The following is a 115,343-nucleotide window of genomic DNA, read 5'->3' as shown; positions in this document are numbered from 1 at the left end:
TGAAGCTGTACGACCCGTACACCGGCAAGAAGATCGACTGGAGCAAGTCGGACGCCGCGAAGGTCCAGATCGACCACGTCATGCCCTTGTCGTACGACTGGCAGATGGGCGCGTCGCGGTGGAGCGAGAGCAAGCGCAAGCAGATCGCCAACGACCCGCTCAACCTCATGCCCGTGGACGGCTCCACCAACAGCTCCAAGGGCGACTCCGGCCCGGCCACCTGGCTGCCGCCCCGCCGCGACATCCGCTGCTCCTACGCCGTGCGGTTCGCCCAGGTCGCCCTCAAGTACGACCTGCCGGTGACCTCCGCCGACAAGGACGCGATGCTCGAACAGTGCAAGTGACCCGCCCGGCTCACCGGTAGACGCCTTCCCGGCCGGCGCTGCCGCGTGTCATCCTGCGAGCTGGTCGCACAGGCGGGCGCATTCGCGGGCGAAGCGGCTTCGGCGGCTCGGCCGGCCCGTGGGGGCGTGCGCCGAAACGGCCGGGATTTCGCCGCGGGCGCCCACCCAGGCCGCCACGTCGGCGGCGAGCGCCACCGCCTCGGTCTGGGTGACGTTCGGCCGCTCTCCGGCGGAGGGCAGCAGATCCGGCAGCAGGGCCCGCAGGATCTCCCACACCTGCTCGTGCGCTCCCTGATGCGCGGCCTCCCGCAGGGACGCCAGCACCGGCCGGGTCTCGAACCAGGTGCGGCGCAGCAGCAGCGCGAGCTGACGGCCGATCGCCTCGGCGGGCAGGTCTCCCCGGCTCGTCATCCGCAGCAGCACCGGAACCGGGTCGGGGCGGCGATCGGCCAGGAAGTAGGCCATGATGAGCGCGGTCGCCTCCCCGAGCGGGCCGTCGGCGTCCGCCACCGCCTCCAGGTACGCCGGATACACCCCAGGGTGGTTCCACTGGTGGAGCAGGTGGGGCAGAAAGTTGACGGAGACGACCTCGCGATGCGACGGGAGGATCGACGGCCACGAGGCCATGACGTGGCCGTGATCGTCCCAGCGCCACTTCGACGGCTCGCGCAGCAGTTCGTCGATGAGGTGGTGCCCGGTCGGCTCCGCTCGCAGCACCGGCACCAGCCGCACCTGCTCGGCGTGTCCCGGGTCACGCTCCTCGAACAGGTACTCGTGCGCGTTCTCGATGTAGCCCCACTTCAGCCCCGCCTCGGGATCGGGCAGGCCGCCCTGGGCGAGCCAGGCGGCGACGGCCGGGGCCGCCTGTGATCGCACGTGCGCGGCGCGTTCGGCGGAGAAGGGATGGGTTCCCCTCGGCAGCCGCAGCAGCGCCTGCTGCAGGTCCGCCGGCAGCGGTTCCACGCCCGCGGCGGCGCACAGCTCCAGCCGGTCCACCAGCACGCGGGGGTCCAGGTGCCCGGTCATCACCGTCGGCGTCGCGAGCAGGACGGGTGGCAGCGTCCCTTCTCTCAGCGCCTGGTAGATCTCGTCGAGCCGGTGCAGCAGGAACATGTGCGGCGGGGAGACGTGCGCGGGTTCCGGCAGCCGGCTCCGCCGGCGGAGGTCCACCGCGGGGTCCGGTCTCTCCGGCTCGCCGAACAGCCGCCGGAGGGCCGAGTACGTGATGCCCACAAGGAGCCCCAGCCCGGCGGGTTCGGGATCGGGCACGCCGGGATCGGTACCGGGAGCGATCACCTCCTTCGCCAGGGCGGCGATCCAGGCGTCCGGATCGAGCCAGCTCTCCATGTCGTACAGGTGGGGAGAGAAGTCCTGGAAGACCGGGGCGAGCGTCGCGCGCAGAGCCGCGCGGTCCCGGCCCGCCCGCTCGACGAAGCCGGCGAGCCACTGCTCACGCGCCACCCACTCGCGAAGATCCCACGTGGTGTGATCCACCGACGGTGCGGGGAACGGGCCGGGCTCGGGGAGGACGGGCAGCGGAGCGGGAGTGAACGGCTCCGGCGTCCCCTCGGCCGTGACGTCGCCCCCGAACACCGCGGCGAGTTCCCGGCCGAGATCGGCGGGCAGCAGCGGTACCGCGTCGGCGATCGACTTCGCCCCCGCGCGGAACGCGGCGGCGTGTCTGAGCGCGATCCGGACGGCTCGCCGCCGTACGTCGTCGGAAGTGTGCGCCAACGCCGTGACGAGCGCGGGAGCCAGTTCGCCGGCGCGGGTGGGCCTCCGCCGCACCTCCTGGTCCAGCCGGCTCAGGCCGGCGCGGGCCAGCTTGGCCTCGGGCCTGAAGGTCAGCGCCTCGATCGCCTCCTGGACGTCGGCGTCGTCGTGGGGGCCGGTGCGGTCGACCTGGGTCAGGGCCAGCTCGGCGACCGGGCCGGGGGCGGCGGGGAGCAGTCGCAGATAGTCCCGGACCCGTCCGGCCGCCTCCTGCGGCGCCGGTTCGACCAGTTCGTGCAGGCGCACGAAGAAGCGCAGGTCCGCGGCGTCACCGCCGCGCAGGAACCGGCTCACGCAGCCGTCCAGGAGCTCCGCCCGCGACACGCGTCCGGTACGCAGGAGCCGCCCGATCAGGGAGAGCCAGGGGGTGGGCGAGGGCGTGAGCCGTTCCTCGCGCAGGGCTCGGCCCGCGCCCTCGGCCTCGAAGATCAGCGGCAACAGCGGGCCGAGCAGCGGATCGTCGTCCGCCGCCGGGCCGGTCAGCCACGCGACCACGAGCGGGTCGTGCGCGGGCGGCGTCACGCCGGAGGCCCGCAGCAGCGCGAGCACCAGCGGGGCGATCCGGACGTCGTCCGCCCTGCGGATCTTCCCGGCGAGCCGGGCCGCCACGTCGGCCTGCCAGCCGGCCGGACGGGTGACCAGCACGCGGACCACCTCGGCCGGGTCCGGGGCGGGCCCCCACTCCGGGTAGAGCTCGCGGCGGGTCAGCCAGGCCGCCGCGGCGGCGGGCCCGGAGATCGTCCCCGCGCCCGCGATCCGCAGCGGCGCGCCCAACTCGGCGAGGGCGCCCCGCACGGTCCGGCGGCGCTCCCAGGCGGTCCACCAGTCCTCGTCGAGGTCGTGAACCCCTCGGCTCCCATGGGTCATCCGTGTGGCGGTGTCCCGCATCTCCTTGAGGAGGCCCGGCAACCGTCTCGCCACCTCGGCGCGCTCGGCCTCGGTGAGCGCGATCACGCAGTCGGCCAGCGTCTTCGTCTCACGCGCGGCGACGAGGTCGCGCACCTCCTGCCAGGCGCTCATCGGGCCGTCTCCACGCCGGTCTCCACGCTGGATGGTCCAAGCGTGGTCCTCGCGACGATCCTGGCCGCGAGCACGTGCTTGCACGGCCCGCGTGAGCCGCGGTGGTCCCACCACCAGGGGCAGGTGCACGAGCCGTCGGTCAGGCCGACCTCCCGCACCCCGCCGTCGGTCCGTACGCGCGCCGTGTCGCCCGCGATCTCCACGGCGCCGGCCTCGGCCAGCGCCCGCGCGGACGTCAGCCGCGGGTTGAGGTGCTGCACGTGCTCCCTGTCGTAGGGCAGTTCGCGGTGGAAGTGCGCCGCCTCGTTCAGGTCGTAGCCGACTCGCCCGGCCGTGCCGAGCTGGGTGAGGGCGGCCCGCACGCGTGTGGTGGACAGCCCGGCGCGGTCGGCGAGCAGGCCGATCTCCACCTCGGGTTCGAAGTTGAGCAGCATGCCCACCACGTCGGCGTCGGCCTCGGCCTCGTCGGTGGCGAGGTCGGCCAGCACCGCGCCCTCGCCGGAGAAGCCGCGCCAGCGCTCCGGAGACAGGACCAGCGTGTAACGCATTCCGGGCAGCTCCAGCTCCCACGCGCTCGACGCCGGGCCGCCGGGCGCGGCCGGGCCGTAGACCTTGAGGCTTCTGACGAAGCGGAGCAGGGGCAGCAGCGTCGCCAGGCGGCCGACGCCGGACAGGCACACCGCTCCCGGGCTGGGCCGGTCGGTGACCCGCAGGTCGCGGCCCGCGGGCGCGACCCACAGGTCGGCCGCCGCCCGCTTGGGCAGGGACCGCAGGAACCGCACCGCGCTCATCCCCTGGAGTTCGGCCCGAAGGTCCATGCGCGCCGCGATCACCTGCACCTCGGCGAAGCCCCGCAGCCACCGCTCCGGCAGCGGAACCTTCTTCTCCACCACCGCGCCGTCCAGCGTGGTCACGGTGAGCTCGTCGGCGCCGACCCCGAGGTGCAGCGGGTCGCGCGCGCCCACCCGGGCCAGCGCCTCCCGCAGCGGGCCGTTGACGTCGACGTTGGTCGTCCCCCGGTCGAACACCTCGCCGTCGAGGGCGCCGCCCAGCAGGTCGAGCCGGGCGTACACGCCGCCGCAGGCGGAGAACGACTCGAAGCGCAGCCGGTCGCCGCCGCACGTGACGACCGGGTCGCGCGTCCATCCCGGACGCGGCTGGTGATAGCGGGTGAGGGCCACGTCGGCCACGCCCAGCAGGGCCGCCGCCGCGGGCGCCGCCTGGGTCACCACCCCGCTGAAGAACCTGGGCGCGAGGGCCGGGCCGCTCAGGGCCCTGCCGCCGGACGTCGACAGCCCGAGACGTCCGTCCACCAGCATCGAAGGCGCGGCGTAGCTGTACGCCTGCGTCGCGTTTGTCATGTGCCGGAGGCTAGAGATCACCACCGACAATTCGCGCCCGCGGAGCCCGCCGGGCGTTCGGCCGGCTCCGCGGGCGGGGATCAGAGGCAGCCGCCGTGAGGGTCCTTCACCTCGGGCGCGGCGTCGTCGACCGTGACCTCCAGCTGGGCGGTGGAGGCCACCAGGCTGCCCACGGGCGCTCTGGCCTCCCGCGCGTCCACCACGACGCCGCGCTCGCCGAGCAGCTCGTACGTGGCCGGGTCGAAGATGATCTCCTCGCGCACGCCGCGGGAGACCCGGCCGACGCCGATGCCGGTCCGGCCCGCCGCGTCCTCCACGTCCTCGCTGACCGTGACCCCGGGGATCGTCGCGGCGGCCTTGAACAGCGCCGCCCGCTGCGGCGCCGGCACGTACGTCTCCCGCAGCAGGTCGCCCACGGCCGTCCACGCCCCCGCGTCGGACGGGAGGTCGCCGTGCGGCCGGGCGTACAGGTGGGACCGCATCTTCTCCGGGTCCGAGGGCAGCTTCTGCAACATGGTGTAGGCGGTGTCGCTCACCTTGTCACAGGCCGGTAGCCCCAGCCACTCCGTGCCCTTCTCCCGGTACGCCTCCGGGGGGATCGGCCACCCCGGATAGGCGCGGGGCTCCAGATGTTCGATCTTGAGCGCGCCGTCCCTGGTGCCGTCGGCGGACAGCCAGATCGTCCGCTTCGTCCGGTAGAGGTAGCGGGACTCCTTCTCGTTCTCGCCGACTATGGAGGCTTCGTACATCGTCTGCGAGCCGACCTTGACGAACTGGTCGTCGCGCGGGGACAGGTCGGTCACGGCGCGGGCCGCCCTGCCCAGCACCTCCTCCGCCGACATGGCCGACAGCTTCGGCAGGGTCACGACCACCTCGCCGGCCCGGGTCGGGGGGGCGGGCCGGCCGGGCCCGGTGGCGGCGACGGCGACGACGCCCGCCCCGGCGAGCAGCGCGGCCCCGCCCATCAGGAGCGCGTACGGGCGCGGGCGGACCGGCGGCCTGCCCGGGCCGGTCAGCCGCCGCCGTACGGCCGCCTTGGCGGCCAGGGAGTAGGGGGGCGCCTGCGGCCGCTCACGGGCCACCAGGTCGATCTCGTCGATCACGGTCAGTCCTCCTGGGGAAGATCGAGATGGCGGCGCAGCTTCGCGCGTACGCGGTGGAGGCGCGAGCGCACCGTGCCGATGGGGATCCGCAGCGCCTCGGCCGCCTCCTCGTAGGAGAGGTCGGCCCACGCGACCAGCAGGAGCAGGTCGCGTTCGGCGGAAGAGAGCCGCGCCAGGGCGGCCGCGAGCGCGGGCCGCAGCGCGGCGGCGCTCGCCCGCTCCGCTCCGCGCTCCTCCTCGTGGGCGCCGCGTTCGCCGGCGTCGTGCGGGGCGCGGGCCAGTGCCCGCAGACGGCGGACCTCCGCCCGGCGGTGCCCGGAGATGAGGTTGCCCGCGATGCCGTACAACCAGGGCCGGGCGTCCGGCCGGGACGTGTCGTAGCGGTGCCGCTTCCGGAACGCCACGAAGAACGTCTCCGCGGTCACGTCGTCGGCGTGCTCGGGGCCGAGACGGCGGCCGGCGTAGGCGTGGATCTCGTCCGCGTGCCGGTCGAAGACGCCGGCGAACCGCTCGGGCGCGCGCAGCGACGCCTCGATCAGCCGGGCGTCGCTCGGCTCGTCGTCGCGCGGCTCGTCGCCGTTCACGCCGGGATACGTCGCCGGGGCGTGCTCCGGCCCGCTGTCTTTCGCCTCGTCGTCGCCGGGCCGGGGACCCGCCGCGGCCGAGGGGAGGCGTGTGCCGCCGGGGACCGTCCTCACCACCCGTTGTATCCGTTCATAGGGGATTTCCTTCCACGGGCGCCGACGCGCCCTTCACCCCTACTCCGCCGGACGGCCCGGGCCGGTTCCGTGGTTCTCGGAGCCGGTGTCCGAGGCGTTGTCAGCCGGAGGGCAGCGTGTCACCCGGTCCTCCGGCGACCACCCCGGGCCGCCTGTTCTGCCCGTCCGCCTGTCGCGTGACCAGCGGCCTCTCGGCGGGGGGCGGCACGGCGGACGCCGCGGGGGGCGCCGCCGCGGAGACCGGCTGGTCGAAGATGTCGATGTCGACCTCCTCGCCGCCGACCGTCAGCGTCTCCCAGGCTCCGCTGACCAGCAGGGTCCGCAGCGTCTCGGTCCGCAGCTCGCGCAGGTGCCGGAGGAGGGTCGCGTCGTCGGGCATGCCGGGAATGCGTGGGGACAGGCGGTCGCGGATCTGCCGCAGGCGCTCCATCAGGGCCTCGATGTCCGCGTCCCTGTCCGAACCGGCGCCGCCCTCCTCGATGCCCTGGACGATCGTGTCCTTGATCGCCCGGGTGACCCCCTGCTCGTCGGTGGTCACCATCGCGTTCCACGCGCGGCTCTTGTGCCGGTACTGCAGCATCGACATCGCGGCCTCGTGCCGTACGAAGTCGGCGTCGCGGAACGGCCTGCCGCGCCAGTTGCGGTTGAGCGACCGGGCCAGCGAAATGGCCGACGCGAGCCCGCTGTTGAGACCCCGCCCGGGCCAGAAGTGGATCGCGTTGGCCGCGTCCCCCAGGAGGAAGCCGTACGTGCCCGGGGTGGTGGACGTGGGGGAGTACAACCGGGCGGTGAACCGCGGCCGCTGCACCATGTCGAGCCGGAAGGCGGTCACCGCGCTCACGTCGCCGTCGGCGACGCCGAAGAGCGCGAGCCCCTCCTTCGCCCGCCTCCACAGTGCCGAACCCCTGATCAGGGCGGGCAGGAACAACGTGTGGTGGGTCGAGCAGTGGAAGTCGCCGTCCTCGGTGCGCTCCATGAGGCAGGGACTGGAGGCGACGCACTCCTCGAACACGTGCCGGACGGGGTCGATGCCGACGACCTCCGCGGCCTCGTCGTCGGTGAGGCGCATGTTCAGGAAACCCTCGCCGCGCAGCGAGTTCAGGAGGAACCGGTTCTGCGCCACGGTCAGCAGCACGATCGCGGGGTCCGGCAGGGCGGACTTCACCCGTATCCCGAGCACCACGTCCTGCACGTGCCGGCCGTCGAGCGAGAAGATCGAGTCGTCGGCCCGGCCGAACCTGTCGGTGAAGTGCTCGCGGGTCCGCGAGCGCCCTCCCTCGCAGATGGCCAGCACGTGGTCCCTGGCCACGGTGTCGTGGCGCTCCGCGGGGTCGAATCTCTCCGGCACCAGGCGGATGCGGGCGGACCTCTCGTTCGCCATCTCCAGCAGGGTGTCCTCGATGTAGGCGATGCGGATGTTCCGCGGGCCGTGGCCGCGGATCGAGTCCGGACCGGCCGGCCACATCTCGCTGTAGGACCCCTCGGTGAACAGCCGCGCCTGGACGTCCTCCGGAAGGTTCAGATACTGGCGGCTCTGCACCGTCACGACCTGCTGCCGCCGGTTGTTGCCCTGCGCGGCGTTCTTCCACACGATCCGCGACCCGTCCTCGGTCCAGCGGCCGTCGTAGATCGTGATGGCGACCCGGTGCCCCATGAGATGTTCGAGGAGCAGGGCGAAGGCCAGCCCGACGGGCCCGCCACCGGAGACGGTGACGTGCAGGACCTGGTCCGGTTCGACGTCCGGGACCGACCGGCGGAACCGCTGCATCAGGGAGGTGTCCATGACCGTCTCGGAGTCGTCGAACGCCTCGAAGCGGAACGTCTCCCCTCCGATGGCGATCGTGTCGCCGGGCCGGAGCACATGCGTGGTGACACGCCTGCCGTTGACCAGCGTCCCGTTGCTGCTGCCCCGGTCGCGCAGCACGTATCCCTCGGCCTCGCGGCGCACCTCCGCGTGGAAGCGGGAGGCCCGTTCGCTCGTGATCACGACACTGTTGTCGCCTCTGCGGCCGAAGGTGATCGGCTTGTCGTCGATCGGGAAACGCTGGCCGGCCAGGGGACCTTCATGCCCGACGATCGCAGGTGGCACCGGTCCGCCCCCTCTCCCTCGGAAACGCCGATGCGATCATTTATCGTGACACGCTTCCCGGCTGCGGCAAAGCGTTCCAGTCAGGACGGGCAGGCCGCCGCCTCTCATCCCTGTGCGGTTGAGGCGGAAGCGGGCGTCCCGCGGACCCGCAGGGACGCGAGGAGTTCGGCGCTGGCCCGCGTGATCTCCTCCACGGCGTGGTCGAACGCCTCGGCGTTGTGCGCGGCGGGCGCGCGGAACCCGGAGACCTTCCGCACGTACTGCAGGGCCGCCGCCCGGATGTCCTCCTCGGTCACCTCGTCGGTGAAGGGCGGGCGCAGGGTCTTGATGCTTCGGCACATGAGCCCATACTGGCCCATCCGGCGCGGTCCGGTCAGGAGCGTCGAGCCACGAACGTCGAGTCATGAGCGTCGACGAGTCACGAGCGTCGAGTCAGCAGCGTCGGGTCAGGAGCGGAAGACGGCGGTGCCGAAGTCCTCGGCGACCTTGCGCAGCATCGCGGCCAGTTCCTCGCGGTCGATCGCGTCGATGCGCTCGGCCGGGCCCGACACCGACAGCGCCGCGAAGGTCCGCCCTCCGTCGTGGACCGGCACGGCCATGCAGTGCACGCCGCTCTCCTCCTCGCCCAGGTCCAGCGCGTACCCCCGGGCGCGGACCCGGCCGAGCTCCGCCAGCATCTCCTCCGTCACCGTGATCGTCCGGTCCGTACGGCGGGGCAGGCCGGTGCGCCGGAACACCGCCGCCGCGTCGGCGCGCCCGGCCAGCAGCGCCTTGCCCACGGCCGTGCTGTGCGGCAGCACCCGGCGGCCGACCTCGGCGAACATCCGCAGCCTGCGCGGCGAGGGCACCTGGGCCACGTAGACGACGAAGTCCCCCTCCAGCACGGCGAGGTTGGCCGTCTCCCCGGACAGCTCGACCAGCCGGGTGAGGTAGGGCTCGGCCCAGACCGCCAGCATCCGCTCCGCGACCCCGCCGATCCGCACCAGCGCGCCGCCCAGGGCGTACCGCCGGTCGGACTCCTGCCGGACGTACCCCCGGGCGAGCAGCGTCTGTAACAGCCGGTGGATCGTCCCGTACGGCAGGCCGGTCCGCGCCGCGATCTCCGACAGACCGGCCTGGCCGCCCTGCTCCGCCAGGGCCTCAAGGACGTCAAGCGCCCGGTCGACGCTCTGCACGCTCACCGCTTCGTCCTCGCCTTCCCGGCTCCCGGAGATCGTCCCAGCACGCCGGGATCGAGGCCGCGCAGCGAGGCGTCGAGCACCTCGGCCGTGTGCGCGACCCGGATCTCGCCGCCGCCCGCCCTGCGGACCGCCGCCGCGATCTGCATGGAACATCCCGGGTTGGCCGACACCAGCACCTCAGCGCCGGTCGCGAGCACGCGCTCCGCCTTGCGGTCGCCGAGTTCCCTGGCCGCCCGCGGCTGGAAGAGGTTGTAGGTGCCCGCCGACCCGCAGCAGATCGCCGCCTCGGCGACCTCTCGCAACTCCAGCCCGGGCACGGCGCGCAGCAGGTCGCGCGGCTGCGCGCGTACGCCCTGGGCGTGGGCCAGGTGGCAGGCGTCGTGGTAGGCGACCGAGACCGGCAGCGGGCGCCGTTCCGCGGCCGGTCCGAGCTCGGCCAGGAACTCCGCCAGGTCGCGGATGCGCAGCGCCCCGGCACGCGCCGCCCAGGCCGGATCGTCCGCGAGCACCTCGGCGTAGGTCTTCATGCTCGACCCGCAGCCGGCGGCGTTGACGACGACCGCGTCCACATCCGCCCGCCCGAACACCGCGACCGTGCGGCGGGCGAACCGCCTCGCCTCGGCCTCGCGGCCGGAGTGCAGCGACAGCGCGCCGCAGCAGCCCTGCCGGGGCGGGATCACCACGTCGCAGCCCTCCAGCGCGAGCACCCGCGCCGTCGCCGCGTTGACCTGCGGGAAGAACTCGCCCTGCACGCAGCCGGTGAGCAGCCCGACCCTGGCCCTGCGCGGCCCCCTCGCCCGCACCAGCGGCGGCAGCCGTACGGGCCGGGGGACGACGGCGGGGGCGAGTTCGGCCATCGCGCCGAGGGAGGGGTTCACCCGCTCCAGGAACGGCTGGAGACGCCTGCCCAGCCGCATCGGCAGCCGCATCGCCCGCAGTCTGCGCCGGTAGGGGAACAACGCGAACACCAGGGCCCTGACCGCCCGCTCGTCCGGGCGGCGCACGTGCTCCCGCTCGACCACGGCCCTCGTCTGCTCGATCAGCCGGTCGTACCGCACCCCGGACGGGCACGCGGTGACGCACGCCATGCAGCCCAGGCAGGCGTCGAAGTGCCCGGCCATCGCGCCGGTGAGCGGAGTGCCCTCGGTGTGCTGCCCCATCAGGTGGATGCGCCCGCGCGGCGAGTCCATCTCCTCGCCCCACAGCACGTACGTCGGACAGGTGGGCAGGCAGAACCCGCAGTGCACACAATCCTTGATCAGCTCGGGGTCCATCAGATCCCTCCGACGAAGCGGCCGGGGGACAGCCGGCGGCCGGGGTCGAACCGTTCCTTGACCCGGCGCATCAGCGGCAGCGCTCCGACGCGCCCCCACCGGTCGAGGCGGCGTGCGGCCTCCCGTGGGGCGCAGAGCACCACCACGCGGCCCTCGTCCTCCATGTGCGCGCGCAGTTCACCGGTGAAGGCGGCGACGAGGCCGGGCTCGGTGTCCGGCGGCAGGGCGACGTGGAGCACCTGCGCGGCCAGGGAGCCGCGTACCGCCGGACGGACGTCCGCGGCGCGGGCCGCCCAGAAGGGGCCGACGAAGCTCCCCGCCAGCCGGGAGGGGATGTTCCGCACCTCCAGCAGGATCTCCCCGCCGCTGGACGCCCCACTGTCGGATGCCGCGCCGGTCAGCACCGCGGCTTCCGCGTCGCGCGGCCCGGCAGGCTCCGGCGCCTCGGCGGGCGGCCCGGACCCGGCTCGCCAGGACGGCTCGGGCAGGCGTCCCCACCATGGAGGCGGCTCCTCGGTCACCTCCGCCGTGCCGCCCATCAGCGCGGACAGGGCCTTGGCACGCTCGGCCGCGGCGGTGCCCTCCAGCAGGACCGCCACCGTGCAGGGACCGTCCACGTCGGGCCAGTCGACCTCCACGGCGCTCGGCTCCAGCGGCGACTCGGTGCTCGCCGGCACCATCGCCCGCAGCGCGGCGGCCACGTCGGTGGAGGTGGTGTCGAACGTCCTCCCCTCGTACACATAAGGCTCGACGGTCTCCGTCACCGGGCGCGCGACGGACGCCGTCACCCAGGCGCGGGCGGCGGGCAGGGGACGCAGGCGGAAGGTCGCGTCCGCGATGACGCCGAGGGTGCCGTACGAGCCGGTGAACAGCTTGCCGAGGTCGTATCCCGCGACGTTCTTGACGACCTTCCCGCCGGACCTGGCGATCGTGCCGTCGGCCAGCACGACCGTGATCCCGATGAGCAGGTCGCGGGCCGTTCCGTGGCGGAACGCGCGCGGCCCGGCGATCCCGGTCGCCAGCAGCCCGCCGACCGTGGTGCCCGGCACCGGCACGTCGAGCGCGAGTTCCTGGTTCTCCGCCGCGAGGGCGTCCGCCAGTGCCTCCGTGGTCACCCCGGCCTGGACCCGTACGACCAGGTCGCCCGGGGTGTACTCCAGCACCCGGTCCATGCGGCTCAGTTCCACGAGCACGTCGCAGCGTTCCGGCGGGGTGCCCCAGTGGAGCTTGGTCCTGGCGCCCGTCGCGACGGCCGCCAGGTCGTGCGCCGCGCAGGCGCGCAGGACGGCCGCGATCTCCTCGGCCGACTCGGGCAGCGTCACCCAGCGCGGCCGGACGCCCGCGACCTCGTCCCCGTCGCCCGCCTCGCGCACCGCGACGCCGGTCGCCGCGAGCGCGTCCGGCGTCCGCTCGCCGCGCATCAGAACTGCTCCGCGAGGCCGGCCTCGACCAGCGGGTGCACGCCCGTGCGCACTCCCGGCGCCTCCCCGCACAGCCGGGGGGTGGGGAAGACCTTGCCGGGGTTGGCCAGGCCCTCCGGGTCGAAGGCGCACCGGAGAAGCTGCATCGTGTCCAGGTCGTCCTCGGTGAACATCCGGGGCATGTACCGGGATTTGTCCACTCCCACGCCGTGCTCCCCGGTGATCGAGCCGCCGTGCTCGACGCACAGGTCGAGGATGCGCCCGCTGACGGTCTCGGCGCGCTCGCGCTCACCCGGAACGGCGTCGTCGAACAGCACGAGGGGGTGGAGGTTGCCGTCTCCCGCGTGGAAGACGTTCGCCACCCTGATCCCGTACTCCTCCTGCAGCCGGTCGATGCCCGCGAGCACGCGCGGCAGCGCGGTCCGCGGCACCACCCCGTCCTGCACGATGTACGCCGGGCTGATCCGGCCGACGGCCGCGAACGCCGACTTGCGGCCCTTCCAGATCGCCGCGCGCTCCTCGCCGGAGGCGGCCGTCCGGATCTCGAAGGCGCCGCTGTCGCGGCAGATGCGTTCGACGGCCGCGAACTGGTGCTCCACCTCGGCGCGCGGCCCGTCCAGCTCGACCACCAGCACCGCTCCCGCCCCGGCCGGGTAGCCGCAGTGGACGGCGGCCTCCGCCGCCTCGATCGCCAGCGCGTCCATCATCTCGATCGCCGCCGGGACCACGCCCGCCGCGATGATCGCCGACACCGCGTGCCCACCGGCCTCGATGCCGGTGAAGGCGGCGAGCAGGGTCGTGACCGCCTCCGGCGCCCTCGACAGTCGTACGGTGATCTTCGTCGCGATGCCGAGGGTGCCCTCCGAGCCGACGAACGCGCCGAGCAGGTCGTAGCCGGGATCGCCGGCGGACAGCTCCACGACGTCCCCGTCGGGCGTGACGATCTCGGCGGCGAGCACGTGGTTCACCGTGAAGCCGTACTTGAGGCAGTGGGCGCCGCCCGAGTTCTCCGCCACGTTCCCGCCGATCGAGCAGACCTGCTGACTGGAGGGGTCGGGGGCGTAGTAGTAGCCCTGGTCGCGGACCGCCTCGGTGATCGCCAGGTTGGTCACGCCGGGCTCCACCACGGCCCGGCGGTTGGGGACGTCGATCTCGACGATCCGCCGCATGCGGGAGGTGACGACCAGCACGCCGTCTGTGCGGGGGAGCGCGCCGCCCGACAGGCCCGTGCCCGATCCCCGCGCGACGAACGGCACGCCGTGCTCGCGGCACAGCCGTACGACGGCCGCGACCTGCTCGGTGGTCTCGGGCAGCACGACCACGCCGGGGACGGCCCGGTGGACGGTCAGCCCGTCGCACTCGTAGGTGCGCAGCCGCACCGGGTCGGTCACGACGGCGTCCGGCGGGAGCACGGCGGTCAGCCGCTCCGTCAGCCGTTCGAGCACGGACATCGGCTCCCGCCGCCCCTCACGTCGTCCCGCCCCTCACGGCATCCGCGCGTACGCGGGAAGCGTGAGGAACTCCGCGAAGTCGTCGTCAAGGGCGACCTCCTTGAACAGTGCCGTGGCCTGCCGGTAGAGCTCCTCGTCGTAGCCCGGTCCGGCGGCGATGCCGGCGAGCTCCTCCTCGATGATCCGCTCGACCAGCTCGCGTGTCACCACCTCGCCCGTGTCGGCCAGCGTGATGTCGTTGTGGATCCACTGCCAGACCTGGGACCGGGAGATCTCGGCGGTCGCCGCGTCCTCCATGAGGTTGTGGATCGCCGCGGCGCCGTTGCCGCCCATCCAGGCCGCGAGGTAGCGCAGGCCGACGTCCACGTTGCCGCGCAGCCCCGCCTCGGTGATCTCGCCGGGGGTCTTGGACACCGACAGCAGGTCCTCGGCGGTGACGTTGACGTCCTCGCGCAGCCGGTCGAGCTGGTTGGGCCGGTCGCCGAGGACGCCGTCGAACACCTCGCGGCAGATCGGGACGAGGTCGGGGTGGGCCACCCAGGAGCCGTCGAAGCCGTCGCCCGACTCGCGCGTCTTGTCGGCCCGCACCTTCTCCAGCGCGACCCTGTTGACCTCGGGGTCGCGGCGGGACGGGATGAAGGCCGCCATGCCGCCGATCGCGTGCGCGCCGCGCCTGTGGCAGGTGCGCACCAGCAGTTCGGTGTAGGCCCGCATGAACGGCGCGGTCATCGTCACCGCGTTGCGCTCGGGCAGCAGGAACTCCCGGCCCCGGGTGCGGAACTTCTTGATGACGCTGAACAGGTAGTCCCAGCGGCCGGCGTTGAGGCCCGCCGAGTGCTCGCGCAGCTCGTAGAGGATCTCCTCCATCTCGAACGCCGCCGGGTACGTCTCGATCAGCACGGTCGCCCGGATCGTGCCCCGGGGGACGCCGAGCAGCTCCTGGGCCCGGACGAACACGTCGTTCCAGAGTCGCGCCTCCAGGTGCGACTCCATCTTCGGCAGGTAGAAGTAGGGCCCGCGGCCCTTGCCGAGCTGCCGCGCGGCGCAGTGGAAGAAGTAGAGCCCGAAGTCGAGCAGTGACGCGGACATATCGGCGCCGTCCACCAGGATGTGCTTCTCCGGCAGGTGCCAGCCGCGCGGGCGGACCACGACCGTGGCCAGCTCCGCGTCCGGCCGCAGCGCGTACGTCTTGCCGCCCGACTCGAAGTCGATCGTACGGTCGAGGGCGTCGCGCAGGTTGAGCTGCCCGTTCACCGTGTTCTCCCACGTCGGGGAGTTGGCGTCCTCGAAGTCGGCGAGCCAGACCTTGGCGCCCGAGTTGAGCGCGTTGATCGTCATCTTCCGGTCGACCGGACCGGTGATCTCGACCCTGCGGTCCTCCAGTCCCGGCGCGGGCGGGGCGACCCGCCACTCCGACGTGCGGACGTGGGCGGTTCCCGGAAGGAAGTCGAGCGTGCCCCCCGCGGACAGCTCCGCCTGCCGTGCCCGGCGGGCGGCGAGCAGCTCCCGCCGCCGGGGATTGAACTCGCGCTGCAAGGTGGCCACGAAGCCGAGGGCCTCGGGGGTGAGGATCTCGTCGAACCGGTCCAGCAGGGGCCCTGTGATCTCGACGCCTTCCACCATTTCCACCCTCCGGAAAAGTAATTCTGAATGGTGGAATCGACGCTACGTCAGGGTGCGGCCGGGGGTCAACGTGAGGGCCGCACCAGGGATGCCCTAGGGCCTTCCCCGATGGGAGAGGGCGCACGCGTGCCGGAGGATCGGGAGCATGAAGAACACAACCCTGGCCGTCGCGGGGGCCGCCCTGGGCCTGAGCCTGACCGTCGCGGCGTGTGGCGGGCCGCTGGGCTTCGGCGGGCAGCAGGCCGTGCAGTCCTACGACGTGGCGGACGCGGTGACCCTCGTCGACACGCACACCGGGTCGGGCGACATCGTGGTGAGCGAGAGCGACAGGTCCGGCATCCACGTGACCGAGACCCTGCACTGGTGGGGGAACAGGCCGAAGACCGAGGACGGGCACTCCGTGGACGGCGGCACGCTCGAGCTCAAGTACAAGTGCGGCCGGTGCTCGGTGGACTACAAGGTGGAGGTGCCGAGAGGGCTGACCGTCAAGATCGACACCGGTTCGGGGGACCTGACCCTGCGGAACCTGACCGGCCAGGTCGAGGCCTCGACCGGCTCCGGGGACGTCGACGCCCGTGGTCTCGCCGCGAAGGAGGTCAACGCCAAGACCGGGTCGGGCGACGTCACGCTCCGCTTCACGGCGGCCCCCGCCGAGGTGCACGCCGTGACGGGCTCGGGCGACGGCAAGGTCTGGCTGCCGGACGGCGCCTACAACGTCGACGCGACGACGGGGAGCGGCGAGCGCCGGGTCGACTTCGCGGAGAACGACTCGGCGCCGCACACGATCGTCGTCAGGACGGGCTCGGGCGACGCCGAGGTACGCAAGCTCTGACCGCCCCCGCGACCGACCCTGTGACCGACCCGACGACCGGCCCTGCGGCCGGTGCTACGACTGGGCTGACACCGGCTTGTTGCTGCGGAAGACGCCGTGCGGGTCCCGGCGGCGCTTGATCTCGCGCAGGCGGGCCAGCGTCTCCGCGTCGAAGGCGGAGGCGGCGGTCTCGTCCGCGTGGAGGTAGGTGAACGGCTTGCGGCCGGTCGTGTGCGGCGCCATGGAGCGGGCGATCTCCGCCAGCCGCGCGTGCACCGCCCGCCCGCCCTCGGGCGACATGATCGGCCCGATCATGCCCAGGAGGTACGGCTCGGCGACGTGCCCGCAGGCGCCGCCGGCGGGGGCCGGCCGGCGCAGCGCGCCGCCCAGGTGACGCACCTGCACGGAGGCCAGCGGCGCGATGTCGCCGAGGGCGGCGAGCAGGTCGCCCGCCACGACGTCGTCGAGACCGGTCAGCAGCTCGCCGCGGCCCGCGCCGGGCACCGGATGCGTCGGCTCGGCGCAGATGCCGCCGAGTGCGTCCAGCGGCATGGCGGCACGGCTGTCGAGCAATACACCGGGAACGTCCTCGAACCGCCGGAGCAGGGCGCGTCCCTCCTCCTCGTCGCCGAGGAACGTGGTGTCCACCGCGACCGCGGCCAGGCCGCGCAGCGGCTCGGGGACCTGGGGCACCGGGGGGAACCTCACCATCGTGAACCAGACGGTCAGCTCCGCGGGGGCGCCGGCCGTCACCTCCCGGAACGCGGCGAGCAGCTCGGGCGCCCGGTCGGCGGGCCACAGCATCCGTCCTCCGTACAGCCGGGGGGCGGGGTGCAGGTCCAGCTCGACCGCGGTCACCAGCGCGAAGTCTCCGCCGCCGCCGCGCAGCGCCCAGAACAGGTCGGCGTCGGAGTCCGCCGTGACGCGGGCGGGCACGCCGTCGGCGCCGATCGTCTCGAAGGCGCGCACGCTGTCGGCGGCCCAGCCGTACCTCCGGGCGAACCAGCTCAGCCCGCCGCCGAGGGTGTAGCCCACGACGCTCACCACGGGAGAGCTTCCGGGCAGGCCGGTCAGCCCGTGCTTGCCCGTCGCCGTGAGCAGCTCGCCCCACTGCACGCCGGCCTCGACCCTGGCGACGCGGCGCTCCGGATCGACCTCCACACCGCGCAGCCGGCCGGTGCGCACCAGGATCGTCCCGTCCAGGTCGGTCGTGGCGCCGTGCCCGCCCGGCTGGGCCGCCACGGCCAGGCCCGCCAGCGCCGCGTGCCGGACGACGACGGCGGCGTCGGCAGCGTCCTCGATCTCCACGACCGCCCGGACCCGCTGGTCGACCGCCCGGTTCCAGGGCAGCCGGGCGGTCTCGAACGTCTCGTCGCCGGGCACGTGGACCCGGCCGCGCACCACGCGCCGCAGATCGGTCTCCAAGGTGGACATGCTCGTCCTTCCGCTCAATGTTCCGGGGAGTCGGAGGACATCCTGACCGGGAAGGCTTGCGGGCGATTAGGAAACGGCTAGTCGCGCGCTGTTCGTGCGGTGGCGAGTCCGGCAATACGCTACGAACCGGACCCTCCGCTCTCTTGGGGAAAAATGGACTTTCGCCTGTTCGGCCCGCTGGAGGTCGTCGACTCGTCCGGCCGTGCCGTCGACGTCGGCACACCCAAGCGGCGCGCCGTGCTGGCCATGCTCGCCCTGGAACCCGGCCGCGTCGTCGCGCTCGACCGCCTCATCGACGAACTGTGGTCGGGGGAGGCGCCGGCCAGCGCCACCGGGACCCTGCAGGCGTACATCTCCCAGCTCCGCCGGACGCTGGAGCCCGGCAGGGCGCCGCGCACGCCGCCGCGGGTCCTGCTCACCCGCGAGCCCGGCTACCTGCTGGACATCGCGCCGGGTCAGGTGGACCTGGTCCGCTTCGCCGCGCTCGCCGAGGACGGCCGCCGGATGCTGGCGAGGGGCGCGCCCGGCGAGGCGGCCGACCTGCTGCGACGCTCCCTGGAGACGTGGCGCGGCGAGCCGCTCGCCGAGTTCACGGCGTACGAGTTCGTCCAGCCGGTGGTCGCGCGGCTGGCGGAGCAGCGGGCCGCGGTGACGGAGGACTGGTTCGAGGCCCGGCTGGCGCTCGGCGACGCGGCGTCGTGCGTGCCCGACCTCGAACGCCTGGTGAAGGATCACCCGTACCGGGAACGGCTGTGGGGCCTGCTCGTGCTCGCCCTCTACCGGTCGGGCCGGCAGGCCGACGCCCTCGCCGCGCTGCGCAGGGTCCGGGCGCTGCTGGACGAGGAGCTGGGCCTGGAGCCAGGCCCAGAACTGCGCCGGCTGGAGCAGGCCGTCTTCGGCCAGGCGCCCGAGCTCGGCGGCGCCGGGCCCGCCTTCCTCGGCCCGGCCGCCGAGCCGGGGACGGCGGTGCCGCCCGGGACGGTGGCGGTGCCCGTCGTCCACGCCGGGCTGGTCGCCCGGCGCGAGCAGACCGGCCGCGTCGCCGCTCGGCTCGCCGACACGCGGCGGGGGCGCGGTGGCGTGCTGCTGGTCGCCGGGGAGGCGGGCCTCGGCAAGACCCGTCTGGCCGAGGCCGCGGCCGACGAGGCGGCCGCCCTGGGGATGACGGTCGCCTGGGGCCGCTGCGCGGAGGACACCGGAGCACCCGCGTTCTGGCCCTGGCTGGGGGTCCTGCGCGACCTCGGCCAGGACCGGCGGGCGGACGTGGCGGACGCGCTCGCCACCCTGTCCGGAGGCCCGCCCGGTGACGCCCCGGCCGAGGCGGCGGGCGCCGCGGCGGGCGGCGACGACCCCGGCAGGGCACTGTTCGAGCTGCACGAACGCGTGACCGCCGTGCTGGGGGCGGCGGGTCCGGCGCTGCTCGTCCTCGACGACCTGCACTGGGCCGACGCGTCTTCCCTGCGCCTGCTCGCCTTCGCGGCCGGGGAGCTGCACCGGTCGCCGGTGCTGGTGCTGGCGACGATCCGCCCCGAGCCCGGCGGCGACCCGGAGCAGCTTCGCGACACACTGGCCGCGCTCGCCCGCGAACGCGGCGTGGAGCGGCTCACCCTGCCGCCGTTCACACGGGAGGACGTCGCCGCCTACCTCGCCGGGCGGGACCTGCCGGGCGGGCGGCTCGCCGCGCTGCTCCACGAGCGCACCGGGGGCAACCCCTTCTACCTGCGCGAGCTGATCCGGCTGCTGGACAGCGAGCACCGGCTGGACGCCGCGTCCCTCGGCGTTCCCGAAGGAGTGCGCGAGGTCATCGGCCGCCGCGTCGGACGGCTGCCGGAGGAGACCCGCGCGTTGCTGGAGGCGGCCGCCGTGCTGGGCCGGGAGGTGAGTTTCGACGCGCTGGAGGCCGCCTGCGGCCTGGGCGCGGAGGAGGTGATGCTGCGCCTCGAACCGGCCGTGGCGACAGGCCTGCTCGTCGAGGTGCCCGGCGGCTTCGACTACCGGTTCTCGCACGCCCTCGTGCGCGACGCCCTCTACGCGGGGCTCGGCCGGGTGCGCGCGGCGCGGCTGCACCTGCGCACCGGGGAGGCGCTGGAGAGCCTTCCGGGCGTGGAGGTGTCCGTCCTCGCCCACCACTTCGTGGCGGCCTCCCGGGCGGGCGGCGCCGCCAAGGCCGTGGAGTACGCCGTCCGGGCCGCCCGGCAGGCCGCGGCCCGCTGCGCGTACGACGAGGCGGCGGACTGGTGGGACAGGGCCCTCGCCGCGCTCGGCCCGGGGGACCCCGCCCGGCGCTGCGCGCTGCTGGTGCGCCGCGGCGAAGCACTGCGGGCGGTCGGCGACGTCGCCGGGGGGAGGAAGGCGCTGGAGGAGGCGATCGTGCTCGCCGCGGATATCGGCGAGCGCGCGACGCTGATCGAGGCCGTCACCGCGTTCGGCGGCATGTCGGTGTGGAACTGGCGCCACTACGGCGTCGTGGACGGCGAGACGGTCGCCCTGCTGGAGCGCCTGCTGCGGGAGCCGCTGGGCGACGTGGAGCGCGCCACCCTGCTGGGCACCCTCGGCCTGGAGCTGTACTACTCCCCGCGCAGGGCCGAGGGGGAGCGGCTGGCGGCCGACGGCGTGCGGCTGGCCCGCCGCACCGGCGACCCCCGCCTGCTGGCCCGCTCGCTCAACAACTACCTGGTCGCCGCCTGGGTCACCGAGAGGGAGGACGAGCGCCGCCGCGCGGTCGAGGAGATGCTCGCCCTGCCCCTCGACCCGCCGGCGGAGGCCGTCGCCCGGGTCTTCCGCATGGCCCACCTGCTGCGGGCCGGCGAGCTCGCGGAGTGGGACCGCGACCTGGCCCGCTGCGCGCGGCTGGCGGACGAGATCAGGCGGCCCGAGATGACCGGGATGGCCCGCATCGCCGAGGCAGCCGGCCGCACGATGCGCGGCGACTGGGCGGCTGCCGAACGCCTCGCGGAGGAGTTCACCTCGCTGATCGCGGGTTTCAGCATGTGGGGCCTCGACTACCCCGGCTTGATCACCCTTTACACCTGCCGCCGCGAGCAGGGCCGGGCGGGGGAGGTGGCCGACCGGCTCGTGTCCCGGGCGCACGACCCCGACATGGTGCCGCTGCGCCCGGTCGCCGCGCTGGCCGCCCTCGACGCGGGCGACACCGCCCTCGCCCGGAGGCTGGCCGAGCGCTGGGGTGGCGAGATCCGCGACGACTGGACCACAGAGTTCCTCGTCGTCGTGTGGGGCCACCTCGCCGCCCGGCTCGGCGTGCCCGATCCCGCCGCCCTCTACCGCAGGCTCGCGCCGTACGGGGAACGGCTCGTGGTGAGCGGCATGGGCGGCGCCGGATGGGGCTCCACCCACCTGGTCCTGGCCGGACTCGCGGACGCCACGGGCGGGCGCGACCTCGCCCTGGGTCACGCGCGGCGGGCGCACGAGACGCACCTGCGCCTGGGCCTGGACCACTGGGCCGGACGGAGCGCGCGTCTCCTCGGCGAGCTGGGTGACTGAGCCGCCGTCACTCGGGCTGTCGTCACCCGGGTCGTCGTCACTCGGGCCGTCGTCATCCGAGGACCGGGTGGTTGCCGGCGAGCACGCCGTCCGGGTCGCGGCGGCGCTTGATCTCGCGCAGCCGGGCCAGGATCTCGGCGGGGAAGGCGGACGCGGCCGGCTCTCCGTGGCCGAGGAAGGTGAAGGGCCTGCGGCCGCTCGCGGCCCTCGCCACCGCCGCGGCGACGGCCGACTGCCGTTCGCGGATCGCCTCCTCCATGCCGGGCGCCGCGAGCACGCCGAGCGCGCTCAGCAGGTACGGCTCCGCGATGTGGCCGCAGGCGCCGCCCTTCTCGTCCACCCGGGCGAGCGCCCCGCCGAGGTGGCGGATCTGCACGGAGGCGAGCGGCGCGACGGTGCCGGGCCCGGCGGCGGCCAGCATCGCCGCCGCGGTGGCGTCGTCGAGCCCGTGGAGCAGTTCCGAGCGCAGCAGCGCGGGCGTCGGATCGGTCGGCTCCGCGCAGATGTCCGCGAGGTTCGCCACCGGCATCCGGCCGCGCGTGTCGAAGATCGGATCGGGAATCCGGTCGAACCGGTGCAGCAGGGCGCGCGCCTCGTCCGGGTCGCCGAGGTAGGTGACGTCGACTGTCACGGCCGACAGGCCGCGCAGCGGCTCGGGCAGCTCGGGCAGCGGCGGGAACTGCAGCAGGTGGAACCAGACGGTCAGCTCCTCCGGCGCCTCCGCCGTGACGGCGCGGAAGGCGGCCAGCACCTCCGCGGCCCGCTTGGCCGGCCACAGGATCCGCCCGCCGTACAGCACGGGAGCCGGGTGCAGGTCGAACTCCATCGCGGTCACCACCGCGAAGTCGCCGCCACCGCCGCGCAGGGCCCAGAACAGCTCCGGGTCGCTGCCGGCCGTGACGGTCGCCTGCTCGCCGGAGGCGTCCACGACCTCGAACGCGCGCACGCTGTCGGCGGCGAAGCCGTACCTGCGCCCGAACCAGCTCAGGCCGCCGCCCAAGGTGAAGCCGGTGGCGCTGACGACCCCCGTGCTGCCCGCCAGCGGCGTCAGCCCGTGCTCTCCGGCCGCGGTGAGCACCTCGCCCCACGAGACGCCGGCCTCCACCCGCGCCACCCGCTTCCCGGGGCGTACGGTGAGCCCCCGCAGGTTCCCCGTACGCAGCAGGATCGCGTCGTCGAAGGCGGCGGGGGCGTGCCCGTTCGGCTGGGTGGCGACGCGCAGCCCGGCGAGCCCCGCGTAACCGACCACGGCCGCGACGTCCTGGGCGTCCCGCGCCTCGACGACCGCCGCGACCCGCTGGTCGACGGCCAGGTCCCAGGGGCGGCGGGCGCCATCGAAGCCCTCGTCGCCGCGCGTCAGCACCCGCCCGCGCACCACCCGGCGGAGATCGGCGCCGAGCGCCTCGATCTGGTTCATGTCTTCCCCTCCACGTCGTGGGTTCCTCCTGCGGAACCACCGTGCGGAACCACCGTGGAACACGGGGATTGGGGCAGGGATGAGCGCTGCTTGAAGACCGTCCAAGTCGCTCCCAAGTGCCGCGCCCGACATTGACAGAAATGGACCGTTCCGGTTGGGCTTGTCCTGGCTCTACGCTTACATCCGGCGATCAGGGGAGAGCGATCGGAGCACGTGGCCATGAACTCGCTGTCCTTCCGGCTGCTGGGCCCCTTCGAGGTGATCGACGGTGACGGCCGCGTTCTCGACCTCGGCCCGCGCAAGCAGCGGGCGGTGCTCGCCGTCCTCGCCCTGGACCCCGGAAGGATCGTGTCCCTCGACCGGCTGATCGACGAACTGTGGGCCGGGGAGCCGCCCTCCAGCGCCACCGCGACGCTGCAGTCGTACGTGTCGAACCTGCGCAAGGCGCTGGAGCCGGGACGCAGACCGCGCACGCCCCCCGCCGTGCTGCTCACCCGCGAGCCCGGCTACCTGCTGTCGGTCGCGCCGATCCAGGTCGACCTCGCGCGCTTCGTCTCCTGGGTGGAGGACGGCCGCAAGGCGCTCGGCCGGCGCGAGCACGCCGCCGCGCTCGGGCTGCTCGACCGGGCGCTGGAGACGTGGCGGGGCGAGCCGCTCGCCGAGTTCGCGTCCTACGAGTTCGCCCAGCCGGTCATCGCGCGCCTGGGCGAACTGCGGGCGGTGGCGGTCGAGGACCGGTTCGACGCCCGGCTCGCCATGGGCGACGGCGCGTCCTGCGTGGCCGACCTGGAGCGGCTGGTCGAGGCGTATCCGTACCGTGAGCGGCTGTGGAGCCTGCTCGTCCTCGCCCTCTACCGGTCGGGCCGGCAGACCGACGCGCTCGGCGCGCTGCGCCGGGTGCGCGCCCTGCTCGACGAGGAGATGGGCCTGCAGCCCGGCCCGGAGCTGCGGCGGCTTGAGCAGGCCGTGCTGGAGCAGTCGGCGGCCCTGGACGCGCCCGCGCCCCCGGAGGCGGCCCTGACCACGTCCGCGCCCCCACAGGCGCCCGCCGTGACGCGGCGGCCGGTCGCCGCCGCGCCGTCCCCGCACTCGCCGTCCCCGCAGCCCTCCGCGCAGGCGTTCATCGCCCGCGAGCAGGAGCTCGCCCGTCTCGGCGAGCGGCTCGGCGCCGTACGGCGGGGCCGCGGCGGCGTGCTGCTGGTGACCGGTGAGGCGGGGATCGGCAAGACCAGGCTCGCCCAGCTCGCCGCCGAGGAGGCCGAGGCACGCGGCGTCGCGGTCGTCTGGGGCCGTTGCGTGGAGGCCGAGGCCGCTCCGCCGTTCTGGCCCTGGCTGCAGGCGCTGCGCGAGCTGGGGGAGCGGGGCCGGGCCGCGGCGCGGCTCCTCGCGGGCGAGGGCGCCGACGCTCCGGCCGACCCCGAGGCCGCGCTCTTCGAGCTGTACGAGGGCGTGCTGGCCGCACTGGCGCGGTCCGGCACGCCGACGCTGGTGGTGCTGGACGACCTCCACGCGGCGGACGCGGCCTCGCTGCGGCTGCTCGGTTTCCTCGCCGCCGAGCTGCACCGCAGGCCCGTGCTGGTGCTGGCCACCGTACGGCCGGAGCCGGGCAGGGAGCCCGAGCGGCTGCGTGACGCGCTCGCCGCCCTCACCCGCGAGCCCGGCGCGGAGCGCCTCACCCTCAGGCCGTTCACCGCCGAGGACGTCGCGGCGTTCCTGCGGCGGCACGACCTGACCGACCCCGCGCTCGCCGGCCTGCTCTACCGGCGCACCGGCGGCAACCCCTTCTACCTCGGGGAGCTGCTGCGGCTGCTCGGCAGCGAGCACCGGCTCGACGCCGCCTCGCTGGGCGTGCCGGAAGGCGTCATGGAGGTCATCGGGCGGAGGGTCGCGCGGCTGCCCGGGCCCACCACGGAACTGCTGCGCCGAGCCGCCGTCCTGGGCCGCGACGTCAGCCTCGACGTGCTGGAGGCGCTCACGCGGACCCCCGCGGAAGAGGTGATGTCGCTGCTGGAGCCCGCCGTCGCCGTCGGCATCCTGGCCGAGGCGCCGGACGGCTTCGACTACCGCTTCTCGCACGCGCTGGTGCGCGACGCGCTCTACGCCGGGCTCGGCCGTCTCGACAAGGCCCGGCTCCACCTGCACGTGGCGGAGGCCCTGGAGTCCCTGCCGTCGGCGCTCCCCGGCGGCGACGGGACGGCGCGCCTGCCCGTCCTCGCCCACCACTTCGCCATGGCGGCGCGCGTCGGCGGAGCCGACAAGGCCGTCGGCTACGCCGCCCGGGCGGCCAGGCAGGCCACCGCGCAGCGGGCGTACGACGAGGCGGTGGAGCTGTGGGAGAAGGCGCTACTCGCCCTCGGCAGGCGCGACCCGGCCCGGCGGTGCCGCCTGCTGATCGAGCTGGGCCGGTCGCTGCGCGTCGTCGGGGACGCCCTGCGGGCACAGGCGGCACTCGAGGAAGCCATCGAGCTGGCGGAGGACACGGGCGACCGGAAGGCCCTGGTGGAGGCCGTGGCGGTGTTCGGCACCCTCAGCGTCTGGAACTGGCGGTCGTACGGCGTGGTCGACGACCACACGGTCGCCCTGCTCGAAAAGCTGCTGGCGGGCCCGCTGGACGACGCCCACCGGGCGGCGCTCCTCGGCACCCTCGGCATCGAGCTCAACTACGGGCCGCGCCGGGCGGAGGGCGAGGCGATGGTGGTGGAGGCCCTGGAGATCGCCCGGAGGATAGGCGACCCCGCCCTGCTCGTCCAGGTGCTCAACAACTACATGATCGCGTCCTGGGTGCCGGAGCGGGAGGACGAGCGCCGCCGCGCCGCCGATGAGATGCTCGCGGTGCCCGGCCTGCCCGCCACGGCCGAGATCGTGGCCCGGGTACGCCGGATGTCGTGCCTGTTCAGGGCGGGGGAGCTGGCCGAGTGGGACCGGGATCTGGCCCGCGCCAAGCACCTGCTGCAGGAGGTCAGAAGCTCTGAGCTGACGGCCATGGTCCGCATCGCCGAGGCCGCGCGGCTGACCCTGGAGGGCCGCTGGGACGAGGTCGAGGACCTCGCCGGCGAGCTCGGCGAGGTCTTCGGCGACAGCAGCATGTGGGGCCTGGGCGTCGTGCGGCCGACCATGCTCTACGCCTGCCGGCGGGGACAGGGCAGGGTCGCCGAGATCCTCGAGGAGATCGTCACGGCGGCGTCCCAGCCGCGCAACGACCCGCTGCGTCCCGTAGCCGTGCTCGCGGCTCTCGACGTGGGCGACCGCGAGCTGGCCGCGAGCCTGGTCGCCCGATGGGGCACGACGATCCCCGACGACTGGTCGGGGGAGTTCGTCGCCGTCGTCTGGTCGTACGTGGCGGCTCAGCTCGGCGTCCCCGATCCCGAGGGCCTGTACGACAGGCTGGCGCCGTACGGAGACCGCCTGGCCCTGCACGGCCACGGCACGGCCGGCTGGGGCTCCATCCACCAGGCGCTGGCGCTGCTGGCGGAGGCGACGGGAGACCGGGAGCGGGCCCTGGACCACGCGCGCCGGGCCCACGAGACCCACCTCCGCCTGGGACTGGACTACTGGGCCGGGCAGAGCGCGCGACTCCTGGATCGGCTCCGGGCATAAGGGAGTGCGTCACTCCCGGGCCTCGTGTCACCATCGACAGAAGACGCCCGTGCGGGAAGGCATCGGGGCGTCCGACTGTTCTGTCTAGTAGAGATGACATATATGCGATACGAGCCCGAAGACCTCGCCGTGGGCGACTACGACCTGGAAGAGCGCCAGGCGCTGCGCCGCGTAGTGGGTCTGTCGACAGAGCTCGAAGACATCACCGAAGTCGAATACCGCCAGCTCCGGCTGGAGCGCGTCGTGCTGGTGGGCGTCTGGGCCGGCGGCACGGCCGCGGACGCGGAGAACTCGCTGCAGGAGCTGAAGCTCCTCGCCGAGACCGCCGGATCACAGGTGCTGGAAGGTCTGATCCAGCGCCGTGACCGGCCCGACCCCGCCACCTACATCGGTTCCGGCAAGGCGGTCGAGCTGCGTGACATCGTGGCCGCCAGCGGGGCCGACACCGTGATCTGCGACGGCGAGCTGACCCCCGGTCAGCTCCGCCAACTCGAAGAGGTCGTCAAGGTCAAGGTCATCGACCGCACCGCGCTGATCCTCGACATCTTCGCGCAGCACGCCAAGAGCCGGGAGGGCAAGGCCCAGGTCGAGCTGGCGCAGCTGCAGTACCTGCTGCCGCGCCTGCGCGGCTGGGGCGGCAACCTGTCACGTCAGGTCGGCGGCCGGGCCGCCGGCGGCGTCGGCATCGGCGGCCGCGGCCCCGGTGAGACCAAGATCGAGCTGGACCGGCGGCGGATCCGCGAGCGCATGGCCAAGCTGCGGCGGCAGATCAAGGAGATGTCCACCGCCCGGCAGACCATGCGGCACCGCAGGCAGGCCCGCGAGGTGCCCGGGGTGGCGATCGCCGGATACACCAACGCCGGCAAGTCGTCGCTGCTCAACCGGCTGACCGGCGCGGGCGTGCTGGTCGAGGACGCGCTGTTCGCGACCCTCGACCCCACCGTGCGGAGGGCCCGCACGCCCGAGGGCCGGCTGTTCACGCTGGCCGACACCGTCGGGTTCGTACGGCACCTGCCCCACCAGCTCGTCGAGGCGTTCCGCTCGACGCTGGAGGAGGTGGCCGACGCCGACCTGATCCTGCACGTGGTGGACGGATCGCACCCCGACCCCGAGTCGCAGATCGCCGCCGTCCGCGAGGTGCTGGCGGAGATCGAGGGCGCGCGGGACATCCCGGAGATCATCGTCGTCAACAAGGCCGACGCCGCCGACCCGGTCGTGCTGACCCGGCTGACCATGAAGGAACGGCACAGCATCGTCGTCTCCGCCCGGACCGGGTCCGGGATCGGCGAGCTGATGGCGATGATCGAGCGCGAGCTCCCCCGCCTCGACCACGAGGTCAGGATGCTGGTGCCGTACGACAGGGGCGACCTCGTCGCGCGGGCGCACAGCGAGGGCGAGGTGCTGTCGCTGGAGCACACCGGCGACGGCACGATCCTGCACGCGCGGGTCTTCGCCGACCTTTACGCGGAGCTCGACAGGGTGGCGAAGCCCGTCGAAACCGTCTGATCCGGTCCGGACCGCTCTGGTCCGGACCGTCTGATCCGCTGGATCCGCGCCCTTCCCGGCGAGCCGCCTCGGCGTGTCGGTGGCCCGTCAAGGCATGCCCTTGGTATGATAAGGAAAGCCCAATGGGACCTTATGGCGTGGGTGGAATATGTCTCCAGGCAGCGTGGTCACCCTTCCGCAGACGCTCGCGGACACGGGGTCGGAGCTGGGCGTCCGAACCTCGCCACGGCGCGTGAAACAACTGGTAAGTCTCGGTGCTGGCGAGGCTGACGTGGGTTCTTGTCGATAACCCTGTACATCGAACCCACCCGTGAAATACCGTAACTGAACTGAATCGCCCGGGTTCGACACCCCGGCGGTAGGGTCATCGCACAACAACCCCGTGCGCGATGAGGCAGGAGACCCCCAATGACGTCCGAATACGAAGCGGACACGGCGGGCCCGGAGCCCACCGGCTGGGGCCGCTCGACGTCCAGGGGTGACCGGCAGGTGGTCGGATGACCGTTCGCCTTCTCACCAACATCGGCCGCCTGTGGACCGGGCACGATGTGTGCAGCAACGCCGCGATCCTGGTGCACAACGACCGCATCGCCTGGGTGGGCCGCGCCGCGGACCTCCCGCAGAGCGTTCCGGGGGTCGTCGACGACATCGTCGACGTCGACCACGTGGAGAACCTCGGCGGAGCGCTCGTCACGCCCGGCCTCATCGACGCGCACACCCATCCCGTGTACGCCGGCAACCGGTACGCCGAGATGGCGATGCGTTCTGGTGGCTCCAGCTCCTCGGCCATCGCGGCGGCGGGCGGCGGCATCGGCTCGACCGTCACGGTGACCCGCGGCACCGACCCCTGGACCCTCTGCAACGGGGTGCGGGAGCGGCTGCGCGAGTGGCTGCTCAGCGGCACCACCACCGTCGAGGCCAAGACCGGCTACCACCTGACCCGCGACGGCGAGCTCGCCGACGTGCGGCTCCTGCGCGAGCTCGAGAAAGAGCCGATGATGCCGCGGGTCCACGTCACGTTCCTGGCCGCCCACGTGGTGCCGCCCGAATACTTCGGCCGCCAGCGCGACTACGTCGAGGCGGTCGCCTCCTGGTGCGCGGACGCCGCCGGAGCCGGGGCCGACAGCGTCGACGTCTACTGCGACGACGGCCACTTCACCGCCGAGGAGGCCCGCTGGGTGCTGGCCTCCGGCCGCAACGTCGGGCTCCTGCCGCGGGTCCACGCCGGCGCGTACAACCGCCGCGGCGCCGTCCAGCTCGCCGCCGAGATGGGCTGCGCCTCCGCCGACCTGCTCCACCACGCCTCCGACGAGGACATCGCCCTCATGGCGAGGTACGGCGTGCCCGCGGTCGTCTGCCCGGGCGCGGCGCTCCAGGTGGGGCATCTCCCGCCGGTGCGCCGGATGCTGGCCCAGGGCGTGCCCGTGGCGCTCGGCAGCGACCACAACCCCGGCCACTGCGGCATCACCTCCATGTCCCTGGTGATCAGCCTGGCCGTGGCGGCGTTCGGGATGAGCGTCGGTGACGCGCTGCGGGCGGCCACGCTGGGCGGCGCCCAGGTTCTCGGCGCGCCGGACCGCGGCATCCTCGCCCCCGGCCGTCTCGCCGACATCGTGCAGTGGGACGCCGACCACGAGGGCGCCTTCGCCTGGTCGTTCGGCCTGAAGCCGCGGCGCGTCTGGCGGGGCGGCGTCCCCGTACAGTGAGCCCTGCGCACTGAGTTCTGTGCGTTGAGTTCTGCGCGCGTAGCGTCCTGCGCATTGAGTTCTGTGCATTGAGTTTCGCGCGGTAAGGCCCGGGCTGTGAGCCGGCTGCGGGCGGCGCCGGCGCACCCGGCCCGGCCGGGGAGGCGCTGCGCCACCGGCACGCCAAGCCCTCCGGCGGCGCCCGCCATGAGAGTTTCACGGAAAGCGGTTCCCGGACTGTCGGCGGACGGTCCCCGCCGCCACGTCGAAGAGCACGGGAAACGCACATTTCAACGGGGTCGAAGACCTCACTCCGGCATCCCGTGGACACGCTTCCGTACCCCGAGAGAGCGCTTTCTTCTATCCTTGTTCAATGGAACTCGCCGAGATCCGCACTTACCCCATCAAGTCCGGCAAAGGCATTCCCCGCCTCTCTGCCAAGGTCTTGCCCTGGGGTCTGGAAGGCGACCGCCGCTGGGGTGTGGTCGACCCGATGGGCGAACTGATCTGGGTGGGCGAACACCCCCGGCTCCTCTCGGTCTCGGCCGTGGAGACGCCCGAAGGCGGTCTCCACCTGTCGGCGAAGGACATGGGCGAACTCAAGGTTCCCCCGGCCGCCGGCGACACGATCTCGCTGAGCTGCTCCACCCTCGACCGAGCCGTGCTCGCCCACGCCGACGCCCACGAATGGTTCACCCGCCTGCTCGGCAAGCCCGCCCGCCTCGTCTGGCTGGACGAACCCGAACGCCGGACCCTCGCCGCACACACCGGCGGCCTCTGGGACGGACCCCTCCATCTCGTCTCCAGGAGTTCGCTCCGGCGCCTGGACGACTGGATCGCCGAAGGCGCGATGGAACGCCAGGAGCCTCCCCCGCACCCCCTCGACGTCGCGCGCTTCAGGCCCAACCTCATCGTCGAGGGCGCGGAACCCTTCGCGGAGGACGCCTGGACGTCGGTCCGCATCGGCGAGATCGACTGCCGCGTCTCGATGCTGTGCGACCGCTGCGCCGCCACCATCTGGGACCCGATCACTCAGGAGCGCGGCAAGGAGCCCCTGCGCACCCTGGCCAAACACCGCCGCTGGGACGGAAACACCTGGTTCGGCGTCCGCCTGGTGCCCACGAATCTCGGCGAGTTGCGAGTAGGAGACGAAGTTCAGCCAGGCTAGGGCGATCACCGCCGGGTAATCTCGCGATATGTCACCATCCGTCGCGGTCGTCACAGACTCCACGGCGTATCTCGGCGCAGAGGCGACCGGCAGATGGAACGTGACCGTCGTACCGGTTCAGGTGATCCTCGGGGATCACGAGATCGACGACGTGACCCCGTTCGACGCCGGGCTTCTCGCGCACGCCCTGCAGGGCCGCTCGCCGATCGTCACCTCCCGCCCGTCTCCCGAGCGGTTCGCCGAGGCGTACGAGCGGGCGGCCGCCGCAGGCGCCACCGAGATCGTCTCCGTCCATCTGTCCGGTGCGCTGTCCGGCACCGTCGACTCCGCCCGCCTCGCCGCCCGGGAGGCGCCCGTACCGGTCCAGGTGGTCGACAGCCGGTCGATCGCGATGGGACTGGGGTTCGCGGTTCTCGCCGCCGCCCGGGCGGCCGGAGCGGGAGCCCCCGCCGCCGAGGTGGCCGCGGTGGCGAGTGGCAGGGCCGCCGCCTCCGAGACGGTCTTCTACGTCGACACACTCGAATATCTCCGTCGTGGCGGACGCATCGGCCGCGTGGCCAACCTCCTGGGCTCGGCGTTGTCGATCAAGCCGCTGCTGCGTCTCGCCGACGGCGAGATCACCGTGCTGGAGAAGGTCCGCACCGCGAGCCGCGCCCTCGCCCGCCTGGAGGACCTGGTGGTGGAGGAGGCCGGCGAACGGCCGGTCGACGTCGCGGTGCAGCACCTGATGGCGGCCGAGCGGGCCGAGGCGCTCATGAAGGGCCTGACGGCGCGGCTGCCCAGGTTGGTACGGATGTGGGTGGTCGAGATCGGGCCGGTCCTCGGCGCCCACACCGGGCCCGGAGTGCTCGGCGTCACCATCGCCCCCGGCGTCGCGGACTGATCCACGCCGTACGCGCGGTCGCCGCCGCCCTCGCACGTCGCGTGCGGCGCGTGTCCGTAGTGCAGGGGCGTCGCGTCGCGTGGGCGGCGCTTTTCGCGGTGCCGGTGCGGGTCCGATGGTTGTCCACAGAACCGCGTTCGGGAGCCGCCGGGCGTACGCCGCGTGTCTACCGTCCATGGCGTGCTGAGCAAGGAGTTCCGCGGAGCCGTACGCGATGTCGCCGTCGGTGAGTCTCGCCTGCTTGGGCTGCTGCGACCGGCGGATCCGGTCCCGCCGTCCGCGCGCCTGCGATCGGTGCCGTCCCCGCCCGGCCCGCCGCCGTCGTTCGGCGCCCCTCATCCGGCGGGAGAGACCCGCGAGCGTGATGACCACGATCACCGGGGGGCGGTCCTGCCGCCGGAAGAGGAGGACGGCGAGCCGTTCGCGCAACCCGTGCTGGAGCGGGCGTCGCTGGGCCGGGCCCTGGCGCGGATGGATCCAGGGGTGCCAGGTCTGCGGGTGCTGGTGGCCGCCGGTCTGCTCGCCGTCGTCGTCACCGGGGTGGTCGTGTGGCGGTCACGGGCGGTGGCCGAACCCGTCGCACCTCCGCTCCCGGCCGCCGCCAACCTGAAACCTGGCCCAGGCGAGCCTCCTGCGACATCTGCGACCACGGAAACGGGCCCGGGCCGGGATCCGGCATCGGAGCAGACCGGAGACCAGCGCGCGACGGCCTACACGCCGGGGGCCGGTGGATCCGGCGGTCCGTCCTCCGGGCCGGCGGCGCGGGTCGTGGTCTACGTGACCGGCAAGGTCCGCAGGCCAGGGGTGTTCGTCCTTCCGCGGGGCGCGCGGGTGGCGGACGCGATCGAGGCCGCGGGAGGCGTCCGCAAGGGAGCGAGCCCAGGTGGCGTCAACCTCGCCCGGCACGTGGTGGACGGCGAGCAGATCACCGTGGGGAGCCCGGCCCAGTCCGGCACGGCGGCCGGCCTGGACGCCCCGCCGGGAGGGGTGGAAACGCCGGGAGGCGCAGTCGTCAACCTCAACACCGCCACCGCCGCGCAACTCGACGCGCTGCCCGGGGTGGGGGGTGTGATCGCGCAACGCATCGTCGACTACCGCGACGCCCGCGGGGGCTTCCAGAGCGTCGACCAGTTGAAGGACATCCCCGGCATCGGGGAGCGGAAGTTCGCCGAGCTCCGCGACAAGGTCACCGTCTGATGCCCGCCGAGCCTTTCCGCCGTCTCTCCACCGCCCTTCCGGCCGTCTTCGGTGAGACGCCCTCCCACAGGGCGTCGTCCTCGGGGGACGGCGGAGGCGAGCCCGGCCTGCCCAGGGCCGAGGCCGGTGGCCGTGCCGACCGGAGCAGCCCGGCAAGTACCGGTCCGGCAAGTACCGGTCCGGCAGGCTCGGTTCCGGTGGGCTCGGGTCCAGGAGGTTCGGGTCTGGTGGGCTCGGGTCCGGGAGGCGCGGGTCCGGTGGCTCTGGTGGCCCCGGCGCTGGCCGCGTGGCTCGCGGCGGTCGTGCTGCTGACCTGCCCGGTCGCGGCCGGGGTGGCGGTGGCGCTGACCGCCGCCGTCGCGGCCGCCGTCCTCCGGACGACGGCGTCCCGGCGACGACGGCGGGCGGGAGGGCCGGGCACCGCCGCGCGGGCCGGGCTCGCCGTGCTCGCGTCCATGGCGGTGACCGCGACCGTGGTGGCGTTCAGGGTGCACGGGGTGACGACCGGGCCGGTGCCGGATCTGGCCCGGCGCGAGGCGGCGGTCTCCGTGGAGGCGGAGATCACCGACGACCCGCGCATCCGGCCGCACCCGGGTGGCGTGACCCGCCGCGACACGGCCGTGGTGCGGGCGAGGCTCCTGCTCGTGTCGGCCCTTCGGGAGCGGTACGCCGTGGACGTCCCCGTCGTGCTGCTGGGTCCCGCCGCCGGATGGCGCGCACTGCTGCCGAGCCAGCGGGTCCGGCTACGCGGAAGGCTGAGCCCGGCGCGACCGGGCGAGCCGGTCGCCGCGGTGCTGCTCGTCCGCGGGCTGCCCGAGCCGATCGGCGTCCCGTCCGCCGTGCAGCGTGCGGCCGAGGTGCTGCGCGCGGGTCTGCGCGAGGCGAGTGACGTGCTGCCGGACGATCAGCGCGGCCTGCTGCCGGGACTGGTCGTCGGCGACGTGTCCCGCATGGACGAGGAGGTGCGCCTCGACATGACGACCGCGGGCCTCAGCCACCTGACCGCGGTGTCCGGGACCAATCTGGCGATCGTCGCGGGCGCGGTGCTCGCACTGAGCCGCCTCGCCGGGCTGCCCCTCGCCGTCCGGGCGGTCGTCGCGGTCATCGCGATGATCGCCTTCTCGATCGTGGCCAGGCCGTCGCCGAGCGTGCTACGAGCTCTCGCCATGGGGATGGTCGCCGCCGTCGCCCTCGGCACGGGCCGTACGAGGGACGGTCTGGCCGCCCTGTCCGCGACCGTGCTCGGGCTGCTGGTGTTCGATCCCGGGCTGGCCCGTGAGTGGGGGTTCGCGCTGTCGGTCGTCGCCACGGGCGGCATCCTCGTCCTCGCGCCGCGCTGGCGGGATCGTCTGGAGCGCCGCATGCCCCGTATGCCCCGTCTGCTCGCCGAGGCGCTGGCCGTGACGGTCGCGGCGCAGGTGGCGGTCACGCCGCTGCTGGTGCTGATGTCCGGGCGGCTCGACCTGGCCGCGGTCCCGGCCAACCTGCTCGCCGAACCCGCCGTGGCCCCGGCGACCGTGCTGGGGTTCGCCGCTGCGGTGACCGCCCCGATCAGCATGGACCTGGCCCGGCTGCTGGTGCGTCCGGCCGGATGGGCCGTCGGCTGGATCATCGCGGTGGCGCGGCGGGCCGCCGACCTTCCCTTCGCCACCGCCGAGTGGCCGGGGGGAGCCCCGGGCCTGGCCGGGCTGGCGGCGGTGGCGCTGGTGGGCTGGGTCGTTCTTCGGGGCCGCGCGCGAAGGCGCTTCGCGGCCGCGCTCGCGGCGGGGGCGCTGCTCACCGCTCTCGTGGCGGTGCCGGTGGTCTCGCCGTGGCCGCCGCCCGGATGGTTGCTCGTCGCCTGCGACGTGGGGCAGGGAGACGCCCTGGTGCTGGCCGCCGGTCCCGGCCGGGCGGTGGTGGTGGACGCGGGACCGGCGCCCGGCCCCGCCAACCGCTGCCTGCGTGCCCTCGGCGTGCGGCAGGTGCCGCTCGTCATCCTCACGCATCCGCACCTCGACCATGTCGGCGGGCTCCCGGGCGTGCTGCGGGGCCGGGCGGTCGGCGCGGTGGTGGTCAGCCCGGGCCGGGTGCCCGAAGGGGAGGCGGGCCGGGTCTCCCGGCAACTCCAGGCGGCCCGGATCCTGGAGTGGCAGGCCGTGCGCGGTATGCGGTGGCGGTTCGGGCCCACCGAGATCACCGTGCTGGCGCCGGAGCCCGGCATCGCGCCCCAAGGCACCGGAGAGGGCTCGATCGCCAACAACGCCAGCGTCGTGCTGCTCGTGCGCTGGTCAGGCCCGCCGCGAACGGCCACAGCCCACACGGGCAGAGAGCCTGAGGGCCCCTCGGGGGAGCCAGGAGCCTTGGTCACCCCTGCGACGGAGGGGGCACAGGCAGGCGGCGCACAGGCAGGTGAGGCACAGGAAGGCGCGGTGCAGGAAGGCGCGGTGCAGGAGGCGGAGGGCGCACCGGAGAGGCGAGGGGACCAGGGAGCGCCCCTGGGCGCGGCTCTGCTCGCCGGGGATCTGGAGACGGAGGCGCAGGAGGCCCTGCTGCGCAGTGGCGTCCCCCGGGTGGACGTGCTGAAGGTGCCCCACCACGGATCGTCCCGGCAGGCGCCGGCGTTCCTCGCCGCCACTGGGGCCCGGGCCGCCCTCGTCAGCGTCGGCGCGGTCAACGACTACGGGCACCCCGCCCAGGTGACGCTCCGCCGCCTGCGCGGCCTCGGCATGCGCCCCTATCGCACGGATCTGTCGGGAGACATCGCGGTCGTCGCCGACCACGGTCGTCTCGCCGTGGTCGTACGCGGCAGATGACCCCCGCTGCCGGCTGGACATCGGCTGTGCCGCGGCGGCGCGCCGGCAACGGAAGCCGTTCGTCGGCCACAGCTCGGGGGTACGTCCTCCAGCTCCCGCAGGGCCGCGCCGTACAGGGTGCGGTCGGTGCCTGGGCCGCCCTGCTCGCCGCCGAGATGTCCGGTGGCGGGACAGGGTGCGCCAGGCTGTGGAACTCCTCGATCGTGTGGGCCGGACCTGCGAGACTCACCGCGATGCGTCTCGGTTCCAGAGTGAGCGCGGGGGCCTTCGACGCCGCTCTTTGATCCGCGCTTGCTTTCCTGCCCGGTGTCCTTGGGACGAGTGCGGGGATGGTGCCGGTGTGCGCTCGCCTGTCGGGGAGCGGGCGCGCACTCCAGGCATGGCCCCGGCGGCGGAACCCGGAGAGCACCGGCCCGTTCCGCCTGCCGATGAGGACGTGCCGTTCCTCCCCTGACCAAGACAGACGGAACCGAGCAGCCTCGCCAGAGCGACCTTAACGGAGAGTGACCAAGTGACGACACCGGTCAAGAGGATCACGATGTCCAAGCCATTCTGCGCCCTCGCCGGCGTGGGCCCCTACGCCATCGCCAAAGCCAACGAGGTCTACGAGGACATGGCTCTTCGCGGCCGCAGGCTCGTCGGCAGGATGACGAGGGAGGCCGCGCAGGAGTTCCAGGAGACCGCGCACGAGCTGGAGGACCTCTCCAGGACGGCTCGCCGGACGCAGGAGATGGAGGAGCGGGAGAAGGCCAGGGAGACCGCCGCCCAGACGCCGGCCCAGACGCCGGCCGGCCAGGCCCGGGGTCGCACCGCGGCCACCCGGGCCTAGCATCAAGCATCTCGGCGGGCGGACCCGGCCATGTCGGCGGTGACGTCGATGGGGGGCCTCCGGTGACGGCCGCGGCGGGGCGCTCGTCACCCGGCCGCCCGGCTCGCTCCCATCGGGCGTGAGCCGGACGGCCGATGCGGGGCCGCGACGAGCGCGCTGGGCGCCGGGTGTGCCGCCGGACGGCGGGTGGCGCCGCGAACGCGCTGGGCGCCGGGTGTGCCGCCGCCGGGCCGGCGTGGCATGCTGCGTGCCATGGCGAACGCAGCACCCGTGACCCTGGTCGTCGGCGACGAGGAGTTCCTGGCCGATCGGGCGGTCCGGGCCGTCGTGGCGGCGGTCCGCGCCGAGGACCCGGGGGCGGAGGTGCACGACCTCCAGGGGGGCAAGGTGGAGCCCGGGGAGCTGACCGGGCTCACCTCGCCCTCGCTGTTCGGCGACAGGTCGATCATCGTGATCCGCGCCGCGCAGGACCTGCCCAAGGACGTCGTCGCCGAGGTGGTGAAGTACGCCGCGCGCCCGGCCGACGAGGCGGTGCTGGTGCTGGCCCATCCCGGCGGGGCCAAGGGAAAGGCACTGGTCGACGGGGTGAAGAAGGCGGGCGCCGACGTCGTGACCGTGGCCAAGCCGACCAAGGCGGGGGAGCGGCTCGACTTCATCAAGGCCGAGGTCCGCAGGGAGGGCCGCACGATCTCGCCCGCCGCCGCGCAGGCGCTGCTCGACGCGGTGGGCAGCGACCTGCGGGAGCTCTCGGCGGCGTGCGGCCAGCTCGCGTTCGACACGCAGGGCAAGAACATCGACGAGGCGGCGGTCGCGAAGTACTACCGGGGGCGGGCCGAGGTCAGCGGTTTCACGATCGCGGATCTGGCCGTGGAAGGCCGGTTGGGTGAGGCGCTGGAGCAGGTCCGCTGGGCCCTGGCGACGGGCGTTGCTCCGGTGCTGATCGTCAGCGCCCTGGCGGGGGGCCTGCGCTCGCTCGCCAAGGTGGGAGGCGCGCCCCGCAACCTCCGCGGCGGCCAGCTCGCGAGTCACGTGGGCATGCCGCCGTGGAAGATCGACCGGGTGAAGCGCCAGCTCGGCGGCTGGGGCCCTGACGGCATCTCCGCCGCCCTCCAGGCGGTCGCCGTCGCGGACGAGCAGGTCAAGGGTGGCGGCGCCGATCCGGGGTACGCGCTGGAGAAGGCCATCCACACGATCGTCGCCAGCCGCACCGCCCGCTGACGGACTCGCGGGCAGAGCCGATCGAGCGACCCCCGCCCCAGCGCGATGCCGACGTCACCGCGTACAGAGGGCAGGGGGGCGTCGGAAACGCGAAAACGCCGCATCTCCCGATCAGGGAAGATGCGGCGTGCGCTCGGTGCGGAACTACTTGGCGCCCTGCAGAGCCGCGGCGCGCTTGGCGATCGCGGACTTGCGGTTGGCGGCCTGGTTCTTGTGAATCACGCCCTTGCTGACGGCCTTGTCGAGCTGCCGGGACGCGGCCTGGAGCGCGACGAGGGCGTCGTCCACGTTGCCCTGGTCGGCGGCCTCGCGGAACTTGCGGACCGCGGTCTTCAGGGACGACTTGACGGCCTTGTTGCGCAGCCGGCGCTTCTCGTTCTGCCGGTTCCGCTTGATCTGGGACTTGATGTTCGCCACGAAGAAAGCCTCAGTGTTAAGTCTTGGTCGGATGGGGCGCGCGGGCTCGTGAGAGGGCGCGCCACACGCAGTTGGACAGGATACCAACAGCCCGGGCCATCGCTCAAATCCGCGACGACGGGCCGCCCTGTGTTCATGCTATCGCGGCACGACGGCCGTGGTCCGCACATCGGCCCGCCCGAGCGACTCGGCGGACCCTCCTCCGGCTCGTCCGCGCACCCAGGCAGTCTCGTACTCCCTCCAGTCCTCCTCCGTGGCCGCGAAGTCGACGTACAGGGCCAGGCCGAACTCGGTGCGCGGGCCGTGCTCGCCGAGCGCGAGCCGGGCGCCCTCGGCCGCGGCCTCGACGCTCTCGGCCCGGTCCGCGTACGGGATGCCGTGGTCGTGGTAGGCGGGCGCCCCGATGAGGAGGGTCTTGTCCTCGGGCACGAGATCGAGGGCGAGCGAGGTCTGCCGCGCGACGTAGCCGCCGTACAGGGACGGCAGGGGCGTCCCGGAGTCATACGTCATGATCGCGACTTGGTCGGTCAGGCCCACGACCTGCCGGAAGTAGTCCGGCGTCCAGTACTTGTCGTGTCCGATCGCCAGGGCGGTGGGGGCGCGCATGCCGGTCAGCGGCTCGATCTGCTGGGTGGCGACCGACAGGAGCCGGGCGCCGATGGCCTGCCGCGTCTCCCGCAGCACGCCGAGGAACGGCCCGTCCCCGTCGGAGACCGGTTCGAAGTCGTAGTGGATCCCGTCGAAGCCGAGGGTGACAAGGTCACGGGCGCCCGCCACGATCCGGGCCCGCGCCGCCGCGTCGGCCAGGCTCAGGTGGGCCTTCCCGTTGTCGTTGACCGTCTGGCCGAGCCAGGCCGACACCCGGACACCGGGCAGATTCTTGCGCCACCATTTCAGGAAATTTCCGGCGTTGGTGTAGCGGTCGGGCGGCAGGGTCCCGTCGTACTTGAACGGCCCGCTGTGGACGTACACGTCCCTGATCCCGCTCGCGCGCAGCCGTACGGCGAGGGCCCGCACGTCGGCCTCCGTGCGGCGGCCGTCCACCCAGGCGTGGCCCATCCACAGGGCGTCGTGCCCGGTGGTCCGCGTCCAGGCGGCGGGTGTCCCGGCGAACTGGACGCGCAGCGCGGCCGCCGCCGCGAGGCCGAGCGCGAGCGGAACGGCCGCGACGAGGGCGGTCCAGCGGAGAACGCGTCTGATGGTCCGTCTGGTGGTCAAGGCAAGCACCCGGACATGCCACCATGGAGGGTGGCTGGTCCGCCAGCCGAGAGAGGGCCCGCCGAGCGCGAGGCGAGGGCGGCCCGATCGACCAGCAGTCACTCGAAACCCGTATGACCACACCCTGTTGAAACGGACTCCGGTGCGCACTCAGCCTGGCCAGACCGACCCCGCGTTGATCCGCAACTTCTGCATCATCGCGCACATCGACCATGGCAAGTCGACACTCGCCGACCGCATGCTGCAGCTCACCGGCGTCGTGGACGACAGGTCGATGCGTGCGCAGTACCTCGACCGCATGGACATCGAGCGGGAGCGGGGCATCACGATCAAGTCGCAGGCCGTGCGGCTGCCCTGGAACGGCCACGTCCTCAACATGATCGACACGCCCGGCCACGTCGACTTCACCTACGAGGTGTCGCGCTCGCTGGAGGCGTGCGAGGGCGCGATCCTCCTCGTGGACGCGGCACAGGGCATCGAGGCCCAGACGCTGGCCAACCTCTACCTGGCCATGAACGCCGACCTGCACATCATCCCGGTGCTCAACAAGATCGACCTGCCCGCCGCGCAGCCCGACAAGTACGCCGAGGAGATCGCGGGCCTCATCGGCTGCGACCCCGGCGACGTGATGCGCGTGTCCGGCAAGACCGGTGCGGGCGTCAAGGAGCTGCTCGACCACGTCGTGGAACACGTCCCGGCGCCCGTCGGCAACCCGGACGTCCCCGCCCGCGCGCTGATCTTCGACTCCGTGTACGACACCTACCGGGGTGTGGTGACGTACGTCAGGGTGGTGGACGGGCACCTGTCCAAGCGCGAGCGCGTGCTGATGATGTCGACGGTCGCCCAGCACGAGCTGCTGGAGATCGGCGTCATCTCGCCGGAGCCCATGCCGTCCGACCGGGGCCTCGGCGTCGGCGAGGTGGGCTACCTGATCACCGGCGTGAAGGACGTGCGCCAGTCGCGGGTCGGCGACACGGTCACCAACGCGGTCAAGCCCGCCGCGGAGGCGCTGGGCGGCTACGAGCATCCCAAGCCGATGGTCTACTCGGGGCTCTATCCGATCGACGGCGACGACTATCCCGAGCTGCGCGAGGCCCTCGACAAGCTGCGGCTGAACGACGCCGCGCTCGTGTACGAGCCGGAGACGTCGGCGGCGCTCGGCTTCGGCTTCCGCTGCGGCTTCCTCGGCCTGCTGCACATGGAGATCGTGCGGGAGCGGCTGGAGCGCGAGTTCAACCTGTCGCTGATCTCGACCTCGCCCAACGTCATCTATCGGGTGATCATGGAGGACGGCAACGAGCACGTCGTCACCAACCCCTCGGAGTTCCCGGCCGGCAAGATCGGCGAGATCTACGAGCCGGTGGTGAAGGCCACGGTGCTCGCGCCGGCCGAGTTCATCGGCGCGATCATGGAGCTGTGCCAGGGCCGCCGCGGGCAGCTCCAGGGCATGGACTACCTGTCGGAGGACCGGGTCGAGATCCGCTACACACTGCCGCTCGGTGAGATCATCTTCGACTTCTTCGACCAGCTCAAGTCGAAGACCCGGGGGTACGCCTCGCTTGACTACGAGCCGTCGGGCGAGCAGGCGGCCGACCTGGTCAAGGTGGACATCCTGCTCCAGGGCGAGACCGTCGACGCGTTCAGCGCCATCGTCCACCGCGACAAGGCGTACGCCTACGGCGTGGAGATGGCCAAGAAGCTCAAGGAGCTGATCCCGCGGCAGCAGTTCGAGGTCCCGATCCAGGCCGCGATCGGCGCCCGCGTCATCGCCCGTGAGAACATCCGCGCGATCCGCAAGGACGTCCTCGCCAAGTGCTACGGCGGTGACATCAGCCGGAAGCGCAAGCTGCTGGAGAAGCAGAAGGAGGGCAAGAAGCGGATGAAGATGGTCGGCCGCGTGGAGGTCCCCCAGGAGGCCTTCGTCGCCGCCCTCTCCTCCGAGGCCCCGGACAAGACCAAGAAGTAACTCCCTGTCTGGTTTCATGACAACTTAATGGGATCGCGCGGAAACATGACCATCCGTTAACGTTTGGCCATGCGTATCCTCTCTGTGAACGTGGGCCGGGCCGTCGACGCGGAATGGGCCGGCGACCTCCGGCGTACCGCCATCGACAAGCGCCGCGCCGAGGGGCGAGTCGCCGTACACGGGAACGGCCTGGCCGGGGACGAGCGCGCCGACACCGCCAACCACGGGCACCGGGACCAGGCGGTGTACGCGTACGCCCGGGAGGACTACGACTGGTGGGAGCCCCGGATGGGCCGGGACCTGCGCGACGGCCGGTTCGGGGAGAACCTCACGACATCGGGGACCGACCTGACCGGGGCGCTCCTCGGCGAGCGCTGGCGGGTCGGCACCGCCGTCCTGGAGGTCACCTATCCCCGCATCCCCTGCGTCGTGTTCCGGAACTGGCTCGACGAGCGCGGCTGGGTCAGGCGCTTCACCGAGGCGGGCCGCACGGGAGCGTACTTCCGCGTGATCGAGGAGGGCGAACTCGGCGCCGGCGACGAGATCGCGGTGCTGGACCGGCCCGCGGACGGCGTGACCATCGGCGAGGCGTTCCGGGCCTACCACGGCGACGGGGACCTGCTGCGGCGGATCCTCGCCCAGCCCGGCCGCAGCGAGAAGTGGGACAGGGTCGCCCAGCGCGTGCTCGGAAGCCGCACCGAGGCCCCCGCTTCCTGATCTCCATCGTGCGCGTCGGCGCCTGCTCGCCTACCTCGGCCGTACGGTGTGACGGCGGCCGCGCGAGCACGTGAACCGGTCACCTCTCGCCGGACGGGCGGGAGGTGAAAGTTACAGCCGGTGCGCCACGGCCGCGCGGCCCGCCTGGGGCTCCCGCGCCCAGATCAGGCCGGTGCGGCCCGGCTCGTGCCCCGGCATCGCGCACACGGGTGTCTTGACCGTTCCCCGCGCATGGGATTGGCTCCGCGCCGTGGCACCGTCCGCGGTCGCCACCGGACCTTCGCCAATGGGATACGCAATGGCCAGCACGTGATCGGCGACGATCACGGGCGGTTGTTAACGCTAACATCCCCGTCAGTTGAAGCGCACCCGCTGAGGAGCGATGCCGATGGACAGGAAACGCATCCGCACGACGCTGGTCCCCGCCGTCACGGCGGCGCTGGCCCTCGCGTCGGGCGCCGTGGCGCTCACCACCGTGAGCCCGGCGCAGGCACTGGAGAACGGGGTGGCCAGGACCCCGCCGATGGGCTGGAACAGCTGGAACACCTTCGGCTGCAACATCAACGAGTCGCTGATCAGGCAGATGGCCGACGCCATCGTCAACAGCGGCCTGCGCGACCTCGGCTACCAGTACGTGGTGGTCGACGACTGCTGGTTCAACCCCAACCGCGACTCGTCGGGCAACATCCAGGGCGACCCCTCCCGCTTCCCCAGCGGGATGAAGGCGCTCGGCGACTACCTGCACAACAAGGGCCTGAAGTTCGGCATCTACCAGGTGCCCGTGGACAAGACCTGCGCGCAGTACTTCAACAGCTACCCCGGCGCGACCGGCAGCCAGGGCCACGAGGCGCAGGACGCCCGGCAGTTCGCGGCCTGGGGCGTCGACTACCTGAAGTACGACTGGTGCTCCCCGAACGGCACGATCAACGACCAGGTGGCCACGTTCGCCAAGATGCGCGACGCGCTGAAGGCGACCGGCCGGCCGATCGTCTACAGCATCAACCCCAACAGCATCCACTCGAAGACCGGCCCCCAGCGCAACTGGGGCGACGTCGCGAACATGTGGCGCACCACCGAGGACATCACGAACAAGTGGGACACGGGCCAGACCAACGGCTATCCCATGGGCATCCAGAACATCGTGAACGTCACCGTCCCGCTCGCCTCGTACGCCGGTCCCGGGCACTTCAACGACCCGGACATGATGGAGATCGGCCGGGGCGGCATGAACGACACCGAGATGCGCAGCCACTTCGCGCTCTGGGCGATGATGGCCTCCCCGCTGATCGCGGGCAACGACATCCGCTCCATGGACTCGGCGACGCAGACGATCCTCAAGAACAAGAACCTCATCGCGATCAACCAGGACTCGCTGGGCCTGCAGGCCACCCAGGTGTCCAACGACGGCACCCGGCGCGTGCTCGCCAAGAAGCTCGCCAACGGCGACGTCGCGGTCGCCCTGTTCAACCAGGGCGGGTCGACCACCACGGTCTCGACGACCACCTCCGCCATCGGCAAGTCCGGCGGCACGGTGACGCTGACGGACGCCTGGACCAACGCGACCAGTACCACGAGCGGCACGATCTCCGCCAGCGTTCCGGCGCACGGCACCGTGGTCTACCGGGTCAGCAGCCCCGGGAGCAGCCCCAGCGCCAGCCCGAGTGCGAGCCCGAGTGCCAGCCCCAGCGCCAGCCCGAGTGCGAGCCCGAGCGCGAGTCCCAGCGCGAGCCCGTCGGCCTCGCCGTCGACGTCCCCGGTTCCCGGCGGATGCTCGGCGACGATCAAGACGATCAACAGCTGGGGCGGCGGCTTCCAGTCCGAGGTGACGGTGCAGGCGGGCAGCTCGGCGGTCAACGGCTGGACCGTGAAGTGGACCTGGCCGGGCGGCCAGACCATCAGCAGCCTGTGGAACGGCCGGCAGAGTTCGTCCGGTTCCTCGGTGACGGTCACCAACGAGTCCTACAACGGCTCGATCGCGGCGGGCGCGTCCACGACGTTCGGCTTCACCGCCAACGGCAGCGCGGCCACCCCCACCGCCACCTGCACCAGCCCCTGACCTCCTGACGTCACGGCCTGGGGAGGGGGTGCCCCCCTCCCCAGGCCGGATCACCTCAGGACGGAGTAGAGGGCGGAGGTGAGGGAGGCTTTGGCGTCGTCCTGGTCGATGGACCACAGCATCGAGCCGCCGAGGCCCTGGAGGCGGATGTATGCGGCCTTCCGCAGCATGACGGCGGGGGGTCGTCGTAGGACCAGAACTCGTTGCCGTCGTAGAGCCACAGGGCGCCGGTGAGCAGGTCGCGGTAGCGCCTGCCGGGCTTGCCGACGAGGTTCTTGTAGTCGTCGCTGCCGGCGGCCCAGGTGCCGGGTGCGGGGCCGGCGGCGGGGGCGTAGCGGCCGTCGCCGCCGGAGGTGACCCCGGTCCAGCCCTGGCCGTACGCGGGGACGCCGACGACGATCTTGCGGGCGGGCGCCCCGCGGCCGACGTAGTCGCGTACGGTCTGGTCGACGCTGTACTTGACCGGGCCGGGGTCGCGGCGGTCGGTGAGCAGGTTGGCCTGGTGCCCGGTGCGGTTCTCCCACGGCCCGTGCAGGTCGTAGCCCTGGACGGTGGCGAAGTCGAGCAGGCCGAAGACCTTCTTCACCTCGAAACCGGCGTCGATCTTGGCGGCGGCGGCCGGGAGGAAGGCGGTGAGTTCGGCGCGCCGGTCGTGGGCCCGCATCTGGCGGCGCAGTTCGGCCAGGAACAGGGTGAAGTTCTGCTTGTCCTCGGCCCGGATGACGTTGCCGTCGTTTCCGGAGGAGCCGGGCCATTCCCAGTCGAGGTCGATGCCGTCGAACACGCCGGCGGCGGCGCCGCTGGGCAGGCCGGGCAGGTCGCCCTTGAGCCACAGGTCGACGCACGAGGCGGCGAGCCGGGCCCGGGAGGCGGGGGTGAGAACGGCGTCGGAGAAGTACTTCGATCCGGTCCAGCCGCCGATGGAGATGAGGACCTTGAGGCCGGGGTGGCGGGCCTTGAGCTTCCTGAGCTGGCCGAGGTTGCCCTTGAGCGGCTGGTCGTCGGCGTCGGCCACACCGTTGACGCTCTGCTCGGCGGGCACCGGCCGCTGCCAGTCGGCCCAGGGGTCGGCCGAGTAGCAGGTGCCCTCGGGGCCGACGAAGCCGAAGGCGTAGTTGAGATGGGTCAGCTTCGCCGCCGCGCCGCTGGCGTCCACGTCGCGCACGTGGAAATTCCGGCCGTAGATCCCCCACTGGATGAAGTAGGCCACCCGTTTGTAGCGGTCCCCGCCCGTCGTGGCCTGGGCCTGGGCGGGCGCGAGCCCGGCGGCCAGGGTGGCGGCGACCGCCACGGCGAGGGTCCTTCTCATGAGCACGCCGGCCTCCCGGGATAACTTATAGGAAAGTTTCCTGTAAATTGCGCCGATCGTAGACCCCTCTGATCACCCCGTCAACGGCACCGCGCGAGTGACGGCAGACTGGAGGCGTGCCTTCCGTGCTTCCCGACGGCGATCCCGTCCCCGCGAGCGGCGCGCTGCCGCCCGGAGCCCTCGACGGGCTCGGCTCCCGTCCGTTCGGCTTCTACGTGCACGTGCCGTTCTGCGCGACGCGCTGCGGCTACTGCGACTTCAACACCTACACGGCCGCGGAGCTGGGGCCGGGCGCCGCGCAGCGCGACTACGCCGCCACCGCGATCGAGGAGGTGCGGCTGGCCCGGCGCGTGCTCGGGGACGCCGCGCCGCCGGTCGAGACCGTCTTCTTCGGCGGAGGCACGCCGACCCTGCTGCCCGCCGCCGACCTCGTACGGATCCTGGACGCCGTCGGCGAGGAGTTCGGCCTGCGGCCGGGCGCCGAGGTGACGACCGAGGCCAACCCCGAGTCCGTCGACCCGGCCTACCTGAAGGAGCTGCGGGAGGGCGGCTTCACCCGGATGAGCTTCGGCATGCAGAGCGCGGGCGAGCACGTCCTCACCGTCCTCGACCGGCGGCACACCCCCGGCCGGCCCGCCGAGGCCGTACGGGAGGCCCGCGCGGCCGGGTTCGAGCACGTCAACCTCGACCTGATCTACGGCACGCCGGGGGAGAGCGACGACGACTGGAGGGCCTCGCTCAAGGCCGCTCTGGCGGCCGGTCCCGACCACGTCTCGGCGTACTCCCTGATCGTGGAGGACGGCACCCGGCTCGCCGCCCGCATCCGGCGCGGCGAGCTGCCGATGCCCGAGGACGACGTGGCGGCCGACCGCTATCTCCTCGCCGAGGAGACCCTGACGGCCGAGGGCCTGAGCTGGTACGAGATCTCCAACTGGGCGGCGGGGGACGAGGCCCGCTGCCGCCACAACCTGCTCTACTGGACCGGCGGCGACTGGTGGGGGGTGGGCCCGGGGGCGCACAGCCACGTCGGCGGCACCCGCTGGTGGAACGTGAAGCACCCCGCCGCGTACGCCGCCCGCCTGGCGGACGGAACCTCCCCGGCGCACGCCCGGGAGGTGCTGACGGCGGAGGACAGGGCCGTCGAGCGCGTCATGCTGGAGCTGCGCCTCGCCTCGGGCTTCCCGCTCGCCGACCTCGCCCCCGAGGCGCGTACGGCCTGCGCGCGGGCGCTGGGGGACGGGCTGCTGGAGACCGAGGCGTTCAAGGCGGGCCGGGCCGTCCTCACGCTGCGCGGCCGGCTCCTCGCCGACGCCGTCGTACGCGACCTGACCCCTTGATCCGGCTGACCCCTCAGTCCGACTGATCGGGGGCGGTGACGAAGTCGATGAGCTCCTCGACGCGGCCGAGCAGTTCGGGCTCCAGGTCGGCGTAGGTCGTGACCCGGCCGAGGATGTGCCGCCACGCCTCCTGGGGGTCCATCCGCCAGCCCAGCGCGGCGATCACGCCCTCCTTCCAGGGCACGCCGCGCGGCACGTCCGGCCACGCCTGGATGCCGAGCGCCCGGGGCTTGACCGCCTGCCAGATGTCCACGAAGGGGTGCCCCACGACGAGCACGTCCGCGCCGGAGACCCGGGCGGCGATGCGGCTCTCCTTGGAGCCGGGCACCAGGTGGTCGACGAGCACGCCCAGCCGCCTGCCCGGCTCCGGGCCGAACTCCCCGACGATCGCGGGCAGGTCGTCGACGCCCTCCAGGAACTCGACGACGACCCCCTCGACACGCAGGTCGTGTCCCCAGATCTTCTCGACCAGCGCGGCGTCGTGGACGCCCTCGACGTAGATGCGGCTCTCCTTGGCGACCTGGGCGCGCAGCCCCCCGACCGCGATCGACCCGGAGGCGCTCCGCAGCGGGCCGGACGGCCGGGCCTGGGGACGGACCAGCGTCACCGGCCTGCCGTCGAGGAGGAACCCGGCGGGGGTCAGCGGGAACACCCGCCGCCGCCCGAAGCGGTCCTCCAGCGTCACGGCCTCCTTGTCGCAGTCCACCACCGCGCCGCAGAAACGGCCCTCGGCGTCCTCGACCACGAGATCGGGCTCGGCCGGGATCTCGGGGATCTGCCCCCGCCGTGGCCGCCGCCAGTCTCCGGAAAGCACGTCCCGCCCGTACATGCGGGGAACGCTAGCAAATCCCGGGCCGCCGGCCCGCCGGTTGCGCCCGGATTCACGGCGTGTTGCCCCTGATCGTCTGCTCGTTATCGCACGCCGAGCGGTGGTAGCCGTACACTTGGCACTCGGGAACACAGAGTGCCAGAGTCGGTGTTTCCAGGGCACAGGGAGGTGACACATTGCTCGACGACCGCAAGCTCGCCGTCCTGCGCGCCATCGTCGAGGACTACGTGTCCACCAACGAGCCGGTGGGGTCCAAGGCCCTGGCGGACAGGCACAACCTCGGCGTCTCCCCGGCGACCATCCGCAACGACATGGCGGCGCTGGAGGAGCAGGGCTACATCACGCAGCCGCACACCAGCGCCGGGCGGGTCCCGACCGACAAGGGATACCGCCTGTTCGTGGACCGGCTGTCGCAGATCAAGCCGTTGTCGGGGGCGGAGCGCAGGGCCATCGAGACGTTCCTCGCCGGGGCGGTCGACCTCGACGAGATCGTCATGCGCACGGTACGGCTGCTCGCGCAGCTCACCCGGCAGGTGGCCGTCGTACAGTATCCCTCGCTCACCAGGTCGTCGGTCCGCCACGTGGAGATCGTCCCGCTGGCGGAGCGCCGGGTCATGCTGGTGCTGATCACGAACACCGGGCGGGTCGAGCAGCGGGTGGTCGATCTGCCCGAGGCGCTCGCCGAGGACCGGATCGCGAACCTGCGCTCCGTGCTGAACGGCTGCCTCGACGGGTGCTGGCTCTCGCAGGTGCCCGAGACCGTGGCCGGCATCCCCGAACGGCTGCCGCCGGAGGAGAGGCCGGTGGTGGCGACCATCATGTCCGTGCTCCTGGAGACGCTCGTCGAGCGGCACGAGGAGAAGATCGTCTTCGGCGGTACGGCCAATCTGGCGGGCGCCGACTTCAGCGTCGGCCTGCGTGACGTGCTTGAGGCGCTGGAGGAGCAGGTCGTGCTCATGCGCCTGCTGGGCGAGACCGGCGGGCTGTCCGAACTCACCGTCAGAATCGGATCCGAGAATCCCTACAGCGGGCTGCGCGGCACCTCTATCGTGGCCGCCGGATACGGTTCGGGCGACAAGGAACTGGCCCGGCTTGGAGTGCTGGGCCCGACACGAATGGACTATCCGGTGACGATGGGTGCGGTGCGCGCGGTGGCGCGGTACGTGGGCCAGATCCTGGCGGGGTCATAAGTGTCCAACGACTACTACGCGACCCTTGGCGTCCGGCGCGACGCCAGCCAGGAAGAGATCAAGAAGGCGTATCGCCGTCTCGCCCGTGAGCTGCATCCGGACGTCAACCCCGATCCGGAGACCCAGGAGCGGTTCAAGGAGATCAACCAGGCGTACGAGGTGCTGTCCGACGCGGGCAAGCGCCGCATGTACGACATGGGCGCCGATCCGTTCGCGAGTGGCGGCGGGCCGGCCGGGGCGGGCGGCTTCGGCGGGGGCTTCCCGTTCAGCGACATCATGGACGCCTTCTTCGGTTCCGCCGGCGCCGCGCGGGGTCCCCGCTCGCGTGCCCGCCGAGGCCGCAACGCCACCATCCGGGTCGAACTGGACCTGGCGGAGTCCGCCTTCGGCACCACCCGAGAGATCGTGGTCGACACGGCCGTGGTCTGCGACGTCTGCCAGGGCTCCGGGGCGGCGTCCGGCACCCACCCCGACACCTGCGACATGTGTCACGGGCGGGGCGAGGTCTCCCAGGTCACCCGCTCGTTCCTGGGCCAGGTCATGACGTCGCGCCCCTGCCCCCAGTGCGGCGGGTACGGCAGCGTCATCCGGCACCCCTGCATGGAGTGCTCGGGCGAGGGACGGGTCAGGACCCGGCGCACGATCAAGGTGCGGATCCCGGCCGGCGTCGAGGACGGCACGCACATCCAGCTCGCGGGCGAGGGCGAGGTCGGGCCGGGCGGAGGCCCTCCGGGCGACCTGTTCCTGGAGATCGTCGAGCGGCCGCACCAGATCTTCGAACGCCGCGGCGACGACCTGCACTGCACCGTCCAGATCCCGATGACCGCCGCCGCGCTCGGCACCGTCCTGTCGATCGACACCCTCGACGGCGCGGAGGCCATCGACGTGCGGCCCGGCACCCAGGCCGGCCAGGTCATCCCCCTGTACGGCAAGGGCATCCAGCGGCTCAACGAGACCGGCCGGGGCGACCTGCTGATCCACGTGAACGTCGAGACGCCGACCAAGCTCGACCCGCAGCAGGAGGAACTCCTGCGGGAGCTGTCGAAGCTGCGCGGGGAGGAACGGCCGCCCGGCAAGTTCTCCCCGGGCCAGCAGGGCTTCTTCTCCCGCCTGCGGGACGCCTTCAACGGCCGGTGAGGTCGTGAGCGTTCCCGTGTTCCTGTCGGAGGCGGCCGGTGAGACCGGGGACACGATCGTCCTCGACGGGCCCGAGGGGCGGCACGCCGCGTCGGTGCGCCGCCTGCGGGCGGGGGAGCGGGTCGACCTCACCGACGGCGCGGGCCGGGTGGCCGAGTGCACGGTGACGTCGGCCGGCAAGGATGCGCTGACCGCCGCGGTACTGCGCCGCTACGAGGTGCCGCCCCCGCGGCCGAGGCTGGTGGTCGTGCAGGGGCTGCCCAAGGGCGACCGGGGCGAGCTCGCGGTCGAGATGATGACCGAGGCCGGGGTGGACGTGATCGTCCCCTGGGCCGCCGCCCGCTGCGTCACGCAGTGGAAGGGCGACCGGGCCGGCAAGTCGCTCGCGCGCTGGCGGAGCACGGCGCGCGAGGCGGCCAAGCAGGCCCGCCGCTTCCACCTGCCGGAGGTGACCGAGCAGGCCGCGACCGCGCGGGTCTGCTCGCTCGTCTCGGCGGCGGCGCTCGCGGTCGTGCTGCACGAGGAGGCCGCCGAGCCGCTGAGCCGCCTCACGCTGCCGGACGTCCCCGGCGACATCCTGGTGATCGTCGGCCCGGAGGGCGGCGTCACCGACGAGGAGATCGCCGGGTTCCGCGCGGCGGGAGCCGTACCGGCCCTGCTCGGCCCCACCGTGCTGCGCACCTCGACGGCGGGCGTGGCCGCGGCGGCCGTCCTGCTGGCCCGCTGCGGCCGCTGGTGAGGACCGCGATCGTCAGCAGGGGCCGTCAGGGGGTGGGGGTCTCGGCCGAGTAGGGCGTGGCCGCCTCCGTGGGCGAGGCGCTGGGGGTGGCCGAGGGCGTGACGGTCACCGTGGGCGGAGCCGACGAGGGGGCGGCGGTGTGCGTGGCCGGCGGCGGCGTGGGCCGGGTCGTCCGGGTGGGCGGGCACGTCGCGGGCAGGGTCGGGTCGGGGTCGACCACTCCGGCCCGCGCCGGGGGCGACGCGCAGGGGTCGGACGGAGACGGCGACGGCTTGGTGGCCGGGCCCGGCCGGTGCGTCGGGGACGGGCTGGTCCGCCCGTGTGACGGGCTCGGGCTGGTGGTGACGATGATCACCACTCCGGGCCGCGAGGCGGTCCCGCCGGCGGGCGGCCGCGTCACGGTCGAGCTCTGCGGGTCTTCCTCGCGGGCGTCGCCAGACACCGCGATACCGGTGCGGTCGGCGACCTGCTCGCGCAGGCCGGGGACGAGCATCACGACCGCGCCCGCCGCGAGGACGGCGCCGGCGGCCGCGGCGCCCACCCGCAGCCACAGCACGTTCCGCAGGCCGCGCAGGCCGCGCTGGTCGATGCGCCGGCGGATGATGTCGAGTCCTTCGGGAGACGGCACGACCGAGTCCGCCTCCGCGCGCAGGGCACGGCGGAGCGACTCGCCGTACTCGTCGTCGGGCGGGAAGGTCATGAGAACTGCTCCAGTGCCATGCGTAGTGCGGCCATGCCGCGGGCCGTGTGACTCTTCACCGCGCCCTTGCTGATGCCCATCGCGTGCGCGATCTCGGCCTCCGACAGGTCGCCGTAGTATCGCAGCACCAGCGCCTCGCGCTGCCGGGTGGGCAGGCCGCGGAGCGCCTCGATGACGGCCGAGCGTTCGAGCTCGCCGATCGCGCCGTTCTCGGCGCTCGGGGCGTCCGGCAGGCCCTTCGGGGCGTACTTCTCGACGACCGCGCGGTGCCGCAGCACCGAACGCGAGCGGTTCACGACCGATTGGCGAAGGTAGGCCAGTGCCTTGTCGGTGTCCCTCAGGCGCCGCCACGCTCCATGGAGAGCGACGAAGGCGTCCTGAACGACCTCTTCCGCGCTGGCCACGTCACGGACCAGCAGCACCGCGAGACGCACCAGTGACCGATAGTGAGCGCTGTAGAGCGCCGTCACGGCCATGTCGGCATCCCACCCGACGGGCACCGTCCCCAACGACCTGTCGGCCACGAGGGTCTCGGTGGTCACGTCAATAGGACGCTCGTCATCCCCGGGGGGTTTACGTTCTTCCGAATCATTAGAGGGCATGGCCCAGCGGTGTCCTCGCGCGACACTAGGGGGGTTGTCTGGTGAAGTCTCGCACAACCACAGTAGCCGCGAGGATCATTGCCGTCATCAATCGTCGTCGGCGACCGTTAGGGTGAGGCGCGTGACCGACTGCCTATTCTGCAAGATCGTGGCCAGGCAGATCCCGGCGGACATCGTCCTGGAGACCGGGCGGGCGCTCGCCTTCCGCGACGTCAACCCGCAGGCCCCGACACACGTCCTCGTCGTGCCCAAGGCCCATCACGAGAACGCCGCCGCCCTGGCCGCGGCCGACGACGGCCTCGCGGACGACCTGCTCACGGCCTGCCACGCGGTGGCCGTCCAGGAGGGCGTGGCCGAGGCGGGCTACCGAGTGGTGTTCAACACCGGGACCGGCGCCGGGCAGACGGTCTTCCACGTGCACGCGCACGTGCTCGGCGGCCGGAGCCTCACCTGGCCCCCGGGCTAGGGACGCCCTAGTAGCATGAGAGGGAACCGAGGAGGCGATCAGGGCCGCAAGGGCCGCCCATGTCCGAGTCACAGCACATCAGCCAGACCCAGGCCAAGGTAGTCATCCCCGAGGGGCAGCCGATGGTCAGCCTCCTCGGGTCGGGTGACGAGCTGCTGCGGGTCATCGAGGGCGCATTCAGCGCCGACATCCACGTACGGGGCAACGAGATCACCATCACCGGCAGTCCCGAGGAGAGCGGCGTCGTCGTCCGCCTCTTCGAGGAGCTGACGGAGCTGATCCGCTCGGGTGCCGAGCTGTCCCCCGACGCCGTCGAACGAAGCATCCACATGCTGCGGATGGCCACCGACCGCCCGGCCGAGGTCCTGTCCCTGGACATCCTGTCCTCCCGGGGCCGGACCATCCGCCCGAAGACGGTCAACCAGAAGCGGTACGTCGACGCGATCGACAGTCACACCATCGTCTTCGGCATCGGCCCCGCCGGCACCGGCAAGACGTACCTGGCGATGGCGAAGGCCGTGAAGGCCCTGCAGAACAAGCGGGTCAACCGGATCATCCTCACCCGCCCCGCCGTCGAGGCGGGGGAGCGGCTCGGGTTCCTGCCCGGCACGCTCTACGAGAAGATCGACCCCTACCTGCGGCCGTTGTACGACGCGTTGCACGACATGCTGGACCCCGACTCGATCCCCCGTCTCATGGCGGCCGGGACGATCGAGGTCGCGCCGCTCGCCTACATGCGCGGGCGCACGCTGAACGACGCCTTCATCATCCTGGACGAGGCGCAGAACACCTCGCCCGAGCAGATGAAGATGTTCCTGACCCGGCTCGGGTTCAACTCGAAGATCGTGGTCACGGGCGACGTGACCCAGATCGACCTGCCCGGCGGTCAGGACAGCGGCCTCAAGGTCGTCCAGCAGATCCTCGAAGGCATCGAGGACATCCATTTCAGCAGGTTGACCAGCGCGGACGTGGTCCGGCACAAGCTGGTGAGCGACATCGTCGACGCCTACGGCCGATACGACGCCGCGGTGGCCTCCGAGCCACGGGCGATCAACAAGCGGCCGCGGAACAACCGGCGGTGAGCACGACCATGGCGGGTGAGGAGACCCCGTGAGCATCGAGGTGGCCAACGAGTCCGGCGTCGAGGTCGACGAGACGGCACTCGTCGAGCTCGCCGGGCACGTCCTGGGCCGGATGGGGATCAACCCGCTGGCCGAGCTGTCGATCCTGGTGATCGACGCGGGGGCGATGGCCGAGCTGCACGAGCAGTGGATGGGGGAGCCGGGCCCGACCGACGTGCTGGCCTTCCCGATGGACGAGCTGCGCCCCAACACCGGGCGGGACGAGGACGCGTCCCCCGACCCCGCGCTGCTGGGCGACGTGGTGCTGTGCCCGCAGGTGGCCGAGAAGCAGGCCGCCGAGGCCGGGCACAGCGCCCAGGACGAGCTGGAGCTGCTGTGCACGCACGGCATCCTCCACCTGCTGGGCTACGACCACGCGGAGCCCGAGGAGCACGCCGAGATGTTCGGGCTGCAGGACGAGCTCCTCGGCGCCTGGCGGGAGGTGCGGCGGAAGCCGTGAACAACGGCTGGCTGGTCTCGGCCGTCGTCCTCATCGTGGTCGGCGGCCTTCTCGCGAGCGCCGAGACCGCGCTGACCCGCATCTCCCGCGTACGGGCCGAGGAGTTCGTCAAGGAGGCGCGGCGCGGCGCGGTGCGGTTGCAGACGATCGTCGCCGACCCCCCGCGTTACCTCAACCTGGTGCTCCTGCTGCGGCTGAGCTGCGAGCTCGTCGCCACGGTGATCGCGACGCTGCTGTTCATCGACTGGCTCGGCGACCGCGGCCAGGCGTACGCCGGGGCGGCCGTGGCCATGATCCTGGTGAGCTACGTGATCGTCGGGGTCATGCCGCGCACGCTCGGCCGCCAGCACGCCGAGCCCGTCGCCCTGGCGAGCGCGCCGGTCGTGTACGGCCTGACCAAGATCTTCGGACCGCTGCCCGAGCTGCTGATCCTGCTGGGCAACGCGCTCACTCCCGGCAAGGGCTTCCGGGAGGGGCCGTTCACCTCCGAGGCGGAGCTGCGCGACCTGGTCGACCTCGCCGAGCAGCGCAGGGTCATCGAGCCCGACGAGCGCGAGATGATCCACTCGGTCTTCGAGCTGGGCGACACGCTGGTGCGCGAGGTCATGGTCCCGCGCACCGACATGGTCTTCATCGAGCGGGGCAAGACGCTGAGCCAGGCGCTCTCGCTGGCGCTGCGCAGCGGCTTCTCCCGCGTTCCCGTCGTCGGGGAGAACGAGGACGACGTGGTGGGCATCGCCTACCTGAAGGACATCGTCCGCCGCATACAGGACACCGGCGACGACGGCGTCCGGGTGGACGAGCTCATGCGCCCCGCGACGTACGTGCCGGAGAGCAAGCCCATCGACGAGCTGCTGCGCGAGATGCAGGCGCGGCAGATCCACCTCGCCATCGTCATCGACGAGTACGGCGGCACCGCCGGTCTCGTCACGATCGAGGACGTGATCGAGGAGATCGTCGGGGAGATCGCCGACGAGTACGACCAGGAGACCCCGCGGATCGAGTGGCTCGACGACGGCGCCGCCCGGGTGACCGCGCGGCTCCCGGCGGGCGAGCTGGGCGAGCTGTTCGGCACCGAGATCGAGGTCGAGGACGTCGACACGGTCGGCGGCCTGCTGGCGCACGCCCTGGGCCGGGTGCCGATCGCGGGCTCCGAGGCCGTGATCGGCGACCTGCGCCTGACCGCCGAGAACCTCGCGGGACGCCGCAACCGGATCAGCACCGTCGTCGTACGCCGTGAGGAGCCCGCTCCCGGCGACGAGGTCGTGGCCGCGAGCGCCGACTACGAGTGAATCTGGTCTGGACATATCCGGCCTTGTAATGTGCCCCCCATGGCGGTCTTCTCCGTACTTGGAGCGCTTCAAGCCATCGGCGAAGACGGGCCGATCGAGTTCGGCGGCCCTCGTCAGCGCTCGGTGCTCGGGCGCCTTCTGGTCGCCCGGGGCCAGGTCGTGCCCGTCGGGCGGCTGATCAGCGACCTGTGGCGAGACCAGCCGCCCCCGGGCGCCGCCGGTTCCATCCAGACGTACGTCTCCCACCTGCGCCGGGCCCTGGAGCCGCGGCGGACGATCCGCACGCCGGCCAGGCTCCTGGTGACCGTGCCCCCGGGGTACGCCCTGCGCGCCGAGCACGTGGACGCCTGGCGGTTCGAGGAACTGGTGCGGCAGGGCAGCCGGCGGCTGCTCGACGGCGACGCCGCCGCAGCGGTCGCCGCGCTGGAGGAGGCGCTCGCCCTGTGGAAGGGCCCGGCGTACCTGGAGTTCGCGTCGGCGGACTGGGCGCTCAACGAGATCGCCCGGCTCGACGAGCTTCGGGCGACGGCCGTCGAGCAGCGGGCGTCGGCGGTGATGGCGCTCGGCACGCCCGGCTCGGTGATCGCGGATCTGCGCGCCCACCTCGTCGAGCACCCGCTGCGCGAGGAGGGCTGGCGGCTGCTCGCCACCGCGCTCTACCGGCAGGGCAGGCAGGGCGACGCGCTCGCCGCGCTCCGCGAGGCCCGCCGCATGCTCGTGGCGGAGCTCGGCGTCGATCCCGGTCCCGCGCTGCGCCGCCTGGAGGCCGGCATCCTCGCCCATTCCCCCGAGCTGGACCTGCCCGGCCCGGCCCGTACGGCCGGCTGGGACGACCATGCGGCACGCCCCCGTTTCGCGCGCGACCTACCCGGGGGCGACATCCCCGTCCGCGGCATCGCGACGCGCGAAACCGGGCCGCGTGTCAACCCCGCGGAGCCCGGCGCGGTGGCGGTGCCGCCGGCGACGTTCACGGAACCGCCCGGAGCGGCCTCCGCGGCGGCAGCGCCGCGAGCGGTCCCCACAGTGGCCGATGGAGCGGTTCTCCTAAGAATCTCCACAGCGGGCCCCGCGACGGCTCTCACGGCGGCGCCCGGAGGCGGGGAGGGCCGCGTCCGGCTCTTCGGGCGGCGGAGCGAGCTGTCGCTTCTGCTGGACCGGTCCGAGGGCGTCGCGCTCGTCAGCGGCGAGGCGGGCATGGGCAAGACCGCGCTCGTCGAGGAGGCCGCCGCCGTCCGGGCGGGGCAGGGCGCGCGGGTCGCGATCGGGCGCTGCCCGGCGACCCGGGGCGCGCCGCCCGGCTGGGCCTGGACCGAGATCCTCCGTACGCTCACGACGGCCGTGCCGTTCGGCGAGCACGGGGCCGAGAGCGTGCGGGGCGAGGGGTTCCACGGGCGGCGGGCGGTCGCGGCCCACCTGCGCGCCGCGGCCGCCGAAGCGCCGATCATGCTCGTCGTCGAGGATCTGCACCGGGCCGACCGCGAGACGCTGGACACCCTCGTGGAGGTCGTCGTGGAGACGGCAGGCGCGGCCGTCACCGTCGTCTGCACCTTCAGGCAGGAGGAGGCGGGCCGGCTGGCCGGGACGATGGCGGCGCTCGCCCGGCGCGAACCGCTCCGGATCGCCCTGCGCGGCCTGCGGCCCGGCGCCGCCGCCGGCCTCGTGACCGCCGTCGCCGGCGTGCCGGTCACCCGCCCGGCCCTGACCGCGGTCGCCGCACGGACCGGGGGCAATCCCTTCTTCCTCCGGGAGACCGCGCGCCTGATCGCGGCCGAGGGCGAGGCGGCGGCCCTGACGACCGTTCCCGCCGGAGTTCGCGACGTGCTCGCGGCGCGCCTCGCCGTCCTGCCCGCCCGGGTGCGTACGGTGCTGGGCGAGGCGGCGGTGCTCGACGCCGAGGTCCCGGGGACCCACGCCGGGGGCGTGGACCTCGACGTGCTCGTGGCCGTCCACGGCGGCGGTGAGGACGCTGTGATGGACGCGGCCGAGGCGGCGCTCCTGGCCGGGGTGCTGGTCGAACCCGGCGGCGGCGGGCTTCGCTTCGCCAGCCCGGTCCTCCGCGACACCGTGTACGGCGCGATGCCACGGCTGCGCCGCGCCCGCACGCACGCCCGGGTGGCGGCGGCGCTCGAACGGCTGCGCCCGGACGAGGCGGCGGCGCTCGCGCACCACCACGCGCTGGGCGGCGATCCGGTGCGGGCGGCGCGGTACGCCCTGACCGCCGCCGAGCGGGCCGACCTCCGCTACGCGCGGCGGGAGAGCGGGCTCGGGCGGGGCCAGGGGGCGCGGCCCGCCAGAGACTACGCCTCGGTGGCCCGTGACCGGCTGCGGGAGACGCAGAGCCCGCCGACGGGTGCAAGCCTTCTTTAAGCGGCTTGCAAGTGCGCCCTGCCATTGTTGTCCCAGGCGCCCAGAAGGGGTTCGGGGCGCCTCATAGGGAGACCGGCGCTCCGGGAGGGGTTCGCGGCGCACCGGCAACTCTCGTGGGGGATCCGTAAGCGGTGCGGGGCTTTCACCTTCCGAGGTGGAAGCCCCGTATCGGTTACGCAAAGTGATTACCCGCTTCCGGTCCGGGGAAGGACAACCTCCGGCAACGCGCCCGAGCGGCGGGGAGGCGGACATGCGGATCGTCCACGCGGCAGTCGCGGGCCTCCTGGCCCTCGTCACCGGGCCCAGCGTCGCGACATACACCACCGTGCGGGCCATCCGCGATTCCCCTCGGACGACCGGCGCCCTCGCCACGGACAGTGCGGGCGCGCGAGCCACGTCGGACGCGGGTGCGACCCAGGACGCCCGTGCCACTCAGGACGCCCGTGCCACCCGGGACGCGGGCGCGCCGGCGACCCGGGGCACGGGTGTGCGGGCCACGCGGGACGCCATGGCGGCGCGGAGCACGGGGCGTCTGAGGGGCGTGCTGGGGACGATGCGGGATCTTCCCGAGGGCTTCTTCAGCCACGCGCGGGCGCCCTGGCGGGCGCCGTTCCGCCCCCGCGCGAGCGCCTGCCGCGCCCTCTTCGACGCCGCGGCGGGCAGGCCTCCGCGTGACGGCCTCGGTGGCGCCGCAGCCGTGACCGCGGCCACGTACGACGGGCCGCACCTCGGCGAACTGGCCGGCGTCGGGCTCGCCGTCTACGACGGGAACGAGGCGGCCCAGCACCTCGACGTGCTGCGCGCCGCCCTGATCCGCTGCGCGACCGCCGACGCGGGCACGCCGTACGACCGCCTGAAGGCCTCGCCGGTGCCGCTGCCGGGCATCGGCGGTCCCGACGCCGCCGCCCGCGGGCTGACAGGCAGGGCCGGCGGCTACCCCTACCGCATGCACCTGGTCGTCGCCCGCTCCGGCCACACGCTGATCACGCTCGTGCACGCGGGGCTGACCCCGCCCGACCCGGCCCGTACGGCCGAACTGGCCCGGTTGCTCGTCCGGGAGGTCGGTACGCTTGACGGGTGACAGAGACGCTGGACCCCGAGGACACCAAAATCATCACGCTGGCCAGGTCGGCGCGGGCACGCGCGGGCGTCCCGGAGGGCGCCGCGGTGCGTGACGAGACGGGCCGCACGTACGCCGCGACGACGGTGACGCTGCCCTCGCTCCGCCTCTCGGCCCTCCAGGTGGCCGTGGCCATGGCCGTGTCCAGCGGCGCGAAGTCGCTGGAGGCGGCGGCGATCGTCAGCGAGGCCGACGAACCCGGCGAGCAGGACGTCTCCATCGTCGAGGACATGGGCAACGGCACGCTGTTCCTGGCCGCCCCGGACGGCTCGCTGAAGGGCCGGTACATCTGACGTGAACGCCGAACCCAGCGGTTTCCGCGCGGGCTTCGCCTGCTTCGTCGGCCGGCCCAACGTCGGCAAGTCGACGCTGATGAACGCACTGGTCGGCACCAAGGTGGCGATCACGTCGTCGAAGCCGCAGACCACGCGGCGGGCCATCCGCGGCATCGTCCACCGGCCGGACGCCCAGCTGGTGATCGTCGACACCCCCGGCTTCCACCGTCCGCGCACCCTGCTGGGTGAGCGGCTCGACAGCCTGGTGCTGTCCACGCTCACCGAGGTCGACGTCATCGGGTTCTGCGTCCCGGCCAACGAGGCCATCGGCAAGGGCGACCGCTTCATCGTCGAGAAGCTCGCCGCGGTCAAGAAGACCCCGGTCGTGGCCGTCGTGACCAAGTGCGACCTCGCCACCCGCGAGCAGATCGCGCACCAGCTTCTCGCGGTGTCCGCGCTGGCCGAGTTCGCCGAGATCGTCCCGGTGTCCGGGCAGAGCGGCGAGCAGCTCGGCGTCCTCGCCGACGTGCTGATCGAGCGGCTGCCCGAGTCGCCCCCGCTGTACGTCGGCGGCGAGCTGACCGACGAACCGGAGCAGGTGCTCGTCGCCGAGCTGATCCGCGAGGCGGCGCTGGAGGGCGTGCGGGACGAGCTGCCCCACTCGATCGCCGTCATGGTGGAGGAGATGAACCCCCGGGAGGGCCGCGACGACCTGCTCGACGTGTACGCCCACATGTTCGTCGAGCGGCAGTCCCAGAAGGCGATCGTCATCGGCCCGGGCGGCGCCCGGCTCAAGGACGTGGGCACCCGCGCCAGGCAGCAGATCGAGGCCCTGCTCGGCACCCGGGTCTACCTCGACCTCCGGGTCAAGGTGGCCAAGGAGTGGCAGCGCGACCCCAAGCAGCTGCGCCGGCTCGGCTTCTACGACTGACCCCGCCGCCCGCGGCGGTGGTCCGGCGGCATGGTCGGCGGCACGATCAGCGGCGGCGGAGCAGCGCGGCGCAGGCCAGCACGGCCAGCGCGACGGAGGCCAGCAGGCCGGCGAACCAGCCGTACTGGACCGTCGGGTGCACCCGGAGCAGTCCGGAGACCTGGAAGTCGAGCCGGCTCACCAGGTCGCGCGGATCGGCGAGGAACATCGCCAGCGCGAACGCCGCGACCGCGCCCGGCAGGATCGCCAGCCCGGTGAAAAGCCAGTTACGCATCGCGCCGAGGACGCCGAGGAGCATCGCGGCGATCCCGGCGCCCAGGACCACCCACCCGGGGCCCTCGTCGACGCCGCGTACGGCGGTGAGCGACGCGTCGATCACGCCGAACTCGGCCGTGAGTCCGGCCCACGGGAGCAGTGCGGCGACGGCCAGCACGAATCCCGCGGCGATCACTCCGGCGGCCCGCAGGGCGCCGGCCACGCTCGTGCGGTGCGGTCGGGGGGCGGAATGCGGCGTGGGTTCCGGCACGATCACCAGGCTACGGCCCGGCGCCGCCCGATGCGGAGATCGGGTGCGGTCCCGGGCGGAGATTCGGCGGGGACGGGGTGGCCGGGGGCACGCTTCAGCTGTGGGCAGGGCCCATCGGCACGGTTCAGTTGTGGGCACGGTTCAGTTGTGGGCACGGTTCAGTTGTGGGCACGGTTCAGTTGTGGGCAGGGTCCATGGGCGCGGTTCAGCTGTAGGCACGGTTCAGCCGGTCGCGTGTGACGCGGCGGCGTCCTCGCCGTGTTCGAGCCGCCGCCTGAGCTGCACCGCGTCCGCGCCCAGGGCGGAGACCAGCACGCCGGGACCGGCGAGCGGGAGCGCGGCCCAGCCCTCTCCGACCACCGCCCGCCGCTCCCGCTTGTCCCCGGCCGAGGGCCGCCAGGCGGGGCCCGCGACCAGGGTGGAGCCGACGCACCGGGCGTCTCCGTAGACGGCCGGGCTGCCGTCCACGGTCTCCTCGCCGATCACGAGGTTCTGCCGGAGCAGGGGACGTCCGGCGACGGTGGCGTCGAACCTCGCGTGGCAGCGGCCCGGCCGCTCCCCGTGCCGCCCGAACACGATCTCCTCGCGCCACAGGACGGTCGCGTCCTCCGCCAGCGAGAGCCGTACGACGAGGCGGTGGGAGCACCCGGCGGCGAGCACCGTCGGCTCGGGGGAGAAGCGCAGCGTCGCGCCGGCCCCCACCCGCGCCCGCACCAGCATGACCGAGGGGGCCTCCGCGAGGCCCGGCAGCACCAGCGTGGCGGCCACCGAGCACACCTCCAGCGACGTGCCCGGCGCGACGTCCACGCCGAGATCGAGGTGGTCGCCCCGCAGGGGACCGGCGCCCGTCGAGACCAGATGCACCCGGCGCGGGCCGGTCCGGCGCAGGGTCAGCGGCGGGTCCGACCGGAGGGTCTCCAGCCGGGTGCCGCCGCCGTCGGCCATGCTCGTCCTGATCAGCGCCCGCGCGGTGACCGCCGCCGTGCTCACGGCGCGGTGACGGGACGCGACTGCTGCTCCCCGTGCTCCTTCCGCTCCGGCGCGACGTCGTCCGCGGTGACCCCGTCGACGGATATCCCGTCTGCGGCGACCCCATCGGGGGAGACGTCTTCCGGGACACGCCGCGCGGAGGAACCGTGCGCGGAGAGGCCGTGGTGGTGGGCGACGCCGTGGTCGTGACGCCAGACGTCGACCATGTCGGTCACCCACTGCGCGACCATGTGCGCGCTCCTGTCCTCCCTGATCGAGGTGAACAGCACCGGCCTGCCCTCCCGCACGGCCGCCGCGTCGCGGGACATCACGGTCAGGTCGGCGCCGACCATCGGCGCGAGGTCGGTCTTGTTGATCACCAGCAGGTCGGCCGTCGTCACCCCCGGCCCGCCCTTGCGCGGCACCTTGTCGCCGCCGGACACGTCCAGCACGAAGATCTGCCGGTCGGCCAGGCCGCGGCTGAAGGTGGCGGTGAGGTTGTCGCCGCCGCTTTCCACGATCACCAGGTCGAGCGGCCCGAACCGCTCCTCCAGCGTCTCGACCGCGTCGATGTTGGCCGCGATGTCGTCGCGGATCGCGGTGTGGGGGCAGCAGCCGGTCTGCACCGCCTGGATCCGCTCGGGGTCGATCACCCCCGCCCGGCGCAGGAAGTCGGCGTCCTCGGTGGTGTAGATGTCGTTGGTCACGACCCCGAGCCGCAGGGAGGGCCCGAGGCTGCGGCACAACGCCGCCACCAGGGCCGTCTTGCCGCTGCCGACCGGGCCGCCGATGCCGAGGCGGAGCGCCCGCCCGTCCGGCTCGGCCGCGTCGTGGAGGTCGTCGTGGTAGGCGCCCATGATCTGGACCCTTCTGCTCGTGAGCCGCGGCGTGGGTCGCGGCCCGGTCGGCGACGTCGGGGACGTCTCGGGAGGTGTCAGGAGACGAAGAGCTTCATCGGGTTGGCCAGGTGTCCTTCGGCGAGGAGGTCGAGGGCCGGCGCGCTGTGCCCGGGCAGCCCCGCCCAGCCTCCCCGCCATCCCGTCTGGTCGGGTCCGGGCGCGTCGCCCGGCGGAGGACCGGCGCTGCCAGGCGGGGTGTCCATGCCCGCCGGGCCGCTCGAAGCCGGGTCGCTCGAAGCCGGGTCGCTCAGAGCCGGGCCGCTCAGAGCCGGGCCCGCCGGTGTCGTGTCCGTGAGTGCCGCGTCGTCGAGTGCCGGGTCCGCGAGCGTCGTGTCAGTGAGCGTCGTGTCCGTCAGGACCGTGTCCATGAGGGACGCGCAGGCGGCGTGGGCCGCGTCGTTGAGCGCCGGCGCGAGGTCGGCGAGCAGCCGGTGGACGGTGACCGGATCGAGGCCGAGGAGCCGCACCGCGGCCGTGGCCGGGCCCGTCACCGAGGTGTAGGCGGCGGCCAGCGCGGCCTGCTGGGGCTCGCAGCCCGCGGACGCCGCGGCGGCGCCCAGCGCGATCGGGTGATGCGGACCTTCCGGGATGGCCCGCGCCAGCGTCTCCAGGGCCGGCGACGGCCACAACCGGCGGGCGGTGCGCAGCAGGAGCCGCCCTTGGGTCCGTGCGGCCTCCCGCTGGGCGGGCGACGCGGTCCGCGCGTCGGCCTCGTCGTCCAGCCGCCGCCACAGCCGCCGGCGGAGGTCCTCCGCCGCCGCGACCTCGGCCGCCGCCGCACCCGGCCCGCCGTTGCCGTTTGTCCGCCACGACGCGTCCATGGCGTACGGCCGGACGGGCGGGGCCGGCGAACCGGCCGCGGCCGTCCCACCGGCCCCCCCGACGACGTCCGGTTCGCCGGCCGCGAGTTCGCAGGCGGCGGCGGACAGGGCCGCGGTCACGAGGCCGGCGGTGGCGAGCCTGCCGCGCAGGAACCGCGCGAGGTCGTCGACGTCGGTGACCGTGCCGAGCCGCACGGCCTCCTCCACCCCGCCCGAATGGGCGTGCCCGCCCGCGGGCAGCCGGGAGTCCGCCAGCAGCAACAGTGCCGCCGGGTCTCCGCGCATGCCGTCCATCGCACCTCTCAGAAGAGGAAGTAGCGCTGCGCCATCGGCAGCGTCTCGGCCGGGGCGGGCTCGATGAGCTCGCCGTCCACGTGTACGGCGAACGTGTCGGGGTCCACCCGGATGTCCGGCAGGGCGTCGTTGAGGGGCATCGCGTCCTTGCGCCGGGAGCGGACGTCGGCCACCGGGGCCAGCCGCCTGCGGACCGCCAGCCGGTCGGCGAGGCCGTCCTCCAGCGCGAGCGGCGCGACGAAGTGCAGCGACGTCGCCGCGGCGGTGGCCGGGGCCGCGCCGAACATCGGGCGGGGCAGCACCGGCTGCGGCGTCGGGATCGACGCGTTCGCGTCGCCCATCTGCGCGTACGCGATGACCCCGCCCTTGATCACGAGATCGGGCTTGACCCCGAAGAAGGCCGGGGTCCACAGGACGAGGTCCGCGAGCTTGCCGGGCTCGACCGAGCCGATCTCCGCGTCGAGCCCGTGGGCGACGGCCGGATTGATCGTGTACTTCGCGACGTACCGGCGGGCGCGCAGGTTGTCGGCCGGGCCGTCGCCGGGCAGCGCGCCCCGGCGGCGCTTCATCACGTGCGCCGTCTGCCAGGTGCGGATGACCGTCTCGCCCACGCGCCCCATCGCCTGGGAGTCCGAGCCGATCATCGAGATCGCGCCGATGTCGTGCAGCACGTCCTCGGCCGCCATCGTCGACGGCCGGATCCGCGACTCGGCGAAGGCCAGGTCCTCCGGGATGGAGGGATTGAGGTGGTGGCACACCATGAGCATGTCCAGGTGCTCGTGGTGGGTGTTGACCGTGTGCGGCCGGGTCGGGTTCGTGGACGACGGCAGCACGTTGGCGTGGGAGGCCACCGTGATGATGTCCGGCGCGTGCCCGCCCCCGGCGCCCTCGGTGTGGTAGGCGTGGATCCCGCGGCCGGCGATGGCGCCCAGGGTCGACTCCACGAACCCCGCCTCGTTCAGGGTGTCGGTGTGGATGGCGACCTGCACGCCCGTCGCGTCGCACACCCGCAGGCACGCGTCGATGGCGGAGGGGGTGGTGCCCCAGTCCTCGTGCAGCTTGAAGCCCGAGGCGCCGGCCCTGAGCTGTTCGAGCAGCCCCTCCTCGCTGACCGTGTTGCCCTTGCCGAGCAGGGCCACGTTGACCGGGTACGCGTCCAGCGACTCCAGCATCCGGCCGAGGTACCAGGCGCCGGTCACGGTGGTGGCCTTGGTGCCCTCGGCGGGCCCGGTGCCGCCGCCGACGATCGTGGTCACGCCCGAGGCGAGCGCCTCGTCGAGGATCTGCGGGCAGATCAGGTGGACGTGCGAGTCGACCGCGCCCGCGGTGACGATCTTGCCGTTGGCCGCGAGGATCTCGGTGGACGGGCCGATGACCAGATCGGGGTGGACGCCGTCCATCGTGTCGGGGTTGCCGGCCTTGCCGATGGCGACGATGCGGCCGTCGCGCACGCCGATGTCGGCCTTGACGACCCCCCAGTGGTCCAGGATCACCGCGCCGGTGACGACGAGGTCGGCCGCGCCCTCGGCTCTGGTGGCGCGCGCCTGTCCCATCGACTCGCGGATGACCTTGCCGCCGCCGAACACGGCCTCGTCGCCGGCCCCGGCGGGCCCCATCGAGAGGTCCTCGGTCACCTCGACGTACAGGTCGGTGTCGGCCAGTCGCACCCGGTCGCCGGTGGTCGGCCCGTACAGCGCGGCGTAGCGGGAGCGCTCGATACTAGGCACCCATCGTCCTTTCGGTACCCGTCGGTCTTCCGTCCAGTGGCCCGGCCCACTCGGGGCGCAGGCCGGGCACCACCCGCGCGCCCGCGAGCGGAACCAGCGTCACGTCGCGCTCCACGCCGGGCTCGAACCTGACGGCGGTGCCCGCGGGGATGTCGAGGCGGTGGCCCCAGGCCGCCTCCCGGTCGAACTCCAGACCGGGGTTGGCGGCGGCGAAGTGGTAGTGCGACCCGACCTGCACCGGCCGGTCCGCCGTGTTGACGACCCTCAGGGTGATCCGCTTTCTGCCGGGGTTCAGCGGCACGTCGCCCTCGCCGTACAGGATCTCGCCCGGCGCGCCCGCGCCGCTCGCCGAGCTCATGAGATCGGCTGGTGGACGGTGACGAGCTTGGTGCCGTCGGGGAAGGTGGCCTCGATCTGGACGGACTCCAGCATCTCGGGCACGCCGTCCATGACGTCCTCGCGCCGCAGCACCCTGCGGCCGGCGTCCATCAGGTCGGCGACGCTCCGGCCGTCCCGGGCGCCCTCCAGGAGGAAGGACGCGATGAGGGCCGTCGCCTCCGGATGGTTGAGGCGAAGGCCGCGCTCCTTGCGGTCGCGGGCCACGCCCGCGGCGACGTGGATGAGGAGCCGTTCCTGTTCGTGTGGAGTGAGCCGCATGGCGGGACGATAGGTACCCGCGGTTTCTCCCGCGTTACCCAGGCATTTCGTATGCGTATCCGGAAGGCGGTGAGGCTTCGCTAATGAGTTGTTAACCGTCGTGATTTCGACGGGAAATAGCGCGCGCTCACCTTTGCGGCAGACGGATCGGCGCGGGGGCCGTAGGCGGCAAGGAGAGGCACTTGCGTAACTCATTATGGCGTACCGGGGCGGTCATCGCTCTCTCGACGGTGACGCTCGCGGCATGCGCTGGACAATCTGGAAAAAGTGATACATCGGCCTCGTCCGGGGGTGGAAACACCATCAAGGTCGGCATCTTGCACTCCCTGAGCGGCACCATGGCCATCAGCGAGGTCACGGTCAGGGACGCCGAGCTGCTCGCCATCGACGAGATCAACGCGGCGGGCGGGGTGCTGGGCAAGAAACTGGAGCCCGTCGTGGAGGACGGCGCCTCCGACTGGCCGACGTTCGCGGAGAAGGCCACCAAGCTGATCGCGCAGGACAAGGTCGCCACCGTCTTCGGCGGCTGGACGTCGGCGAGCCGCAAGGCGATGCTCCCCGTCTTCGAGAAGCGCAAGGCGCTGCTGTGGTACCCGGTCCAGTACGAGGGACTGGAGAGCTCCCCCTACATCTTCTACACGGGAGCGACGACCAACCAGCAGATCGTCCCCGGGCTCGACTACCTGAAGGAGAAGGGCAAGAAGAAGCTCTTCCTCGTCGGCAGCGACTACGTCTTCCCGAGGACCGCGAACAAGATCATCAAGGCGTACGCCGCGGCGAACGGCATGGAGGTCCTCGGCGAGGAGTACACCCCGCTCGGGCACACCGAGTACAGCACGCTGGTCAACAAGATCACCGAGGCGAAGCCGGACGCGGTGTTCAACACCCTGAACGGCGACAGCAACGTCGCGTTCTTCAAGCAGCTCAAGAGCGCCGGGGTCAGCGCCGAGCAGATGCCGGTCATGTCGGTGTCGGTGGCCGAGGAGGAGGTCAAGGGCATCGGCGTCGACAACGTCGCCGGGCAGCTCGTGGCCTGGAACTACTACCAGACGACCGACACCCCGGCGAACCAGAAGTTCGTCGCCGCCTTCAAGGCCAAGTACGGCGCGGACAAGGTGACCTCCGACCCCATGGAGGCCGGATACAACGCCGTCTACCTGTGGGCCGAGGCCGCCAAGAAGGCCGGGAGCACCGACGTCGAGGCCGTGAAGAAGGCGGCCGGCGGCGTCTCGCTCGACCGCCCCGAGGGCAAGGTCACGATCGACGGCGACAACCAGCACGTGTACAAGACGGCGCGCATCGGCGTCATCCAGCCGGACGGCCAGATCAAGGAGGTCTGGAACTCCGGTGAGCCGATCAAGCCGGACCCCTACCTCAAGACGTACTCCTGGGCCGGCGGCCTGGTCTGACCGCCGCCGATGACCGTACACAGCCGCGACCGGGGCGCGCCGCGCCCCGGCGCGGGACAACGTCGGGAGGTGACGTGGAAGGGGTGCTGAACCAGCTGCCGATCGGACTGTCGATCGGAGCGGTCCTGCTGCTCATCGCTCTCGGGCTGACCTTCACGTTCGGGCAGATGGGCGTGATCAACATGGCCCACGGAGAGTTCATCATGGCGGGGGCCTACACGGCCTACCTGCTGCAGGGCGTGGGCTTCCTGGTCGCCCTGCCGGCGGCCTTCGTGGTCGCCGGGCTCATGGGCCTGGTGCTGGAGCGCACGCTGATCCGGCGCTTCTACGGCCGCCCGCTGGACACGCTGCTGCTCACCTGGGGAGTCAGCCTGATGCTCCAGCAACTGGCCCGGGACCTGTTCGGGGCGCCCAACGTGCAGGTCGTCTCACCGGCCTGGCTGCGCGGGGGCCTCGGCATCCTGCCGTACAACCGGCTGTTCATCATGGCCCTCGCCGTGCTGTCGGTGCTCGCCATCTGGGCGTACATGCACAAGACCGGCCAGGGGCGGCGGATGCGGGCGGTGATGCAGAACCGCAGGCTCGCGGCCACCAGCGGCATCGACACCGGGCGCGTCGACCAGCGGACGTTCTTCATCGGCTCCGGCCTGGCCGGGGTGGCGGGGGTCGCCCTCACGCTGATCGGCCCGGTCGGGCCGACGCTCGGCACGTACTACATCGTCGACGCGTTCCTGGTGGTCGTGGCGGGCGGTCTCGGGCAGTTGCGCGGCGCGGTGCTGGCCGCGATCGGCCTCGGCCTGCTGAACTCCTACGCCGAGTTCTGGAGCGACGCCAGCCTGGCCAAGGTGATCGTGTTCGTGGCGATCATCGGGTTCCTGCAGATCCGGCCGCAGGGGCTGTTCTTCGTCCGATCGCGGGCGCTGACGTGACGGCCGTCGAGGCGCCCGCCGAGGCGCCGCCCGTCGTACGGCGGGAGCCGCGCCGGTGGCAGGGCCCGGCGGCCTTCGCGGCGGTGGCGCTGCTCGCCCTGGTCGTGGCGCCGCTGCTGCTGGAGCCGTTCCGGCTCGGCCTGCTGGCCAAGTATCTGTGCTACGCGATCGTGGCGCTGGGCATCGGCCTCGCGTGGGGGCAGGGCGGCATGCTGACGCTCGGGCAGGGGGTGTTCTTCGGCCTCGGCGGCTACGCGATGGGCATGTATCTCAAGCTCCACGACGCGGGCGGGGACCTGCCCGACTTCATGGTCTGGAGCGGGGTGGAGAAGCTCCCGGCGCTGTGGACACCGTTCGGCAACCCGGTCTTCGCGCTCGCCATGGCCGTCGTGGTGCCCGTCGTGGTCGCGCTGCTGCTCGGCGCGCTGGTGTTCCGCCAGCGCGTGCGCGGGGCGTACTTCGCGATCCTCACCCAGGCCCTGGCCGCGGCCCTGGTGATCCTGCTGGTGGGGCAGCAGGGACTGACCGGCGGCACGAACGGGCTGACCAACTTCTTCGACTTCTTCGGACAGGACCTCGCCGCCGACGAGACGCAGCGCGGGCTCTACCTGACGGTGGCGGTCGTGCTGGGAGTGCTCTACCTGGGCGCCCGGCAGCTCGTCCGCAGCCGGTTCGGGCGGCTGCTGCTGGCGGTCAGGGACGGCGAGGACCGGGTGCGCTTCCTCGGGTACAACCCGGCCACCGTGAAGACGCTGACCTTCGCCGTCTCGGCGGGCATGGCCGGCATCGCGGGAGCGCTGTTCGTGCCGGTGGTCGGGATCATCTCGCCGGCGCTGCTGGGGGTCGTCCCCTCGCTGGAGCTCGTCGTCGGGGTGGCCGTCGGCGGCCGCTTCGCCCTCGCGGGCGCGCTGCTCGGCGCGGTCGTCATGGGCTACGCCCGGACGTACTTCAGCGAGGAGCTTCCGGCCGCCTGGCTGTACCTGCAGGGAGCCCTGTTCGTCCTCGTCATGACGCTCGCGCCCCGGGGCATCGCCGGCCTGGCCGCCGGGCTCGTACGCAGGAGAAGGGAGGCCGGGACGTGAGCGAGGCCCCGGCGGAGACCACGTCTCCGGAGACGGCGTTACTTGAGATCAGAGGGCTGCAGGTCGCGTTCGGCGGCTTCCGGGCCATCGACGGCGTGGACCTGACGGTCGGGCGCGGCGAACTGCGGTTCCTCATCGGGCCGAACGGCGCGGGCAAGACCACGCTCATCGACGTGATCACCGGCCTGACCAGGCCCACCGCGGGATCGGTGCGGTTCGAGGGCCAGGATCTCGCGGGCCGCAGGGAGCACGAGATCGTCCGGCTCGGCGTGGGCCGCACCTTCCAGACCTCCGTGGTCTTCGAGGAGCTCACGGTGCTGGAGAACCTCGACCTCGCCGCGTCGTTCCGCCGTCCCCTGTGGTCGCTGCTGCGCCGCGGGCGCGGGGTGTCGGAGGAGGTCGCGGCGGCACTGGAGACGATCGGCCTGACCCCGCTGGCGCGCAGCAGGGCCGGGGTGCTGTCCCACGGGCAGCGGCAGTGGCTGGAGATCGGCATGCTGATCGTCCAGCGGCCCCGGCTGCTGCTGCTCGACGAGCCGGTCGCGGGCATGGCGTCGGACGAGCGCGAGCGCACCGGCGAACTGCTCACCGAGATCGCCCGCGACCACACCGTGATCGTGGTCGAGCACGACATGGACTTCCTGCGCCGGTACGCCTCCCAGGTGACCGTCCTGCACGAGGGCAAGGTGCTGATGGAGGGCTCGGTGGACGAGGTGCGGGCCGATCCGCACGTGCAGGAGATCTACTTGGGACGCGCGCGGGAGGGTGCCGAGGATGCTGTCCGTTGAGGGACTCGAAGCGGGGTACGGCCGGGCCCGGGTGCTCTTCGGAGTCTCGCTGGAGGTGCCCCCCGGCCGCCTCGTCTGCGTGATGGGCCGCAACGGGGTCGGCAAGACGACCCTGCTCAACACCGTCATGGGCGTGCTCCCGGCGACCGGCGGGAGGGTGACGTTCGAGGGCAGGGACGTCACCCGCTTGCGCCCCGACCAGCGCGTACGACTCGGCATGGGCTACGTGCCGCAGGGACACGAGACATTCGCGCAGCTCAGCGTGATGGACAACCTGCTGGTCACGCTGGAGGCGTCCGCGCACCGCGACCAGGCAGCCGTGGAGGAGGCCCTGGAGGTCTTCCCCCGGCTCAAGCCGCTGCTCAAACGGCCGGCGGGCTTCCTGTCCGGCGGCCAGCAGCAGCAGCTCGCGATGGCCCGCGCCCTGGTCACCCGGCCGAAGCTGCTGATCCTGGACGAGCCGACCGAGGGCATCCAGCCCTCGATCATCCTGGAGATCGAGGAGGCGGTCGAGCGCCTGCACGCGACCGGGCTCGCGATCCTGCTGGTGGAGCAGTATCTGGACCTCGCGCTGCGGCTGGCCGACGCCTTCCTGATCCTCGACGCGGGGCGGGTCGTACGCTCCGGCGCGGCGCGGGACCTGCAGGACGAGGAGGTCCACCGCCTGTTGTCCGTCTGAGCCCTGTCGCCGGTCGCGGCCATGCCCTTACCCTGGAAGGGAGGAAGCGATCGCGCGTGTGAACGCCTTTGGCCGCGCCGCGGGCTCCGCACCCTTCGGGGTGGGGGCCGTACGGACCCGGCACTGCGCACGGCCCGACCGCTTCCTCCGTCGTCTCCGGCACCGCCGCCCGGAGACGGGGCAGGATGGGCCGATGGGTGAGGAAACGGTCGGCCGGACGGGGGAGTCCGGCGCCGGACTGCTGGCCGCGGCCCGCTCGGGTGACGGCGACGCCTTCGGGCGCCTGGTCGGGCCGCTGCGGGACGAGCTGCGCGCCCACTGCTACCGGATGCTGGGGTCGGTCCACGACGCGGAGGACGTCGTCCAGGAGACGCTGGACCGGGCCTGGCGTGCCCTGCCGCGGTTCGAGGCCACTGGACCTGCCGATGACCGGGGCTCCCTACGGCCATGGCTGTACGCGATCGCGACGAACAGGTCGCTGACGCTCATCGAACGGCGCGGACGGCGTGAGCTGCCCGCCGATCTGAGCCCTGAAGGCGCGCCGGCGGCCGAGGCGGCGTGGGTGGAGCCCTTCCCCGACCGGTTCACGAGCTGGACGGAGGAGCTGGGCCCGGAGGCGCGCGCCGTGGCGCGGGAGAGCGTGGAGCTGGCCTTCGTCGCCGCGCTACAGCACCTGCCGGCTCGGCAGCGGGCCGTGCTGCTGCTGCGCGACGTCCTCGGCTACGGCGCAGGCGAGGTCGCCGGTCTGCTGGAGACGACCGTCGCCGCGGTCAACAGCGCGCTGCAGCGGGCCCGCGCCACGCTCGGCCGCCTGGTCCCGCCGGTCACCCAGCGGCGCACCCTCGGCCTGCTGGGCGAGCCGGCGTGGCGGGAGACGGCCCGGCGGTACGCCGCCGCATGGGAGGCCGCGGACGTGGACGCCATCGTGGCGATGCTGACCCATGACGCGAAGTACTCGATGCCGCCGCTGACGGCCTGGTTTCACGGTCACGAGGGCATCCGCGGCTTCCTGCTGGAGACGGCCGCGAACCGTCGCTGGCGCTTCCTGCCGGCGCGGGCGAACGGGCAGGTCGCGTTCGGGACGTACCTCTGGGACGCCGACCGCGGCGTCTACACCGCTGCGGGCCTGGACCTGCTCGCCCTGCGCGGACCGTTGATCGCCGAGGTGGTCTCGTTCCTGGACGCCGACCTGCCGGCGTTCGGCCTGCCGGAGGAACTGATGCCCTCGCAGAGCGATGAGTCCGGCGGTCGCCGCGGGTTGTAGACGCTGACAGGAACCATCAGCGACAACCCGGAAGGACCGAGCCGGATGACCGACGACTACGAGCGGATCCGCGACCTGATCGAGCGCTGGGCCGAGGCGGTCCACCGCGGCGACATCGACGGGGTGGTCGCCGGCCACGCCGACGACATCGTGATGTTCGACGTGCCGCCGCCGTACGAGGGCGTGCGAGGCCTGGACGCCTACCGCGAGACGTGGCCGCCCTTCTTCGCCTGGCAGGTGCGGGGCGCCTGCTTCGAGATCGAGTCGCTGGACGTGACCGCGGGGGAGGACGTCGCGTTCGCCCACGCCCTGTTGCGCTGCGGCAGCCCGGAAGAGCTCGCGGCGAATCCGCGGATGCGCCTGCGGCTGACGCTCGGCCTGCGCAGGCAGGACGACCGATGGGTGATCGCCCACGAGCACCACTCGTTCCCGTACGTCGAGCCGGACGCCGATTCCGGAACGGCGGCCGAGAAGGAGGTGAGGGAACTGCACCGCCGGTGGTTCGCCCGCACCGCCGCCGGGGACCTGGAAGGCCTCATGACCGGCGTCGCCGACGACGTCGTCTCCTACGAGCACGACGGGCCGCTGCGACTTCGTGGCGTCGAGGCGGTGCGCGAGGTCTGCGCGCGTGGCCTCGACGCCGCCACCGAGGGCGGCGTGAGCTGGGACGTCCCCGACCTCAAGATCCTGGTCAGGCAGGACCTGGCGGTCGCGTGGGGGCTCAACAACATCCGGGTCGAGCAGGCCGGCGGCGAGAGCGCCGAGACGTGGTCACGCGGAACCCGCGTGTTCGAGAGGCGAGACGGCGTGTGGGTGATGATTCATCAGCATCTCTCCTTCCCGTACGATCCGGTCACCGGCGAGGCCAGGACCGGCCTGAGCCCGTAGCCGGACGTCGGGCTGTCACGGCGGATCGACCGCGATCAGACGGCGAGCTGCAGGCCGTTCCAGGTGTCGAAGACCGTGAAGCCGATCGCCTCGTTGATCGCCAGCATGTGCGGGTTCTCGACGGAGTTCCACGTGATCACACGCTCGGCCGAGGGTTCGCAGGCGCGCAGCCACATGAGGTTGGCGAGCTTGAGCACCAGACCGAGGCGCCGGCCGCGGTGCGCCTTGAGCACCGCCGTGGAGGACTGGCGGACCCATCCCTCCGGCTGCTCGGCGTCCATGACGAGCTGAGTGTATCCCGCCGGATCTCCACCGCTCAGGTGGCGGGCGATCACGGTGTAGGTCCGCTGGCCCGCCCGGGAGAGCATCTCGTCGCGGGCGCGCACACGCTCCGCGTTCCACCGCTGGTCCTCCATCGCGAGGTCGCCGAGCGGCTCGTCGTTCATGCCCTCGTTCAGCCGCGCCATGTCGTCGAGCAGGTCGGCGGGGGTCGGCCCGGCCCACCGTTCGAGCGAGTATCCGGTGGCGTGCCGTACGGCGCGGGCCCGCAGGAGTTCGAGGCCGGACCAGTCCGCCGCGGGCAGGTCGAGCACCAGCCGGGTCTCGGTGGTGGCGCGGGAGAAACCGCGGGCGTCGGCGAAGGCCGAGCCCGGGCCGTCCGCGGGGGCCTCGCCGACCAGCACGCTCCGGCCCTCCGCGTGAGCCCGCGCGGAGGCGTGATCGAGCAGCGCTCCGCCGATGCCCTCGCGCCGGCGGGCGGGATGGGTCATCACCTGGAGCAGGGCGAGGTGGGTGTTGTCGTGCGCCGGCAGGCGGAGGATGAGGCCGCCCACCACCTCGCCACCGTCACGCGCCACCCAGGTCTCCGTACGCTCTCCGGAGGACCCGCTCGCGGCGCTCGCGGCGAAGTGCCGCCACGACATGGCCGGGCCGGGCCAGGCGCAGACCCGGGCGATCTCGTACAGGCCGCCCAGACCTGCCGGGCCGTCCTCCGGGCCGATCTCGTGCTCCGCGGCGGCGACGCGCTCGATGTGCATGCCGACAGGAAACCGCACCGCCTTTTCGCGGCGCGAACCATTTTGTCGCGGCGAGGTGGCGGGGCGGTTGTGGCGCGGGGGCGCGGCCTCCGCCGTGGCCGGGCAGGTTCCGGCCCGACGGAGCGGCGCGGGTCCGTGGCGCCGGAGCGGACCCTTACTGCAGGTAGTTCTCCACCTCGCTGACGGGGCGCGGAGCGGCGTTGTCGGGGTCCTCGCCCATCTCGCGCCGGGCCCGGCGCTGCCGGAGCAGGTCCCAGCAGCGGTCGAGCTGCTCCTCCAGCGAGGCGATCCTGGCGTGTTCCTCCTCCGAGGTCAGCTCACCCGCGACGAGCCGTTCGCGCAGCGAGTGCTCCTCCTCGACGAGGTCCTTGATCTGCCCCAGGATCTGGTTGTCCTCCATCTGACCCCTCCTTCGTCCACGGCACACCCTAACCCGCCCCCGTTCCGTGGCCCGTCTCGCCATCTGATCGCATGTCTCGTCCCGCCGAGGCGTCTGCTAGTCTGCTTGACATGCTGCGCGGACTTCTTCTTCTTATCCGCCGCGGCGAGGGCCTGTAAGAGGCCGGCTCCCTCGCCGCGGTGGCGAGAGTCATGCGCGTCGGCCGCCCTGGTTCATCCCTCGGCGCCCCCTTACCCATCGTGACGACGTGATCGTCGTGTGCACACGGGCAGAAGACGGGGCCGCCGCGCGTCCGACGAGGAGCATCATGACCAACGAACAGCAGCCCAGCCCCATGCCCTTCCATCGCTACACGCCGTACGAGCCCGTACGGCTGACCGACCGCACCTGGCCCGACAAGGTCATCACCAAGGCGCCGCGGTGGTGTGCGGTCGACCTGCGCGACGGCAACCAGGCGCTGATCGACCCGATGGACGCCGACCGCAAGCTGAAGATGTTCGACCTGCTGGTACGCATGGGCTACAAGGAGATCGAGGTCGGCTTCCCGGCGGCGTCGCAGACCGACTTCGACTTCATCCGCCAGATCATCGAAGAGGACCGGATCCCCTCCGACGTGGTGATCCAGGTGCTGACGCAGGCCAGGCCCGAGCTGATCGAGCGGACCTTCGAGTCGCTGCGCGGCGCCCGCCAGGCGATCGTCCACCTGTACAACTCCACCTCCACGCTGCAGCGCCGGGTCGTCTTCGGCCAGGACAGGGACGGCATCACCGCGATCGCCGTCGAGGGCGCCAAGCTGTGCAAGAAGCTGGCGGCCACGATGGAGGGCACCGAGATCTACTTCCAGTACTCGCCGGAGTCCTTCACCGGCACCGAGCTGGAGTACGCCGTCGAGGTCTGCAACGCCGTCAACGACGTGTGGCAGCCCACGCCCGACCGCAAGGTGATCCTGAACCTGCCGGCGACGGTCGAGATGGCCACCCCCAACGTGTACGCCGACCAGATCGAGTGGATGCACCGCCACCTGGCCTACCGCGACTCGGTCGTGCTGTCGCTGCACCCGCACAACGACCGCGGCACCGCGGTGGCCGCCGCCGAGCTGGGCTACATGGCCGGCGCCGACCGCATCGAGGGCTGCCTGTTCGGCAACGGCGAGCGGACCGGCAACGTCTGCCTGGTCACGCTGGGGATGAACATGTTCTCCCAGGGCATCGACCCCGAGATCGACTTCTCCGACATGGACGAGCTCCGGCGGGTCGTCGAGCACTGCAACCAGCTGCCCGTGCACCCGCGCCACCCCTGGGGCGGCGAGCTGGTCTACACCGCCTTCTCCGGCTCCCACCAGGACGCCATCAAGAAGGGCTTCGACCACCTGGAGCGCGACGCGGCGGCGGCCGGGGTGCCGGTCGACCAGTTCACCTGGGCCGTGCCGTACCTGCCGATCGACCCCAAGGACATCGGCCGCTCGTACGAGGCGGTCATCCGGGTCAACAGCCAGTCGGGCAAGGGCGGCGTCGCCTACATCATGAAGGCCGACCACCAGCTCGACCTGCCGCGACGCCTGCAGATCGAGTTCTCCCGCGTCATCCAGGCCCGTACGGACGCCGAGGGCGGCGAGGTCACCGCCGCCGAGATGTGGGAGCGGTTCTCCGACGAGTACCTGCCCAACCCGGCCAGCCCCTGGGGCCGCATCGGCCTGCTGGCCCACCGGCACACCTCCGCCGTGGACGACAAGGACGCGATCAACGCCGACGTGCGGATCGACGGCCAGATCCGGGAGATCGAGGGTGTCGGCAACGGCCCCATCTCGGCCTTCTGCGACGCGCTGGAGAGCGTGGGAGTGCGGGTGCGCGTCCTCGACTACACCGAGCACGCGATGAGCGCGGGCGCCGACGCCAAGGCCGCGTCGTACGTGGAGTGCGAGGTCGGCGACGCCAACGGAACGCAGGTCCTGTGGGGCGTCGGCATCGACGCCAACACGACGACCGCCTCTCTCAAGGCCATCATCTCCGCCGTCAACCGCGCCACCCGCTGAAGACGGCCGGACAGCACCCGTAGATCTTCCCTGATCCGCGGGTGCTCCCCAAGACCGGGCGCGACCGGCACGATCTGCCGGCGCGCCGGGGCGTAGGGACGGCATCCCGGTCCCGACGTCGAATCCTCGACCGCGCACACCGCATACCCTGCGGCAGCGCGGTCGAGTCGTTTCCAGCCCCGCCCACCCCTCCGCCTGGATTTCGTCTGGGCAAGTAGCGCCCGGCATCCAGAGGCAGATGAGGATCGCCTGCCGATTTGAAGGGCATCTGCGAAAACTTTCCGCGCATCAAGCTCTAGGATGCGGTCAGAGGCCTCATCGAGAAGGCGGCTGGCATGCTGGTGGGTTTCCGGGCCGCGAACGTTCTCTCGTTCCGCGGAGAGTTCGAGCTGTCCCTGCTCGCGCCGGTGGGAGGAGATCGAGTCGCACGGACGGTCGATGGACTGCGAATCTCTCCTGTAGCCGCGATCTTCGGTGCGAACGCTTCGGGAAAGACCAACGTGCTCGCCGCCATGCGCTGGATGCGCCATGCGGTGCTCGATTCCGTCGCCGACTGGGCCCGCGTCAAGGGGGTGCCGAGGCACCGGTTCGCCCTGAACCGTGAGGCGGAGCAGGAGACCTCCTTGTTCGAGGTCGACGTCGTGATCGAGGGCACCCGCTACGTCTACGGGTTCGAGGTGTCGGACGTCAGGGTGGAAACGGAATGGCTGCACGTCTATCCGCGAGGCAGCCGCCGTCGGCAGGTCTGGTTCGATCGTGATGCCGATCGCTCCGATGAGTACCGGTTCCCCAGCGACCGGCTCAAGGGGCCGAAAAGGCCCTTGATCGAATACACGAGGCCGAACGCCTTGTTCCTCACAGCCGCCGGTTCGTTGCACGTCCGGCAACTTGCGCCGTTGTTCACCTGGTTCAACGACAATCTCTGGTTCCTCGGCCCCGGTGATGATCAGCATCGGCGTGATGTCGAGATGAGACGGGAGTTGCTGAATCCGGATTTCCGCAGGCGCGTGGAAGGTCTGCTGTCAGTCGCCGATCTGGGGGTGACCGGTGTCGAAGTGGAGGACCGGGGCGACGAGCCTCCTGAGATATCGCTGATCCATCAGGGGCAGGACGGTCAGGTGCCGTTCGACATCCGCCACCAGGAGTCCCTCGGGACGCTCGCCTGGCTGGCCTTTCTCGGCCCCATGCTCAAGGCGCTCGACGATGGCGCCGTTCTGCTGGTCGACGAATTGGAATCCAGCCTGCATCCGGTGATCGTCGCCGAGGTCATCCGTCTGTTCGGAGACCTGGTCGCCAACCCGCGCGGCGCGCAACTCGTGTTCACCGGCCACGATGTGACCTTGCTCGGCAAGGCCCATCTCGAACGTCCTCTCGACCGGGACCAGGTCTGGATCACGGAGAAGAGGAGCACCGGTGAGTCCGAGCTGTATCCGCTCACGGAGGTGGGTGTACGGCCGGACGAGAGCATGGAGCGCGGATACCTCCGGGGCCGGTATGGCGGAATTCCGAGGATCGGGCTCAGGGGTGTGGCGTTGCGGGTCGAACAACATGCGTCGGAGGGCGACCGATGAGCCCCGTCAGAAAGCGCGGAGCTCCCAAGACCCTGCGTGAGCCCCGCGCCATAACCGCCGGCAGAGCCCGCCGTGTGCTCTACGCCGTGGTCGAGGGTGAGGCGACGGAGCGTGACTATCTCGAATATCTGGAGGAAAGGTACGCGGGGGATCCGCGTACCTTCGAGATCCAGGTGATTTGGGAGCGGAACGGGCTCAAGCCGCGTGAAGTAATCGACCGAGCAGCTGAGAAGCTCGAAGAGCTCGACGATCCGAAGCGAGAGCAGGTCTGGGCCTTCTTCGACAGGGACCAGCACAATCAGATCGAGGAGTGCCATACCCGCGCTCTGGCGGGCGGGATCAATCTGGTCTTCTCTCACCCGTCTTTCGACCTGTGGTTACTACTGCACTTCGTTCCTGGGCCGCCTGGGGCGCAAGGTGGATCGAGCTCGCGGATTCAGCAACAGTTGGCTGCCGCACATCCGGCCTACCGGGATTTCGGGAAGCGGGACAAGCGGATCGCGGGTGCACGTCGGCAGGCCCTTGATGGAAGAGCGAATCACGCGGTCAAGCTGGCCAAGGCGCTGGTCGCCAACTGCCCCAGCGTTGGTTGCTCGGTGAGTAGAGGGCATGTCGCCCACTGCAAGGTGCTCGATCGAGACCCCTCGACAGACGCATGGAAGTTGCTGGAGAGCCTGGGCATCGCCCCTGAAACAACGGCTGAACGAAGCTGAGGCGGACGGGAGGAGTTGCGGCGGCTTCCCGCGCAGCCGGCAGGCGACCTAGGCGGCTGAGGTCGCGCGGTATGGGCCGCGGCGCATCTCCTGTCGGGCTGTGAACGACGCGGAGCGGGGGCCGCGTCGAGTGGGGGAACGTGTGAGAGGCGGCGCCCCCGTCGTTTACGTGCCGCCTCTCACGTTCTTCAGCGCCGAGGGTGCGTCACTTCCGGTAGTTCCGGCCGGGGGCCTCACCGGGGATCGGCCGGGCGATGAGGGCGACGGGGATGAAGAAGCAGATCTGGCCGATCGCGATCGTGAGCGTCCAGAGGGCCTTCTCGTCGTACTGCGCGGCGGCCCTGGCGTACAGCTCGTCGGGCACGCGCTCCCCGGACGGGTTGGGAGTGAGCACGGCCTCCACGAGCTCCAGGGCGATCCGTTCCGCGTCCGTGAAGTAGGGGGCGTCCCGCCAGGTCGCCACGGCGGTGATGCGCTCCTCGGTCTCCCCGGCCTTGCGGAGCTCGCCCGTCTGCCGGATGGTGTGGTAGGTGCTGCCGACGATCTGCCCGGCGCGGAGTTGCACCAGGCTGATGGTGGTCTGCGGGATCGAGCCGTTCCGGGTGGCCTTGAGCATGGCCCCGGCGAGCGCGGCCACCTCTTCCGGGAAGAACTGGACGGGGTCGGGCAGCCGCGACTGGAGACTGTCTTCCCTGGTTGCTGTGGGAGTGGTCGTCATGGGGTCATTCCTCCTGAGTTTCAGCGGTCCTACGAGGGCCGGCGCGGGTTCCGTGTGTACGGCGTCCCGGTTGTCCGACGACGCGGCCGCCGGGAATGTGAGGCGACGCGCCGGCCTCACATTCCCGGCGGTCGTCTCGTCGTACTGGTGAAGGCGGACGAGACCGAGGGGATCGGCGAGAACATGACCATCCAGTCCGAGCCGGCGGACGGCCCGATCGACCCGGGCCTGAGCGCGATCGTGAGCGAGCGGCGTCAGCTGATCAATCTCGCGTACCGGCTCCTCGGCTCCCTGGCGGAGGCGGAGGACGTCGTGCAGGAGACGTACGCCCGCTGGTACGCCATGTCCCCCTCGCGGCGGGAGGCCGTCGAGTCCCCGGGCGCCTGGCTGACGAAAGTGGCCGGTCGCATCTGCCTGGACCTGCTGGGCTCGGCGCGGGCCCGGCGCGAGCGGTACGTCGGCGAGTGGATCCCCGAGCCGCTGCCCGACCGCGCGGAGTGGGCCGCCGGGCAGGAGGCCGACCCGGCCGACCGGGTCACTCTCGACGAGTCGGTCAGCATGGCCTTCCTCGTCGTGCTCGAATCGATGACCCCGGCCGAGCGCGTCGCGTTCGTCCTGCACGACGTCTTCTGCCACTCCTTCGCGGAGGTGGCCGAGATCGTCGGCCGTACGCCGGGGGCGTGCCGCCAGCTGGCCTCCTCTGCGCGCCGCCGCGTCCGCGCGTCGCGTCCCACCACGGCTCCGACGGCCCGGCAGGCCGGTGTCGTCAGGAACTTCAAGCAGGCATGGGAGGCCGGGGACATCGACGCCCTCATCGGCCTGCTCGACCCCGCCGCCACCGTGATCGCCGACGGCGGCGGGGTGGTCGACGCCCTGCTGCTCCCGCTGGAAGGCGCCGAGGAGGTCGCGCGCTACGCCGTCGCCCTGATCGGCAAGGCCGGCGGCCTGACGCTCCTGGAGCGTACGGTCAACGGCCAGCCGGGCCTGGTCGGGCAGCGAGACGGCGTCACGGAGGTCGTGATGGCCTTCGACGTCGTGGACGATCGGGTCCGGCACGTCTGGGCGGTCCGCAACCCCGAGAAGCTCCAGCCGTGGCGAGGGGAGTCACAGCGCTGACGGCCCCTGAACCCCGCGGTCGTGCTGACTCGTTCCGCGAGGAGAGCCACAGCGCTGACGGGTAACGGAACCGCGCGGCCGTGCCGACTCGTCTCGCCACCGCGTCCACGTGACCGATGGCGGCGCTTACTCAGCCTTCTCGTCGCGTTCCGCGTCGCCCCCGCGCAGGCGGAGGGCTCGCTCTGCGATCCCGCTGGAGAGCTTGCCGGTCACCGACCTGGCCCGGTCGAGGGTCTCGTTGCCGAGGTTCCTGGCGGCATCGACGCCCTCCGCTCCTGTTTCGAGTACCTTGTCCCTCACCTCCACGGCCGCGTCCACCCATCGTCTCGCTTCCAACGACTGCCGGCTGCGCTCGATTCCGAGCCGCCCGTGGAAGTCAATGACGGCGATCGCGACATGGTTGCTCGAATGCACCACAGCTTGGGATGTGGTCGGGTGCAGCAACACCTTCACGTTAGCCGTGCCGGCGGCCGCGTCCATGCGGGCTATCAGACGCTCGGTGCTCCGCGAGATGATTTCCAGCCGGTTCCGCCGCGCGGCCCGAATCCCGAGGCGATGCCGATCCAGCTCCTCCGGAGACGTGGCCAGCACCCGGTCGAGTTCGAGCACGGCGATCGCGTCCTGCAGCTGGAAGCAGCGAGCCAGAACGGCGAGCCACTCCTGGACCGTGACCTCGGCCTCCTGGGACGTCCTGGCGAGATCACCGATCTTGGTCTGCTGCTCCATCTTCTTCGCGAGTCCATCGAGTTGCCGCAAGGCGTACCCCTGGGTGCTTGCGATCGTCGTCGGCGTGGCCTGCACCTTCGACCACGTGACCTCGGAGACCCGGCCCACCTGGTCCCGGATGGTCATGGCCTCCTCGATCACGAGGTCCGCTCCGATCATCGCCGCCAGTGCAGCGTCCTTCTGGGCGCGGAGCACGTCGTCGACCTTCTCGTCGATCTTGGCGAGATAGTCGGTGATCTCGTCCATCGTCTGCCGCATCGCGAGCTGCGCCATGAGCCCGGCGGCACCGGCCAGTAGCGCCGGGTTGGTCAGACGCGCCCCCTTCGCAAATTCGACGAACCCTTTGATCTGGCCTTTGTTTCCCTTCAGCACACCTGTGCTGAGTCCCGTCTTCGAGCTTTCCCTCAGCCCGTACTTGTCGACAAGCTGCGCGGACTCCTTGGTCAGCTTCACCCAGCGCCCCGAGTCGGCGGCAATCCTGGAACCCGCCTGTGTGGCTCCGGACCCGGCACGGAGAACGGATCCGAGTTTCGGCAGTCCGAGGTCCTTCGACGGCAGCCCTTCGGAGACGAGGAAGCGTTCGACAGCCGACGGATCCCCGATGACCGCCAGGCCGTCGCCGTCGCTGATCAGCTGAATCTCGTCGTCCATCGTCGGCTCCTGAAGGGGGGCAGGGGATAAAACGGGAAATTGCCTACGGTTCATATAAGTATCAGAAGTAAACCTGCGTATCATCCATGCGTCCTCTTTTCGGTTGTCCCACCCGAGTGGAGGAGTGGTTTTGCGCGTTCGTTCTCTGTTATTCGCCGTAGCTGTGGCTATCGGCCTGTTTGTACCGATTCAGACCCAATCGGCCGTGGCCGTGTCCGCGTCCGTCGCAAGTTGTTACCGCCAGGTCGGGGACCACTGGGAATGCGTCACTCCTGGTGCCTTCTGCCCTGCCGCCGCCCACGGCCTGTACGGATATTCCGAGAGCGGCGCCAAATACCAGTGCGTCCAGGACGGCTCCTACTGGAGATGGAAGCCAGCCGGTTCCTCGTCGGGCCAGAGCTCCCAGCCGAGCCCCAAGCCGACTCCCAAGGCGACCCCGACTCCCAAGCCGGCAAAGACGAAGTGCTCGCGGGCCTACCTGCCCCTGCCCGATCCCCGCTGCCAGCCGGGCACGCGCAACCCCGCCGTCACCCAGGCGACCATCGGCACGACGATCTGCAGGCCCGGCTTCACCGCGAAGGTGCGGCCCGTGGCGAGCTACCTGAGCGCGCTGAAGGTCAGGCAGATCGCCGAGTACGGCTACCCGGACCGCAGGCCGGCCCGCTACGAGGAGGACCACGTCATTCCGCTGCTCCTCGGCGGATCGCCCAAGAGTGTGAAGAACCTCTGGCCGGAGCCCGTGTGGAAGGTCAGGGGCAGGAGCGCGGCGGACAAGAACGCCGTGGAACGCCGTCTGTGGAAGGCCGTCTGCGCCGGTGACGTGCCGTTGGCCCGCGCGCAGAAGGCCATCGCGAAGGACTGGCGCACCGCGGTCAGGCAGGCGGGGCTGTAACAGAGGAAAGGCGGCCGAGAATCCCTCGGCCGCCCTTTTCCACGGGGGAGCGCTATTCGGAGAAACCGAGCAGGTGGGCCAGGCAGGTCATGTTGTGGTCGAACAGCTCGGCCCGGTGCTCGACCACGCCGTTGAACTGGCCGAACAGTTCGAAGCTGACCATTCCGAAGAGCCCGGTCCAGGCGATCACCGCTCGCGCGACCACGTCGTCGGACACGCCCGGCATCACCGCGCGCACGGCCTCCGCGTCCTGCGACAGGATCGGGGGCGGCGGCGGGCACATCGGCGGAGGGGCGAGGCGGCCGGCCCGCTGGGCGTCCGCCAGTATGCGGCCGTACACGATCGTGCCCCGTGACGCCGGGCCGATCGTGTCCTCAGGGGCGCGGTAGCCCGGCACCGGCGAGCCGTACAGCAGGGCGTACTCGTGCGGGTGGGCCAGTGCCCACTCGCGGACGGCGTGGCAGGCGGCGAGCCAGCGCCCGGTGAAGTCGTCACGCGGGCGGGTGGCGTCGGCGCGCTCGACGGCCTCGCCGATCGCGTTGTACGCGTCGACGATCAGCACGGTGAGCAGGTCGTCTCGGCTGGGGAAGTAGCGGTAGATGGCGGAGGAGACCATCCCCATCTCCCGGGCCACCGCGCGCAGGGACAGGCCCGGGGCGCCGTCGGTGGCGAGATGACGCCGCGCGATGTCGGTGATCTCCCTGATGAGTTCCGCCCTGACCCGCTCCCGTGCGGTACGGCTCGCGTTCATGGCCTGATGTTATCAGAGCACCGATTCGAGAGCACTGCTCTTGACGACTCGCGCTCTCATGAGAGAGCATTGCTCTCATAACGGAGCGACGAACGCAAGGAGTGCCGATGCTCATCATGGTCAAGGGGGCGGCCGCCGCCCTCATGTTCTTCCTGGAGCTCGGCGTTCTGATCGCGCTGGCCCGCTGGGGTTTCACCCGGGAGGCGAACATCGTGGTCAGGATCCTGCTGGGGCTCGGCGCACCGGCCGCGTTCGCGACACTCTGGGGACTGTTCATGGCCGGCGGCAAGGCACCGTACCAGCTGCACGGGTTCGCCCGGGGAGCCTTCGAGGTCGTGTGGTTCGGCGCCGGAGCGGCCGCGCTGGCGGCCTCCGGGCTGGTGACCGCGGGTGTGGTGTTCGCGGTGGTGTACGTGGCCGACGCCGCGCTGCGGCTGCTGACGAATCAGGTATGAAGGAGAGATCATGGGCAGGCATGTCGTGGTGGGAGCGGGACAGGTCGGCGGCGCGCTCGCCGAGAAGCTGGCCGAGCGGGGGCACGAGGTGACCGTCGTCACCCGTTCGGGCTCGGGCACGAGGCGCGCGGGGGTGTCGCCGGTCGCGGCCGACGCGGGTGACGCCGCCGTGATGCGGCGGCTCGCGGAAGGGGCCGACGCGATCTACAACTGCGTCAACCCGCCCTACCACCGCTGGCAGGAGGACTGGCCGCCGGTCGCGGCCTCGCTCCTGGCCGCCGCCGAGTCGTCCGGGGCGGTGCTGGTCACGCTCGGCAACCTCTACGGGTACGGCCCGGTGGACGGCCCGATGACCGAGGACCTGCCGCTCGCCGCGACGGGCACCAAGGGCAGGGTCAGGGCGCGGATGTGGGAGGAGATGCGGGCGGCCCACGAGGCGGGCAGGGTCCGGGTGACCGAGGTGCGCGGCTCGGACTACTACGGTCCGGGCTCGTCCGACCAGTCCTACCTGGGGCCGCGGCTCCTGGAACCGCTGCTCCGCGGCAAGCCCGCCACCGTCGTGAGCGACCCCGACATCCCGCACAGCTGGACGTACCTGCCCGACGTCGTGCGGGCCCTGGTGGCGGCGGCCGAGGAGAAGCGGGCGTGGGGCAGGCCGTGGCACGTCCCGACCGCCTCGCCCGTGACGATGCGGGCGTACGCCGAGATGGTGTGCGAGGCCGGGGGAGTCCGGGCGCCGCGACTGCGGCGGCTGCCGGCGGTGCTGCTCAAGGCGGGCGGCCTCGTCGTGCCGTTCCTGCGGGAGCTGGGGGAGACCCGTTACCAGTTCGACCGGCCGTACGTGCTCGACTCGTCGGCCTCGCAGCAGGTCCTCGGCTTCGCGCCGACGCCGGTCGAGGACGGGGTGAAGGAGACGGTCGCGTGGTGGCGATCGCGCTGAGGAGCGCATAAGTCACGACATTGACCCTTGCGCTGGGGATCCCGGCTGGCCATGCTGATTCGAAGATCTTTGAACGATCCCGCCCTCGCCGGCGCTCGGTCCTGGAGACCCCTGTCGGCTCCCGGGCGGGCGGTCGCGCCGGCCGGCGACGGCAGGCGCGGCCTCGCCTCGCGGTTCCGCACTCACGCGCTCCTACGGCACGCGTTTCACGCCCCGGCAGCACGGGAGCCGCCGGGGCGACGTCCGGGGGGACGACGTGACAGGGGAGTGGCGGTGGAGTTTCGGCTGCTGGGGCCGGTCGAGGTGTCGGTCGGTGGGGTTCCGGTCCCGCTGGGGGGAGTCAAACCGAAGACGCTGCTCGCAGCGCTGCTCCTGGAGCGGGGGCACGTCCTGCCCATGCACCGCCTCATCGACATCCTCTGGCCGGACGGGCCGCCGGAGACCGCCAAAGCGGCGATACAGACCTATGTCAAGACGTTGCGCCAGGCGCTGACCCGTGCCGGGGCCCCGGACGTGATCGTCACCCGCGCACCCGGCTACCTGGCGCGGGTCCCCGCCGGGTCGCTGGACGCCGACCTGTTCGAACGGCTCCTCACCGACGCGCGCGGCGCGGCCACGCCCGAGGAGGCCTCCGGGCTGCTCGACTCCGCGCTGGAGTTGTGGCGCGGGCCCGCCCTGGCCGGACTGGGCGACTCGCCGCTGGCTGGGGAGGCCGCACGGCTGGAACAGCTGCGGCTGACCGCCACCGAGGAACGCGTCGCCGCCGGTCTGGCGCTGGGCCGGCACGGCCGGCTGGTGGGGGAACTGGCCGCGCTGGTCGGGCGCCATCCGCTCAACGAGCGGCTGCGCGGCCAGTACATGACCGTTCTGTACCGGCTCGGCCGGCAGTCCGACGCGCTGGCCACGTTCCGGGAGGGCCGCCGGATCCTGGCCGAGGACCACGGGGTGGACCCGGGGCCCGAACTGACCGCCCTCCACCACGCCATCCTGCGCGGCGACCCCGCACTGCTGGCGCCGCCGTCCGGGGAGACGGTCCGCCTCGCCGTACCCGCCCAGTTGCCGTTGGCGCCGGCGGACTTCACCGGCCGTTCCGCGCAGAGCGCGGCCCTGGTGACGGCGCTGACCTCGGGGGAAGCCCCGATGATCCAGGTCGTCGCGGGTCGTGCCGGCAGCGGCAAGTCGGCCCTGGCGATCCACGTCGCCCATCAGGTCGCGGACGCCTTCCCTGACGGCAGGCTGTACGCCGAGCTGCGCGGAATGAGCGAGGCTCCCGCCGATCCGGGCGAGGTGCTGGGGAGGTTCCTCAAGGCGCTCGGGGTGTGTCAGGATGCTCTTCCCTCCGCAACCGCCGAGCGGGCCGAGCTCTATCGGAGCCTGCTGGCCGGACGCCGGGTGCTGGTGGTGCTCGACGACGCCGCCGGGGAGCCGCAGGTACGCCCGCTGCTGCCGGGTGGCGCCGGCGGCGTACTGATCACCTCACGCGACCGGCTCGGAGGACTCAGCGGTGCGCGCCGTACGGACCTGGACGTCCTCGAACCGGTTGAGGCCGTCGAGCTGCTCGCCCGGATCGTGGGACCCGAGCGGGTGGCCGCCGAGGAGGCGGTGGCCCACGACATCGTCGACCTGTGCGGCCGGCTGCCGCTGGCGATCCGCATCGCCGGGGCCCGGCTGGCCACCAGGCAGCGATGGCCGCTGCGGTTGCTCGCCGACCGGCTGACCGACGAGCGGCGCAGGCTGGACGAGCTGGCGATCGCCGACCTGGAGGTGCGGGCCGGCTTCGAGCTGAGCTACCGGGGGCTGGACGACGACGAACGGCGGGCGCTGCGGCGGCTCGGGCACCTGGGGGTTCCGGAGTTCTCCCCGTGGATCGCCGCCTGGCTGTGCGACATCGACGACAAGCTCGCTGAAGACATCGTGGAACGCCTGGTCGACGCCCAGATGGTGGACTTCAGCCGAGTCGACGACCTGGGCGCGCTCCGCTACCGGATCCACGACCTGGTGCGCATCTACGGACGCGAGCGCGCCGAGGCGGAGGAGCCGTACGAACGGCTCACGGCGGCCGCGGGCCGGGTGCTCGGGGGTTGGCTCGCCCTGGCCGACCAGGTGGCGGCCGACGCCCCGCCCGATGAGATCGACTGGAAGCACCCTGTCGCGGCCGCCCCGGCCATCCCGGACGAGCTGACCGCGCGGGTGCTGGCGGCCCCGCACGACTGGTTCGAGATCGAACAGCCCGCGCTGGTCGTCGGCCTGGAGCGCGCAGCCGTGCTGGGCCTGCACGACATGGTCTGCAAATTCGCCTCCGCGCGGCTCGGTCCGTCGTTCCTCGGCGTCAACAGGTTCGAGTCACGGGAGCGGATCAACCATGCGGCGCTGGCCGCGGCCCGCCGGGCGGGCGACCGGCACGGCGAGGCGACCATGCTGGCCGAACTGGGCCACCTGCGCTATCTCCAGGACCGGTTCCCGGAGGCGCGCCGGCTTCTGGGCCACGCGCTCGCCGCCTTCCGGGAGATGGGTGACGCGCGCGGCCAGGCCGTGGCGCTGGCCGGGCTCGGCGTGACCTGCCGGGAGGCGAGCCGCCTGGTCGAGGCGCTGCATTTCCTGGACCAGGCCGACCTCATGCTCACCGGCCTCGGCGACGATCTCGGCGTCACGTACCTGCGGCGGCTGGCCGCCTCGGTGCGACTGGAGCGTGGGGACTATCCGGCCGCCTGGTCCGGTCTGGAGGAGTCCATGGCCGGCTACCGCCGCCTCGGCAGCCGCCGCGGCGAGGCGGTGACCCTGCGCACCATGAGCCTGTTCCACCGGGCGGTCGGCGACTACGATGCGGCCATCCAGACCGCCGAGGCCGCTACGGAGATCTTCGTCCAGCTCGGCGATCGGTTGCTGGAGGCGTATTCCGTCCGTACGTGCGCCAAGGCCCGGCTCCGCCTGGGCCAGACGCGGCAGGTCCTGGCCCCGCTGGAAGGCGCGCTGTCCATCTGTCAGGCGATGGGAGACCGGTGGGGGCTCGGCATCGCTTTGCGGACCCTGGGCGAGCTGCATCTCGCCGACGGCAACCTGACGGACTCGGCCGCGTGCCTGACCTCCGCCATCGGGGTGTGGGACGGCATGGAGGCCCCGCTCTGGCAGGCACGTACGGAGCACACGCTGGCCCTCCTGCACGAGGCGAGGGGTGACGTCGAGACGGCGGCGGCGATCCGGGCGCGGGTGCTGACGGTCTTCCGCGACCACGGCGCCCGCGAGTACGGCGAGCTCACCGGCGCCTCCGCTCCCTGAAACGCCCGCTGCTAACCGCTGAAAACCATCCTCCACGGAGTTTCACCGTATTTTCAGCGCCTTGCTCGAGTCTTCCGGTGCAAGAGGACGAACACCACCTCTCCACCGGAAGGCCCCATGAAACTCAACCGCCTTATCGCGGGCACGCTCAGCATGGTGGCGGCGGCTTCCCTCGGCTTCGCGGGAGCCGCGGTGACCAGCCTCACCACCGCCACGCCGGCCGCGGCCGCCTCCGTCGCCGACGGCCAGATCACCCGCTCCGAGGTGCTCGCCCGCGCCCAGAACTGGGTCGACCGCGGGGTCAAGTACAACCAGAGCCGCAGCGCGAGCAGCCTCTACACCGACGTGGACGGAGGGCACAAGTACGGCCCCGACTGTTCCGGCCTGGTCTCCATGGCGTGGCACATCACCGCGAACTCCGGCAAGGGCGGCAACAGCACCTACGACTTCGCGTCCTGGAGCGGAAAGGAGTATCTGGGCAGCCTGCACGATCTGAAGCCCGGAGACGCGATCCTCAAATCGAGCCACATCGAACTGTTCGCCCGGTGGAAGGACTCCGCCGACCACACCAAGGGCGCGTGGACCTACTCCCTCAACGGCACGGGCAGTCCCGACGGCAACGGCTGGGAGCAGGACTGGGCCAAGGGGCCGACGGCGAACTCCCACGGCCAGGTGGGCGACGAGTCGTGGTCGAGCATGCAGAACTTCCGCCCGATCCGTTACAAGAACATCGTCGACGACACGCAGTCGCCGCCTCCGGCACCCCAGTATCAGACGCTCGGTGATTTCGACGGTGACGGGAGGAAGGACATCGCGGGGGTCGCGGGCGGTGATCTGTGGATTCACCGCAACACGAGCACGCCGGGCGACTTCTCGACGGCGGGTGTGTTCGTGTCGTCCGGGTGGCGTACGGTGTCGAAGTTCATGGCGGGGGACTTCGACGGTGACGGCAAGGACGACATCATCGGTTTCAACGGTGGTGACGAGCTGTTGATCTGGCGGAGTACGAGTACCGCGACCGCGTTCAGTTTTGCGCCGTACAAGAGTCTGGGCACCGGGTGGGGGGTGTTCACGCAGCTTCTTCCGTTGGCTGATTATGACGGTGACGGTAAGAAGGACATCGCGGGGGTCGCGGGCAGTGATCTGTGGATTCACCGCAATACCAGCACGCCGGGGAACTTCTCCACCGCGGGTGTGTTCGTCTCGACCGGGTGGCGTACGGTGTCGAAGTTCATGGCGGGGGACTTCGACGGTGACGGCAAGGACGACATCATCGGTTTCAACGGTGGTGACGAGCTGTTGATCTGGCGGAGTACGAGTACCGCGACGGCTTTCGGTTTCGCGCCGTACAAGAGTCTGGGCACTGGTTGGGGGGTGTTCACGCAGCTTCTTCCGTTGGCGGATTATGACGGTGACGGGAAGAAGGACATCGCGGGGGTCGCGGGCAGTGATCTGTGGATTCACCGGAACACGAGTTCGCCGGGCGACTTCTCCACGGCCGGTGTGTTCGTCTCGACCGGGTGGCGCACGGTGAGCAAGTTCCTCGGCGCCGATTTCGACAAGGACGGCAAGAGCGACATCATCGGTTTCAACGGTGGCGACGAGTTGATGGTCTGGCGGAGTACGAGTACCGCGACGGCTTTCGGTTTCGCGCCGTACAAGAGTCTGGGCACCGGCTGGGGCATCTTCGGCAACAAGCTCCTCACCTCCGCCCCCACCGACTGACCACCGACACCACCGGCACCACCGGCGCCCGTGACCGGCGGCACACGCCGGCCACCGGCGCCCACTTCACACCGCATCAGGGCGAACGCCGGCGGTTCCACGAAGTTCACGACTTCGGATCGGTCATGACTCGACTTCTCTCATCAGGTGGAGCAGATATGTCTGCGACAGCAGCACGGCCCGGGCGAGGATCGAGGTGGGTGCGCCGCCTTGTCACCGCGGCCATCGCCATCGGACTCGCCGGGGCACTGGCACAGCCGGCCGGCGCGAACGCCAGCCCGCCCGCGGGGACGTACCCCGTCAGGGGCGTGGACGTCACCGAGTACCAGCATCCCAACGGGGCGGCGGTGAACTGGTCCCAGATCCGCCAGTCGGGCATCACGTTCGCGACGCTGAAGGTGACCCGGGGGACCAACAAGACCAACTCCTACTTCAGGGGCGACCTGGCCGCCTCCCTGGCCCAGGGCATCGCCACCGCTCCGTACCACTATCTGACCGGCACCAGCTCCAACGCCGCCGCCCAGGCGGACTTCTTCATCGACACCGCCCGCGCGGCGGGCTACACCGGGCACCGGCCCGGGGAACTGCCGCCGATCCTGGACCTGGAGTGGACCGACGACGGCACCAGTTCCTGCCCGCCCTACACCACCGTCTCGTTCGCGAGGACCTGGCTGGACAAGGTGGAGGCGGCGTTCGGCGTCAAGCCGTGGATCTACACGGCCAGGGGCTTCATGACCGGTTGCATGGGCAGCACCACCGCCCTCTCGTCGTACGGGCTCCAGGTCGCCGACTACACCAGCGGCCACACCACTCCGGCGGTTCCCCCCGGCTGGAGCACCTGGATCATGTGGCAGTACGCCGACACCGGCAACGTCCCCGGCGTCCCCACGACGAACGTGACGCTGAACGTCTTCAACGGCACGCAGGCGCAGCTCGACGCCCTCGCCAGGCCCGGCTCCCCCGCGTCGCCCCAGTATCAGACGCTCGGTGATTTCGACGGTGACGGGAGGAAGGACATCGCGGGGGTCGCGGGCGGTGATCTGTGGATTCACCGCAACACGAGCACGCCGGGTGACTTCTCCACGGCGGGTGTGTTCGTGTCGTCCGGGTGGCGTACGGTGTCGAAGTTCATGGCGGGGGACTTCGACGGTGACGGCAAGGACGACATAATCGGTTTCAACGGTGGTGACGAGTTGATGATCTGGCGGAGTACGAGTACCGCGACGGCGTTCAGTTTTGCGCCGTACAAGAGCTTGGGTACGGGCTGGGGGGTGTTCACGCAGCTTCTTCCGTTGGCTGATTATGACGGTGACGGGAAGAAGGACATCGCGGGGGTCGCGGGCGGTGATCTGTGGATTCACCGGAACACGAGCACGCCGGGTGACTTCTCCACGGCGGGTGTGTTCGTGTCGTCCGGGTGGCGTACGGTGTCGAAGTTCATGGCGGGGGACTTCGACGGTGACGGCAAGGACGACATCATCGGTTTCAACGGTGGTGACGAGTTGATGATCTGGCGGAGTACGAGTACCGCGACCGCGTTCAGTTTTGCGCCGTACAAGAGTCTGGGCACCGGGTGGGGGGTGTTCACGCAGCTTCTTCCGCTGGCCGATTACGACGGTGACGGGAAGAAGGACATCGCGGGGGTCGCGGGCAGTGATCTGTGGATTCACCGCAACACGAGCACGCCGGGGAACTTCTCCACCGCGGGCGTGTTCGTCTCGACCGGGTGGCGCACCGTGAGCAAGTTCCTCGGCGCCGATTTCGACAAGGACGGCAAGAGCGACATCATCGGTTTCAACGGTGGTGACGAGTTGTTGATCTGGCGGAGCACGAGCACCGCGACCGCTTTCGGTTTCGCCCCGTACAAGAGCCTGGGCACCGGCTGGAGCATCTTCGGCAACAAGCTCCTCACCTCCGCCCCCACCGACTGACCGTCACCCGCGGACGTCGCACAGGTTCCACGGGCCGCCCGATCCGTTGATCGGGCGGCCTGGGGGCCTTCTCCATCCATCGGAAGGACGACGAGATGATCCTGCTCTCCGATCCCGCGATCAGCCGGATACCCGTGGACGAGTGCGGAGAGGCACTGCTCGACCTGCGTACCGTTCAGGCGCTTCGCCTCGACGAACGCCTGGCCGACCCGGAAGGCGCCTACGCCCACCTTCGCCTCGGTGTGGTGGACCGCCTCGTCACCGCCCAGACCCTGCTGCGGCCTGGGCTGCGCTTCCTGATCGTCGAGGGCTTCCGGCCGGTCGCACTGCAGACCCGGTACTTCAACCGGCACGTCGACCGTCTCCGGGCGGCCTGCCCCGGTCACGACGAGGACTGGTACCACCGGCGGGCCGGCCGCTACATCTCCCCGCCGGAGGTGGCGCCCCACGTGGCCGGAGCCGCCGTCGACCTGACCCTGTGCGAGACGGACGGGCGCGAACTGTGGCCGGGGACGGAGGTGAACGACACCGACACCGGCGCCTGCCACACCGCCAGCACGGCGATCTCCGCGGAGGCCCGGGGACGGCGCCGCATTCTCGGTGAGGTGCTGACAACGGTCGGTATGGTCAACTACCCCAGCGAGTGGTGGCACTGGTCCTACGGCGACCGTTACTGGGCCTACACGACCAAGGCCCCGGCCGCACGCTACGGACCCGTGACCCCGGCCGGCCTCTGACCCGCCCCGGCCGTGACCCCACCCGGCGGAGAGCGGAGACAGCACGCCGATAGGCTCCCCAGGCATGAGAGTCGGGATCATCGGCCTGGGAGACATCGCGCGGAAGGCCTACCTGCCGGTGCTGGCGGCCACGCCGGGGATCGAGCCGCTGCTCTGCACCCGCGACCGGGCGGTCCTCGACCGGCTCGGCGACGCGTACCGGATCCCGGCCGGCTTCGCCTCGCTGGACGGCCTGATCGGGGCGGGGGTCGACGCGGCGTTCGTGCACACGGCGACCGAGGCGCACGTCCCCGTCGTGACGGCTCTGCTGGAGGCCGGCGTGCACGTCTACGTGGACAAGCCGCTGGCGTACGACGCCGCGGCGAGCGCCGGGCTCGTACGGCTGGCACGAGAGCGGGGCAGGTCGCTGATGGTGGGGTTCAACCGCAGATTCGCCCCCGGCTACGCCACCCTCCGGGAGCTGCCCCGCGACGTGATCGTGATGCAGAAGAACCGCCGCGGCCTGCCCGGCGACCCCCGTACGGTGATCTTCGACGACTTCGTCCACGTGGCCGACACGCTGCGCTTCCTGGCGCCGGGGGAGATCACCGACACCGCGATCAGGACTCGGGTGCGGGACGGCCTGCTGGAACACGTGGTGCTGACGCTCGGCGGCGACGGCTTCACCGCGATCGGCGTGATGAGCCGCACCAGCGGCGCGGCCGAGGAGACCTGTGAGGTGATGGGCGGCGGCGGGAAGCGCCGGGTCGTGAACCTCGGCGACGTGGTGGACCTCGACGGCGGCGAGACCCTCGCGAGGCGGGCGGACTGGGTCCCGGTGGCCCGGCAGCGGGGGATCGAGCAGGCCGTCGCCGAGTTCCTCGGCGCGGTCGGCGAGGGGCGGGTCCTCACGGCCGAGGACGCGCAGGTAACGCACGAGTTGTGCGAGGAGATCGTGCGGCGGACGAACGAGCACGAGTCGCGCTTTACTCCCCTTTTGGAGTAGGAAGGTACTCGTGTCAGAACTTGTGCTGGGCCCGCTGCTGCGCCACGTGGACGGGTCCGCCGCGACCGTCTGGGTGGAGACCTCCGAGCCCTGCACGGTCCGCGTGCGGGCCGGGGACGCCTCCTCGGAGGAGCACACCTTCACCGTGCACGGCCACCACTACGCCCTGGTGGACGTCGGCATCGACGGGCCGGTGGCCTACGAGGTGGACCTCGACGACCGGCGGGTGTGGCCGGGGGACGACGGCCTGCCGCCGAGTGTGATCCACCCCGTCACCGCCCTCAACCGGTTGATCTTCGGCTCCTGCCGGACGAGCGTGCCGCACGAGGAGCCGTACGTGCGGACCCACGGCCCGGACGTCCTGCGGGCGTACGGCCTGCGCCTGATGGAGTCGCCGGACGACCGGCCCGACCTCATCCTGCTCCTCGGCGACCAGGTGTACGCCGACGAGCTCACCCCGGACATGAAGGACTTCATCGCCGGGCGCAGGGCCGAGGGCCCGCAGGAGGTCGTCGACTTCGAGGAGTACGCCGAGCTGTACCGCCAGGCGTGGTCAGATCCGGCGGTCCGCTGGCTGCTGTCCACGGTCCCGACCCTGATGATCTTCGATGACCACGACGTCAGGGACGACTGGAACACCTCGTCGGCGTGGCGCGAGCAGATGGCGCAGGTGCCGTGGTGGCACCGGCGCATCGTCTCCGCTCTGGGGTCCTACTACGTCTACCAGCACCTGGGCAACATCCCGCCGGCCGAGCGGGAGGCCGATCCCGTGCTCGCCGCGCTGCGGGCGGGCGCCGGCGAGGAGACGCTCGACGAGTTCGCCCGGCGGGCCGACGCGGAGCCCGACTCGGTCCGCTGGAGCTATCACCGGGACCTCGGCGACACCCGTCTCGTCATCCTGGACAGCCGCAGCGCCCGGACGCTCGAACCGGGACGCCGCCGGATGATCGACGCGGAGGAGTGGAGCTGGTTCGAGAAGCAGGCGACCGGCGACTTCGGCCACCTCGTCGTCGGGTCGTCGCTGCCGGTCCTGCTGCCGTCCGGGATCCACCACGTCGAGGGCTGGAACGAGGCGGTCTGCGACGGCATCTGGGGCCGCCGGGCGGCGCGGTGGGGCGAACGGGTGCGGCAGTTCCTCGACCTGGAGCACTGGGGGGCCTTCCGCCGCTCGTTCGAGGACCTCGCGCGGGTGCTGGTCGAGGTCGCCTCGGGTCAGCGGGGACGGACGCCCGCGACCGTCCTGCTGCTGTCGGGCGACGTCCACTACTCCTACATGGCCTCCGTACGGCGGAAGGGCGGAGGACGCATCCACCAGATCGTCTGCTCGCCGATCCGCAACCCGCTGAGCCGCTCGCTGCGCTTCGCCAACATCGTGGCGTCGTTCGGGCTGGCGGGCCTGCTCGGCGGGCTGCTGGCCCGGGCCGGCGGCCTGCCCCGGCCGTCGCTGCGCTGGCGCATCAGCAAGGGACCCTGGTTCCCCAACATGATGACCGCCGTCGACTTCGCGCCCGGGGAGGCCGTGGTCACGTGGTTCACCGACACGGGCGACCACGACACGGTGACGATCAGGCCCGAGCCTCCCGCAGCACCGCGCTGAGCCGGTCCGTCGCCCAGGCCAGGTCGTCCCGCGAGACGACGAGGGGCGGCGCGAGGCGGATCGTCGAGCCGTGGGTGTCCTTGACGAGCACGCCGCGCCGCATGAGCGCCTCGCTGATCTCCCGTCCGGTGCCGAGCGACGGATCGATGTCGACCCCCGCCCACAGCCCGCGCCCGCGTACGGCGACCACCCCGGGGCCGAGGTCCGCGAGGCGCTCGTGCAGGAACGCGCCGAGGTCGCGCGCCCTGGCCTGGTACTCGCCGGTGCGCAGCAGCCCGACGACCGCGTCGCCGACGGCGCAGGCCAGCGGGTTGCCGCCGAACGTGGAGCCGTGCTGGCCCGGACGGATCACGCCCAGCACGTCCTCGTTCGCGACGACCGCGCTCACCGGGACCACCCCGCCGCCGAGAGCCTTGCCCAGGACGTACAGGTCGGGCACGACGCCCTCGTGGTCGCAGGCGAAGGTCTCGCCGGTGCGGCCGAGGCCCGACTGGATCTCGTCGGCCATGAACAGCACGTTCGCGTCGTCGCAGATCTCCCTGACGGCGGCCAGATAGCCGTCCGGCGGGACCAGCACGCCGGCCTCGCCCTGGATCGGCTCCAGCAGCACCGCCACCGTGTTCTCGTCGATCGCCTCCCTGACCGCCTCCGCCGAGCCGTACTTCACGATCCGGAAGCCGGGGGCGAACGGGCCGAAGCCGCCGCGCGCGTCGGGGTCGGTGGAGAAGCCCACGATGGTCGTGGTGCGGCCGTGGAAGTTGTCCTCCATCACGACGATGTTGGCCTGGCCGGGGGCGACGCCCTTGACCTCGTAGCCCCACTTGCGGGCCACCTTGATCGCGGTCTCGACGGCCTCGGCGCCGGTGTTCATCGGCAGGACCATGTCCTTGCCGCACAGCTCGGCCAGACCGGTCACGAAACCGGCGAACCGGTCGTGGAAGAACGCGCGGCTGGTCAGCGTCAGCCGGTCCAGCTGCTCGCGGGCGGCCGCGAGGACGACCGGGTTGCCGTGGCCGAAGTTCAGCGAGGAGTAGCCCGCCAGGCAGTCGAGATACCGCCTGCCCTCGACGTCGGTGACCCACGCGCCCTCCGCCGACCGGACGACGACCGGCAGCGGGTGGTAGTTGTGCGCGCTGTGGCTCTCGCCGAGCCTGATGTGGTCCTCGCTTCTCATCGAATCTCCCCGCTCACCCTGATCTCCCCCGTCCTGATTTCCAATGTGCAGCACTTGGGGCCGCCGCCGGCCTTGCGAAGCTCGCTCAGGTCGACCGGGACGACCTCGAAACCGCGGCGCTTGAGCTCCAGGACCAGCCCGGTCGCCTCCGCGTTGACGACGACGTTGCGGCCGTCGCTCACCGCGTTGAGGCCCAGCACCTCCGCGTCCGCGGACGTCGCGACCACGGCGTCGGGGAACAGCCGCCGCAGCACCCTCCTGCTGCCCTCGCTGAACGCCTCCGGATAGTACGCCACGTTGCGGCCGTCCAGCGGGAACAGGGCGGTGTCGAGGTGGTAGTACCTCGGGTCGACCAGGCGCAGCGTGACGACCGGGCGGCCGAGGAACTCCTGGGCCTCCATGTGCGCCGCCACGTCGGTGCGGAAGCCCGTCCCGGCCAGGATCATCTCGTCGAGCGTCAGGTAGTCGCCCTCGCCCTCGTTGGTGAAGGACGCCTCCAGTGTCTCGTATCCCTGTTCGACGAACCACCGCAGGTACGCGGGCCCTTCGGCGGCCCGCTCCGGGTGGGCGAACCTCGCGCCGTAGACCCGCCCGTCCACGACGAGGGCGCCGTTGGCGGCGAACACCATGTCCGGCAGGCCCTCCACCGGGTCGATGAGGCTGACGCGGTGGCCCAGGCTCTCGTACGCCTGCCGCAGGCTCTCCCACTGCCGCAGCGCCGTGGCCGCGTCGGCGCCCTTCTCGGGCCGCATCCAGGGGTTGATGGAGTACGAGACCGTGAAGAACTCGGGCCGGCACATCAGGAAGTGTCTGGCCGTGCCCGTACGACCACTTTCCGTGGCCGCGGACTCTGGCGCGATTGTCATCGTCGACTCCAAGCGGGAAACCGGTGAACGGGACTTCAGCGTAGGAATCGGCGGACGGCAATCCAATGCGCCCACGTTGCGATCACCTGGGGATCGGTTGCGTCCTTCACCCCGATTGCGGCGATCCGTTAATCAGCCGGGAGAGCACGATGGAGCTCTTCGTCCGCACCACGAAGGGCTCGGCCGCCAGGCGCTCGATCACCCGCTCGACGTGCCGCACGTCGGTCGCGCGGATGTGCAGCAGGGCGTCGGCCTCACCGGTGACCGTGCAGGCCGAGACGACCTCCGGGTGCCGGGAGACCGCCAGCCCGATCTCGGCGGGGGAGGTCTTGCCCCGGCAGTAGAGCTCGACGTACGCCTCGGTCGTCCAGCCCAGGGCCGACGGCTCGACCCGGGCACTGAAACCGGTGATCGCGCCGGTGGCGACCAGCCGGTCGACCCGCCGCTTCACGGCCGGAGCCGACAACCCCACTTGAGTGCCTATTTCGGCGTATGTCGCACGGGCATCCTCGACGAGGGCCCGGATGATGGCGCGATCGAGCTCGTCCAACCTCACGTGGACCTGTATACAGCCGCCGCCTCACCCGCGCGGCTTCGCGGACGCGGACGCCCCCGCAGGGTCCGCGCCCCTCCGCGTTCTCCCGCCGATCGGACGGCGCCGCGCCCGTTCTCTCCTGCTGCCCGTTCTCTCCTGCGGCCCGTCCGGTCAGGCGAGCTGGACGAGCACAGAACCGGCGATGAGCAGGGCGAGGCCGGCCAGGCGCGCCGCGGTGAGCGGGCGCCGGGGCAACCGCAGCAGGCCGTGGTGGTCGATCACGGCGGAGGCGAGCTGCTGGCCGGTCACGGTGAGCGCGACGGTGGCCGCGGCGCCGATCGCGGGGATCAGCGTGAAGGTCGCGGTGACGTAGACCGCGGCGCAGCCGCCGCCGAGCCATCCCCACCAGGGCATCGTGCGCAGCCCGCCGAGCCGCGGCCGGGGGGTGCGGCCCAGCGCGAGCAGCGCGGCCAGGACGACGGCGATGGTGATCGTGGCCACGACGAAGCTGATCACGGCGGTGGCGACCGGCTGGTGGATCTCCCTGCGCAGCAGGGCGTTGACCGCGCCCTGCACGGGCAGCACCGCACCGGCGACGACGCCGAGCAGGACCCAGCCGCTCCGGCCGATGCCGCCCGGCCGAGGGGCCGTCCCGGCGGTCGCCGCCGGGGCGCCGGCGCCGGTGCTCCCACCGTGCCCGGAGACACCGCCGCCGAGGGTGCCGGAGGCCGCCCGCGCCGGTGCCGGCGTCTGGGCCGGCGTCTGGGCCGGCGTCCGGATCAGGCTCTGGCCGCGGATGACGACGGTGATGCCGGCCAGGACGGCGAGCGCGCCCAGCGCGATGCCGGCGCTGAGCGGCTTGGGCGCGACGCCGAGCAGGCCGAACAGGTCCAGTCCCAGCGAGGCGAACATCTGCCCGGTCACGAACAGCCCCGCCGCGGCCAGGGCGCCGAGGCGAGGGAAGAGCAGGATCCCGCTGGTGATGTAGAGCGGACTGGCCAGACCGCCCAGCAGGTGCCAGAACGGGACGCCGGGCGGCAGGTGGAGCGCGCCGATCGCGCCCACGGTGACCGCGAGCAGCGCCAGCACGGCCGTGGCCACGCTCAGCTGCAGGGTCGAGGCGCCGTACGGGGTGCCGACGGCCTTGTTGAGCTGGAGGTTCACCGACGCCTGCACGGCCAGCAGGCAGCCGGCCAGCAGCGCCGCGGCGAGGAACAGGGAGTGCATCGCCATCCTCTCGGCAGTGGAACTCAGATAAGTGGACACCATGTCCACATGAGCCTAGACGAGAACCGGACGCGATGTCCACATGGTTGGGCCGCCGGTCTACGATGAGGTCATGAGCGACGGGGTGAGGGAACCCGGGGTGAACCGGTCGAACGGCGGCGTGCCATCGCCGGACGCGTCCGGGACCGGCCGCGAACCGCTCGTGCTCGATCTCCAGCCGGTCCGGCCGGCCCAGGTGCGGGAACGGGCGGACGCCGCGCGCAACCGCGTGCGCGTGCTCACGGCGGCCGAGCGGCTCTTCGCCGCCGGGGACGCCCGGAACGTCACCATGGACGAGATCGCCAAGGAGGCGGGCGTGGGGCGGGCGACGCTGTACCGCCGTTATCCGGACGTCGCGGCGATCGCCACGGCGCTGCTGGACGAGCACGAGCGGCGGCTGCAGGAGCACATCCTGAGCGGGCCGCCGCCGCTCGGCCCGGGGGCCTCACCGGCCGAGCGGCTCGCCGCGTTCTGCGTCGCCATGGTCGACCTGCTGGAGCGTCACCTGCACCTCGTCCTGGGGGCCGAGACCGGCAGCGCCAGATTCGGCACCGGCGCGTACGGCTTCTGGCGCGCGCACGTCCGGATTCTGCTGACCGAGTCGGGGGCGCCGGATCCGGACGGCATGGCGGACGGCGTGCTGGCGCCGTTCGCGCCCGAGGTGTACCTGTTCCAGCGGCGGACCCTGGGCCTTTCGCAGCACCGCGTCACCGAGGCGCTGGTGTGGTCCGCTCACCGGCTGGCGGGAGGCTGACGGCCGGGGGCCCGGGCCGCAGGCAGTAGTCGCCGACCCCGCGCTCCAGCAGGTCGAAGGCGCGCTCGGCGTGCGCGCGCAGGTCCGCGACGATGCCCGAGCCCTCCTCGCCGGCGAGCCGCCGCATCGCGAAGTGCCGGGTGAGCGCCTCGACCGCCGCGCGGATCTGGGCCGCCACGAGGGACGGGGTCATGTCGTCGGGATCGGCCTCGGTCTCGTCGGCGAGCACGGCGGCGAGCCGCTCCTCACGGTGCCGGCTCATCATCTCGATCCGGGCCTGCAGCGCCGGGCTCTCCCGGATCCGCTGGACGAAGACGTCCGCGCCCTCGTTGATGCCGTAGCGCCAGTCGCCGGAGTCCAGGGCCGCGAGGAAGTCGCGCCGCACCGCCTCGACCGCCGTCTCGCCGGGCCGTCGCTCGCGGACCACTCGCGCCAGCACGTCCATGCTCTCCTCGCTGCGGTCGAGGAACAGATCCTCCTTCGTGCGGAAGTAGTTGAACACGGTGTTGACCGACACGTCGGCCGCCCGCGCGACCTCGGCCACGGTGACGTTGTCGAACCCCCGCACCAGGAACAGCCCCGTCGCGATGTCGGAGATCCGCTGCCGGGTCTCCCGCTTCTTCCGCTCCCGCAGGCCCTCTTCCATGTCCCGATTCTAAGGACGAACACAAACTTTAAGTGACTCCAAATTTGGTGTTACTCTACCGGGCATGATTCACGTCAGAGGGCTCACCAAGACGTTCGGGACGGCCGAGGCCGTCCGGGGGATCGACGTCGACGTCTCCGCGGGCGAGATCGTCGGCTTCCTCGGCCCGAACGGCGCGGGCAAGACCACCACCCTGCGCATGCTGACCACGCTGCTGCGTCCGACGTCCGGCACCGCCACGGTCGCGGGCGCCGACCTCTTCGCCGACCCGGTGGCCGTACGCCGGCGCATCGGCTACGTCGCCCAGGGCGGCGCGTTCGGGCCGTTCACCCCGGTCGGGGACGAACTCGTGCTCCAGGCCCGCCTGCACGGCCTGAGCCGGGCCGAGGCCCGCGCCCGGGTGACCTCCCTGCTCGCCGCCCTGGACCTCGCCGGGGTCGAGGAGCGGACGACGGTCATGCTGTCGGGCGGCCAGAAGCGCAGGCTCGACATCGCGATGGGCCTGCTCCACCGGCCCGGGCTGCTCTTCCTCGACGAGCCCACCACCGGGCTCGACCCGCAGAGCCGCGCCAACCTGTGGGACCACATCCGGCGGCTGCGCGAGCGCGACGGCGTGACGGTCTTCCTCACCACCCACTACCTGGAGGAGGCCGACGCGCTCTGCGACCGGATCCTGATCATCGACCACGGCCGGATCGTCGCCGAGGGCACCCCGGACCGGCTGAAGGCCGAGCACGGCGCGCGCACGCTCGACGAGGTCTTCCTCGCGGTCACCGGCCGCGAGCTGCGCGAGGGAGCCGCCGCGTGACCGCTCTCGCCGTCCTGACCGGCCACTACCTGCGCACCTCCTTCGGCAGCAAGGTCAGCCTCGCCTTCGGCGCCGTGCAGCCGTTCCTCTTCCTCGTGCTGTTCGGCCCGCTGTTCGCCCGCAGCGGCGTCGGGTCGTGGGCCGTCCTCGTGCCCGGCCTGCTGGTGCAGCTCGCGCTGACCAGCGCGGGGATGGCGGGCTTCGGCATCGTCTTCGACCAGCGGTTCGGCGTGCTCGAACGGCTCCGCGTCGCCCCGGTGAGCCCGGTCACGCTGCTGCTCGGCCGGGTGCTCAGAGACAGCCTGGTGCTGCTCGTGCAGGCCGTCGCGATCATCGTGGCGGGCTACGCGCTCGGGCTGCGGGCCCCGCTCCCGGGGGTGCTGGCGGCCCTGCTCCTGATGACCGTGCTGTCCGTCGGCATGGCGTCGCTGTCGTACGCGGCGGCGCTCACGATGCGGCAGGAACTGTTCGCGCCCGTGATGTCCACCGTGGTGGTCCCGCTGATGCTGCTGTCGGGCGCGCTGCTGCCGATGTCGCTCGCCCCCGCCTGGCTCGACGTGGTGTCGCGGCTCACGCCGTTCCGGTACGCGGTCGAGGGACTGCGGGCGTTGTTCTCCGGTTCCTACGGCGCGTCGGCCGTTTTGTGGGGGGTGATCGTGTCCCTGGCCCTCGCGATCGGAGGGCTCGCGCTGGGCGCGAATCGTTTCCGTTGGGAAAAGGCCTGATCAGGGGCCGGAAAAGGCATTCGAAGTTGATACCGGATCGCGGGCGCCAGCGGGCCCGGAGACGGTCACAATGGGTGGCGTGGCGGACGCCAACTTCACCCTCGTCCAGCTGCGTTACTTCGTAACCGCGGCCGAGCTCGGCAGTATGACCGCGGCCAGCAGAGAGCTCATGGTCGCGCAGTCGGCGATCTCGGCCGCGATCGCCCAGGTCGAGCGGGAGCTCGGGGTCCAGCTCCTGATCCGCCACCACGCCCGCGGCCTGTCGCTGACCCGCGCGGGCGAGCGCTTCCTCGTCGAGGCGCGGGAGTTCCTCGCTCACGCGGCGGCCCTCGCCCAGTCGGCGCGCGGCCTCGCGGGCTCGCTCACCGGCGAGCTCGCGGTCGGCTGCCTGACGACCCTCGCGCCGTTCTACCTCTCGCGCCTGCTGCGCGAGTTCGCCGGGCGTTATCCGGGGGTGCGGGTCAGCGTCGCCGAGGGCGAGCTGTCCGCGATGGAGGCGGCGCTGCTGGACGGCAGGTGCGAGGTCGCCCTGGTCTACGCCATCGACCTCGCCCTCGATCTCGACATCCGGCCGCTCACCCAGGCCAGGCCGTACGCGCTGCTTCCCCTGGGGCATCCGCTGGCGGAGGCGGAGGCGGTGTCGCTGGCGGACCTGGCCACCGAGCCGATGATCCTGCTCGACCTGCCGCGCAGCCGCGACTACTTCCGGGCGATCTATCCGACGGAGCCGCGCGTGCGCTTCCGGACGTCGAGCTACGAGACCGCCCGCGCGCTCGTGGCCGGCGGGCACGGCTACTCGATACTGAACCAGCGGGCCGACAGCGACCACACCTACGACGGCGGGCGGGTGGCGTGCGTGCCGATCAGCGACGACGTCCCGGCGCTCGACGTCGTGCTCGCCTCGGTGCGCGGTGTGCGGCCCACCGCCCGGGCGGTCGCCTTCGCCGAGACCTGCCAGGCGTTCTTCTCCGGCCGGCGGCCCGGCCAGGCCTCCGGCGGGTGAGCGCGGCCGTCCCGGACGCCGTCCCGCAGGTCACCGGTAGGCGGCCAGCAGCTCCTCCAGGAGTGCGGTCGTCCGCTCGGCCGAGTGGGCCTCCACGCAGATCGCGTTCAGCACCTGCGTGTACGCCTCGGTGTCCTCCGGCTTGTCCAGGTAGAGGGCGCTCGTGAGCTGCTCCAGGTAGACGACGTCGGGCAGTTCGGGCGCGTCGAAGCGCAGGACCGAGAACGGCCCGCCCACGGTGAACTGCCCGCCGCGGTCGAAGGGCACGACCTGCAGCGTGACGTTCGGCCGCCCGGTCACCTCGATCAGATGCTCCAGCTGGGCCCGCATCACCTCCGGGCCGCCGACCGGGCGGCGCAGCACCCCCTCGTCCACCACGGCCCACAGCGTCGCGGCGTCCGGCCCGGTCAGCCGCTTCTGGCGGCGCAGCCGCAGGTCCACGTGCCGGTCGATCTCGTCGGCGGACCGTCCCGAGTTGGCCACCCGTACGGTGGCCCGCGCGTACTCGGGGGTCTGCAGCAGGCTGGGGACGAACTGCAGCTCGTAGCAGCGGATCAGGCACGCCGCCTCTTCCAGCCCGACGTAGAACTCGAACCAGCCCGGCAGCACGTCGCTGTACTTGTGCCACCAGCCGGGGAGGTTGGCCTGCCGGGCCAGGTCCAGCAGCACTGCCCGTTCGTCCGGGTCGGTCAGGCCGTACAACGTGAGCAGGTCGGCGACGTCCCGCTCCTTGAAGCCGACCCGGCCGAGCTCCAACCGGCTGATCTTCGCGTGGGACGCGCGGATGGTGTGCGCGGCCGTCTCCGGAGTGATGCCGCTCTCCCGGCGAAGCCGCCGGAGCTGCGCGCCGAGCACCAGCCGCAGGGCGGTCGGGCCGCTTCGGGCGAGCCCGAACGGTAACGAGGGGGCGTTTTCCGCCTGCGCGTTCACGTGGTCTCCATTGGCGACGCTCCGGGTGATTGCCTCGTGAAACCGGTGTCCGAGGGGCGAAACAGGTCGGACGGAGGAGTATTCGGTTGATCATCCTACCGGATGGGGTCCGAGGCGGGGTTTTCTGGGGACTTCCACGAAAAGTCGATGGCATCCGACATTTGCACGTGCACGCGCGCTTGCACCCGCAAGGCGCAGGGCAAGATACACGACGGCAGGGAAATTCACATCATGTAATGGTGAGACCCGAGGGACCCGCGATGACAGCAGACCTGGCAGGCCCGGGAGCCGCGACCGCGCCTTCGTGGCTGACCGCGATGTTCGAAGGGGACGACGTCGCCGGGCTGTCCCTGCCCGCGTCGGCGACGTGTGACATCCACGAGCGCACCACCTCGCCCGCAGTCGCCAGGGACTTCACCGCCCGGACGCTGAGCGGCTGGGACGCCGGCGACCTGGTGTCCGATGCGCAGATCGTCGTGTCGGAACTGGTGACCAACGCGCTCCGGCACGCGCCCGCCGAGCCCGCCGGCGCCCCGCCGATCCGGCTGAGGCTGGTGAGGCACCGTTTTCATATCGGCTGTGGCGTGAGCGACGCCAGTGCGCGGGTGCCCGCGCTGTCTCCCTGGAACGATCTGTCGGAGTCCGGTCGCGGGCTGCACCTGGTCGACGCGCTGTGCGCGGCCTGGGGATGGATCCTCACCCGGGGCGGCGGGAAGGTGGTCTGGGCGCTGTTCGACGCGCGATCCTCCTACTGACCGCCCGCCGCCCGCCGATCCACGTCCCGCCCGCCTCCGGGCCGTCCCTCTTCCCGCCGTCTTCCCGCACGCCGTCCCCGGGCCGCGCCGGCTCCGGGTCGAGCCCTGGTCAGGTCCGCTTCAGCCCTGGTCGGCGTCGCCGGTGGCCTGCTCGGCGGCGTCCTCGGGCGACTGCTCCAGGTCCTGGTCGGCCTGGGCCTGTGCGGACGCCTTGTCCAGGCGCACCCAGCTGGTGATGCTCTCGACCGCGAACAGCACGAGCAGGTAGGCCGTGAGGACGGCGGCGACGGGGGTCAGCCACCCGGCCGCGGCGCCCGCCCCCAGGATCAGCAGGCGGACCTCCCAGCCGAGCCCCGCCCGGTAGAGCCACGCCGGGGGCCAGATGCCCTGCCGGGTGCGGTAGACCGTGTCGTACGTGTGGTAGCCGATCACGTAGATGAGCACGAACAGGAGCCACTTGGGCGTGCTCTCGGCCAGCCCGAGCAGGATGATCGTCAGGAACTCGGCGGCCCGCAGCAGCGGGGGAGTGAGCCAGTCGAAGCGGCCCAGGTGGTCGCGGCCGGCGGTCGGCAGCACCAGCACGAGCAGCACGGCCACCGGGAGGAGCAGGACCGGGCCGTCGGTGAGGATCCCGGCGACGGCCGCCGCCACGATCGCGAGCAGCGCCACCGCCGTCGCGGGCACCGGCGGCAGCAGCCGGCCCAGGGTGCCCTTCAGCGCGGTCGCGAGCGGGCCGTCGTCGCGGTAGGCGAGCAGGCGCGCGGTCTGGACGCGGCGGCGCTCCTCGTCCGGGTCGGGGAGCGGGGTGATGGCCTGCGGCTGGGTGATCATGCGAGTGACCTCAGGAGACGTCCGGTGAGGGTGTAGGTGGCCGCGACGCCGCCCCAGATGATCAGCGTGAGGAACGTGACCCGGGGGTCGAAGAACGCGGCGGTGATCGCGATGGCGGCGAAGCGCTCGCCGATGGGGAACACGATCATCTTGCGGGCCCAGTGGACCGGGCGGAACTTCCCGGCCTTCGTCCAGAGCCGCAGCAGACCGCGCACTCCGGTGCTCCGGCTCGCCCTGCGCTCCTCCAGCGCCTCCCGCAGCGGGCGGTCGTCGGCGACCGTGAGGTCCAGCGTGGGCAGCGGCACCGGCGCCTTGCGCCGGTTGGCCGCGCCGAACGAGAAGTCGAGCAGGTGCTTGACCGACTGGAGGGCCAGCGCGACCAGCGCCAGCGTCCAGACGCCCTCGCCGTCGCCGAACTGCCCGGACACCGTCGCACCGACCGCCAGGCCGACGAAGACGGCGTACTCCTTGAACCGGTCGAACGTGGCGTCCAGCCAGGCGCCGAGCACGCCGAATTTGCGGGCGTACCGCGCGACCTGCCCGTCGACGCAGTCGAAGACGAACGCGAAGTAGATGAGCACCCCTCCGGCGATCGCCCCCCAGCGGGTGCCGGTGGCGAACGCGCCGGCCGCCAGCAGGCCGAGGGCGATCGAGATCAGCGTCACCTGGTTGGGGGTGAGCCCCCGGCGGGCCGCCCAGCGGGCGATGAAGCGCGAGTAGGTGCTGACGAAGAACGTGGTGAAGAAGCCGTCGGCGCCCTTCACCGCGTTGTCGAGCCGGGCCCGGTCCTCGTCGTAGCCGGCCATCTCCGCCTGCGCCTCGTCGGCCTCGGCCTGGCTCCGGACGCGGCGGAAGAACAGGTCGCGGCGGCCCCGCCGGCCGACCGAGACGCCGCGCCGGACCAGCCCGAGCACGAGAAGCTCGGTCAGGTCGTCCTCGGGACCGAACAGGTGGGCCATCTCCGCCAGGTCGCGGGCGGCCTCGGCGAGGGTCGGCAGGTGCCGCTGGTGCAGGTGGAGCGGTCCGAGCAGCGCCGCGTTCGGCCGGGTCACCGCGTGGTAGGCGGTGCCGACCGAGATGATCCGGCCGCGGCCCGCGCGGGTGCGCTGGGGCAGCCCCTCGATGAACTGCGAGCCGATCTCGGGCACGGCCTCCTCGATCGGCACCATCTCCTCGATCGGCGCGTTCTCGTCCCGCTCCGGGCGGACGATCAGCGCGAGGGCGCCCCGCTTGGCCTTGGTGATCTGGTAGATCAGCTCGTCGTGCACCAGCGAGTCGGCCGGCAGGATCAGCAGGTTGTCCTCGGCGGCCTCGGCCACGTCGGCCAGCGCACGCAGGTCTCCGGCGACGTCCCGGCTCTCCACCACGCGGCCGTACGGCCGGGCGTAGGCCGCCGCGTCGCCGGGCCGGGCGATCGTCGTCGGCTCGGGGTCCAGCGCGGCGGCCTGCGCGAGCAGCCTGTCGTACGCGGAGGGCGCCCCGGGAAGCGAGGTCAGCGTGATGGCCGCGGGCAGGGCGGGCCGGCCGCCGGGCGGCGGGAAAGCGATCGGGCCGGGCGGCGCGCCCAGCAGGACCACGCGGGTCATGGCAACCTTTCACGCAACGGGGGAGTCAGGCCCTTGGGGCTTGACCGGCGCGGGGAAGTCCGCCGGAGGCCAAAGCTTAGTGACCTTTCCGCTCGGACGTGGCACCCCAGGTTTACCGTACGGCCGCTAGATGTACAGCTTCGTCCGGGTTTGCCACTCGGCATCGTCGCCGGATCATTACCGAATTTTCACCATTCATGCGCTGGAGTGGGGTGAAAGCCTCGTATGGGGCCCGAGGGGGCGCCCGCCACCGGGCGGACCCTACGATGACGGAGTGAGCCTCTACCGCGACGAGGGCGTCGTGCTGCGCACCCAGAAGCTGGGCGAGGCCGACCGCATCATCACCCTCCTCACCCGGCGCACCGGCAAGGTCCGGGGAGTGGCCAAGGGCGTACGCAGGACCATGTCGCGGTTCGGCGCGCGGCTGGAGCCGTTCTCACACGTGGACCTGCAGCTTCACGGCGGCAGGTCGCTCGACGTGATCACGCAGGTCGAGACCCTGCACCCGTACGGCGAGGCGATCGTCGCCGACTACCCGAGATACACGGCGGGCACGGCGATGCTGGAGACGGCCGACCGGCTGACCGTGGGGGAGAAGGAGCCGGCGTTGCGCCAGTTCCTGCTGCTGGTCGGCGGTCTTCGCACGCTCGCCCAGGGCGGCCACGAGGCCCGGCTGGTGCTCGACGCGTTCTTCCTGCGCTCGCTGGCGGTGGCGGGCTACGCCCCCGCGCTGTCGGAGTGCGCGCGGTGCGGCGCCGAGGCGGCGCGCGCCTTCGCGATCGTGGCGGGCGGGGTGGTCTGCGGCGCGTGCCGCCCGCCCGGCGCGGCCGTTCCCGCGGCCGAGACGATCGCGCTGATGATCGCTCTGCTGCGGGGCGACTGGGCCGCCGCTGACTCCTCCGAGCCGCGGCACCGCACCGAGTGCAGCGGCCTGGTGGCGGCCTACCTGCAGTGGCACCTGGAGCACGGCATCCGTTCGCTGCGCCACGTCGAGCGGGAGTGGCCCGGCGCCGGGGATGCCGAACCTGCACCGGATCCGCACGTCTTCCGCACCTGAGGACCGCTCCGGACGCAATACGCTCGCTACATGGTTCGTCCTCCCACTCCACACCCGTCCGGGGCCACTCCACCCGACATTCCGCGCGCCCTGCTGCCGCGTCACGTGGCGATCGTCATGGACGGCAACGGCCGCTGGGCCAAGGCCCGCGGGCTGCCGAGGACCGAAGGGCACAAGATGGGCGAGGCGTCGCTGTTCGACGTCATCGAGGGCGCCATCGAGATCGGCATCCCCTACCTGTCCGCGTACGCCTTCTCGACCGAGAACTGGAAGCGCTCGCCCGACGAGGTGCGCTTCCTCATGGGCTTCAACCGCGACGTCATCCGGCGCAGGCGCGACGAGCTCGACGCCATGGGCGTACGGGTCCGCTGGGCCGGGCGGCCCGGCCGGCTCTGGCGAAGCGTGATCAAGGAGCTGGAGGACGCCGAGCGCAGGACGGTCGGCAACAGCACGCTGACCCTGCAGTTCTGCGTGAACTACGGCGGCCGCGCGGAGATCGTGGACGCGGCCGTGCGGCTCGCCCGCGACATCGCCGACGGCCGGGTCAAGCCCGACAAGGTCTCGGAGAAGGTCTTCGCCCGCTACCTCGACGAGCCGGAGATCCCGGACGTCGACCTGTTCCTGCGGTCCTCGGGCGAGCAGCGCACCTCGAACTTCCTGCTCTGGCAGTCCGCCTACGCCGAGATGGTGTTCCTCAACCAGCTCTGGCCCGACTTCGACCGCCGTGACCTGTGGCAGGCGTGCGAGATCTACGCCAAGCGCGACCGCAGGTACGGCGGCGCGCTGCCGAACGAGGCCGTCCCCGCCTCTGCCCGGTAGCCGGACCCGCGACGGCAGGTGTCAGGAGGCGTCGCGACGGCGGGCGCGGGCCCGGTAGGCGGCCACGTGCATGCGGTTGCCGCAGGTGCGGCTGTCGCAGTAGACCCGGGACCGGTTCCGCGACTCGTCCACGAAGACGTGTGAGCAGTCGGGCGCGGCGCACGTGCGCAGCCGCTCCCGCTCGTTCTCCACGAGCACGTGGGCGAGCGCGACACCGCAGTCGGCGGCCAGATGCTCGGCGACCGACGCGTCCGGCGCGAAGTAGTGGACGTGGAGCGGGTGGCCGTCGTGCTCGGTCAGGCTGGGCGTGATGCGGGTGCGGCCCAGCAGCGTGTTGAGCACCTTGACCGCCGTCGTCTGGTCGGGCGCGGTGAACACGGCGTGGAACGCCTCGCGCAGGGCCCGCACCTCGGCGAGGTCCCGCCGGGTCAGCGTCCGCACCCCGCTGACCTCGCGCCTGCCGACGAACTCCGCCAGGTCGGCGACCTCGGCCAGCCCGTCGCGCTCGCCGGCGCCGGTGTTGACGAGGTCCACCACCGTCGCCAGCGAGTACACCATGTCATGGCTGAACGGCACGCCATCTCCTTCTGTCGCGGCGGGCTTGGCGCGGCGCAGGAAGCGTACTCCCCGCGAGGCCCGCGCGGGGCGGGGTCAGCCCTTCCCGGCGGCCTTTCCCACCGTCTTCGCGGGCGTCGCCGAAGGGGTGGCCGCGCCGCGTGACGCGGCGCACGAGGAGCAGGTGCCGAAGACCTCGACGGTGTGGGTGACGTCGATGAAGCCGTGCTCGGCCCCGACGACCTCGGCCCACCGCTCCACGTCCGGCCCGGCCACCTCGACCGTGCGCCCGCACAGCCGGCACACGAGGTGGTGGTGGTGCGTGTCGCTCTGGCAGGCCCGGTAGACCGACTCGCCCTCGTCGGTGCGCAGCACGTCGACCCGCCCCGCGTCGGACAGCGACTGGAGCGCGCGGTAGACGGTCGTGAGGCCGATCTTCGAGCCGTCCGCGCGCATCTCGGCGAACACGTCCTGCGCGCTGCGGAACCCGCCGCTCTGGCGGAGGATCTCGTGGACGGCGTCGCGGCTCTTGGTCATCAAGGACTCCCGGGTACGGCGGCGCCCTACGCACTGCGCCCTACGAAGTACAGACTAGGTCGTGTCCGGCAGGTCGAGCGGCGCCGTGCGACCGGCGGCACCCGCGAGGACCTGGGGACGGCTCGCGTCAGAAGAGCCCGAAGCGGGTCGCGACGAGGAGAACCAGGAAGGTCCCGACCGCCACGCGGAGCAACCGGCCCATCGGCCGCAGCGACGGCCACGACAGGTAGGCCAGCCAGACGATGAACGCCAGCACCGGGAGCACGGCCACGCCGCCGCGCCAGTCCGGCACGACGAGCCCGGCGATGAGCAGCGCCACCAGGACCACCGGGGCCAGCCACCGGGGCATCTGGAACAGGAAGACCAGCAGCGGGGCGCTCTTCGTCTCGACCGTCCGGCGCGCCCCGATGGCGCCCGGCGTGAAGAAGTGCTCGCCGGCGGGCAGCGGACGCACCGGGCGCGGCGATCGCCCCTGCGCTCCTCCCGCCCGTGCTCCCCGCGCCTGCGTCTCCCCGGCGGGCCTGCGCGCCAGGGGATGCGCGGGGACCTGGCGGCGCGGCGGTTCCGTTTCGCTTCCCACGCCTGAGAGCCTAGCCCCGCCCGCGCCTCCCGCGCCCCTTCGCCCGCCCCCTCGCGGCGGGCCGTACGGGAGAGGGTGGCATGCTGGGCGGCATGCTCGCCGTGATCCGCTACTCGGTGCCGGGCGCCCGCACCGAGGAGTTCGCCACCCAGGCCCGCGCCATCCTGGACCTGCTGGCCGCGCAGCCGGGCTATCTCCGCGGACGGCTCGGCAGGGCGGTGGACGAGCCCGCGCTGTGGGCGCTGGTCAGCGAGTGGGAGGGAGCGGGCCACTACCGGCGCGCCCTGTCGGCGGCGCGGATGGAGATGTATCCGCTGATGACCCTCATGATCAACGAGCCGGGGGCCTTCGAGGAGGTCTACGCGCCTCCGGGCGCCGGTGTGAACGCGGGGACCACGGGCAAGCCGTGAGCGCGGGGCCGCCGGATTCCCCTAAGCTTGGGCACGGATCCGGGCAGGTGGCCGGACGTCGCCGCCGCCGCGGGCAGGCGGCCGGGCCGAGCCCGACCGCTTGAGCGAGCCGCCGGCGCATCGCCGACCTCGATCTGAACCTGACCTCGATCCGCACCGACCCGATCTCAACGCCGACACCCAGCCGGATGGAGTCCCACTGATGGCACGTCGCACCGACGTCCTGGAAACGATCGTCAGCCTCGCCAAGCGCCGCGGGCTCGTCTTCCCGTCGAGCGAGATCTACGGAGGCCTGCGGGCGTCCTGGGACTACGGACCCCTGGGTGTCGAGCTCAAGAACAACGTCAAGCGCGAGTGGTGGAAGGCCATGGTGCAGGGCCGCGACGACGTCGTCGGCCTCGACTCGTGCGTCATCCTCGCCCGCGAGGTCTGGCAGGCCAGCGGTCACGTCGAGACGTTCACCGACCCGCTCACCGAGTGCCAGTCGTGCCACAAGCGGTACCGCGCCGACCATCTGCTCGAGGCGTACGAGGCCAAGCACGGCAGCGAGCCCGCGGGCGGCCTGGCCGACATCACCTGCCCCAACTGCGGCAACAAGGGCGCCTTCACCCAGCCCAGGCAGTTCAGCGGCCTGCTGAAGACCTTCCTCGGCCCGGTCGAGGACGAGTCGGGCCTGGCGTACCTGCGGCCGGAGACCGCCCAGGGCATCTTCATCAACTACCTGAACGTGCAGCAGTCGGCCCGCCGGAAGATCCCGTTCGGTATCGGGCAGGTCGGCAAGTCGTTCCGCAACGAGATCACCCCGGGCAACTTCATCTTCCGCACCCGCGAGTTCGAGCAGATGGAGATGGAGTTCTTCGTCAAGCCCGGCACCGACGAGGAGTGGCACCAGTACTGGATCGACGAGCGCCTGCGCTGGTACGTCGACCTCGGCATCAACAAGGACAACCTGCGGCTCTACGAGCACCCGAAGGAGAAGCTGTCCCACTACTCCAAGCGGACGGTGGACATCGAGTACCGCTTCAACTTCGCCGGCGGCGAGTGGGGTGAGCTGGAGGGCATCGCCAACCGCACCGACTTCGACCTCACCGCGCACGGGAAGGCGTCGGGGACCGACCTGTCGTTCTTCGAGCAGGAGTCGGGCGAGCGTTACGTGCCGTACGTAATCGAGCCGGCGGCCGGTGTGGACCGCGCGACGCTGACCTTCCTCCTCGACGCCTACACGGTCGACGAGGCGCCCAACGCCAAGGGCGTGATGGAGGAGCGGACCGTGATGCGCCTCGACCACCGCCTCGCCCCGGTCAAGGTCGCGGTGCTGCCGCTGTCGCGCAACGCCGACCTGTCGCCGAAGGCCCGCGACCTGGCCGCGCAGCTCCGCCGCCGGTGGAACGTGGACTTCGACGACGCGGGCGCCATCGGCCGCCGCTACCGCCGCCAGGACGAGATCGGCACGCCGTTCGCGATCACGGTCGACTTCGACACCCTGGAGGACCAGGCCGTGACGATCCGCGAGCGCGACACGATGGCCCAGCAGCGGGTCGCGCTCGACCAGGTCGAGTCCTACCTGCGTCAGCACCTGAACGACTGATCGGCGCACCGAAGGCCCCGCCCGGGAGATCTCCCGGGCGGGGCCTTCCGCGTCACCGATGAAGAGGGCCGGGGACGGGCCGCGCGGACCGTGAGGGCCCGGGGGATCAGGTGCAGCGCGTGTTCTTCGCCGGCACCCGCCCCTCCAGCAGGTAGGCGTTGACGCGGTCGTCGATGCAGCCGCTCTGGCCGTACGCGCCGTGGCCCTCGCCGTCCAGGGTCAGCAGCACCCCGGTGCGCAGCTGACCGGCGAGCCGCGGCGCCCACTGGAACGGCGTGGCCGGGTCGTTGGTCACGCCGACCACCAGGATGGGCCCCGAGCCGCTCGCGTCGACCCGCCGCGCGCCGTCGTCTCCCGGCACCGGCCACACGCTGCAGGACCCGGCGCTGGCCGCGGTCGGCGCGAAGACCGGCGTCCGCGCCCTGAGCCGCCGGGCCAGCTTCTCGGCCTCCTCGACCGACGGCCGGTCGGTGGTGTCGGCGCACAGGATCGCGGGCAGCGAGAACTGCAGGGTCGAGTAGCTGCCGTCGGGCCGCCGCCCGGCGTACTGGTCGGCGAGCGTGAGCAGGCCGCTGTAGTCGCCCTTCCCGCCCTCCTTCAGCGCCTCGGTGAGCAGCGGCCAGGTGAGCCTGCTGTAGAGGGCCTGCGTGATGCCGGCCCTGGCGATGTTCTGGGTGATCTCGCGGTCGCCCTGCTTCTGCGGCCTGCGGTTCAGGTAGTCGAGCAGCTTCAGCACGTCGGCCTTCACGGCGGCTGGGTCGGCGCCGAGCGGGCAGCTCGTCCGGGTCCTGGCGCAGTCAGCCACGTAGTCCTCGTAGGCCTTCTGGAAGCCGAGGGCCTGGGTCTTGGACATGTCGAGCAGGGTGACCGAGGGGTCGACGGCCGAGTCGAGCACCATCCTGCCGACCTTGCCGGGGAACTGGGTGGCGTAGACCGCGCCGAGATGGGTGCCGTAGGAGAACCCGAGGTAGTTGAGGCGGGAGTCGCCGAGCGCCGCCCGCAGCGCCTCCATGTCGCGCGCCGCGTTGACCGTGCCGACGTACGGCAGGATCCAGCCCGCTTCGCGTTCGCACCCCTGGGTGAACTCGGCGACGAGGCTCTTCTCCGACCGGGCGTCGCCGCTGGGCTCGTGGGCGAGGAAGTAATCCATCCTCGGGCCGCTGAGGCACCGGATGCCGCTGCTGCGCTCGACTCCGCGCGGGTCGAAGCTGACGAGGTCGTAGCGGCCGCCCAGGGTGGAGAACGCGTGCGCCGCCTGCATGAGCGTCGTGACGCCGGAACCGCCGGGGCCGCCGAAGTTGAAGACGAGCGAGCCGAGCCGCCGGCCGGGCTCGGTGGCGCGCAGCCGGACCAGGGCGATGCCGATCTTCCTGCCGGACGGCGCGGCGTAGTCGAGCGGCACCTGGAGCGTCGCGCACTCGAAGCCGGACGACGACGCCGTCTCCTCGCACGGCTTCCAGGCCAGGCCCGGCGCGCCCGACACGCTCTGCTCCGGGGTGACCCGCGCGCCCTCGCATCCGGTGGCCGCCATCAGCGCGGCCAGTCCGGCGGCCACCGCCGCCGTCACCGGCCAGAGCCTCCGCGCGGGCACCCCCCGCGTCGGCACGCCCCACATCGGCACGCGCCGCGCCGATGCCTTCGGTGCCGACGCCTGCCGCGCCGGCGTCCCGCGTGCCGGCACCATTCGCGACACCGCTCGCGACACAGGAAACCCTCCCCTTGGCTGTGGTCGGAGGGTGGCTCGTTTATATCGCACCCGAGCGGCTCCGTACGGCCGACTCACCGGTACGCGGCCTTACCGGCCACGTGGTCTAAACCATTTCCGCGCTTTCGAACGCCCGCCCGCCTCGGCCCGGCGGCGAATTGGTATGAACCATTGCCGCGGTCCCGTAAAAATCAATTGGATTAGACCTCTGCGGCCTCGTCTACCTGGGTAAACGGTATGTGAGGCAGAGGGTGACGGTTGAGGATGATTTTCCCCGGTACAGTCCAGTTGCAGGCAGCTTCGAGGGCTTTTGCGGCAGTTCAGAAGGGAGCGTCGGATGCCGAAGTATGTTTACGGATTCACCGAGGGCAACAAGGACCTCAAGGACCTGCTCGGCGGCAAGGGCGCCAATCTGGCGGAAATGACCAACATCGGCCTGCCCGTGCCTCCCGGCTTCACCATCACCACCGAGGCGTGCCGCCACTACCTGCGGCACGGCGCCATGCCCGGCGGGCTGGAGGAGGAGGTCGGCGAGTACCTCGCCGCCCTGGAGGCGCGCATGGGCAAGCGTCTCGGCCAGGCGGACGACCCCCTGCTCGTCAGTGTCAGGTCGGGGGCCAGGTTCTCGATGCCCGGCATGATGGAGACCGTCCTCAACATCGGCCTGAACGACGACTCGGTCCTCGGGCTGGCCAAGCAGTCGGGCAACGACCGCTTCGCCTGGGACTCCTACCGCCGGCTGATCCAGATGTTCGGCAGGACGGTGCTGGGCATCGACGGCGAGTCGTTCGAGGACGCGATGGACGACCTCAAGGGCGACCGGGACGACACCGAACTCGAAACGGCCGACCTGCAACGGCTGGTCGAGACCTTCAAGGGCATCGTCCGCACCCGGGCCGGCCGGGACTTCCCCGCCGACCCCCGCGAGCAGATGGACCTCGCCGTACGGGCGGTCTTCGAATCGTGGAACGCGCCCCGCGCGGTCCTCTACCGCCGTCAGGAGCGCATCCCCGCCGGCCTCGGCACCGCCGTCAACGTCGTCGCCATGGTGTTCGGCAACATGGGCCCCGACTCGGGCACCGGGGTCGCCTTCACCCGCGACCCGGGTTCGGGGCGCCGGGGGGTCTACGGCGACTACCTGCGCGACGCCCAGGGCGAGGACGTCGTCGCCGGCATCCGCAACACCGTTCCCCTGCAGGAACTGGAGACCATCAACCCGGAGGCGTACCACGAGCTGCTCGGCATCATGGCGACGCTGGAGCGGCACTACCGCGACCTGTGCGACGTCGAGTTCACGATCGAGCGCGGCAGGCTCTGGATGCTGCAGACGCGGGTCGGCAAGCGCACGGCCGAGGCCGCCTTCCGCATCGCCACCCAGC

Annotated in this window: 101 protein-coding genes (2 of these 101 running past the window's edge); 57 read left to right on the top strand and 44 right to left on the bottom strand. The window is 72.2% G+C overall.

Translation table 11 applies throughout. From position 1 onward, the window contains the following. Positions 1–344 carry the end of an HNH endonuclease family protein gene (locus FED44_RS18270; RefSeq protein WP_111699312.1) on the top strand. The gene continues 376 nt to the left of window position 1, outside the view, so 344 of the gene's 720 nt are visible here — the last part of the coding sequence; its start codon lies off the left edge, out of view; it ends in the stop codon at positions 342–344. Positions 345–392: 48 nt separating this feature from the next. Here FED44_RS18270 and FED44_RS18265 read toward each other — a convergent pair whose 3' ends face one another. From FED44_RS18265 to aceB, 11 genes are all read right to left on the bottom strand, one after another. Further along, complete coding sequence (locus FED44_RS18265; protein ID WP_138461398.1) at positions 393–3,137, bottom strand: DUF6493 family protein; 2,745 nt, start codon at positions 3,135–3,137, stop codon at positions 393–395. Next, the gene (locus FED44_RS18260) at positions 3,134–4,498 is read right to left on the bottom strand and encodes an SWIM zinc finger family protein (RefSeq protein ID WP_138461397.1); all 1,365 of its coding nucleotides are present in this window, start codon (positions 4,496–4,498) and stop codon (positions 3,134–3,136) included. The genes FED44_RS18265 and FED44_RS18260 overlap by 4 nt, the downstream gene beginning before the upstream one ends. Positions 4,499–4,578: 80 nt before the next feature. Further along, positions 4,579–5,601 (bottom strand): CU044_5270 family protein, encoded by a 1,023-nt coding sequence (locus tag FED44_RS18255; protein ID WP_138461396.1) that lies wholly within the window; start codon positions 5,599–5,601, stop codon positions 4,579–4,581. A 2-nt stretch (positions 5,602–5,603) separates the two neighbouring features. Further along, entirely contained in the window at positions 5,604–6,302 is a 699-nt protein-coding gene (locus FED44_RS18250; RefSeq protein WP_316246877.1) for an RNA polymerase sigma factor, read from the bottom strand. 118 nt (positions 6,303–6,420) lie between these two features. After that, the gene (locus tag FED44_RS18245) at positions 6,421–8,409 is read right to left on the bottom strand and encodes an FHA domain-containing protein (protein ID WP_138461395.1); all 1,989 of its coding nucleotides are present in this window, start codon (positions 8,407–8,409) and stop codon (positions 6,421–6,423) included. Positions 8,410–8,513: 104 nt separating this feature from the next. Further along, positions 8,514–8,750, bottom strand: a complete 237-nt coding sequence (locus FED44_RS18240) for a DUF2277 domain-containing protein (RefSeq protein WP_117409311.1) — start codon at positions 8,748–8,750, stop codon at positions 8,514–8,516. Between the two features lie 105 nt (positions 8,751–8,855). Further along, positions 8,856–9,590, bottom strand: coding sequence for an IclR family transcriptional regulator (locus FED44_RS18235; protein ID WP_244302042.1), 735 nt, complete (start codon positions 9,588–9,590; stop codon positions 8,856–8,858). Continuing rightward, on the bottom strand, positions 9,587–10,864 hold the full coding sequence (locus FED44_RS18230; protein ID WP_138461394.1) for a (Fe-S)-binding protein: 1,278 nt from the start codon (positions 10,862–10,864) through the stop codon (positions 9,587–9,589). The genes FED44_RS18235 and FED44_RS18230 overlap by 4 nt, the downstream gene beginning before the upstream one ends. Next, the gene (locus FED44_RS18225) at positions 10,864–12,285 is read right to left on the bottom strand and encodes an FAD-binding oxidoreductase (RefSeq protein ID WP_138461393.1); all 1,422 of its coding nucleotides are present in this window, start codon (positions 12,283–12,285) and stop codon (positions 10,864–10,866) included. The genes FED44_RS18230 and FED44_RS18225 overlap by 1 nt, the downstream gene beginning before the upstream one ends. Next, the gene (locus FED44_RS18220) at positions 12,285–13,736 is read right to left on the bottom strand and encodes an FAD-linked oxidase C-terminal domain-containing protein (RefSeq protein ID WP_138461392.1); all 1,452 of its coding nucleotides are present in this window, start codon (positions 13,734–13,736) and stop codon (positions 12,285–12,287) included. The genes FED44_RS18225 and FED44_RS18220 overlap by 1 nt, the downstream gene beginning before the upstream one ends. Positions 13,737–13,769: 33 nt before the next feature. Beyond that, positions 13,770–15,359, bottom strand: coding sequence for a malate synthase A (aceB, locus tag FED44_RS18215; protein WP_138461495.1), 1,590 nt, complete (start codon positions 15,357–15,359; stop codon positions 13,770–13,772). A 145-nt stretch (positions 15,360–15,504) separates the two neighbouring features. Here aceB and FED44_RS18210 point away from each other — a divergent pair, with 145 nt between their 5' ends. Continuing rightward, the gene (locus FED44_RS18210) at positions 15,505–16,191 is read left to right on the top strand and encodes a DUF4097 family beta strand repeat-containing protein (RefSeq protein WP_138461391.1); all 687 of its coding nucleotides are present in this window, start codon (positions 15,505–15,507) and stop codon (positions 16,189–16,191) included. A 54-nt stretch (positions 16,192–16,245) separates the two neighbouring features. Here FED44_RS18210 and FED44_RS18205 read toward each other — a convergent pair whose 3' ends face one another. After that, positions 16,246–17,604, bottom strand: a complete 1,359-nt coding sequence (locus tag FED44_RS18205; RefSeq protein ID WP_117409303.1) for an FAD-binding oxidoreductase — start codon at positions 17,602–17,604, stop codon at positions 16,246–16,248. A 153-nt stretch (positions 17,605–17,757) separates the two neighbouring features. Here FED44_RS18205 and FED44_RS18200 point away from each other — a divergent pair, with 153 nt between their 5' ends. Continuing rightward, positions 17,758–21,105: a BTAD domain-containing putative transcriptional regulator gene (locus tag FED44_RS18200; protein ID WP_138461390.1), complete on the top strand. Its 3,348-nt coding sequence runs from the start codon at positions 17,758–17,760 to the stop codon at positions 21,103–21,105. Between the two features lie 52 nt (positions 21,106–21,157). On the opposite strand, the gene FED44_RS18195 is transcribed toward FED44_RS18200, so the two are convergent. Further along, positions 21,158–22,522 carry an FAD-binding oxidoreductase gene (locus FED44_RS18195; protein WP_138461389.1) on the bottom strand — a complete coding sequence of 455 codons (1,365 nt, stop codon included), beginning with the start codon at positions 22,520–22,522 and terminating at the stop codon, positions 21,158–21,160. A 219-nt stretch (positions 22,523–22,741) separates the two neighbouring features. On the opposite strand from FED44_RS18195, the gene FED44_RS18190 reads away from it, so the two are divergent. From FED44_RS18190 to holA, 9 genes are all read left to right on the top strand, one after another. Further along, positions 22,742–26,119: an AfsR/SARP family transcriptional regulator gene (locus FED44_RS18190; protein WP_138461388.1), complete on the top strand. Its 3,378-nt coding sequence runs from the start codon at positions 22,742–22,744 to the stop codon at positions 26,117–26,119. 102 nt (positions 26,120–26,221) lie between these two features. Continuing rightward, positions 26,222–27,625: a GTPase HflX gene (gene hflX / locus FED44_RS18185; RefSeq protein WP_244302040.1), complete on the top strand. Its 1,404-nt coding sequence runs from the start codon at positions 26,222–26,224 to the stop codon at positions 27,623–27,625. A gap of 497 nt (positions 27,626–28,122) precedes the next feature. Continuing rightward, positions 28,123–29,331, top strand: coding sequence for an imidazolonepropionase (gene hutI, locus FED44_RS18180; RefSeq protein WP_111697217.1), 1,209 nt, complete (start codon positions 28,123–28,125; stop codon positions 29,329–29,331). A gap of 352 nt (positions 29,332–29,683) precedes the next feature. Further along, positions 29,684–30,478: an MOSC domain-containing protein gene (locus FED44_RS18175; protein ID WP_138461387.1), complete on the top strand. Its 795-nt coding sequence runs from the start codon at positions 29,684–29,686 to the stop codon at positions 30,476–30,478. 28 nt (positions 30,479–30,506) lie between these two features. Continuing rightward, the gene (locus FED44_RS18170; protein ID WP_138461386.1) at positions 30,507–31,361 is read left to right on the top strand and encodes a DegV family protein; all 855 of its coding nucleotides are present in this window, start codon (positions 30,507–30,509) and stop codon (positions 31,359–31,361) included. A gap of 180 nt (positions 31,362–31,541) precedes the next feature. After that, positions 31,542–32,558: a ComEA family DNA-binding protein gene (locus tag FED44_RS18165; RefSeq protein ID WP_208759039.1), complete on the top strand. Its 1,017-nt coding sequence runs from the start codon at positions 31,542–31,544 to the stop codon at positions 32,556–32,558. 257 nt (positions 32,559–32,815) lie between these two features. Further along, positions 32,816–35,353 (top strand): ComEC/Rec2 family competence protein, encoded by a 2,538-nt coding sequence (locus tag FED44_RS18160; protein WP_244302039.1) that lies wholly within the window; start codon positions 32,816–32,818, stop codon positions 35,351–35,353. A gap of 538 nt (positions 35,354–35,891) precedes the next feature. After that, on the top strand, positions 35,892–36,182 hold the full coding sequence (locus FED44_RS18155; protein ID WP_138461385.1) for a hypothetical protein: 291 nt from the start codon (positions 35,892–35,894) through the stop codon (positions 36,180–36,182). A gap of 252 nt (positions 36,183–36,434) precedes the next feature. After that, positions 36,435–37,400: a DNA polymerase III subunit delta gene (gene holA / locus FED44_RS18150; protein WP_222867909.1), complete on the top strand. Its 966-nt coding sequence runs from the start codon at positions 36,435–36,437 to the stop codon at positions 37,398–37,400. Positions 37,401–37,544: 144 nt separating this feature from the next. Here holA and rpsT read toward each other — a convergent pair whose 3' ends face one another. Further along, positions 37,545–37,817, bottom strand: a complete 273-nt coding sequence (rpsT, locus tag FED44_RS18145; protein ID WP_111697213.1) for a 30S ribosomal protein S20 — start codon at positions 37,815–37,817, stop codon at positions 37,545–37,547. Between the two features lie 138 nt (positions 37,818–37,955). Next, a complete protein-coding gene (locus FED44_RS18140) occupies positions 37,956–39,035 on the bottom strand; it encodes a glycoside hydrolase family 18 protein (RefSeq protein WP_138461384.1) in 1,080 nt (359 codons plus the stop codon). Between the two features lie 142 nt (positions 39,036–39,177). On the opposite strand from FED44_RS18140, the gene lepA reads away from it, so the two are divergent. Together lepA and FED44_RS18130 are read left to right on the top strand one after the other, a co-directional pair. After that, on the top strand, positions 39,178–41,001 hold the full coding sequence (gene lepA, locus FED44_RS18135) for a translation elongation factor 4 (RefSeq protein ID WP_133305844.1): 1,824 nt from the start codon (positions 39,178–39,180) through the stop codon (positions 40,999–41,001). A 69-nt stretch (positions 41,002–41,070) separates the two neighbouring features. Continuing rightward, positions 41,071–41,718 (top strand): MOSC domain-containing protein, encoded by a 648-nt coding sequence (locus FED44_RS18130; RefSeq protein WP_138461383.1) that lies wholly within the window; start codon positions 41,071–41,073, stop codon positions 41,716–41,718. Positions 41,719–41,829: 111 nt separating this feature from the next. Here the strand turns inward: FED44_RS18130 and FED44_RS18125 are convergent, their stop codons facing one another. Continuing rightward, on the bottom strand, positions 41,830–42,045 hold the full coding sequence (locus FED44_RS18125) for a hypothetical protein (RefSeq protein ID WP_138461382.1): 216 nt from the start codon (positions 42,043–42,045) through the stop codon (positions 41,830–41,832). A gap of 61 nt (positions 42,046–42,106) precedes the next feature. Here FED44_RS18125 and FED44_RS18120 point away from each other — a divergent pair, with 61 nt between their 5' ends. After that, on the top strand, positions 42,107–43,774 hold the full coding sequence (locus FED44_RS18120; RefSeq protein WP_138461381.1) for a cellulose binding domain-containing protein: 1,668 nt from the start codon (positions 42,107–42,109) through the stop codon (positions 43,772–43,774). Between the two features lie 55 nt (positions 43,775–43,829). Here the strand turns inward: FED44_RS18120 and FED44_RS18115 are convergent, their stop codons facing one another. Next, positions 43,830–45,083, bottom strand: coding sequence for a glycoside hydrolase family 18 protein (locus tag FED44_RS18115; protein ID WP_244302038.1), 1,254 nt, complete (start codon positions 45,081–45,083; stop codon positions 43,830–43,832). A gap of 116 nt (positions 45,084–45,199) precedes the next feature. On the opposite strand from FED44_RS18115, the gene hemW reads away from it, so the two are divergent. Beyond that, positions 45,200–46,420 (top strand): radical SAM family heme chaperone HemW, encoded by a 1,221-nt coding sequence (gene hemW / locus FED44_RS18110; protein WP_138461380.1) that lies wholly within the window; start codon positions 45,200–45,202, stop codon positions 46,418–46,420. 13 nt (positions 46,421–46,433) lie between these two features. On the opposite strand, the gene FED44_RS18105 is transcribed toward hemW, so the two are convergent. Further along, positions 46,434–47,249: a DUF3097 domain-containing protein gene (locus FED44_RS18105; protein ID WP_138461379.1), complete on the bottom strand. Its 816-nt coding sequence runs from the start codon at positions 47,247–47,249 to the stop codon at positions 46,434–46,436. Between the two features lie 176 nt (positions 47,250–47,425). On the opposite strand from FED44_RS18105, the gene hrcA reads away from it, so the two are divergent. Genes hrcA through FED44_RS18090 form a run of 3 tightly spaced genes read left to right on the top strand, consistent with a single transcriptional unit; the run spans position 47,426 to position 50,315 of the window. Continuing rightward, entirely contained in the window at positions 47,426–48,439 is a 1,014-nt protein-coding gene (gene hrcA, locus FED44_RS18100) for a heat-inducible transcriptional repressor HrcA (protein ID WP_111697206.1), read from the top strand. After that, the gene (gene dnaJ / locus FED44_RS18095; RefSeq protein WP_111697205.1) at positions 48,440–49,576 is read left to right on the top strand and encodes a molecular chaperone DnaJ; all 1,137 of its coding nucleotides are present in this window, start codon (positions 48,440–48,442) and stop codon (positions 49,574–49,576) included. It abuts the gene before it with no gap. Positions 49,577–49,580: 4 nt separating this feature from the next. Then, the gene (locus FED44_RS18090) at positions 49,581–50,315 is read left to right on the top strand and encodes a 16S rRNA (uracil(1498)-N(3))-methyltransferase (protein ID WP_138461378.1); all 735 of its coding nucleotides are present in this window, start codon (positions 49,581–49,583) and stop codon (positions 50,313–50,315) included. A gap of 25 nt (positions 50,316–50,340) precedes the next feature. Here the strand turns inward: FED44_RS18090 and FED44_RS35835 are convergent, their stop codons facing one another. Next, positions 50,341–51,015 carry a hypothetical protein gene (locus FED44_RS35835; RefSeq protein WP_167521508.1) on the bottom strand — a complete coding sequence of 225 codons (675 nt, stop codon included), beginning with the start codon at positions 51,013–51,015 and terminating at the stop codon, positions 50,341–50,343. Further along, on the bottom strand, positions 51,012–51,491 hold the full coding sequence (locus tag FED44_RS18085) for a SigE family RNA polymerase sigma factor (protein WP_111697223.1): 480 nt from the start codon (positions 51,489–51,491) through the stop codon (positions 51,012–51,014). Before FED44_RS18085 ends, FED44_RS35835 begins: the two co-directional genes overlap by 4 nt. Before the next feature lie 247 nt (positions 51,492–51,738). Here FED44_RS18085 and FED44_RS18080 point away from each other — a divergent pair, with 247 nt between their 5' ends. The 8 genes from FED44_RS18080 (at position 51,739) to era (ending at position 59,649) form a co-directional block, all read left to right on the top strand. Further along, positions 51,739–52,083, top strand: a complete 345-nt coding sequence (locus FED44_RS18080) for a histidine triad nucleotide-binding protein (protein WP_244302037.1) — start codon at positions 51,739–51,741, stop codon at positions 52,081–52,083. Between the two features lie 59 nt (positions 52,084–52,142). After that, positions 52,143–53,165: a PhoH family protein gene (locus tag FED44_RS18075; RefSeq protein ID WP_111697201.1), complete on the top strand. Its 1,023-nt coding sequence runs from the start codon at positions 52,143–52,145 to the stop codon at positions 53,163–53,165. 28 nt (positions 53,166–53,193) lie between these two features. After that, a complete protein-coding gene (gene ybeY / locus FED44_RS18070; protein WP_111697200.1) occupies positions 53,194–53,664 on the top strand; it encodes an rRNA maturation RNase YbeY in 471 nt (156 codons plus the stop codon). After that, complete coding sequence (locus FED44_RS18065) at positions 53,661–54,956, top strand: hemolysin family protein (RefSeq protein ID WP_167521507.1); 1,296 nt, start codon at positions 53,661–53,663, stop codon at positions 54,954–54,956. The genes ybeY and FED44_RS18065 overlap by 4 nt, the downstream gene beginning before the upstream one ends. A gap of 39 nt (positions 54,957–54,995) precedes the next feature. Further along, the gene (locus FED44_RS18060) at positions 54,996–57,323 is read left to right on the top strand and encodes a BTAD domain-containing putative transcriptional regulator (RefSeq protein ID WP_138461376.1); all 2,328 of its coding nucleotides are present in this window, start codon (positions 54,996–54,998) and stop codon (positions 57,321–57,323) included. Positions 57,324–57,573: 250 nt separating this feature from the next. Further along, entirely contained in the window at positions 57,574–58,404 is an 831-nt protein-coding gene (locus FED44_RS18055) for a hypothetical protein (protein WP_138461375.1), read from the top strand. Next, entirely contained in the window at positions 58,401–58,736 is a 336-nt protein-coding gene (locus FED44_RS18050; protein ID WP_111697197.1) for a cytidine/deoxycytidylate deaminase family protein, read from the top strand. The genes FED44_RS18055 and FED44_RS18050 overlap by 4 nt, the downstream gene beginning before the upstream one ends. A 1-nt stretch (position 58,737) precedes the next feature. After that, a complete protein-coding gene (gene era / locus FED44_RS18045) occupies positions 58,738–59,649 on the top strand; it encodes a GTPase Era (protein ID WP_111697196.1) in 912 nt (303 codons plus the stop codon). A gap of 46 nt (positions 59,650–59,695) precedes the next feature. Here the strand turns inward: era and FED44_RS18040 are convergent, their stop codons facing one another. The 7 genes from FED44_RS18040 to FED44_RS18010 all read right to left on the bottom strand — a co-directional run bounded on the left by FED44_RS18040 (position 59,696) and on the right by FED44_RS18010 (position 65,542). Next, positions 59,696–60,175, bottom strand: coding sequence for a hypothetical protein (locus tag FED44_RS18040; RefSeq protein ID WP_133305843.1), 480 nt, complete (start codon positions 60,173–60,175; stop codon positions 59,696–59,698). A 222-nt stretch (positions 60,176–60,397) separates the two neighbouring features. Next, positions 60,398–61,165 carry an urease accessory protein UreD gene (locus tag FED44_RS18035; RefSeq protein WP_244302036.1) on the bottom strand — a complete coding sequence of 256 codons (768 nt, stop codon included), beginning with the start codon at positions 61,163–61,165 and terminating at the stop codon, positions 60,398–60,400. Next, on the bottom strand, positions 61,162–62,001 hold the full coding sequence (ureG, locus tag FED44_RS18030) for an urease accessory protein UreG (protein WP_111697194.1): 840 nt from the start codon (positions 61,999–62,001) through the stop codon (positions 61,162–61,164). Before ureG ends, FED44_RS18035 begins: the two co-directional genes overlap by 4 nt. A 77-nt stretch (positions 62,002–62,078) precedes the next feature. Next, positions 62,079–63,158, bottom strand: a complete 1,080-nt coding sequence (locus tag FED44_RS18025; RefSeq protein ID WP_244302035.1) for an urease accessory protein UreF — start codon at positions 63,156–63,158, stop codon at positions 62,079–62,081. Between the two features lie 8 nt (positions 63,159–63,166). Continuing rightward, the gene (locus tag FED44_RS18020; protein WP_138461374.1) at positions 63,167–64,885 is read right to left on the bottom strand and encodes an urease subunit alpha; all 1,719 of its coding nucleotides are present in this window, start codon (positions 64,883–64,885) and stop codon (positions 63,167–63,169) included. Next, positions 64,878–65,243 (bottom strand): urease subunit beta, encoded by a 366-nt coding sequence (locus FED44_RS18015; protein ID WP_138461373.1) that lies wholly within the window; start codon positions 65,241–65,243, stop codon positions 64,878–64,880. The genes FED44_RS18020 and FED44_RS18015 overlap by 8 nt, the downstream gene beginning before the upstream one ends. Beyond that, entirely contained in the window at positions 65,240–65,542 is a 303-nt protein-coding gene (locus FED44_RS18010) for an urease subunit gamma (RefSeq protein ID WP_111697191.1), read from the bottom strand. The genes FED44_RS18015 and FED44_RS18010 overlap by 4 nt, the downstream gene beginning before the upstream one ends. A gap of 230 nt (positions 65,543–65,772) precedes the next feature. On the opposite strand from FED44_RS18010, the gene urtA reads away from it, so the two are divergent. The 7 genes from urtA (at position 65,773) to FED44_RS17975 (ending at position 72,581) form a co-directional block, all read left to right on the top strand. Further along, a complete protein-coding gene (gene urtA / locus FED44_RS18005; protein ID WP_244302064.1) occupies positions 65,773–66,951 on the top strand; it encodes an urea ABC transporter substrate-binding protein in 1,179 nt (392 codons plus the stop codon). A 74-nt stretch (positions 66,952–67,025) separates the two neighbouring features. After that, on the top strand, positions 67,026–67,880 hold the full coding sequence (gene urtB, locus FED44_RS18000) for an urea ABC transporter permease subunit UrtB (protein WP_111697189.1): 855 nt from the start codon (positions 67,026–67,028) through the stop codon (positions 67,878–67,880). Next, positions 67,877–68,962, top strand: coding sequence for an urea ABC transporter permease subunit UrtC (urtC, locus tag FED44_RS17995; RefSeq protein WP_111697188.1), 1,086 nt, complete (start codon positions 67,877–67,879; stop codon positions 68,960–68,962). Before urtB ends, urtC begins: the two co-directional genes overlap by 4 nt. After that, the gene (gene urtD / locus FED44_RS17990) at positions 68,959–69,750 is read left to right on the top strand and encodes an urea ABC transporter ATP-binding protein UrtD (protein ID WP_138461371.1); all 792 of its coding nucleotides are present in this window, start codon (positions 68,959–68,961) and stop codon (positions 69,748–69,750) included. The genes urtC and urtD overlap by 4 nt, the downstream gene beginning before the upstream one ends. Then, a complete protein-coding gene (gene urtE, locus FED44_RS17985) occupies positions 69,737–70,429 on the top strand; it encodes an urea ABC transporter ATP-binding subunit UrtE (RefSeq protein WP_138461370.1) in 693 nt (230 codons plus the stop codon). Before urtD ends, urtE begins: the two co-directional genes overlap by 14 nt. A gap of 193 nt (positions 70,430–70,622) precedes the next feature. Then, positions 70,623–71,693: a sigma-70 family RNA polymerase sigma factor gene (locus FED44_RS17980; RefSeq protein ID WP_138461369.1), complete on the top strand. Its 1,071-nt coding sequence runs from the start codon at positions 70,623–70,625 to the stop codon at positions 71,691–71,693. 45 nt (positions 71,694–71,738) lie between these two features. Next, positions 71,739–72,581 carry a YybH family protein gene (locus FED44_RS17975; protein WP_138461368.1) on the top strand — a complete coding sequence of 281 codons (843 nt, stop codon included), beginning with the start codon at positions 71,739–71,741 and terminating at the stop codon, positions 72,579–72,581. A gap of 35 nt (positions 72,582–72,616) precedes the next feature. On the opposite strand, the gene FED44_RS17970 is transcribed toward FED44_RS17975, so the two are convergent. Beyond that, positions 72,617–73,618, bottom strand: a complete 1,002-nt coding sequence (locus FED44_RS17970; protein WP_138461367.1) for a GNAT family N-acetyltransferase — start codon at positions 73,616–73,618, stop codon at positions 72,617–72,619. A 154-nt stretch (positions 73,619–73,772) separates the two neighbouring features. Then, entirely contained in the window at positions 73,773–74,018 is a 246-nt protein-coding gene (locus tag FED44_RS17965) for a DUF2630 family protein (RefSeq protein WP_111697182.1), read from the bottom strand. A 307-nt stretch (positions 74,019–74,325) separates the two neighbouring features. Between FED44_RS17965 and leuA the strand changes: the two genes are divergently transcribed. The 3 genes from leuA (at position 74,326) to FED44_RS17950 (ending at position 78,334) form a co-directional block, all read left to right on the top strand. Further along, positions 74,326–76,050 (top strand): 2-isopropylmalate synthase, encoded by a 1,725-nt coding sequence (leuA, locus tag FED44_RS17960; protein ID WP_111697181.1) that lies wholly within the window; start codon positions 74,326–74,328, stop codon positions 76,048–76,050. Between the two features lie 335 nt (positions 76,051–76,385). Beyond that, positions 76,386–77,621: an AAA family ATPase gene (locus tag FED44_RS17955; RefSeq protein ID WP_138461366.1), complete on the top strand. Its 1,236-nt coding sequence runs from the start codon at positions 76,386–76,388 to the stop codon at positions 77,619–77,621. 74 nt (positions 77,622–77,695) lie between these two features. Beyond that, positions 77,696–78,334, top strand: a complete 639-nt coding sequence (locus FED44_RS17950; protein WP_167521506.1) for an RloB family protein — start codon at positions 77,696–77,698, stop codon at positions 78,332–78,334. Between the two features lie 205 nt (positions 78,335–78,539). On the opposite strand, the gene FED44_RS17945 is transcribed toward FED44_RS17950, so the two are convergent. Next, positions 78,540–79,052 (bottom strand): carboxymuconolactone decarboxylase family protein, encoded by a 513-nt coding sequence (locus FED44_RS17945; protein ID WP_111697179.1) that lies wholly within the window; start codon positions 79,050–79,052, stop codon positions 78,540–78,542. 147 nt (positions 79,053–79,199) lie between these two features. On the opposite strand from FED44_RS17945, the gene sigJ reads away from it, so the two are divergent. Then, positions 79,200–80,168 (top strand): RNA polymerase sigma factor SigJ, encoded by a 969-nt coding sequence (sigJ, locus tag FED44_RS17940; protein ID WP_244302034.1) that lies wholly within the window; start codon positions 79,200–79,202, stop codon positions 80,166–80,168. Between the two features lie 126 nt (positions 80,169–80,294). On the opposite strand, the gene FED44_RS17935 is transcribed toward sigJ, so the two are convergent. Then, positions 80,295–81,545, bottom strand: a complete 1,251-nt coding sequence (locus FED44_RS17935; protein ID WP_138461364.1) for a hypothetical protein — start codon at positions 81,543–81,545, stop codon at positions 80,295–80,297. 211 nt (positions 81,546–81,756) lie between these two features. Here FED44_RS17935 and FED44_RS17930 point away from each other — a divergent pair, with 211 nt between their 5' ends. Beyond that, positions 81,757–82,437, top strand: a complete 681-nt coding sequence (locus tag FED44_RS17930; protein ID WP_138461363.1) for a hypothetical protein — start codon at positions 81,757–81,759, stop codon at positions 82,435–82,437. Between the two features lie 52 nt (positions 82,438–82,489). Here the strand turns inward: FED44_RS17930 and FED44_RS17925 are convergent, their stop codons facing one another. Then, a complete protein-coding gene (locus tag FED44_RS17925) occupies positions 82,490–83,188 on the bottom strand; it encodes a TetR/AcrR family transcriptional regulator (RefSeq protein ID WP_111697177.1) in 699 nt (232 codons plus the stop codon). Positions 83,189–83,295: 107 nt separating this feature from the next. Here FED44_RS17925 and FED44_RS17920 point away from each other — a divergent pair, with 107 nt between their 5' ends. The 8 genes from FED44_RS17920 (at position 83,296) to FED44_RS17885 (ending at position 94,834) form a co-directional block, all read left to right on the top strand. After that, a complete protein-coding gene (locus FED44_RS17920) occupies positions 83,296–83,643 on the top strand; it encodes a YrdB family protein (protein WP_138461362.1) in 348 nt (115 codons plus the stop codon). 10 nt (positions 83,644–83,653) lie between these two features. Next, the gene (locus FED44_RS17915) at positions 83,654–84,583 is read left to right on the top strand and encodes an NAD-dependent epimerase/dehydratase family protein (RefSeq protein WP_138461361.1); all 930 of its coding nucleotides are present in this window, start codon (positions 83,654–83,656) and stop codon (positions 84,581–84,583) included. Positions 84,584–84,856: 273 nt separating this feature from the next. Next, the gene (locus FED44_RS17910) at positions 84,857–87,859 is read left to right on the top strand and encodes an AfsR/SARP family transcriptional regulator (protein WP_208759038.1); all 3,003 of its coding nucleotides are present in this window, start codon (positions 84,857–84,859) and stop codon (positions 87,857–87,859) included. Between the two features lie 117 nt (positions 87,860–87,976). Beyond that, positions 87,977–89,584, top strand: a complete 1,608-nt coding sequence (locus FED44_RS17905; RefSeq protein WP_138461359.1) for an FG-GAP repeat domain-containing protein — start codon at positions 87,977–87,979, stop codon at positions 89,582–89,584. Positions 89,585–89,784: 200 nt separating this feature from the next. Then, positions 89,785–91,515 carry a GH25 family lysozyme gene (locus tag FED44_RS17900; RefSeq protein ID WP_167521505.1) on the top strand — a complete coding sequence of 577 codons (1,731 nt, stop codon included), beginning with the start codon at positions 89,785–89,787 and terminating at the stop codon, positions 91,513–91,515. 95 nt (positions 91,516–91,610) lie between these two features. After that, the gene (locus FED44_RS17895; protein ID WP_138461357.1) at positions 91,611–92,252 is read left to right on the top strand and encodes a M15 family metallopeptidase; all 642 of its coding nucleotides are present in this window, start codon (positions 91,611–91,613) and stop codon (positions 92,250–92,252) included. A 64-nt stretch (positions 92,253–92,316) separates the two neighbouring features. Next, the gene (locus FED44_RS17890; RefSeq protein WP_138461356.1) at positions 92,317–93,237 is read left to right on the top strand and encodes a Gfo/Idh/MocA family protein; all 921 of its coding nucleotides are present in this window, start codon (positions 92,317–92,319) and stop codon (positions 93,235–93,237) included. A 10-nt stretch (positions 93,238–93,247) separates the two neighbouring features. After that, positions 93,248–94,834 (top strand): alkaline phosphatase D family protein, encoded by a 1,587-nt coding sequence (locus FED44_RS17885; protein ID WP_244302033.1) that lies wholly within the window; start codon positions 93,248–93,250, stop codon positions 94,832–94,834. Here the strand turns inward: FED44_RS17885 and rocD are convergent. From rocD to FED44_RS17865, 4 genes are all read right to left on the bottom strand, one after another. Beyond that, complete coding sequence (gene rocD, locus FED44_RS17880) at positions 94,803–96,008, bottom strand: ornithine--oxo-acid transaminase (protein ID WP_111700811.1); 1,206 nt, start codon at positions 96,006–96,008, stop codon at positions 94,803–94,805. The genes FED44_RS17885 and rocD overlap by 32 nt on opposite strands. Continuing rightward, positions 96,005–96,874, bottom strand: a complete 870-nt coding sequence (gene ddaH, locus FED44_RS17875; RefSeq protein ID WP_138461355.1) for a dimethylargininase — start codon at positions 96,872–96,874, stop codon at positions 96,005–96,007. Before ddaH ends, rocD begins: the two co-directional genes overlap by 4 nt. Before the next feature lie 106 nt (positions 96,875–96,980). After that, on the bottom strand, positions 96,981–97,430 hold the full coding sequence (locus tag FED44_RS17870; RefSeq protein ID WP_111700813.1) for an Lrp/AsnC family transcriptional regulator: 450 nt from the start codon (positions 97,428–97,430) through the stop codon (positions 96,981–96,983). Positions 97,431–97,580: 150 nt separating this feature from the next. Next, complete coding sequence (locus FED44_RS17865; RefSeq protein WP_138461354.1) at positions 97,581–98,636, bottom strand: DMT family transporter; 1,056 nt, start codon at positions 98,634–98,636, stop codon at positions 97,581–97,583. Positions 98,637–98,748: 112 nt separating this feature from the next. Here FED44_RS17865 and FED44_RS17860 point away from each other — a divergent pair, with 112 nt between their 5' ends. Next, positions 98,749–99,429: a TetR/AcrR family transcriptional regulator gene (locus FED44_RS17860; RefSeq protein ID WP_138461353.1), complete on the top strand. Its 681-nt coding sequence runs from the start codon at positions 98,749–98,751 to the stop codon at positions 99,427–99,429. On the opposite strand, the gene FED44_RS17855 is transcribed toward FED44_RS17860, so the two are convergent. After that, complete coding sequence (locus FED44_RS17855) at positions 99,383–100,075, bottom strand: TetR/AcrR family transcriptional regulator (RefSeq protein WP_111700815.1); 693 nt, start codon at positions 100,073–100,075, stop codon at positions 99,383–99,385. The two genes, FED44_RS17860 and FED44_RS17855, sit on opposite strands and share 47 nt — an antisense overlap. A gap of 64 nt (positions 100,076–100,139) precedes the next feature. On the opposite strand from FED44_RS17855, the gene FED44_RS17850 reads away from it, so the two are divergent. The 3 genes from FED44_RS17850 (at position 100,140) to FED44_RS17840 (ending at position 102,611) form a co-directional block, all read left to right on the top strand. Further along, a complete protein-coding gene (locus tag FED44_RS17850; protein WP_111700816.1) occupies positions 100,140–100,883 on the top strand; it encodes an ABC transporter ATP-binding protein in 744 nt (247 codons plus the stop codon). Continuing rightward, on the top strand, positions 100,880–101,608 hold the full coding sequence (locus tag FED44_RS17845) for an ABC transporter permease (RefSeq protein ID WP_138461352.1): 729 nt from the start codon (positions 100,880–100,882) through the stop codon (positions 101,606–101,608). The genes FED44_RS17850 and FED44_RS17845 overlap by 4 nt, the downstream gene beginning before the upstream one ends. Positions 101,609–101,678: 70 nt before the next feature. Further along, the gene (locus FED44_RS17840; RefSeq protein WP_111700818.1) at positions 101,679–102,611 is read left to right on the top strand and encodes a LysR substrate-binding domain-containing protein; all 933 of its coding nucleotides are present in this window, start codon (positions 101,679–101,681) and stop codon (positions 102,609–102,611) included. A 30-nt stretch (positions 102,612–102,641) separates the two neighbouring features. Here the strand turns inward: FED44_RS17840 and FED44_RS17835 are convergent, their stop codons facing one another. Next, positions 102,642–103,541 carry a helix-turn-helix domain-containing protein gene (locus FED44_RS17835; RefSeq protein WP_111700819.1) on the bottom strand — a complete coding sequence of 300 codons (900 nt, stop codon included), beginning with the start codon at positions 103,539–103,541 and terminating at the stop codon, positions 102,642–102,644. Between the two features lie 260 nt (positions 103,542–103,801). Between FED44_RS17835 and FED44_RS17830 the strand changes: the two genes are divergently transcribed. Beyond that, positions 103,802–104,296: an ATP-binding protein gene (locus tag FED44_RS17830; protein WP_208759037.1), complete on the top strand. Its 495-nt coding sequence runs from the start codon at positions 103,802–103,804 to the stop codon at positions 104,294–104,296. Positions 104,297–104,416: 120 nt separating this feature from the next. On the opposite strand, the gene FED44_RS38105 is transcribed toward FED44_RS17830, so the two are convergent. Further along, the gene (locus FED44_RS38105) at positions 104,417–105,127 is read right to left on the bottom strand and encodes a DUF5941 domain-containing protein (protein WP_111700821.1); all 711 of its coding nucleotides are present in this window, start codon (positions 105,125–105,127) and stop codon (positions 104,417–104,419) included. Further along, the gene (locus FED44_RS38100; protein WP_138461351.1) at positions 105,124–106,713 is read right to left on the bottom strand and encodes a CDP-alcohol phosphatidyltransferase family protein; all 1,590 of its coding nucleotides are present in this window, start codon (positions 106,711–106,713) and stop codon (positions 105,124–105,126) included. The genes FED44_RS38105 and FED44_RS38100 overlap by 4 nt, the downstream gene beginning before the upstream one ends. A 274-nt stretch (positions 106,714–106,987) precedes the next feature. Between FED44_RS38100 and recO the strand changes: the two genes are divergently transcribed. Both recO and FED44_RS17810 read left to right on the top strand, forming a co-directional pair. Then, the gene (recO, locus tag FED44_RS17815) at positions 106,988–107,770 is read left to right on the top strand and encodes a DNA repair protein RecO (RefSeq protein WP_111700823.1); all 783 of its coding nucleotides are present in this window, start codon (positions 106,988–106,990) and stop codon (positions 107,768–107,770) included. A 30-nt stretch (positions 107,771–107,800) separates the two neighbouring features. Next, complete coding sequence (locus FED44_RS17810; protein ID WP_111700824.1) at positions 107,801–108,589, top strand: isoprenyl transferase; 789 nt, start codon at positions 107,801–107,803, stop codon at positions 108,587–108,589. A gap of 21 nt (positions 108,590–108,610) precedes the next feature. Here FED44_RS17810 and FED44_RS17805 read toward each other — a convergent pair whose 3' ends face one another. The 3 genes from FED44_RS17805 to FED44_RS17795 all read right to left on the bottom strand — a co-directional run bounded on the left by FED44_RS17805 (position 108,611) and on the right by FED44_RS17795 (position 110,261). After that, complete coding sequence (locus tag FED44_RS17805; RefSeq protein ID WP_208759036.1) at positions 108,611–109,165, bottom strand: CGNR zinc finger domain-containing protein; 555 nt, start codon at positions 109,163–109,165, stop codon at positions 108,611–108,613. A gap of 75 nt (positions 109,166–109,240) precedes the next feature. Then, positions 109,241–109,681: a Fur family transcriptional regulator gene (locus tag FED44_RS17800; protein ID WP_111700825.1), complete on the bottom strand. Its 441-nt coding sequence runs from the start codon at positions 109,679–109,681 to the stop codon at positions 109,241–109,243. 127 nt (positions 109,682–109,808) lie between these two features. Then, the gene (locus FED44_RS17795) at positions 109,809–110,261 is read right to left on the bottom strand and encodes a DUF6703 family protein (RefSeq protein ID WP_244302032.1); all 453 of its coding nucleotides are present in this window, start codon (positions 110,259–110,261) and stop codon (positions 109,809–109,811) included. Positions 110,262–110,353: 92 nt separating this feature from the next. On the opposite strand from FED44_RS17795, the gene FED44_RS17790 reads away from it, so the two are divergent. Together FED44_RS17790 and FED44_RS17785 are read left to right on the top strand one after the other, a co-directional pair. Next, a complete protein-coding gene (locus FED44_RS17790) occupies positions 110,354–110,671 on the top strand; it encodes an antibiotic biosynthesis monooxygenase family protein (RefSeq protein WP_111700838.1) in 318 nt (105 codons plus the stop codon). A 202-nt stretch (positions 110,672–110,873) separates the two neighbouring features. Beyond that, positions 110,874–112,259: a glycine--tRNA ligase gene (locus tag FED44_RS17785; protein WP_138461350.1), complete on the top strand. Its 1,386-nt coding sequence runs from the start codon at positions 110,874–110,876 to the stop codon at positions 112,257–112,259. A 106-nt stretch (positions 112,260–112,365) separates the two neighbouring features. Here FED44_RS17785 and FED44_RS17780 read toward each other — a convergent pair whose 3' ends face one another. Next, positions 112,366–113,826: an alpha/beta hydrolase gene (locus FED44_RS17780; RefSeq protein ID WP_244302031.1), complete on the bottom strand. Its 1,461-nt coding sequence runs from the start codon at positions 113,824–113,826 to the stop codon at positions 112,366–112,368. Positions 113,827–114,301: 475 nt separating this feature from the next. Between FED44_RS17780 and ppdK the strand changes: the two genes are divergently transcribed. Continuing rightward, positions 114,302–115,343: the start of a pyruvate, phosphate dikinase gene (gene ppdK, locus FED44_RS17775; RefSeq protein ID WP_138461349.1), read on the top strand. The gene runs 1,595 nt beyond the window's last position; 1,042 of the gene's 2,637 nt are visible here — the first part of the coding sequence; it begins with the start codon at positions 114,302–114,304; its stop codon lies off the right edge, out of view.

The organism is Microbispora triticiradicis (assembly GCF_005864065.1).
Taxonomy (GTDB): domain Bacteria; phylum Actinomycetota; class Actinomycetes; order Streptosporangiales; family Streptosporangiaceae; genus Microbispora; species Microbispora triticiradicis.
This window is presented reverse-complemented; position numbering and strand designations above follow the sequence as displayed.

Coding starts and splice junctions, on each gene's coding strand:
- FED44_RS18105 (WP_138461379.1), bottom strand. CDS start 47,249: ATGTACGGGCGGGACGTGCTTTCCGGAGACTGGCGGCGGCCACGGCGG.
- FED44_RS18085 (WP_111697223.1), bottom strand. CDS start 51,491: ATGGCCGTGACGGCGCTCTACAGCGCTCACTATCGGTCACTGGTGCGT.
- FED44_RS17810 (WP_111700824.1), top strand. CDS start 107,801: ATGGTTCGTCCTCCCACTCCACACCCGTCCGGGGCCACTCCACCCGAC.
- FED44_RS17850 (WP_111700816.1), top strand. CDS start 100,140: ATGATTCACGTCAGAGGGCTCACCAAGACGTTCGGGACGGCCGAGGCC.
- FED44_RS18120 (WP_138461381.1), top strand. CDS start 42,107: ATGGACAGGAAACGCATCCGCACGACGCTGGTCCCCGCCGTCACGGCG.
- FED44_RS17890 (WP_138461356.1), top strand. CDS start 92,317: ATGAGAGTCGGGATCATCGGCCTGGGAGACATCGCGCGGAAGGCCTAC.
- FED44_RS17965 (WP_111697182.1), bottom strand. CDS start 74,018: ATGGAGGACAACCAGATCCTGGGGCAGATCAAGGACCTCGTCGAGGAG.
- FED44_RS18210 (WP_138461391.1), top strand. CDS start 15,505: ATGAAGAACACAACCCTGGCCGTCGCGGGGGCCGCCCTGGGCCTGAGC.
- holA (WP_222867909.1), top strand. CDS start 36,435: ATGGCGAACGCAGCACCCGTGACCCTGGTCGTCGGCGACGAGGAGTTC.
- FED44_RS18060 (WP_138461376.1), top strand. CDS start 54,996: ATGGCGGTCTTCTCCGTACTTGGAGCGCTTCAAGCCATCGGCGAAGAC.
- FED44_RS17920 (WP_138461362.1), top strand. CDS start 83,296: ATGCTCATCATGGTCAAGGGGGCGGCCGCCGCCCTCATGTTCTTCCTG.
- FED44_RS17895 (WP_138461357.1), top strand. CDS start 91,611: ATGATCCTGCTCTCCGATCCCGCGATCAGCCGGATACCCGTGGACGAG.
- FED44_RS18230 (WP_138461394.1), bottom strand. CDS start 10,864: ATGGACCCCGAGCTGATCAAGGATTGTGTGCACTGCGGGTTCTGCCTG.
- FED44_RS17860 (WP_138461353.1), top strand. CDS start 98,749: ATGAGCGACGGGGTGAGGGAACCCGGGGTGAACCGGTCGAACGGCGGC.
- FED44_RS18155 (WP_138461385.1), top strand. CDS start 35,892: ATGTCCAAGCCATTCTGCGCCCTCGCCGGCGTGGGCCCCTACGCCATC.
- FED44_RS18115 (WP_244302038.1), bottom strand. CDS start 45,083: ATGAGAAGGACCCTCGCCGTGGCGGTCGCCGCCACCCTGGCCGCCGGG.
- FED44_RS17830 (WP_208759037.1), top strand. CDS start 103,802: ATGACAGCAGACCTGGCAGGCCCGGGAGCCGCGACCGCGCCTTCGTGG.
- FED44_RS17785 (WP_138461350.1), top strand. CDS start 110,874: ATGGCACGTCGCACCGACGTCCTGGAAACGATCGTCAGCCTCGCCAAG.
- FED44_RS17800 (WP_111700825.1), bottom strand. CDS start 109,681: ATGACCAAGAGCCGCGACGCCGTCCACGAGATCCTCCGCCAGAGCGGC.
- FED44_RS17970 (WP_138461367.1), bottom strand. CDS start 73,618: ATGCACATCGAGCGCGTCGCCGCCGCGGAGCACGAGATCGGCCCGGAG.
- FED44_RS18220 (WP_138461392.1), bottom strand. CDS start 13,736: ATGTCCGTGCTCGAACGGCTGACGGAGCGGCTGACCGCCGTGCTCCCG.
- FED44_RS18260 (WP_138461397.1), bottom strand. CDS start 4,498: ATGACAAACGCGACGCAGGCGTACAGCTACGCCGCGCCTTCGATGCTG.
- FED44_RS17865 (WP_138461354.1), bottom strand. CDS start 98,636: ATGCACTCCCTGTTCCTCGCCGCGGCGCTGCTGGCCGGCTGCCTGCTG.
- leuA (WP_111697181.1), top strand. CDS start 74,326: ATGACCAACGAACAGCAGCCCAGCCCCATGCCCTTCCATCGCTACACG.
- FED44_RS17905 (WP_138461359.1), top strand. CDS start 87,977: ATGAAACTCAACCGCCTTATCGCGGGCACGCTCAGCATGGTGGCGGCG.
- FED44_RS18240 (WP_117409311.1), bottom strand. CDS start 8,750: ATGTGCCGAAGCATCAAGACCCTGCGCCCGCCCTTCACCGACGAGGTG.
- FED44_RS18170 (WP_138461386.1), top strand. CDS start 30,507: ATGTCACCATCCGTCGCGGTCGTCACAGACTCCACGGCGTATCTCGGC.
- FED44_RS17790 (WP_111700838.1), top strand. CDS start 110,354: ATGCTCGCCGTGATCCGCTACTCGGTGCCGGGCGCCCGCACCGAGGAG.
- FED44_RS17945 (WP_111697179.1), bottom strand. CDS start 79,052: ATGACGACCACTCCCACAGCAACCAGGGAAGACAGTCTCCAGTCGCGG.
- FED44_RS17855 (WP_111700815.1), bottom strand. CDS start 100,075: ATGGAAGAGGGCCTGCGGGAGCGGAAGAAGCGGGAGACCCGGCAGCGG.
- FED44_RS17935 (WP_138461364.1), bottom strand. CDS start 81,545: ATGGACGACGAGATTCAGCTGATCAGCGACGGCGACGGCCTGGCGGTC.
- FED44_RS18265 (WP_138461398.1), bottom strand. CDS start 3,137: ATGAGCGCCTGGCAGGAGGTGCGCGACCTCGTCGCCGCGCGTGAGACG.
- aceB (WP_138461495.1), bottom strand. CDS start 15,359: ATGGTGGAAGGCGTCGAGATCACAGGGCCCCTGCTGGACCGGTTCGAC.
- FED44_RS18130 (WP_138461383.1), top strand. CDS start 41,071: ATGCGTATCCTCTCTGTGAACGTGGGCCGGGCCGTCGACGCGGAATGG.
- FED44_RS18205 (WP_117409303.1), bottom strand. CDS start 17,604: ATGTCCACCTTGGAGACCGATCTGCGGCGCGTGGTGCGCGGCCGGGTC.
- FED44_RS17980 (WP_138461369.1), top strand. CDS start 70,623: ATGGGTGAGGAAACGGTCGGCCGGACGGGGGAGTCCGGCGCCGGACTG.
- FED44_RS17840 (WP_111700818.1), top strand. CDS start 101,679: ATGGGTGGCGTGGCGGACGCCAACTTCACCCTCGTCCAGCTGCGTTAC.
- FED44_RS18075 (WP_111697201.1), top strand. CDS start 52,143: ATGTCCGAGTCACAGCACATCAGCCAGACCCAGGCCAAGGTAGTCATC.
- FED44_RS35835 (WP_167521508.1), bottom strand. CDS start 51,015: ATGACCTTCCCGCCCGACGACGAGTACGGCGAGTCGCTCCGCCGTGCC.
- FED44_RS18190 (WP_138461388.1), top strand. CDS start 22,742: ATGAACTCGCTGTCCTTCCGGCTGCTGGGCCCCTTCGAGGTGATCGAC.
- FED44_RS18200 (WP_138461390.1), top strand. CDS start 17,758: ATGGACTTTCGCCTGTTCGGCCCGCTGGAGGTCGTCGACTCGTCCGGC.
- FED44_RS18195 (WP_138461389.1), bottom strand. CDS start 22,522: ATGAACCAGATCGAGGCGCTCGGCGCCGATCTCCGCCGGGTGGTGCGC.
- FED44_RS18025 (WP_244302035.1), bottom strand. CDS start 63,158: ATGGACGGCATGCGCGGAGACCCGGCGGCACTGTTGCTGCTGGCGGAC.
- FED44_RS18055 (WP_138461375.1), top strand. CDS start 57,574: ATGCGGATCGTCCACGCGGCAGTCGCGGGCCTCCTGGCCCTCGTCACC.
- ureG (WP_111697194.1), bottom strand. CDS start 62,001: ATGGGCGCCTACCACGACGACCTCCACGACGCGGCCGAGCCGGACGGG.
- FED44_RS17925 (WP_111697177.1), bottom strand. CDS start 83,188: ATGAACGCGAGCCGTACCGCACGGGAGCGGGTCAGGGCGGAACTCATC.
- FED44_RS17955 (WP_138461366.1), top strand. CDS start 76,386: ATGCTGGTGGGTTTCCGGGCCGCGAACGTTCTCTCGTTCCGCGGAGAG.
- FED44_RS38100 (WP_138461351.1), bottom strand. CDS start 106,713: ATGACCCGCGTGGTCCTGCTGGGCGCGCCGCCCGGCCCGATCGCTTTC.
- ddaH (WP_138461355.1), bottom strand. CDS start 96,874: ATGACAATCGCGCCAGAGTCCGCGGCCACGGAAAGTGGTCGTACGGGC.
- rocD (WP_111700811.1), bottom strand. CDS start 96,008: ATGAGAAGCGAGGACCACATCAGGCTCGGCGAGAGCCACAGCGCGCAC.
- FED44_RS18225 (WP_138461393.1), bottom strand. CDS start 12,285: ATGCGCGGCGAGCGGACGCCGGACGCGCTCGCGGCGACCGGCGTCGCG.
- urtE (WP_138461370.1), top strand. CDS start 69,737: ATGCTGTCCGTTGAGGGACTCGAAGCGGGGTACGGCCGGGCCCGGGTG.
- hutI (WP_111697217.1), top strand. CDS start 28,123: ATGACCGTTCGCCTTCTCACCAACATCGGCCGCCTGTGGACCGGGCAC.
- FED44_RS38105 (WP_111700821.1), bottom strand. CDS start 105,127: ATGATCACCCAGCCGCAGGCCATCACCCCGCTCCCCGACCCGGACGAG.
- FED44_RS17915 (WP_138461361.1), top strand. CDS start 83,654: ATGGGCAGGCATGTCGTGGTGGGAGCGGGACAGGTCGGCGGCGCGCTC.
- FED44_RS17975 (WP_138461368.1), top strand. CDS start 71,739: ATGACCGACGACTACGAGCGGATCCGCGACCTGATCGAGCGCTGGGCC.
- FED44_RS18175 (WP_138461387.1), top strand. CDS start 29,684: ATGGAACTCGCCGAGATCCGCACTTACCCCATCAAGTCCGGCAAAGGC.
- hflX (WP_244302040.1), top strand. CDS start 26,222: ATGCGATACGAGCCCGAAGACCTCGCCGTGGGCGACTACGACCTGGAA.
- FED44_RS18010 (WP_111697191.1), bottom strand. CDS start 65,542: ATGCGGCTCACTCCACACGAACAGGAACGGCTCCTCATCCACGTCGCC.
- FED44_RS18015 (WP_138461373.1), bottom strand. CDS start 65,243: ATGAGCTCGGCGAGCGGCGCGGGCGCGCCGGGCGAGATCCTGTACGGC.